At 73.5% G+C, this 113,578-nt stretch carries 101 protein-coding genes and 2 pseudogenes (1 of these 103 cut by a window edge); 65 read left to right on the forward strand and 38 right to left on the reverse strand.

Going from position 1 to position 113,578, the window contains the following annotated elements:
• The 4 genes from ACIGHB_RS04080 to ACIGHB_RS04095 form a co-directional block, all read left to right on the forward strand.
• Positions 1-368 (forward strand): DUF4162 domain-containing protein (locus tag ACIGHB_RS04080; RefSeq protein ID WP_399909382.1); only part of this gene is annotated, 368 nt, incomplete at its 5' end.
• Positions 365-1,150 carry an ABC transporter permease gene (locus ACIGHB_RS04085; RefSeq protein ID WP_399909383.1) on the forward strand — a complete coding sequence of 262 codons (786 nt, stop codon included), beginning with the start codon at positions 365-367 and terminating at the stop codon, positions 1,148-1,150. The genes ACIGHB_RS04080 and ACIGHB_RS04085, both read left to right, overlap by 4 nt.
• Positions 1,151-1,328: 178 nt before the next feature.
• On the forward strand, positions 1,329-1,508 hold the full coding sequence (locus ACIGHB_RS04090; protein WP_399909385.1) for a DUF1272 domain-containing protein: 180 nt from the start codon (positions 1,329-1,331) through the stop codon (positions 1,506-1,508).
• A gap of 50 nt (positions 1,509-1,558) precedes the next feature.
• Complete coding sequence (locus ACIGHB_RS04095; protein WP_399909386.1) at positions 1,559-1,999, forward strand: hypothetical protein; 441 nt, start codon at positions 1,559-1,561, stop codon at positions 1,997-1,999.
• Positions 2,000-2,047: 48 nt separating this feature from the next.
• Here the strand turns inward: ACIGHB_RS04095 and ACIGHB_RS04100 are convergent, their stop codons facing one another.
• Together ACIGHB_RS04100 and ACIGHB_RS04105 are read right to left on the reverse strand one after the other, a co-directional pair.
• On the reverse strand, positions 2,048-2,620 hold the full coding sequence (locus tag ACIGHB_RS04100) for a dihydrofolate reductase family protein (protein ID WP_399909388.1): 573 nt from the start codon (positions 2,618-2,620) through the stop codon (positions 2,048-2,050).
• Positions 2,621-2,695: 75 nt separating this feature from the next.
• Entirely contained in the window at positions 2,696-4,129 is a 1,434-nt protein-coding gene (locus ACIGHB_RS04105; protein ID WP_399909390.1) for a VanZ family protein, read from the reverse strand.
• 226 nt (positions 4,130-4,355) lie between these two features.
• Between ACIGHB_RS04105 and ACIGHB_RS04110 the strand changes: the two genes are divergently transcribed.
• The 9 genes from ACIGHB_RS04110 (at position 4,356) to ACIGHB_RS04150 (ending at position 15,834) form a co-directional block, all read left to right on the forward strand.
• Complete coding sequence (locus tag ACIGHB_RS04110; protein ID WP_399909392.1) at positions 4,356-5,159, forward strand: TIGR03084 family metal-binding protein; 804 nt, start codon at positions 4,356-4,358, stop codon at positions 5,157-5,159.
• A complete protein-coding gene (locus ACIGHB_RS04115; RefSeq protein ID WP_399909394.1) occupies positions 5,156-6,841 on the forward strand; it encodes an acyclic terpene utilization AtuA family protein in 1,686 nt (561 codons plus the stop codon). Before ACIGHB_RS04110 ends, ACIGHB_RS04115 begins: the two co-directional genes overlap by 4 nt.
• Before the next feature lie 139 nt (positions 6,842-6,980).
• Positions 6,981-8,585, forward strand: coding sequence for an acyl-CoA carboxylase subunit beta (locus ACIGHB_RS04120; protein ID WP_399909396.1), 1,605 nt, complete (start codon positions 6,981-6,983; stop codon positions 8,583-8,585).
• An 8-nt stretch (positions 8,586-8,593) separates the two neighbouring features.
• Entirely contained in the window at positions 8,594-10,555 is a 1,962-nt protein-coding gene (locus ACIGHB_RS04125) for an acetyl/propionyl/methylcrotonyl-CoA carboxylase subunit alpha (RefSeq protein WP_399909398.1), read from the forward strand.
• Positions 10,552-11,685, forward strand: a complete 1,134-nt coding sequence (locus tag ACIGHB_RS04130) for an acyl-CoA dehydrogenase (RefSeq protein ID WP_360314945.1) — start codon at positions 10,552-10,554, stop codon at positions 11,683-11,685. Before ACIGHB_RS04125 ends, ACIGHB_RS04130 begins: the two co-directional genes overlap by 4 nt.
• 116 nt (positions 11,686-11,801) lie before the next feature.
• On the forward strand, positions 11,802-12,470 hold the full coding sequence (locus tag ACIGHB_RS04135) for an excalibur calcium-binding domain-containing protein (protein ID WP_399909400.1): 669 nt from the start codon (positions 11,802-11,804) through the stop codon (positions 12,468-12,470).
• 193 nt (positions 12,471-12,663) lie between these two features.
• A complete protein-coding gene (locus ACIGHB_RS04140; RefSeq protein WP_399909402.1) occupies positions 12,664-14,238 on the forward strand; it encodes a 4-coumarate--CoA ligase family protein in 1,575 nt (524 codons plus the stop codon).
• A 10-nt stretch (positions 14,239-14,248) separates the two neighbouring features.
• Entirely contained in the window at positions 14,249-14,977 is a 729-nt protein-coding gene (locus tag ACIGHB_RS04145) for an enoyl-CoA hydratase family protein (protein WP_399909403.1), read from the forward strand.
• A gap of 317 nt (positions 14,978-15,294) precedes the next feature.
• A complete protein-coding gene (locus tag ACIGHB_RS04150; RefSeq protein ID WP_360314979.1) occupies positions 15,295-15,834 on the forward strand; it encodes a TetR/AcrR family transcriptional regulator in 540 nt (179 codons plus the stop codon).
• A gap of 40 nt (positions 15,835-15,874) precedes the next feature.
• Here ACIGHB_RS04150 and ACIGHB_RS04155 read toward each other — a convergent pair whose 3' ends face one another.
• Positions 15,875-16,837 (reverse strand): pyridoxal-phosphate dependent enzyme, encoded by a 963-nt coding sequence (locus tag ACIGHB_RS04155; RefSeq protein ID WP_360314981.1) that lies wholly within the window; start codon positions 16,835-16,837, stop codon positions 15,875-15,877.
• Between the two features lie 359 nt (positions 16,838-17,196).
• On the opposite strand from ACIGHB_RS04155, the gene ACIGHB_RS04160 reads away from it, so the two are divergent.
• The gene (locus ACIGHB_RS04160; RefSeq protein WP_360314953.1) at positions 17,197-18,273 is read left to right on the forward strand and encodes a 2-oxoglutarate and iron-dependent oxygenase domain-containing protein; all 1,077 of its coding nucleotides are present in this window, start codon (positions 17,197-17,199) and stop codon (positions 18,271-18,273) included.
• A 23-nt stretch (positions 18,274-18,296) separates the two neighbouring features.
• Here ACIGHB_RS04160 and ACIGHB_RS04165 read toward each other — a convergent pair whose 3' ends face one another.
• The gene (locus ACIGHB_RS04165) at positions 18,297-19,397 is read right to left on the reverse strand and encodes a citrate synthase 2 (protein ID WP_360314955.1); all 1,101 of its coding nucleotides are present in this window, start codon (positions 19,395-19,397) and stop codon (positions 18,297-18,299) included.
• 224 nt (positions 19,398-19,621) lie between these two features.
• On the opposite strand from ACIGHB_RS04165, the gene pdxH reads away from it, so the two are divergent.
• Positions 19,622-20,248 (forward strand): pyridoxamine 5'-phosphate oxidase, encoded by a 627-nt coding sequence (gene pdxH / locus ACIGHB_RS04170; RefSeq protein ID WP_399910426.1) that lies wholly within the window; start codon positions 19,622-19,624, stop codon positions 20,246-20,248.
• Between the two features lie 336 nt (positions 20,249-20,584).
• On the opposite strand, the gene ACIGHB_RS04175 is transcribed toward pdxH, so the two are convergent.
• Together ACIGHB_RS04175 and ACIGHB_RS04180 are read right to left on the reverse strand one after the other, a co-directional pair.
• Positions 20,585-21,319, reverse strand: coding sequence for an ABC transporter permease (locus tag ACIGHB_RS04175; RefSeq protein WP_399910429.1), 735 nt, complete (start codon positions 21,317-21,319; stop codon positions 20,585-20,587).
• Between the two features lie 38 nt (positions 21,320-21,357).
• Positions 21,358-22,296, reverse strand: a complete 939-nt coding sequence (locus tag ACIGHB_RS04180; RefSeq protein ID WP_360314959.1) for an ATP-binding cassette domain-containing protein — start codon at positions 22,294-22,296, stop codon at positions 21,358-21,360.
• A gap of 106 nt (positions 22,297-22,402) precedes the next feature.
• Between ACIGHB_RS04180 and ACIGHB_RS04185 the strand changes: the two genes are divergently transcribed.
• The 3 genes from ACIGHB_RS04185 to ACIGHB_RS04195 all read left to right on the forward strand — a co-directional run bounded on the left by ACIGHB_RS04185 (position 22,403) and on the right by ACIGHB_RS04195 (position 26,338).
• Positions 22,403-23,704, forward strand: coding sequence for a sensor histidine kinase (locus ACIGHB_RS04185; protein ID WP_399909406.1), 1,302 nt, complete (start codon positions 22,403-22,405; stop codon positions 23,702-23,704).
• 477 nt (positions 23,705-24,181) lie between these two features.
• On the forward strand, positions 24,182-24,850 hold the full coding sequence (locus tag ACIGHB_RS04190; protein ID WP_360314963.1) for a response regulator transcription factor: 669 nt from the start codon (positions 24,182-24,184) through the stop codon (positions 24,848-24,850).
• 120 nt (positions 24,851-24,970) lie between these two features.
• On the forward strand, positions 24,971-26,338 hold the full coding sequence (locus ACIGHB_RS04195; protein WP_399909408.1) for a PAS domain-containing protein: 1,368 nt from the start codon (positions 24,971-24,973) through the stop codon (positions 26,336-26,338).
• A gap of 88 nt (positions 26,339-26,426) precedes the next feature.
• Here ACIGHB_RS04195 and ACIGHB_RS04200 read toward each other — a convergent pair whose 3' ends face one another.
• Entirely contained in the window at positions 26,427-27,182 is a 756-nt protein-coding gene (locus tag ACIGHB_RS04200) for an SIS domain-containing protein (RefSeq protein WP_360314967.1), read from the reverse strand.
• 184 nt (positions 27,183-27,366) lie between these two features.
• On the opposite strand from ACIGHB_RS04200, the gene ACIGHB_RS04205 reads away from it, so the two are divergent.
• The 9 genes and pseudogenes from ACIGHB_RS04205 to ACIGHB_RS04245 all read left to right on the forward strand — a co-directional run bounded on the left by ACIGHB_RS04205 (position 27,367) and on the right by ACIGHB_RS04245 (position 36,974).
• Entirely contained in the window at positions 27,367-28,056 is a 690-nt protein-coding gene (locus ACIGHB_RS04205; protein ID WP_360314969.1) for a metal-dependent transcriptional regulator, read from the forward strand.
• A gap of 711 nt (positions 28,057-28,767) precedes the next feature.
• The gene (locus ACIGHB_RS04210) at positions 28,768-29,805 is read left to right on the forward strand and encodes an alpha/beta fold hydrolase (protein WP_399909410.1); all 1,038 of its coding nucleotides are present in this window, start codon (positions 28,768-28,770) and stop codon (positions 29,803-29,805) included.
• Positions 29,806-30,577: 772 nt separating this feature from the next.
• Positions 30,578-30,931, forward strand: a pseudogene (locus ACIGHB_RS04215) (VOC family protein); the annotation flags it as partial.
• A gap of 199 nt (positions 30,932-31,130) precedes the next feature.
• Positions 31,131-31,460: a hypothetical protein gene (locus ACIGHB_RS04220; RefSeq protein WP_399910484.1), complete on the forward strand. Its 330-nt coding sequence runs from the start codon at positions 31,131-31,133 to the stop codon at positions 31,458-31,460.
• A 591-nt stretch (positions 31,461-32,051) separates the two neighbouring features.
• Positions 32,052-33,362, forward strand: coding sequence for an FG-GAP-like repeat-containing protein (locus ACIGHB_RS04225; protein WP_399909412.1), 1,311 nt, complete (start codon positions 32,052-32,054; stop codon positions 33,360-33,362).
• Between the two features lie 119 nt (positions 33,363-33,481).
• Entirely contained in the window at positions 33,482-34,687 is a 1,206-nt protein-coding gene (locus ACIGHB_RS04230) for an FG-GAP-like repeat-containing protein (protein WP_399909413.1), read from the forward strand.
• A gap of 121 nt (positions 34,688-34,808) precedes the next feature.
• Positions 34,809-35,465, forward strand: coding sequence for a DUF6058 family natural product biosynthesis protein (locus ACIGHB_RS04235; protein WP_399909415.1), 657 nt, complete (start codon positions 34,809-34,811; stop codon positions 35,463-35,465).
• On the forward strand, positions 35,462-35,920 hold the full coding sequence (locus ACIGHB_RS04240) for a glutaredoxin domain-containing protein (protein WP_360310293.1): 459 nt from the start codon (positions 35,462-35,464) through the stop codon (positions 35,918-35,920). The genes ACIGHB_RS04235 and ACIGHB_RS04240 overlap by 4 nt, the downstream gene beginning before the upstream one ends.
• 157 nt (positions 35,921-36,077) lie before the next feature.
• A complete protein-coding gene (locus tag ACIGHB_RS04245) occupies positions 36,078-36,974 on the forward strand; it encodes a BTAD domain-containing putative transcriptional regulator (protein WP_399909417.1) in 897 nt (298 codons plus the stop codon).
• On the opposite strand, the gene ACIGHB_RS04250 is transcribed toward ACIGHB_RS04245, so the two are convergent.
• The 3 genes from ACIGHB_RS04250 to ACIGHB_RS04260 all read right to left on the reverse strand — a co-directional run bounded on the left by ACIGHB_RS04250 (position 36,866) and on the right by ACIGHB_RS04260 (position 39,644).
• Complete coding sequence (locus ACIGHB_RS04250; RefSeq protein WP_399909419.1) at positions 36,866-37,585, reverse strand: ScbR family autoregulator-binding transcription factor; 720 nt, start codon at positions 37,583-37,585, stop codon at positions 36,866-36,868. The genes ACIGHB_RS04245 and ACIGHB_RS04250 overlap by 109 nt on opposite strands.
• A 30-nt stretch (positions 37,586-37,615) precedes the next feature.
• The gene (locus ACIGHB_RS04255; protein ID WP_399909421.1) at positions 37,616-38,116 is read right to left on the reverse strand and encodes a pyridoxamine 5'-phosphate oxidase family protein; all 501 of its coding nucleotides are present in this window, start codon (positions 38,114-38,116) and stop codon (positions 37,616-37,618) included.
• 103 nt (positions 38,117-38,219) lie between these two features.
• A complete protein-coding gene (locus ACIGHB_RS04260; RefSeq protein ID WP_399909423.1) occupies positions 38,220-39,644 on the reverse strand; it encodes an MFS transporter in 1,425 nt (474 codons plus the stop codon).
• 216 nt (positions 39,645-39,860) lie between these two features.
• Here ACIGHB_RS04260 and ACIGHB_RS04265 point away from each other — a divergent pair, with 216 nt between their 5' ends.
• Positions 39,861-40,301, forward strand: coding sequence for a helix-turn-helix domain-containing protein (locus ACIGHB_RS04265; protein WP_360310303.1), 441 nt, complete (start codon positions 39,861-39,863; stop codon positions 40,299-40,301).
• A gap of 92 nt (positions 40,302-40,393) precedes the next feature.
• Here ACIGHB_RS04265 and ACIGHB_RS04270 read toward each other — a convergent pair whose 3' ends face one another.
• Positions 40,394-41,701: a hypothetical protein gene (locus ACIGHB_RS04270; RefSeq protein WP_399909426.1), complete on the reverse strand. Its 1,308-nt coding sequence runs from the start codon at positions 41,699-41,701 to the stop codon at positions 40,394-40,396.
• Positions 41,702-41,929: 228 nt separating this feature from the next.
• Here ACIGHB_RS04270 and ACIGHB_RS04275 point away from each other — a divergent pair, with 228 nt between their 5' ends.
• Positions 41,930-42,304 carry an ADP-ribosylation/crystallin J1 gene (locus ACIGHB_RS04275; protein WP_399909428.1) on the forward strand — a complete coding sequence of 125 codons (375 nt, stop codon included), beginning with the start codon at positions 41,930-41,932 and terminating at the stop codon, positions 42,302-42,304.
• A gap of 79 nt (positions 42,305-42,383) precedes the next feature.
• Here the strand turns inward: ACIGHB_RS04275 and ACIGHB_RS04280 are convergent, their stop codons facing one another.
• From ACIGHB_RS04280 to ACIGHB_RS04290, 3 genes are all read right to left on the reverse strand, one after another.
• The gene (locus tag ACIGHB_RS04280; RefSeq protein WP_360310309.1) at positions 42,384-44,024 is read right to left on the reverse strand and encodes a transporter; all 1,641 of its coding nucleotides are present in this window, start codon (positions 44,022-44,024) and stop codon (positions 42,384-42,386) included.
• Positions 44,021-44,872 carry an ABC transporter ATP-binding protein gene (locus tag ACIGHB_RS04285; protein ID WP_399909430.1) on the reverse strand — a complete coding sequence of 284 codons (852 nt, stop codon included), beginning with the start codon at positions 44,870-44,872 and terminating at the stop codon, positions 44,021-44,023. Before ACIGHB_RS04285 ends, ACIGHB_RS04280 begins: the two co-directional genes overlap by 4 nt.
• Positions 44,873-44,958: 86 nt before the next feature.
• Entirely contained in the window at positions 44,959-45,639 is a 681-nt protein-coding gene (locus tag ACIGHB_RS04290; RefSeq protein ID WP_360310313.1) for a bifunctional DNA primase/polymerase, read from the reverse strand.
• 293 nt (positions 45,640-45,932) lie between these two features.
• On the opposite strand from ACIGHB_RS04290, the gene ACIGHB_RS04295 reads away from it, so the two are divergent.
• Positions 45,933-47,315 (forward strand): transcriptional regulator, encoded by a 1,383-nt coding sequence (locus ACIGHB_RS04295; RefSeq protein ID WP_360310315.1) that lies wholly within the window; start codon positions 45,933-45,935, stop codon positions 47,313-47,315.
• A 131-nt stretch (positions 47,316-47,446) separates the two neighbouring features.
• Positions 47,447-48,919, forward strand: a complete 1,473-nt coding sequence (locus ACIGHB_RS04300; protein ID WP_399909433.1) for a hypothetical protein — start codon at positions 47,447-47,449, stop codon at positions 48,917-48,919.
• Positions 48,920-48,943: 24 nt separating this feature from the next.
• On the opposite strand, the gene ACIGHB_RS04305 is transcribed toward ACIGHB_RS04300, so the two are convergent.
• Positions 48,944-50,278 carry an ABC transporter substrate-binding protein gene (locus tag ACIGHB_RS04305; RefSeq protein ID WP_399909435.1) on the reverse strand — a complete coding sequence of 445 codons (1,335 nt, stop codon included), beginning with the start codon at positions 50,276-50,278 and terminating at the stop codon, positions 48,944-48,946.
• Between the two features lie 143 nt (positions 50,279-50,421).
• On the opposite strand from ACIGHB_RS04305, the gene ACIGHB_RS04310 reads away from it, so the two are divergent.
• Both ACIGHB_RS04310 and purU read left to right on the forward strand, forming a co-directional pair.
• The gene (locus ACIGHB_RS04310) at positions 50,422-50,925 is read left to right on the forward strand and encodes a hypothetical protein (protein WP_399909437.1); all 504 of its coding nucleotides are present in this window, start codon (positions 50,422-50,424) and stop codon (positions 50,923-50,925) included.
• An 83-nt stretch (positions 50,926-51,008) separates the two neighbouring features.
• Positions 51,009-51,860: a formyltetrahydrofolate deformylase gene (purU, locus tag ACIGHB_RS04315; RefSeq protein ID WP_399909439.1), complete on the forward strand. Its 852-nt coding sequence runs from the start codon at positions 51,009-51,011 to the stop codon at positions 51,858-51,860.
• Between the two features lie 479 nt (positions 51,861-52,339).
• Here purU and ACIGHB_RS04320 read toward each other — a convergent pair whose 3' ends face one another.
• Both ACIGHB_RS04320 and ACIGHB_RS04325 read right to left on the reverse strand, forming a co-directional pair.
• Positions 52,340-53,548 (reverse strand): maleylpyruvate isomerase N-terminal domain-containing protein, encoded by a 1,209-nt coding sequence (locus ACIGHB_RS04320; RefSeq protein WP_399909441.1) that lies wholly within the window; start codon positions 53,546-53,548, stop codon positions 52,340-52,342.
• On the reverse strand, positions 53,545-54,123 hold the full coding sequence (locus tag ACIGHB_RS04325) for a sigma-70 family RNA polymerase sigma factor (protein ID WP_360310327.1): 579 nt from the start codon (positions 54,121-54,123) through the stop codon (positions 53,545-53,547). Before ACIGHB_RS04325 ends, ACIGHB_RS04320 begins: the two co-directional genes overlap by 4 nt.
• 201 nt (positions 54,124-54,324) lie before the next feature.
• On the opposite strand from ACIGHB_RS04325, the gene ACIGHB_RS04330 reads away from it, so the two are divergent.
• On the forward strand, positions 54,325-54,792 hold the full coding sequence (locus tag ACIGHB_RS04330) for an STAS domain-containing protein (protein WP_360310329.1): 468 nt from the start codon (positions 54,325-54,327) through the stop codon (positions 54,790-54,792).
• On the opposite strand, the gene ACIGHB_RS04335 is transcribed toward ACIGHB_RS04330, so the two are convergent.
• On the reverse strand, positions 54,713-56,290 hold the full coding sequence (locus ACIGHB_RS04335) for a class I adenylate-forming enzyme family protein (RefSeq protein ID WP_399909443.1): 1,578 nt from the start codon (positions 56,288-56,290) through the stop codon (positions 54,713-54,715). The genes ACIGHB_RS04330 and ACIGHB_RS04335 overlap by 80 nt on opposite strands.
• Positions 56,291-56,447: 157 nt before the next feature.
• On the opposite strand from ACIGHB_RS04335, the gene ACIGHB_RS04340 reads away from it, so the two are divergent.
• The 4 genes from ACIGHB_RS04340 (at position 56,448) to ACIGHB_RS04355 (ending at position 60,416) form a co-directional block, all read left to right on the forward strand.
• Positions 56,448-57,638: an amidohydrolase family protein gene (locus ACIGHB_RS04340; protein ID WP_399909445.1), complete on the forward strand. Its 1,191-nt coding sequence runs from the start codon at positions 56,448-56,450 to the stop codon at positions 57,636-57,638.
• A complete protein-coding gene (locus tag ACIGHB_RS04345) occupies positions 57,638-58,771 on the forward strand; it encodes an acyl-CoA dehydrogenase family protein (protein ID WP_360310335.1) in 1,134 nt (377 codons plus the stop codon). Before ACIGHB_RS04340 ends, ACIGHB_RS04345 begins: the two co-directional genes overlap by 1 nt.
• Before the next feature lie 8 nt (positions 58,772-58,779).
• Entirely contained in the window at positions 58,780-59,646 is an 867-nt protein-coding gene (locus tag ACIGHB_RS04350; protein WP_399909448.1) for an acyl-CoA dehydrogenase family protein, read from the forward strand.
• Between the two features lie 326 nt (positions 59,647-59,972).
• On the forward strand, positions 59,973-60,416 hold the full coding sequence (locus ACIGHB_RS04355) for an ATP-binding protein (protein WP_360310339.1): 444 nt from the start codon (positions 59,973-59,975) through the stop codon (positions 60,414-60,416).
• A gap of 212 nt (positions 60,417-60,628) precedes the next feature.
• Here the strand turns inward: ACIGHB_RS04355 and ACIGHB_RS04360 are convergent, their stop codons facing one another.
• Entirely contained in the window at positions 60,629-61,555 is a 927-nt protein-coding gene (locus ACIGHB_RS04360) for a cyclase family protein (protein WP_399909450.1), read from the reverse strand.
• 84 nt (positions 61,556-61,639) lie between these two features.
• On the opposite strand from ACIGHB_RS04360, the gene ACIGHB_RS04365 reads away from it, so the two are divergent.
• Entirely contained in the window at positions 61,640-62,554 is a 915-nt protein-coding gene (locus ACIGHB_RS04365; protein WP_360310343.1) for an SDR family oxidoreductase, read from the forward strand.
• Positions 62,555-62,579: 25 nt separating this feature from the next.
• Entirely contained in the window at positions 62,580-63,629 is a 1,050-nt protein-coding gene (locus ACIGHB_RS04370) for a Zn-dependent alcohol dehydrogenase (protein ID WP_360310345.1), read from the forward strand.
• 97 nt (positions 63,630-63,726) lie between these two features.
• Here the strand turns inward: ACIGHB_RS04370 and ACIGHB_RS04375 are convergent, their stop codons facing one another.
• On the reverse strand, positions 63,727-64,701 hold the full coding sequence (locus tag ACIGHB_RS04375) for a GlxA family transcriptional regulator (protein WP_399909453.1): 975 nt from the start codon (positions 64,699-64,701) through the stop codon (positions 63,727-63,729).
• Positions 64,702-64,755: 54 nt separating this feature from the next.
• Between ACIGHB_RS04375 and ACIGHB_RS04380 the strand changes: the two are divergent.
• The 3 genes and pseudogenes from ACIGHB_RS04380 (at position 64,756) to ACIGHB_RS04390 (ending at position 67,956) form a co-directional block, all read left to right on the forward strand.
• Positions 64,756-66,034, forward strand: a pseudogene (locus tag ACIGHB_RS04380) (MFS transporter).
• Positions 66,035-66,191: 157 nt separating this feature from the next.
• Positions 66,192-67,502 (forward strand): MFS transporter, encoded by a 1,311-nt coding sequence (locus ACIGHB_RS04385; RefSeq protein ID WP_399909455.1) that lies wholly within the window; start codon positions 66,192-66,194, stop codon positions 67,500-67,502.
• Positions 67,495-67,956 carry a hypothetical protein gene (locus tag ACIGHB_RS04390; protein WP_399909457.1) on the forward strand — a complete coding sequence of 154 codons (462 nt, stop codon included), beginning with the start codon at positions 67,495-67,497 and terminating at the stop codon, positions 67,954-67,956. Before ACIGHB_RS04385 ends, ACIGHB_RS04390 begins: the two co-directional genes overlap by 8 nt.
• Here ACIGHB_RS04390 and ACIGHB_RS04395 read toward each other — a convergent pair.
• The 5 genes from ACIGHB_RS04395 to ACIGHB_RS04415 all read right to left on the reverse strand — a co-directional run bounded on the left by ACIGHB_RS04395 (position 67,943) and on the right by ACIGHB_RS04415 (position 76,933).
• Complete coding sequence (locus tag ACIGHB_RS04395; RefSeq protein ID WP_360310353.1) at positions 67,943-68,548, reverse strand: flavin reductase family protein; 606 nt, start codon at positions 68,546-68,548, stop codon at positions 67,943-67,945. The genes ACIGHB_RS04390 and ACIGHB_RS04395 overlap by 14 nt on opposite strands.
• A gap of 69 nt (positions 68,549-68,617) precedes the next feature.
• Positions 68,618-72,328, reverse strand: coding sequence for a hypothetical protein (locus ACIGHB_RS04400; protein WP_399909459.1), 3,711 nt, complete (start codon positions 72,326-72,328; stop codon positions 68,618-68,620).
• 94 nt (positions 72,329-72,422) lie between these two features.
• Complete coding sequence (locus tag ACIGHB_RS04405) at positions 72,423-73,211, reverse strand: enoyl-CoA hydratase/isomerase family protein (RefSeq protein ID WP_399909461.1); 789 nt, start codon at positions 73,209-73,211, stop codon at positions 72,423-72,425.
• 66 nt (positions 73,212-73,277) lie between these two features.
• On the reverse strand, positions 73,278-75,500 hold the full coding sequence (locus ACIGHB_RS04410) for an acetate--CoA ligase family protein (RefSeq protein ID WP_399909463.1): 2,223 nt from the start codon (positions 75,498-75,500) through the stop codon (positions 73,278-73,280).
• 221 nt (positions 75,501-75,721) lie between these two features.
• Complete coding sequence (locus ACIGHB_RS04415; RefSeq protein WP_399909465.1) at positions 75,722-76,933, reverse strand: flavin-containing monooxygenase; 1,212 nt, start codon at positions 76,931-76,933, stop codon at positions 75,722-75,724.
• Between the two features lie 155 nt (positions 76,934-77,088).
• Here ACIGHB_RS04415 and ACIGHB_RS04420 point away from each other — a divergent pair, with 155 nt between their 5' ends.
• The 5 genes from ACIGHB_RS04420 to ACIGHB_RS04440 all read left to right on the forward strand — a co-directional run bounded on the left by ACIGHB_RS04420 (position 77,089) and on the right by ACIGHB_RS04440 (position 80,909).
• Positions 77,089-77,541, forward strand: coding sequence for a DoxX family protein (locus tag ACIGHB_RS04420; protein ID WP_399909467.1), 453 nt, complete (start codon positions 77,089-77,091; stop codon positions 77,539-77,541).
• A complete protein-coding gene (locus ACIGHB_RS04425) occupies positions 77,538-77,939 on the forward strand; it encodes a Zn-ribbon domain-containing OB-fold protein (RefSeq protein ID WP_399909469.1) in 402 nt (133 codons plus the stop codon). Before ACIGHB_RS04420 ends, ACIGHB_RS04425 begins: the two co-directional genes overlap by 4 nt.
• A 138-nt stretch (positions 77,940-78,077) precedes the next feature.
• Positions 78,078-78,527 (forward strand): hypothetical protein, encoded by a 450-nt coding sequence (locus ACIGHB_RS04430; RefSeq protein ID WP_360310367.1) that lies wholly within the window; start codon positions 78,078-78,080, stop codon positions 78,525-78,527.
• A gap of 5 nt (positions 78,528-78,532) precedes the next feature.
• On the forward strand, positions 78,533-80,341 hold the full coding sequence (locus ACIGHB_RS04435) for an alpha/beta hydrolase (RefSeq protein WP_360310369.1): 1,809 nt from the start codon (positions 78,533-78,535) through the stop codon (positions 80,339-80,341).
• Positions 80,334-80,909, forward strand: coding sequence for a hypothetical protein (locus tag ACIGHB_RS04440; RefSeq protein ID WP_360310371.1), 576 nt, complete (start codon positions 80,334-80,336; stop codon positions 80,907-80,909). The genes ACIGHB_RS04435 and ACIGHB_RS04440 overlap by 8 nt, the downstream gene beginning before the upstream one ends.
• Before the next feature lie 18 nt (positions 80,910-80,927).
• On the opposite strand, the gene ACIGHB_RS04445 is transcribed toward ACIGHB_RS04440, so the two are convergent.
• A complete protein-coding gene (locus ACIGHB_RS04445; protein ID WP_399909472.1) occupies positions 80,928-82,952 on the reverse strand; it encodes a protein kinase in 2,025 nt (674 codons plus the stop codon).
• Positions 82,953-83,143: 191 nt separating this feature from the next.
• On the opposite strand from ACIGHB_RS04445, the gene ACIGHB_RS04450 reads away from it, so the two are divergent.
• A complete protein-coding gene (locus tag ACIGHB_RS04450) occupies positions 83,144-83,509 on the forward strand; it encodes a hypothetical protein (protein ID WP_399909474.1) in 366 nt (121 codons plus the stop codon).
• Here ACIGHB_RS04450 and ACIGHB_RS04455 read toward each other — a convergent pair.
• Positions 83,493-83,738 carry a DUF397 domain-containing protein gene (locus ACIGHB_RS04455; protein ID WP_399909476.1) on the reverse strand — a complete coding sequence of 82 codons (246 nt, stop codon included), beginning with the start codon at positions 83,736-83,738 and terminating at the stop codon, positions 83,493-83,495. The genes ACIGHB_RS04450 and ACIGHB_RS04455 overlap by 17 nt on opposite strands.
• Positions 83,735-84,598 carry a Scr1 family TA system antitoxin-like transcriptional regulator gene (locus tag ACIGHB_RS04460; protein ID WP_399909478.1) on the reverse strand — a complete coding sequence of 288 codons (864 nt, stop codon included), beginning with the start codon at positions 84,596-84,598 and terminating at the stop codon, positions 83,735-83,737. The genes ACIGHB_RS04455 and ACIGHB_RS04460 overlap by 4 nt, the downstream gene beginning before the upstream one ends.
• A gap of 91 nt (positions 84,599-84,689) precedes the next feature.
• On the opposite strand from ACIGHB_RS04460, the gene ACIGHB_RS04465 reads away from it, so the two are divergent.
• Entirely contained in the window at positions 84,690-85,124 is a 435-nt protein-coding gene (locus ACIGHB_RS04465) for an ATP-binding protein (protein WP_360310381.1), read from the forward strand.
• On the opposite strand, the gene ACIGHB_RS04470 is transcribed toward ACIGHB_RS04465, so the two are convergent.
• The 6 genes from ACIGHB_RS04470 to ACIGHB_RS04495 form a co-directional block, all read right to left on the reverse strand.
• Positions 85,118-87,343: an FG-GAP repeat domain-containing protein gene (locus ACIGHB_RS04470; protein WP_399909481.1), complete on the reverse strand. Its 2,226-nt coding sequence runs from the start codon at positions 87,341-87,343 to the stop codon at positions 85,118-85,120. The genes ACIGHB_RS04465 and ACIGHB_RS04470 overlap by 7 nt on opposite strands.
• 37 nt (positions 87,344-87,380) lie before the next feature.
• Positions 87,381-89,630 carry an FG-GAP repeat domain-containing protein gene (locus ACIGHB_RS04475; protein ID WP_399909483.1) on the reverse strand — a complete coding sequence of 750 codons (2,250 nt, stop codon included), beginning with the start codon at positions 89,628-89,630 and terminating at the stop codon, positions 87,381-87,383.
• 166 nt (positions 89,631-89,796) lie between these two features.
• Complete coding sequence (locus ACIGHB_RS04480) at positions 89,797-91,041, reverse strand: hypothetical protein (RefSeq protein WP_399909485.1); 1,245 nt, start codon at positions 91,039-91,041, stop codon at positions 89,797-89,799.
• Positions 91,042-91,194: 153 nt separating this feature from the next.
• A complete protein-coding gene (locus ACIGHB_RS04485) occupies positions 91,195-93,435 on the reverse strand; it encodes an FG-GAP repeat domain-containing protein (protein ID WP_399909487.1) in 2,241 nt (746 codons plus the stop codon).
• Positions 93,436-93,689: 254 nt separating this feature from the next.
• Positions 93,690-94,205 carry a DUF664 domain-containing protein gene (locus tag ACIGHB_RS04490; protein WP_399909489.1) on the reverse strand — a complete coding sequence of 172 codons (516 nt, stop codon included), beginning with the start codon at positions 94,203-94,205 and terminating at the stop codon, positions 93,690-93,692.
• On the reverse strand, positions 94,205-94,615 hold the full coding sequence (locus ACIGHB_RS04495; protein ID WP_360310393.1) for a DUF1992 domain-containing protein: 411 nt from the start codon (positions 94,613-94,615) through the stop codon (positions 94,205-94,207). Before ACIGHB_RS04495 ends, ACIGHB_RS04490 begins: the two co-directional genes overlap by 1 nt.
• A gap of 139 nt (positions 94,616-94,754) precedes the next feature.
• On the opposite strand from ACIGHB_RS04495, the gene ACIGHB_RS04500 reads away from it, so the two are divergent.
• Positions 94,755-95,612 (forward strand): M23 family metallopeptidase, encoded by an 858-nt coding sequence (locus tag ACIGHB_RS04500; RefSeq protein ID WP_399909491.1) that lies wholly within the window; start codon positions 94,755-94,757, stop codon positions 95,610-95,612.
• 110 nt (positions 95,613-95,722) lie between these two features.
• Here the strand turns inward: ACIGHB_RS04500 and ACIGHB_RS04505 are convergent, their stop codons facing one another.
• Positions 95,723-95,926 carry a cold-shock protein gene (locus tag ACIGHB_RS04505; RefSeq protein ID WP_030235313.1) on the reverse strand — a complete coding sequence of 68 codons (204 nt, stop codon included), beginning with the start codon at positions 95,924-95,926 and terminating at the stop codon, positions 95,723-95,725.
• A gap of 285 nt (positions 95,927-96,211) precedes the next feature.
• On the opposite strand from ACIGHB_RS04505, the gene ACIGHB_RS04510 reads away from it, so the two are divergent.
• From ACIGHB_RS04510 to ACIGHB_RS04520, 3 genes are all read left to right on the forward strand, one after another.
• On the forward strand, positions 96,212-97,075 hold the full coding sequence (locus ACIGHB_RS04510) for a menaquinone biosynthesis protein (protein WP_360310397.1): 864 nt from the start codon (positions 96,212-96,214) through the stop codon (positions 97,073-97,075).
• Positions 97,076-97,317: 242 nt separating this feature from the next.
• Positions 97,318-98,532 (forward strand): cyclic dehypoxanthinyl futalosine synthase, encoded by a 1,215-nt coding sequence (mqnC, locus tag ACIGHB_RS04515; RefSeq protein ID WP_360310399.1) that lies wholly within the window; start codon positions 97,318-97,320, stop codon positions 98,530-98,532.
• 7 nt (positions 98,533-98,539) lie between these two features.
• A complete protein-coding gene (locus ACIGHB_RS04520; protein WP_399909495.1) occupies positions 98,540-99,139 on the forward strand; it encodes an imidazolonepropionase-like domain-containing protein in 600 nt (199 codons plus the stop codon).
• Here the strand turns inward: ACIGHB_RS04520 and ACIGHB_RS04525 are convergent.
• Positions 99,124-99,906, reverse strand: coding sequence for a hypothetical protein (locus ACIGHB_RS04525; protein WP_399909496.1), 783 nt, complete (start codon positions 99,904-99,906; stop codon positions 99,124-99,126). The genes ACIGHB_RS04520 and ACIGHB_RS04525 overlap by 16 nt on opposite strands.
• 8 nt (positions 99,907-99,914) lie before the next feature.
• Positions 99,915-100,418 carry a SigE family RNA polymerase sigma factor gene (locus ACIGHB_RS04530; RefSeq protein WP_360310405.1) on the reverse strand — a complete coding sequence of 168 codons (504 nt, stop codon included), beginning with the start codon at positions 100,416-100,418 and terminating at the stop codon, positions 99,915-99,917.
• Positions 100,419-100,692: 274 nt separating this feature from the next.
• Here ACIGHB_RS04530 and ACIGHB_RS04535 point away from each other — a divergent pair, with 274 nt between their 5' ends.
• From ACIGHB_RS04535 to ACIGHB_RS04545, 3 genes are all read left to right on the forward strand, one after another.
• On the forward strand, positions 100,693-101,388 hold the full coding sequence (locus tag ACIGHB_RS04535; protein ID WP_399909499.1) for a demethylmenaquinone methyltransferase: 696 nt from the start codon (positions 100,693-100,695) through the stop codon (positions 101,386-101,388).
• Between the two features lie 68 nt (positions 101,389-101,456).
• Positions 101,457-102,029 (forward strand): hypothetical protein, encoded by a 573-nt coding sequence (locus tag ACIGHB_RS04540; protein ID WP_399909500.1) that lies wholly within the window; start codon positions 101,457-101,459, stop codon positions 102,027-102,029.
• Between the two features lie 80 nt (positions 102,030-102,109).
• The gene (locus tag ACIGHB_RS04545) at positions 102,110-103,396 is read left to right on the forward strand and encodes a geranylgeranyl reductase family protein (RefSeq protein WP_360310411.1); all 1,287 of its coding nucleotides are present in this window, start codon (positions 102,110-102,112) and stop codon (positions 103,394-103,396) included.
• Between the two features lie 79 nt (positions 103,397-103,475).
• Here ACIGHB_RS04545 and ACIGHB_RS04550 read toward each other — a convergent pair whose 3' ends face one another.
• The gene (locus ACIGHB_RS04550; protein WP_360310413.1) at positions 103,476-104,444 is read right to left on the reverse strand and encodes a C40 family peptidase; all 969 of its coding nucleotides are present in this window, start codon (positions 104,442-104,444) and stop codon (positions 103,476-103,478) included.
• A 693-nt stretch (positions 104,445-105,137) separates the two neighbouring features.
• Between ACIGHB_RS04550 and ACIGHB_RS04555 the strand changes: the two genes are divergently transcribed.
• The 8 genes in view from ACIGHB_RS04555 to nuoH are tightly spaced (at most 29 nt apart) and all read left to right on the forward strand, a layout consistent with a single transcriptional unit that may run on beyond the window.
• Positions 105,138-105,497 (forward strand): NADH-quinone oxidoreductase subunit A, encoded by a 360-nt coding sequence (locus ACIGHB_RS04555; protein WP_007490928.1) that lies wholly within the window; start codon positions 105,138-105,140, stop codon positions 105,495-105,497.
• Positions 105,498-105,514: 17 nt separating this feature from the next.
• Positions 105,515-106,069, forward strand: coding sequence for an NADH-quinone oxidoreductase subunit B family protein (locus ACIGHB_RS04560; RefSeq protein WP_007383964.1), 555 nt, complete (start codon positions 105,515-105,517; stop codon positions 106,067-106,069).
• Positions 106,066-106,797 (forward strand): NADH-quinone oxidoreductase subunit C, encoded by a 732-nt coding sequence (locus tag ACIGHB_RS04565; RefSeq protein WP_399909503.1) that lies wholly within the window; start codon positions 106,066-106,068, stop codon positions 106,795-106,797. The genes ACIGHB_RS04560 and ACIGHB_RS04565 overlap by 4 nt, the downstream gene beginning before the upstream one ends.
• Positions 106,794-108,116 carry an NADH-quinone oxidoreductase subunit D gene (locus ACIGHB_RS04570; protein ID WP_388866781.1) on the forward strand — a complete coding sequence of 441 codons (1,323 nt, stop codon included), beginning with the start codon at positions 106,794-106,796 and terminating at the stop codon, positions 108,114-108,116. The genes ACIGHB_RS04565 and ACIGHB_RS04570 overlap by 4 nt, the downstream gene beginning before the upstream one ends.
• Positions 108,113-108,868, forward strand: a complete 756-nt coding sequence (nuoE, locus tag ACIGHB_RS04575) for an NADH-quinone oxidoreductase subunit NuoE (protein WP_399909505.1) — start codon at positions 108,113-108,115, stop codon at positions 108,866-108,868. Before ACIGHB_RS04570 ends, nuoE begins: the two co-directional genes overlap by 4 nt.
• Complete coding sequence (nuoF, locus tag ACIGHB_RS04580; RefSeq protein ID WP_360310421.1) at positions 108,868-110,217, forward strand: NADH-quinone oxidoreductase subunit NuoF; 1,350 nt, start codon at positions 108,868-108,870, stop codon at positions 110,215-110,217. The genes nuoE and nuoF overlap by 1 nt, the downstream gene beginning before the upstream one ends.
• Positions 110,214-112,703: an NADH-quinone oxidoreductase subunit G gene (locus tag ACIGHB_RS04585; protein WP_399909507.1), complete on the forward strand. Its 2,490-nt coding sequence runs from the start codon at positions 110,214-110,216 to the stop codon at positions 112,701-112,703. Before nuoF ends, ACIGHB_RS04585 begins: the two co-directional genes overlap by 4 nt.
• Before the next feature lie 29 nt (positions 112,704-112,732).
• A protein-coding gene (nuoH, locus tag ACIGHB_RS04590) for an NADH-quinone oxidoreductase subunit NuoH (protein ID WP_360310510.1) crosses the window boundary here: on the forward strand, positions 112,733-113,578 show its 5' portion. Its footprint extends 492 nt past the window's final position; the window shows 846 of its 1,338 coding nt (coding positions 1-846); its start codon is at positions 112,733-112,735; its stop codon lies off the right edge, out of view.

Below are 113,578 nucleotides of genomic sequence, written 5' to 3' on the forward strand. Positions count from 1 at the left end.
TCAACGGCGGCCGCATCGTCGCCGAAGGCACCGCCGACCAGCTCAAGCGCCAGATCCCCGGCGGCCACGTCCGCCTCCGCTTCACCGACCCCGACGCCTACCGCACCGCCGCCGGCACCCTCGCCGAGTCGGTCCGCGACGACGAGGCGCTGACGCTCCAGATCGCGAACGACGGCACCCAGCGCGCCCTCCGCCGGCTCCTCGACCACCTCGACACCGCCGGCATCGAGGCCGACGAACTCACCGTCCACACCCCCGACCTCGACGACGTCTTCTTCGCCCTCACCGCCACCGCCACCGAAGCCGCGACCACCGAAGCCGCAACCGCCGCCACCGTCCCCGCCCAGCCGAAGGAGGCTGTCCGATGAGCACCCTGACCCTCGCCGTCCGTGACTCGACCACGATGCTCCGCCGCAACCTCCTGCACGCCCGCCGCTACCCCTCGCTGACGCTGAACCTGCTGCTCACCCCGGTGATGCTGCTCCTGCTCTTCGTCTACATCTTCGGCGACACGATGAGCGCCGGCATGGGCGGCGCGGACCGCGACGCGTACGTCGCCTACCTCGTCCCCGGTCTGCTCCTGATGACCATCGGCTCCACCGTCATCGGCACCGCGGTCTCCGTCTCCAACGACATGAGCGAAGGCATCATCGCCCGCTTCCGGACGATGGCCATCCACCGCCCCTCCGTCCTCGTCGGACACGTCGTCGGCAGCGTCCTCCAGTCGGTCGCCAGCGTCGTCCTCGTCGGCGCGGTCGGCGTCGCGATCGGCTTCCGCTCCCACGGCGCCACCGCCGTCGAGTGGCTGGCCGCCTTCGGCCTCCTCGTCCTCTTCGCCACCGCGATGACCTGGATCGCCGTCGGCATGGGCCTGGTCTCGCCCAACGCCGAGGCCGCCTCCAACAACGCCCTCCCCCTGATCTTCCTCCCGCTCATCTCCAGCGCCTTCGTCCCCGTCCACCAGATGCCCGGCTGGTTCCAGCCCATCGCCGAGTACCAGCCCTTCACCCCCGCCATCGAGACCCTCCGCGGCCTCCTCCTCGGGACCGAGATCGGTCACAACGGCTGGCTCGCGGTGGCCTGGTGCGTCGGCCTCGCCGCCCTCGGCTACGTCTGGTCGACGAAGACCTTCAACAAGGACCCCCGGTAGTGACCGAGTTCCCGGAACGCCCCCGCCCCGCCGGTACCCTCCGGCGGGGCTGTTGGCGTGTCGGCCCGATCCCGGCGGCCCGATCCTGTCGAACTCTGGCCGACGCCCTGTTTCGGCCCGCCCCGACCCCCGCCGATCATGAAAGTGACCGACCCGAACGGAACGAGGGGAGCCCGCGATGGCCCTGGAGATGCGCGACCGCTGCGAACGCTGCGAGACGACGGCCCTGCCGCCCGGCGGACCCGCCCGGATCTGCTCGTACGAATGCACCTTCTGCGTGCCCTGTACGGAGGCGATGGCCGGGGTCTGCCCCAACTGCGGCGGCGAGCTCGTCCCGCGCCCCCGTCGCGCCTCCTGACGTCAATGCCCTGGTCAGGGCATGGACTTGAGGTCGGTACGGTAAGCGCCATGAACATATGGACACGAGGAGTGGCGGGGGCCGCCGTGTGCGCGACGCTTCTCCTGACGGGCTGTGAGACCTCGGACGTCTCGGCGGGCCCGAACGGTACGACACCGCTGGACGCCGCACCCGCCGTGACGGATCTGGCCCTGGTCGCCGGGGAGTGGAAGGAGGTCACCGAAGGCGGTGACACTCCCTGGACGATCCGGATCTCCGCGGACGGGACCTTCTGGACCAGCGACGGGAGCGACACCTGCGAGGGCACGGTCAAGGCCGTATCCTCCGAGGCGGACAAGACCTGGCGCCACTTCCTGGCGGACGCGGACTGCGGCTGGGCCGGCCGGCAGCTGGCGCCGCTGAAGCTCGGCGAGGACGACGGCGAGGAGAAGCTGATCCTCACCAACGACTCGGGCGAGGGCGCGAAGGAGACCTACCGGCGCGCCGGCTGACCTCCCCGGGGCCTCCCCGGGCCTCCCCGGCCTCCCCGGCCGCTCACCTCACCGTACGACGTCGAAGACCTGCTTCTGGATGCCGTTGGCGTAGGTCTCGTGCTCGACCAGCCTCAGCTTCTGGGCGTCCTTGTCCGTGGTGCTGAAGAGCCGCTTGCCGGCGCCGAGGAGGACCGGGAAGACCAGCAGGTGGAAGCGGTCGACCAGGCCGGCGTCGGCGAGCGCGCGGTTCAGGGTCGCGCTGCCGTGGACGATGATCGGGCCGCCCTCGGTCTCCTTGAGGGCGGCGACCTCGTCGAGGGTGCGGAGGATCGTCGTCGGACCCCAGTCGGACACCAGGTCGCCCTCGGTGAGCGTGGTGGAGACGACGTACTTCGGCATCTCCTTGTACTCGGCGAAGTCCGCCATCCCCGGCCACACGGGGCTGAACGCCTCGTAGCTGACCCGGCCGAGCAGCATCGCCGTCGCCTCCCCCTGCTCGCGCCCCTTGATCTCGTACGCCTCCGGCAGGAAGTCGATGTCCTTGAAGGTCCAGCCGGAGTTCCGGTAGCCCTCCTCGCCGCCGGGGGCCTCGACGACACCGTCGAGGGAGACGAAGGCGGAGGTGATCAGAGTGCGCATGGCGTGTTCCTCGTCTGCTGGAGCTGTCGGACTGCGTTCCTTCTCATGCTGTAGGACCGGCCGCCCCGGCGAAACTCATCGGTCCCCGCCGTACTCCTGCGCGACGGGCGTCGTACCGAAGCCGTCGTGGTGGATCCGGCCGGTCACCGCGTCCACCCACCAGCGGTCCGCCTCCTCCGACACGTGCGGGTCGAGCTCCGGCGGGGTCTCGTCGTAGCGCGCGGTGACGAGCCACTCCGCCCGCCAGACGCCACCCCGCTCGACCGCCTGGAGGGTGTACGCCTCGGCGCGGAACTCCGGCGGCAGCTCCCGGTCCCCGGCGGACGCCTCCAGATGCCGGCGGACGGCTCCGGCCGCCTCGTCCGCGCTCCGTTCCGGATCCGGGAGGTCCAGGCGCGTGGGGCCGAGGGCCACGACGACGCGGGCGACCCGGCCGGTCCGGTCGACGTGGACGTTCAGCGTGCGGGGCATGACGATGCCGCCGTCCACCCAGCGCCAGGCGGTCACCCAGCCCCGGGCCGCCCCGGGCCCGTACGGGTACGTCGTCGTGTCGGCGGCGCTCCGCGCCCACGGGTAGTGGGCCCGCATGTAGCGGCGGGCGGTCTCCTCCGCCTCCGCCTCCGTCTTCGGTGCCGCGCCGGCACCCGGCACCCGGAAGCCCGGCACCGAGCCCGGGCCGGTGAAGCCGGCGGTCCCCGGCTCGACGGTCAGGCGCCTGCCGTCCGGCCACGACAGCGAGCCCATGCCGCCCGGTCCGTCGGGGCCCAAGTCGCGAGAGACCACGGCGAAGACGACGTGGGCGCAGGGCAGGTCCACGCACGGCTGGTGGTAGACGTTCCGGACGCCGTACGCGTCGCCGAACGCCTCCCGCACCGCCGCCTCCGCCGCCCTGCGCTGAGCCGGGTCGGCGGGGGAGAGGCCCGTGCCGTCCAGGTGGGTGAAGGCGATCGCGGTCTTCCCGAGCACCATGCCGGCCACCAGGAGGACGGCGGCGGCGACGCCCGCGCCGCGCGCCCCGCCCCGTGCGGCGAAGTCCGGGGCCCGGACCAGGAACAGGGCCGCGAGCGCGACGCCCGCGAGCCCGCCGAGGACGTTCATCAGGGCGTCCGAGCTGTCGCAGATCCGGCCGAGACCGTCCACGGAGCCCTGGACGAACTCGATCGCCGGCGGCAGCGCGACGACCCCGACGAGGACCGGCAGCGGGCGGCGGACCGCGCCGAGGGCGAAGAAGCCGAGCGGCACGGTCATCACCAGGTTCCACACCCCCTGGGTCGTGCCGAAGGGTTCGAGGACGTCGTGGTTGACCACGCAGCTCCCCATGGCGGGGCCGCTCCCCATGAACGTGAGGCCCAGGACGCCGGTGACGGTGGCGGTGAGCCCCGCCCACCACGGGCCGCGCGGGTTCCCCAGGCGGCGCGCCGCCCACCAGGCCGCGCCCCCGAGGGCGAGGGCGGCGAGCACGCAGCCGGCGAGATAGCCGAGTCGGTCCTGGAATATCGCGGTCAGCACGGAGGTGTTCCTCGGGGGTCGGGCGGTCCGGGTGTCGCTGTCTTCCACGCCGAAGATCCGCCTCCGGTGGCCGGAGCGGGCCGGAGTGTCCGGATCCGGGCCGCCTTCAGGCCGGATCGGGCTGTCCTCACCCGCGCCGGTCCTTTCAAGCAAGCATGCTTGATTGTTTCTCGGATCGCTGCCATGCTCCCACTCCTCAGGCCCGTCCTCCCGAGGGGAGCGCACCGTGTCCGACCCCGGCGCCGTTCGTACGGTTCTCGCCGACCTGCGTGCCGAAGGCGAGGAACTCGACCTGCTCGTCGGGGGGTTGAGTGACGCGCGGTGGGCGCTCGCGACGCCCGCCGCCGGCTGGACCGTCGCCCATCAGATCGCGCATCTCGCCTGGACCGACCGGGCCGCGCTGCTCGCCGTCACCGACCCCGAGGCGTTCGCCGTGGAGGCGGAGAAGGCGGCGGCCGCGCCCGAGCGGTTCGTCGACGACGGCGCCGAGGAGGGGGCCGCGCTCCCGCCCGCCGAGCTGCTCGCGCGCTGGCGGGAGGGGCGGGAGCGGCTGGGGGAGGCGCTGCTCGCGGTGCCGCCCGGCGGCCGGTTCCCCTGGTACGGGCCGCCGATGAGCGCCCCGGCGATGGCGACCGCGCGGCTGATGGAGACCTGGGCGCACGGGCAGGACGTGGCCGACGCGCTCGGGGCCGTACGACAGCCCACCGCGCGGCTGCGGCACGTCGCCTGGATCGGGCACCGGGCCCGCGCCTACGCCTACCTCGTGCGGGGCGAGCAGCCGCCCGCCGAGCCGGTGCGGGTCGAACTCGTCGCGCCGGACGGCGAGTTGTGGACGTTCGGGCCCGAGGACGCCGCGCTGCGGGTGAGCGGGACCGCGCTCGACTTCTGTCTGCTCGTCACCCAGCGCGTGCACCGCGACGACACCGCCCTCCGCGCCGAGGGCGACGGCGCCGAGCACTGGCTCCGGATCGCGCAGGCGTTCGCCGGGCCGGCCGGTGCCGGGCGCGCGCCGAAGGGGGAGGCGCGGTGAATCCGCTGCGGATCGGGAACGCCTCGGGCTTCTACGGCGACCGCTTCACCGCCGTCCGCGAGATGCTGACGGGCGGCCGGCTGGACGTGCTGACCGGGGATTACCTCGCCGAGCTGACCATGCTGATCCTCGGCCGCGACCTGCTGAAGGATCCGTCCGGCGGGTACGCGAAGACCTTCCTGCGGCAGATGGAGGAAGGGCTCGGGCTCGCCCACGAGCGCGGCACGCGGATCGTCGCGAACGCGGGCGGCCTCAACCCGGCGGGCCTCGCCGACGCCCTGCGGGAACTGGCCGCGAAGCTCGGCCTGCCGACCCGGGTGGCGCACGTCGAGGGCGACCTCCTGCCCGCCGAGCCGGGCGTGCTGACCGCCAACGCCTATCTGGGCGGGGCGGGGATCGCCGCCTGTCTCGCGGCCGGCGCCGACGTCGTCGTCACCGGCCGGGTGACCGACGCGGCGCTCGTCACCGGGCCCGCGCAGTGGCACTTCGGCTGGGGCCCGGAGGAGTACGACCGGCTCGCCGGGGCCGTCGTCGCCGGGCACGTCCTGGAGTGCGGCACCCAGGCCACCGGCGGCAACTACGCCTTCTTCCGCGAACTGGACCCGACCCTGCTGCTGCGGCCCGGTTTCCCGCTCGCCGAGCTGTACGAGGACGGGTCGGCGGTCGTCACCAAGCATCCTGGCACCGGGGGTGTCGTCGACGTCGGCACCGTCACCGCCCAGCTGCTGTACGAGACGGGCGGCGCCCGGTACGCCGGGCCCGACGTGACCGCCCGGCTCGACACGGTGCGGCTCACCCAGGAGGGCCCGGACCGGGTGCGGATCGACGGGGTCCGGGGCGAGGCGCCGCCGCCCACGCTCAAGGCGGGCCGCTGCCGGCTCGGCGGCCACCGCAACGAGGTCGTCCTCGTCCTCACCGGCCTCGACGTCGAGGCCAAGGCGGCGCTCGTCCGGGAGCAGATCGGCGCGGCCCTGGCGGAGAACCCGCCGGCCGAGGTCCGGTGGGAGCTGGCCCGCACCGACCGGGAGGACGCGGACACCGAGGAGACGGCGAGCGCCCTGCTGCGGCTCGTCGTCCGCGACCAGGACCCGGAGAAGGTGGGCCGGGCCCTGACGGGGGCGGCGATCGAGCTGGCCCTCGCGAGCTACCCCGGCTTCCACGTCACCGCGCCGCCCGGCAGGGGCGCCCCCTACGGGGTCTTCGAGACCGCGTACGTGCCCGCCGCCGGCGTCCCGCACACGGCCGTGCTGCCCGACGGGACCCGCGCCGCGATCCCCGTACCGCCGGCGGCCCTCGCCCTGGAGCCCGTACCCGAGCCCGCCCTGCCCGCCCCCCTGCCGCCGGGTCCGGCCGTGCGGGCGCCGCTCGGGCGGATCGCGGGCGCCCGCAGCGGCGACAAGGGCGGGGACGCCAACGTCGGGGTGTGGGTGCGGACGGAGGCGGAGTGGCGGTGGCTCGTCCACACGCTGACCGTGGACCTGTTCCGCGCGCTCCTGCCGGAGACGGCGGATCTGGACGTCACCCGGCACGTGCTGCCGAACCTGCGGGCGGTCAACTTCACCGTCGCCGGGATCCTCGGCGAGGGCGTCGCCTCGCAGGCCCGCTTCGACCCCCAGGCCAAGGCCCTCGGCGAATGGCTCCGCTCCCGGCACGTCGACGTACCGGAAGAACTGCTGCAGTGACCGCCCGCCCGAAGCCCCCCGCCACGCGTGCCGCGCCGGCCCGTCGCCTGCCCGCCGCCACGTGCGCAGTGACCGCCCGCCCGACGCCAGCCGCCACGCGTGCCGTGACCGCCCGCCCCGTCCCCCCGGAGGAACTCCCGTGACCGTCCTCGCCTCCGCCCTCGACACCGGCGGACCCGACCACGCGGCCCACCGGGCCGCCATGCTCGACAAGCTCGCCGCCCTCGACGCCGAGCACGCCAAGGCGCTCGCGGGCGGCGGCGAGAAGTACACCGCCCGGCACCGGGCGCGCGGCAAGCTGCTGGCGCGCGAGCGGATCGAGCTGCTCGTCGACCCGGACTCGCCGTTCCTGGAGCTGTCCCCGCTGGCCGCCTGGGGCAGCGCGTACCCCGTAGGGGCGTCCCTGGTGACCGGCATCGGGGTCGTCGAGGGCGTCGAGTGCCTGATCACCGCCAACGACCCGACCGTGCGCGGCGGCGCCTCCAACCCGTGGACCCTGAAGAAGGCGCTGCGGGCCAACGAGATCGCGTTCGCCAACCGGCTCCCGGTGATCTCCCTCGTGGAGTCCGGCGGCGCCGACCTGCCCTCCCAGAAGGAGATCTTCATTCCGGGCGGGGCGCTCTTCCGCGACCTGACGCGGCTCTCCGCCGCCGGCATCCCGACGGTCGCGGTCGTCTTCGGCAACTCGACGGCCGGCGGGGCGTACGTGCCCGGCATGTCCGACCACACGGTGATGATCGAGGAGCGGTCGAAGGTCTTCCTCGGCGGGCCGCCGCTCGTGAAGATGGCGACCGGGGAGGAGAGCGACGACGAGTCCCTGGGCGGCGCGGCGATGCACGCGCGCGTCTCCGGGCTCGCCGACCACTACGCCGTCGACGAGCCGGACGCGATCCGGCAGGCCCGCAGGATCGTCGCCCGCCTCAACCACCGCAAGGCGCACCCGGATCCGGACCCGGTGGCCGTCGAGCCGCCGAAGTACGACGCCGAGGAGCTGCTGGGGATCGTGCCCGGCGACCTCAAGACGCCGTTCGACCCGCGCGAGGTGATCGCCCGGATCGTCGACGGCTCCGACTTCGACGAGTTCAAGCCGCTCTACGGCCCTTCGCTCGCCACGGGCTGGGCGCGGCTGCACGGCTACCCGGTCGGCGTCCTCGCCAACGCGCAGGGCGTGCTGTTCTCGGCCGAGTCGCAGAAGGCCGCGCAGTTCATCCAGCTGGCGAACCAGCGGGACATCCCGCTGCTCTTCCTCCACAACACCACCGGCTACATGGTCGGCAAGGAGTACGAGCAGGGCGGCATCATCAAGCACGGCGCCATGATGATCAACGCCGTGTCGAACTCGAGGGTCCCCCATCTGTCGGTCCTCATGGGGGCGAGTTACGGCGCCGGGCACTACGGCATGTGCGGCCGGGCGTACGACCCCCGGTTCCTCTTCGCCTGGCCCAGCGCCAAGTCCGCCGTCATGGGCCCGCAGCAGCTCGCGGGCGTGCTGTCGATCGTGGCGCGGGCGTCGGCGGCGGCGAAGGGGCAGCCGTACGACGAGGAGGCGGACGCCGGTCTGCGGGCCCTGGTCGAGGCGCAGATCGAGTCGGAGTCGCTGCCGGCGTTCCTGTCCGGGCTGCTCTACGACGACGGCGTCATCGACCCCCGCGACACCCGCACGGTCCTCGGGCTGTGCCTGTCCGCGATCCACACGGCACCGGTCGAGGGCGCGCGCGGCGGCTTCGGCGTCTTCCGAATGTGAGGCACCCGTTGATTTCCACGCTGCTCGTCGCCAACCGCGGTGAGATCGCCTGCCGCGTCTTCCGCACCTGCCGTGAGCTGGGCATCAGGACCGTCGCCGTGTTCTCCGACGCCGACGCGGACGCGCTGCACGTCCGGGAGGCGGACGCGGCGGTACGGCTGCCGGGGGCCGCGTCCTCGGAGACGTACCTGCGGGGGGACCTCGTCGTGGCGGCGGCGCTCGCCTCGGGCGCGGACGCCGTCCACCCCGGGTACGGCTTCCTCTCCGAGAACGCGGACTTCGCGCGGGCCGTGACCGCCGCCGGGCTGACCTGGGTCGGGCCGCCGCCGGAGGCCATCGAGGCGATGGCGTCGAAGACCCGCGCCAAGGAACTCCTCGGCATCGCCCCGCTCACCGACGTCACCGCCGGAGACCTGCCGGTCCTGGTGAAGGCGGCGGCGGGCGGCGGCGGACGCGGGATGCGGATCGTCCGCGAACTCGCGGAACTGGACGGCGCGTTGGCCGCCGCGTCCGCCGAGGCGGCGAGCGCCTTCGGGGACGGCGAGGTGTTCGTCGAGCCGTACGTGGAGAACGGCCGGCACGTCGAGGTGCAGGTGCTCGCCGACGCGCACGGCACGGTCTGGACGCTCGGCACCCGCGACTGCTCCCTCCAGCGCCGGCACCAGAAGGTCATCGAGGAGGCCCCGGCGCCGGGCCTGCCGCCCGCGCTCACCGAGGAGCTGTACGAGCGGTCGGCGGCGGCAGCGAAGGCCGTCGGCTACGTCGGGGCGGGCACGGTGGAGTTCCTGGTCGCGGACGTCCCCCCGGCCCTCGGCCCCGCCGGGGCGGACGTCTCCCCGGCTCCCGGCTCCGCCGGCGCGGGCGGGACCCCCAGGGCGCACTTCCTGGAGATGAACACCCGCCTCCAGGTCGAGCACCCGGTGACCGAGGAGGTGTACGGCGTCGACCTCGTCGCCCTCCAGCTGGCCGTCGCCGAGGGCACCCCGCTCCCGCCGGAGCCGCCCGCCGCCCGGGGGCACGCGGTCGAGGCGCGGCTCTACGCGGAGGACCCGGCGGCCGGGTGGGCCCCGCAGACGGGCCGCCTGCACGCCTTCGGCGTGCCCGGCGTCCGCGTCGACACCGGCTACGCCTCCGGGGACACCGTGCCGGTGCACTACGACGCCATGCTCGCCAAGGTCGTCGCGCACGCGCCGACCCGCGCCGAGGCCGTCCGCAAGCTGGCCCACGCCCTGGAACGGGCCGTGATCCACGGCCCCGCCACCAACCGGGACCTCCTCGTCGCCTCGCTGCGGCACTCCGAATTCCGGGACCAGGGGCGCCTCGACACCGGCTTCTACGACCGGCACCTCGACGCGCTCGCCGGGCCTCCGGACGGCGCCGGGCACGCGGCCGTCGCCGCCGCGCTCGCGGAGGCGGCGCGGAACGCCGGCCGCTTCGGCGGCGGGTGGCGGAACGTGCGCTCGCAGGATGAGACCAGGACGTACGGGGAGCACGAGGTCCGCTACCGGCCCGCCCGGGACGGCGGCTTCGAGGTCCTCGCCCCGGAGGGGGTGCGGGCGGTGGCCGCCGCGCCCGGTCGCGTACGGCTCGAAGCCGGCGGTGTCGTCCGGGACTTCGAGGTCGCCGCGTACGGCGACGGCACCGTCCACGTCGGCCCCCACCGGCTCGCCGCCCGCCCCCGCTTCACCGACCCGCGCGAGCGGACGCTCCCCGGCTCCCTGCTCGCGCCGATGCCCGGCACCGTCGTCCGGCTCGCGGACGGCCTCGCCGTCGGCGACCGGGTGGAGGCCGGGCAGCCCCTGCTCTGGCTGGAGGCCATGAAGATGGAGCACCGCGTCACCGCTCCCGCCTCCGGCACGCTCACCGCGCTCCACGCCGCCCCCGGCCGCCAGGTCGAGGTCGGCGCCCTGCTCGCCGTCGTACAGACCGAAGACGTACCGACCGAAGCACAGGAGGACCCGACAGCATGAGCACCGACATCGAACCGGCCGAGCACACCGAGCTCCGCGCCGCCGTCTCCGCGCTCGGCCGCCGCCACGGCCCCGGCTTCGACCGGGCGGCCCTGTGGGCGGAGGCCGGCAAGCTCGGCTACCTGGGGGTGAACCTGCCGGAGGAGTACGGCGGCGGGGGCGGCGGCATGGCCGAGCTGTCCATCGTCCTGGAGGAGGCCGGCGCCGCCGGCGCGCCGCTCCTCATGATGGTGGTGTCGCCGGCGATCTGCGGCACGGTCATCTCCCGCTTCGGCACCGACGGGCAGAAGGCGGCCTGGCTCCCCGGCCTCGCGGACGGGTCGAGGACGATGGCCTTCGGCATCACCGAGCCGGACGCGGGCTCCAACTCGCACCGGATCACCACCACCGCCACCCGCACCGAGGACGGCTGGGTCCTCAACGGGCGGAAGGTGTTCGTCTCGGGCGTCGACATCGCCGACGCGACGCTCATCGTCGGCCGCACCTCCGACGCCCGCACCGGCAACCTCAAGGCGTGCCTCTTCATCGTCCCGCGCGACACGCCGGGCTTCGGCCGCCGCCACATCGAGATGGAACTCGACGCGGACGAGAAGCAGTTCGAGCTGACCCTCGACGACGTGCACCTGCCGGCCGACGCCCTGGTGGGCGACGAGGACGCGGGGCTGCTCCAGCTCTTCGCGGGGCTCAACCCGGAGCGGATCATGACGGCCGCGTTCGCGATCGGCATGGGCCGGTACGCCCTCGGCCGCGCGGTCGCCTACGCCAAGGAGCGGCAGGTCTGGAAGGCCCCCATCGGCGCCCACCAGGCCGTCGCGCACCCCCTCGCCCAGGCGCACATCGAGCTCGAACTCGCCCGCCTGATGATGCAGAAGGCGGCGAAGCTGTACGACGCGGGCGACGACCTCGGCGCGGGCGAGGCCGCCAACATGGCGAAGTACGCGGCGGCGGAGGCGTGCGTGAAGGCCGTCGACACGGCCGTCCACACCCTCGGCGGCAACGGCCTCACGAAGGAGTTCGGCCTCGCCCGCCTGGTCACGGCCTCCCGCGTGGCCAGAATCGCCCCGGTCAGCCGGGAGATGATCCTCAACTTCGTGTCGACCCACACCCTGGGGCTGCCCAAGTCGTACTGAGCCCGGCGTTCCGATCTCCGGATACGGCCCCCCGGTTGTGAAGGTCCTGTGTACGATCCACGGCCACGGCACTCCGCTCGGTGCCCGTCGTTCCCTTCACGCCTCTGGAGCCGCGCGTGTACCCGCAGACGAACCCGTACCAGCCCGCACCGGCGTGGCAGCCGCCGCGCCGGTGGTGGCAGCACCCCGCCCTGATCATCACGCTGCTCGTCCTCCTCCCGCCGGCGGGCATAGCCCTGGCGTGGCTCGGACGCTGGACGAACCGCACGAAGATCGTGGCGACGGTGCTGTCCGCGCTCTGGTTCGTCCTGATCCTGACCAGCGAGCCGGAGAAGAAGGGCTCGGGTGACGACCCGAAGCCGGCGGTGACGGCGACGGCCACCCCGACGCCGACGCCGACCACGGAGTCCCCGTCGCCCGAGCCGACGACGGAGGCCCCGACCACCGAGGCCCCCACCCCGACCCCGACCCCGACGCCCGAGCCGACGACCGAGGCCCCGACCGAGGCCCCGACCACCGAGGCCCCGGAGCCGACCACCCAGGCCCCCACCACCCAGGCCCCGAAGCCGGCGCCCACCACCCCGAAGCCGAAGCCGACGCAGGCGACCCGGCCGCCGGAGACCGCCGAGCCGGAGCCCGAGCCGACCACCGAGGCCCCCGCGCAGGACGTCTACTACGCCAACTGCGCCGCCGTCCGCGCGGCCGGCGCCGCCCCCATCCACGCCGGCGACCCCGGCTACAGCCGCAAGCTGGACCGCGACGGCGACGGCGTCGCCTGCGAGTAGGGCGGCGCCGGCCCGGGGGGCAGGGGTGCCACCTGCCCCTGCCCCCGGCCGGGGCGCTCCCTGCCCTGCCTCCGGCCGCCACGAACCATGCAGGCACGCTTGATTGTTTTACGGGGGGCTGACAGGGTCTCCCCAAGCGGTACCCGCAGCAGCGATCCTGGCGGCCACCTTCCACCTCACCAGGGGGCAACGCATGGTGTTCCACAGCGAGTACGAGCCGGTCTCCACCCTGTCCCTCCCCATCCACGACGCCGTCCTCGGCGGGGCCGCCGCCTTCGGGGACGCGCCCGCGCTGGTCGACGGGGCCGGGGAGCTGTCCCTCTCGTACGCGCAGGTGGACGCCTTCCACCGGCGGGTCGCCGCCGGGCTCGCGGAGGCCGGGGTCCGCAAGGGCGACGTCCTCGCGCTGCACAGCCCCAACACGGTGCTCTTCCCGGTCGCGTTCTACGCCGCGACCCGCGCAGGCGCCTCCGTCACCACCGTTCACCCGCTGGCCACGCCCGAGGAGTTCGCCAAGCAGCTGCGGGACTCGGCCGCGCGCTGGATCGTCACCGTGTCGCCGCTGCTTCCGGCCGCCCGGGCCGCCGCCGAACTCGCGGGCGGCGTCGAGGAGATCTTCGTCTGCGACACGGCGCCGGAGGGCGAGGGCGTCCGCTCGCTCCAGGCGTTCCTCGCCTCCACGGCGCCCGAGCCGGAGATCGCCGTCGACCCGGCCGAGGACGTCGCCGCCCTCCCGTACTCCTCCGGCACCACCGGCGTCCCCAAGGGCGTGATGCTCACCCACGCCTCCATCGCGACCAACCTGGCGCAGCTGGAGCCGTTCATCCCGATGGGACCGGGCGACCGCATCCTGGCCGTCCTTCCGTTCTTCCACATCTACGGGCTCACGGCCCTCATGAACGCGCCGCTCCGCAAGGGCGCCACCGTCGTCGTCCTCCCGCGCTTCGACCTCGACACCTTCCTCGGCGCCATCCAGAAGCACCGCATCAACGGCCTGTACGTGGCCCCGCCGATCGTCCTCGCGCTCGCCAAGCACCCGGCCGTCGCCGACTACGACCTGTCCTCGCTGGAGTACATCGTCTCCGCCGCCGCCCCGCTCGACGCGGCGCTCGCCGAGGCGTGTTCGGCCCGGCTCGGGCTGCCGCCGGTGCGGCAGGCGTACGGCATGACCGAGCTGTCCCCGGGCACCCACGTCACCCCGCTGTCCGCCGAGAACCCGCCGCCCGGCACCGTCGGCAGACTCCTGCCCTCCACCGAGCTGCGCATCCTCTCCCTCGACGACCCGTCCAAGGACGCGGCCCCGGGCGAGGAGGGCGAGATCGCCATCCGGGGCCCGCAGGTGATGAAGGGGTACCTGGGGCGGCCGGACGCCACCGCCGAGATGATCGACGCCGACGGCTGGGTGCACACCGGCGACATCGGACGCGTCGACGCCGACGGCTGGCTGTACGTCGTGGACCGGGTGAAGGAACTCATCAAGTACAAGGGCTTCCAGGTCGCCCCGGCCGAGCTGGAGGCCCTGCTCCTCACCCACGAGGGCGTCGCCGACGCCGCCGTCGTCGGGGTGACGGACGCCGAAGGCACGGAGATACCCAAGGCGTTCGTGGTGCGCCAGCCGGCCGCGGCCGGGCTGACCGCCGAGGAGGTCATGGCCCACGTGGCCGCCCGCGTCTCCCCGTACAAGAAGGTCCGCGCCGTCGAGTTCATCGACGCGGTGCCCCGGGCCGCCTCCGGAAAGATCCTCCGTCGAGAGCTGCGAGAAAGCTGAGGAACCGCCCATGACCCTGGTCGCCGTCACCGAGGAACGGGGGATCGCCACCCTCGCCCTCGACTCGCCGGACACCCGCAACGCCCTCTCGGCCGCGCTCGTCACCGAACTCGGCGAGGCACTGGCGGCGGCCGGGAAGGACCCGGCCGTCCGGGCGGTCGTCCTCACGCACACCGGAACCACGTTCAGCGCGGGCGCCGACCTGAAGGCGCCGCCGAGCCCGTACGCCTTCGTCGACCTGCTCCGGCAGGTCGTCGAGCTGCCGAAGCCGGTCGTCGGACACGTCGCCGCCGGCGGCCGGGCCCGCGCGGGCGGCCTCGGCCTGCTGGGCGCCTGCGACGTCGTGGTGGCGGGGGAGGGGGCGGACTTCGCCCTGACGGAGGTACGGATCGGGGTGGCGCCCGCGGTGATCTCGCTGACCCTGCTGCCGAGGCTGGAGCCGCGCGCCGCCGCCCGCCACTACCTGACCGGCGAGCGCTTCGGCGTCCCCGAGGCGCGGGCGATGGGCCTCGTCACGGCCGGCGCGGACGAGCTCGACGCGATCCTCGACGGCCTGCGGGCGGGCTCGCCGCAGGGCCTGCGCGAGTCGAAGCGGCTGCTCACCGCTAGAGTCCTGGAGACCTTCGAGCGCGACGCGGAGGAGCTCGTGCAGAGATCGGCCACGCTCTTCGCCTCCGCCGAGGCGCGCGAGGGCATGACGGCCTTCCTCGAACGACGGGACCCCGAATGGCGGCTGTGACCGCACACCGGCACCAGGACGGACAGCCGGCCTCCGATGGGAGCCCGGCTCCCGACCGCGGCCCGGCTTCCGACCGGAGTCCGGCTTCCGACCGCGGCCCGGTTTCCGACCGTGGCCCGGCTTCCGGCCGGAGTCCGGCTTCCGACCGGAGTTCGGCTTCCGACCGTGGCCCGGCTTCCGACCGGAGTCCGGCTTCCGACCGCGGCCCGGCCTCCGACCGCAGCCCCGCTTCCGACCGGAGCCCGGCCTCCGACCGCGGTCCCGCTTCCGACCGCAGTCCCAAGCAGGACCGCAGCCGGGCCACCCGGCAGCGGCTCCTGGAGGCCGCCGTGGCCTGCCTGGCCGAGCACGGCTGGGCCGGGTCCACGGTCGCCGTCGTCGCCGAGCGGGCCGGGGTTTCGCGGGGCGCCGCCCAGCACCACTTCCCGACCCGCGAGGACCTCTTCACGGCGGCGGTCGAGTACGTCGCGGAGCAGCGCTCGCAGGCGCTGCGGGAGCTGCCCACCGACGACCGGGCGCAGACCGTCGCCGCCCTCGTCGGCCTCTTCACCGGCCCGCTCTTCCGGGCCGCCCTCCAGCTGTGGGTGGCGGCCGCGAACGAGGAGCAGCTCCGCGCCCGGGTGACCGAGCTGGAGGCCCGGGTGGGCCGCGAGTCGCACCGGATCGCCGTCGAGCTGCTGGGCGCCGACGAGTCGCGCCCCGGCGTGCGGGAGACCGTCCAGGGCCTCCTGGACATGGCGCGCGGCCTGGGCCTGGCCACCCTCCTCACCGACGACACCGGCCGCCGCGACCGCGTGGTCGCCCAGTGGGCCCGCCTGATCGACGAGGCGCTGACCCTCCCCGCCGACCCTCGCTGACGCCACTGACCCGCCGACCCTCGCTGACCCCGCCGACCTGCTAGGACGGCACTCCGAGGCGTTCCGCCCAGGCGGTGACGTCGGCCGTGGTGGCGTTGCCGCCGCAGACGACCAGGCCGAGGCGGGCCTCGGGGCCGACGCGGTCGAGGACCCTCCGGGCGGCCGGGAGGAGGCAGCCGGCGGCGGGCTCGGCCCAGACCTTGGCGTGTTCGGCGAGGTCGAGCGTGCCCCGGACGGCCTCCGCGTCGGTGACCGTCAGGACGTCCTCGGCGAGCGCGGCGGCGTGCGCGTAGGTGAGGGAGGAGACGGCGGGCGCGCTCAGCGTGCTCACCACCGAGGAGAGCTCCACCTGCACCGGACCGCCCGCGGCCAGCGCGGCCGACATGGCGTCCGCGCCGACGGTCTCCACGCCCCAGATCCGTACGCCGGGCCGGCGGGCGCGCAGGGCGGTGGCGACGCCGGAGAGCAGACCGCCGCCGCCGATGCTGACCAGGACGTCGGTGAGCTCCCCGGCGTCCTCGGCGAGCTCCAGGCCGACGGTGCCCTGCGCGGCGACGACGAGCGGGTCGTCGAAGGGGTGGACGAGGGTGAGGCCCCCGTCGCACAGCTCCTCCATGAGCGCGAAGGCGCCCTTCATGGTGTCGGCGAGCAGCACCTCGGCACCGGCCGCCTCGGCGCGGGCGACGGCCGGGGCGGGGGCGGAGCGGGGCATGACGACGGTGGCGCGGACCCCGAGCGCGCCCGCCATGACGGCGAGCCCGATGCCGTGGTTGCCGCCGCTGACGGCGACGACCCCGGCCGCCCGCTCGGCGGGCCCGAGCGACAGCAGCTTCGCGGCGGCCCCGCGCGCCTTGAACGAGCCGGTGCGCTGGAGTAGTTCCAGCTTGACGGTGACGTCTGCGCCGAGCAGTTCGCTCAGCCCGGGACTGGCCAGCGTCGGCGTGCGCAGTACGTGCCCGGCGATACGTTCGGCTGCGGCCTCGACATCCGCGACGGTGATCAGCACACCCCCACTCTGCCGCACCCGACCCCGCCCCGGACACCCCCCGCCCGCGCGTCCCCGGTACGGGGCGGCCGTCGCCGACCCCGGCCACTCTCGCCCCCCCCCGCATGCCCTGTGACGCAGACCACAGGAGATCCGTGCCGCCCGCAGTACGCTGGTCGCATGCCTCCGCTCGTTCGCCGCCGTCACGTGGACTTCGTCCGCGTCACGAGCATGAGCTGTCGCCGCGCCGTCTGACCCCAGGGGCGCCCACCTCTCCGCCCCGCGGGGTCCCTCATCCGACCCCTGTCGACCGGCACCCGCGGCCCCCGCCCCACCCAGGCGGCCGCCCCGGGACCCGTACACCCGCGGACGCACCCATGAGCCTCAGCGCACCCACCCGCTCCACCGCCCCCACCGTCGCCACGCCCTCCCTCTCGTACGCCTCGCAGCTCCCGATCGTCGACCTCTCCGCGGCCGACCGGGGGCCGGGCGCCCGCCGGCTGCTCCACGCCCAGCTGCACTCCGCCGCGCACGACGTCGGCTTCTTCCAGCTCGTCGGGCACGGCGTGACCGAGGCGGAGACCCGGGCCCTCACCGACGCGACGCGCGCCTTCTTCGCCCTGCCGGAGGCGGACCGGCGCGCGGTCGACAACCTCAACTCGCCGCACTTCCGCGGCTACACCCGCGTCGGCGACGAGCGGACCGGCGGCTCCCGGGACTGGCGTGACCAGCTCGACATCGGCGCCGAGCGGCCCGCCCGCGTCCCCGCGCCCTGGGAGCCCCCGTACTGGTGGCTGGAGGGCCCCAACCAGTGGCCCGAGGCGCTGCCCGAGCTGCGGACGGCGGCCCTGCACTGGATCGACCGGCTCAGCGGCGTCGCCGAGAGGCTGCTGCGCGAACTGCTCGCCTCGATCGGCGCCCGCGAGGACTTCTACGCGGACATCTTCGGGCCGCGCGCCCATCCGCACCTCAAGCTGGTGCGCTACCCGGGCAGCAGCGGCGACGGCGACGACCAGGGCGTCGGCGCCCACAAGGACTACGGCTTCCTGACCCTGCTGCTCCAGGACCAGGTGGGCGGGCTCCAGGTGCAGCGGGAGGACGGGAGGTTCCACGACGTGCCGCCGCTGCCCGGCGCCTTCGTCGTCAACCTCGGCGAACTCCTCGAAGTCGCGACGAACGGCTATCTCGTCGCCACCAACCACCGGGTGGTTTCCCCGCCCGGGGCGACGGAGCGCTACTCCGTCCCGTTCTTCTACAACCCGCGGCTCGACGCCCGGATCGCCCCGCTCGACTTCCCGTACGCGGACCGGGCGCCGGGCGTGACGGCCGACCCGGCGAACCCGCTCTTCGCCGAGTACGGCCGCAACGAACTGAAGGGGAAGGTCCGCGCGCATCCGCTGGTCGCGGCGCGCCACCACGCGGACCTCCTCCTCCGGCAGGACCCGCCGGTGTAGCGGGCGGGGCCGGCCGGGCGGCCTCAGCCGACGATGTCGGCGTAGCCCTCGATCGCGCGCGGGTCCCGCTGGCCGGGGCCCGTGTAGCGGGCCGACGGGCGCACGAGGCGGCCGGTGCGCTTCTGCTCCAGGATGTGCGCCGACCATCCGGCCGTACGGGCACAGGTGAACATCGACGTGAACATGTGCGCCGGGACCTCGGCGAAGTCCAGCACGATCGCCGCCCAGAACTCGACGTTCGTCGCGAGGACGCGGTCGGGGCGGCGGCTGTGCAGCTCCTCCAGGGCGGCCTTCTCCAGCGCGGCGGCCACCTCGTAGCGGGGGGCGTCCAGCTCCTTGGCCGTCCGGCGCAGCACGCGGGCGCGGGGGTCCTCGGCGCGGTAGACGCGGTGGCCGAAGCCCATCAGGCGCTCGCCCTTGTCGAGGGCCTGCTTCACATAGGCGACGGCGTCGCCGGTCCGCTCGATCTCCTCGATCATGCCGAGGACGCGGGACGGCGCGCCGCCGTGCAGCGGTCCCGACATGGCGCCGACGGCGCCGGAGAGGGAGGCGGCCACGTCGGCGCCGGTGGAGGCGATGACGCGGGCGGTGAAGGTGGAGGCGTTCATGCCGTGCTCGGCGGCCGAGGTCCAGTACGCGTCGACGGCCTTGACGTGCTTCGGGTCGGGCTCGCCGCGCCAGCGGATCATGAACCGCTCGACGACCGACTCGGCCTTGTCGATCTCGCTCTGCGGGACCATCGGCAGGCCCTGGCCGCGCGCCGACTGGGCGACGTAGGAGAGGGCCATGACGGCGGCGCGGGCGAGGTCCTCGCGGGCCTGCTCGGCGGAGATGTCGAGGAGCGGTTTGAGGCCCCACACGGGCGCGAGCATGGCGAGCGCGGACTGCACGTCGACCCGGATGTCGCCGGAGTGGACGGGGATCGGGAAGGGCTCGGCGGCGGGCAGACCGGGGTTGAAGGCGCCGTCGACGAGCAGACCCCACACGTTGCCGAAGGAGACGTGTCCGACGAGGTCCTCGATGTCGACCCCGCGGTAGCGCAGGGCGCCGCCTTCCTTGTCGGGTTCGGCGATCTCGGTCTCGAACGCGACGACTCCTTCGAGGCCCGGTACGAAGTCGGACATCAGGCGGCTCCCTCTATCGATGATCGATCAACCTAACGGCGGTCGCTGGTGGGACTGAACAGTCATCCAGCCGTCGAGTCTGTACGGTTCCGATGATGCGGGGAAGCGTGACATCCGGCACACTGCGCCGAACCGGCGACGAAGGGTTGGAGCCCCGCCGTGCTGGGCACACTGGGGAGCTGCGGCAGGATGGCCCCGTGACCGACGCCCTGGACCCCGCCGACATGCGCGAGCAGTACCGCACCAAGGAACTGGCCGCGGCCGACCTCGCCCCCGATCCGATCCAGCAGTTCGGGGCCTGGTTCAAGGAGACCGCCGCGAGCCCGGCGATCCACGAGCCGAACGCGATGATCGTCTCGACCGCGAGCCCCGACGGACGGCCCTCGTCCCGCACGGTGCTGCTCAAGCACTACGACGACGCCGGCTTCGTCTTCTTCACCAACTACGGCTCCCGCAAGGGCACCGAGCTGGCGGCCAACCCGTACGTGTCGCTGCTCTTCCCCTGGCACCCGCTGGCCCGCCAGGTCATCGTCACCGGCCGTGCCGTCCGCACCGGCCGCGACGAGACCGCGGCCTACTTCCGTACCCGCCCCCACGGCTCCCAGCTGGGCGCCTGGGCGAGCGCGCAGTCCTCGGTGATCGCCTCCCGCCAGGAACTCCTCGACCGATACGAGGAGTTGGCCGCCCGCCATCCGGCCGGCGAGCAGGTCCCGGTCCCCCCGGAGTGGGGCGGCTTCCGGGTCGTACCGGACACGGTCGAGTTCTGGCAGGGCCACGAGAACCGCCTCCACGACCGGCTCCGCTACGTCCGCGAGGACGAGGGCTGGCACGTGGAACGCCTGGCGCCGTAGGGGAAACGCAGACGACCCGTGGGCCTTTGGTCCCGTCCGCCTAGGTTCGGACGGGAGCCGGCCGGACTTACCGGCGGCCCACGGGTCGGGTGACTGCTTGGGTTTCGGCAGCTGGCCTGCCGAGGTGCACATCGTGCGACGGCAGGCGCTAGCCCGCAGTCACCTCACGAGTCCGAAAAGAAACCATTTTTTCGGATCACCTCCTTTCGCGTGTGACCACACCCTACGAACCTCCCGGGAGGGCCACAAGCGAATTATTCGCGCTCTTTCCGCCGGCCCCGGCCCTCCTCGGCACCCGGCCTCGCGCCCGGTCCCGCACCCGGCCTCCCGCCCGGCTCAGGCGTCCCGCCGGCGCACCGCCCACCAGCCCGCGAGCAGCGCCGCCGCGGCCCACAGGGCGGCCACGCCGAGGCCCGTCCAGGGGCCCAGGCCGCCCGGCGGCGTCTGGTACAGGACCGCGCCGCCGGCCCGGTCCGGGAGGTAGTCGGCGAGGCCCGCCGACACGTCGCCGATGACGAACGGCAGCATCAGCAGGGCCGGTACGAGGATGCTCAGCGCACCGACCGCGCTGCGCAGCAGGAAGGTGAGGCCGAAGGCGAGCAGGGCCATCAGCGCCAGGAGGATCCCGGCGCCGAAGCAGCCGCGCAGGGCGCCCGGCTCGCCGATGCCGATCGCGTACTCGCCCGCGAACGCCTGGCCCGCGAAGAAGGCCGCGAAGGACGCCACCGTGCCCACGGCGAGCGCGGCGCCGGCCACGACCGCCGCCTTCGCCGTGTAGAACAGGCCCCGGCGCGGCACGGCGGCGAGCGAGTTCCGCAGGGCGCCGTTCAGGTACTCGGAGGAGACGGCGGTCGCGCCGAAGGCGATGGCCGCGATCTGGGCGAAGTTCGTGTGGAACAGGGCCCGGAAGACCGGGTCGCCCTTGCCGTCCGGCTCGGGCCCTCCCACGCTCACGTACAGCAGCAGGTTCATGCCGAGGGCGACGACGAGGACGGCGAGCAGCGAGCCGAAGCTCGACCGGACCGACCGGACCTTGATCCACTCGGAGCGGAGCACGGCGGCGGGGGACAGGGCGGTGGACGCGGTACGGGAGACGGTGCGGGACACGGTCAGACCTCCAGGGGGGTGCGGGCGGTGAACTCGGCGGCGTCCGAGGTGAGGGCCAGATACGCCTGCTCCAGCGAGGCGCGCTCGTCGGCGAGTTCGAAGACCGGGATGCCCTCGCGGGCGGTGACCGCCCCGATCTCCTCGGCGGAGGCGCCCTCCACCACCCACCGGCCGTCCCCGTCCGCCGCCTCGCCGACCGTCCACCCCTTCGCGCGGAGCGTGGCCCGCAGCCGCACCGGATCCCCGGTCCGCACCCGCACGCGCGCGTGGCTGTGGGAATCGATGAACTCCCGCATCGGCACGTCCGCGAGGAGCCGGCCCCGGCCCAGGACCACCAGGTGGTCGGCGAAGGTCGCGGTCTCGTTCATCAGGTGGCTGGAGACCAGGACCGCACGGCCCTCGGCGGCGAGCCGGCGGAGGAGCTCGCGGATCCAGACGATGCCCTCCGGGTCCAGGCCGTTGGCCGGCTCGTCCAGCATCAGCACCTCCGGGTCGCCCAGGAGCGCGGCGGCGATGCCGAGCCGCTGCCGCATCCCCAGCGAGTACCCCTTGACCCTGCGGCCCGCGGCGGACTCCAGACCCGTCTCCGCCAGCACCTCCTCGACCCGGCGGGCCGGCAGGCCGTTGCTCGCGGCGAGGAAGCGGAGGTGGTCGCGGCCGGTCCGCGACGGGTGCGCGGCCTGCGCGTCGAGGAGGGCGCCGACCGTCCGCAGCGGCTCGTCCAGGGTCGCGTACGGGCGTCCGCCGACGGTGGCGGAGCCGGAGGTCGGCCGGTCGAGGCCGAGGACGAGCCGCATGGTCGTGGACTTCCCCGCCCCGTTCGGGCCCAGGAACCCGGTGACGCGCCCCGGCTCGACACGGAACGTCAGCCCGTCCACGGCCCGCGCCACGCGCCTGCCGCCGTACTCCTTGGTGAGGTTCTTGATGTCGATGCTGGTCATGGCTCAAGCCTCGCGATCCGGCGCCCCCCGGCCATCCCCTGCCGGAGGGGACCGCCTCCCCCGCGCGGGGGAGCCGCCGTCACCGCTCCCCTGAGAAGATCACCGAATGCCCGCACCCCTGTCGCACCTCAGGACACTCGTCCGGCCGCTGGTCCGGGCGGTCACGTACACCCGCTGGCTGCACCTGCTGATCGGCGCGATCGTGCCGCTCGCGGGCGGGCTCATCTACCCGGGCCTGTCCGACCCCGGCGTCGTGGACTGGCTGATCGCCGGGGCGCTGCCCGTCCCGCTGGTCGCGGCGGCCGCCCTGCTCCCCTCGGCCCGCCGCGCCGAGGGCCTCCAGGCGCGCCTGATGCTCTTTCCCGGGAAGCACGCGCGCGTACGGGGCGGGGGCGGGGGCGGCACGGGCGCTTCGGCGACCACGGGCGACCCGGCGAGCACGGGCGACCCGGCGAGCTCCGGCGCTTCGGCGAGCACCGGCGTCTCGGCGGCCCCGTCCGCGTCCTGGACGGACCGGGGCAGGACGGCGCTGTGGCTGGTGTTCCGGATGGAGGCGGGGCTCGCGGCCTGGCTGCTGTCGATCTGGCTGCTCCAGGTCACCCTGGTCCTGTCGGGCGTGTCGGTGGAGGAGCCGGTGGTGGCCTCCCTGACGCCGCCGGCGGGGCCCACGGCCCTGGCCCCGTTCCCCCTCCTGGTCCTGCTCGCGCTGGTCGTCGCCGGCGGGCGCCTCGACACGCGGGTGGCCCGCCGGCTCCTCGGCCCGTCGGTGCGGGAGCGGATGGCGGCCCTGGAGGACCGGACGGAACGCCTCCTCGAACGCAACCGGATCGCCCGCGAACTCCACGACTCCCTCGGCCACGCCCTCACCCTCGCCGTGGTGCAGGCGGGAGCCGCGCGGGCGGCCGGCGACCCCGAGTTCACCGACCGGGCGCTCGCCACCATCGAGGAGACCGGCCGGGCGGCCCTGGAGGACCTGGAACGCGTCCTGCTGCTCCTCCGCGAGTCCGGCCGCCGCCCGGCCGGCGCGGGCCCCGGTCTCGACGAGGCCGCCCGCCTCCTGGACTCCGCCCGGTCCTCGGGCGCGGTGGTGGAGGCCGAGATCAGCGGGCCCGTGGAGGAGTTGCCGGGCCCCGTCTCCCGGGAGGCGTACCGCATGCTCCAGGAGGCCCTGACGAACGCCCTGCGGCACGCGGGCCCCGTCCCGGTCGCGGTCCGGGTGGCGGCGGACGACTCCCGGCTGAGCCTCCTGGTCACCAACCCCCTCCCCGACGGCCGCCCACCCGCCGTCGCCGGCTCCGGCAGCGGCCTGCGCGGCATCCGCGAGCGCGCCGCGCTCCTGGGCGGCGAGGCGAAGGCGGGCGCGGCGGACGGCGAGTGGCGCGTGACGGTGGCACTTCCGCTGCGGTGAGGCCGGCGCTGCCGTCGCGGTGGGGCCGGCGGTTCGGCTGAGGTGGGGCCGGTGCTTCCGTCGCGGTGGGGCGGGCGCTTCGGCTGAGGTGAGGCCGGCGGTTCGGCTGAAGTGGGGCCGGCGTTTCTGCCGCGGTGAGGCCGGCGCTTCGGCTGCGGTGAGGCCGGCGTTTCTGCCGCGGTGGGGCCGGTGCTTCGGCTGAGGTGAGGCCGGCGCTTCCGCTGCGGTGGGGCCGGCGTTTCTGCCGCGGTGGGGCCGGCGCTTCGGCTGCGGTGGGGCCTGCGCTGCCGTTGCGGTGACCTCGGCCGGTCGGTCTCGCTCGCCGCGCAGACCGGCGGCCCCGCCCCGTCCCGCTCGCCGTCCCGCCCCGTCCCCCACTGTCCGGCCCCGTCCCGCTCTCCCGCGCCGACTCCGTCCCGCCCGGTCCCGCTCTCCCGCGCCGACCCCGTCCCGCCCGGCGGGTCCTAGGCTGGCCCGATGGTGATCAAGGTGCTCCTCGTGGACGACGAACCCCTCGTACGGGCGGGCCTGCGCGCCGTCCTGGCGGCGCAGCCCGACATCGAGGTGGTGGGCGAGGCGGCGGACGGCGCCGCCGTCATCCCGCTGGTCCGGAGCCTGCGCCCCGACGTCGTGGCCATGGACGTCCGCATGCCCCTGATGGACGGCATCGAGGCCACCCGGGCCGTCCTCCGCTCGGTCGACAGCCCGCCCAAGATCCTCGTGGTCACCACCTTCGAGAACGACGAGTACGTCTACGGCGCCCTCCGCGCCGGCGCCGACGGCTTCCTCCTCAAGCGCGCCCGCCCCGCCGAGATCGTCCACGCGGTGCGCCTCGTCGCCGAGGGCGACTCGCTCCTCTTCCCCGCCGCCGTACGGGACCTGGCCGCCTCCTACGCCCAGGACCGCCCCGCCAACGAGGCCCACGAGACCCTGCTCCGCGCCCGTCTGACCGACCGGGAGGAGGACGTCCTCCGCCTGATGGCCCGCGGCCTGTCCAACGCCGAGATAGCCGCCCGTCTCGTCGTCGGCACCGAGACGGTCAAGTCCCACGTCAGCGCCGTCCTCGCCAAACTCGGCGCCCGCGACCGCACCCAGGCCGTCATCGTCGCCTACGAATCCGGCTTCGTCTCCCCGACCGGACCCTGACGGACCCTGATCCCCGCCCGGCCCGCCTCTCGGCGAATCCGTTTCGCCGAACCCGGTGTGTTCTGGGTCACGTTCCAGTTGAATGGCCTGCATCAGGGGGGTTACCGGGGGGAGTGCCGGGTGAGTGCATTCACGGGGTCCGCGCGGGACACCGCTTCCGTGCCGGGGGCGGGGGGCGACCTGCTGGCCGCGCTGCTCGACGGGATGGACGCGGCGCTCTGCGCGCTGGACGCGGGCGGGACGGTGACGCACTGGAACCGTGAAGCCGAGCGGATCCTCGGCTGGCCGGCGGCGGAGGCCGTCGGGCGGCGCGGGTTCGACGGCTGGGCGGCGCGCAGTGCCGACGCGGAGGAGACGCTGGCCCGGCTGATGGGCGCGATGCGGACGCCCGGCCGCCAGGTGCACGAGCTGGTGCTGCTCCGCAAAGACGGCGGCCGGGTCCTGGTGCGCAGCCAGTCGGCGGGGGTGCGGGGCGCCGACGGGCGGCCCGCCGGGGTGTACTGCGCCTTCAGCGAGGTGCACGCGCAGATCGACCTGGAGCGGTCGATCGCGCTGAGCGAGGCGCTCTTCGACGACGCTCCCTGGGGCGTCGTCCTGATCGACGCCGACCTGCGCCCGGCGGTCGTCAACGGGCACGCCGCGCGGGCGATCGGCACGGGCCGTACGACGCTCCTCGGCCGCCCGCTGGGCGATGTGGTGGCCCAGGGGGTGGAGGAGCTGGAGGGCGCGCTCCAGCACGTCCTTGCGGAGGGCGGCCCGCCGGCTCCGGCGGACCTGTGGGTGACGCTGGCGGCGTCCCCGGGGGCCGGGGAGCGGCGCCGGTGCTGGCGCAGCGGGTTCGTGCGGCTGGCCTCGCCGCTGACGGAGGAGCCGGTGCCGCTGGGGGTGGCGTGGCTGTTCCAGGACGTCACGGAGGAGCGGCTGGCGGCGCGGGAGGCGGACCGCACGCGGTTCCGCTGGAACCAGCTGCACCGGGCGGGCGTGGCGGCGGCCGAGTACGCGGATCCGGCGGAGGCGGTGGCGGTGCTGCTGGACTTCGCGCTGGCCGGGTTCGCCGACCACGGCCTGGTGGACCGGGTGGCGGGCGCCCGCCGGCTGACCCGCGCGGTCGCGTCCCCGGCGGGCGCCCCGGACGCGGACGGCCTCGGCGGCGGATTCCCGCAGCGGTACGGCCCGGAGCATCCGGCGCTCCAGGCGTGGGACCGGGCGGGTTCGGTGCGGGTGGACGCGTGTCGGCGCGCGGGCGGGGGCGGGGACGGGGGCGGGCACGTGGGCGGGGACGCGGCGGTGTGGGCGGCGGAGCGGCACTGGCCGGCGGACACCGCGCACGCGCTGTGCACGGCGCTGCGGTCCCGGGGCCGTACCGTCGGCGTCCTCACCTTCCTGCGGACGGCGGCCCGGGGCGGCTTCGACCGCCAGGACGCGCTGTACGCGGAGACGGTCGCGGCCCGCGTGGCGGCGGCCCTGGACGCACCGCCCCCACACTGATGGCCCGCCGGCCGACCCTTGAGCCGGGTCGGTGGCGCAGGCCGACGCCCGGGCAGGGTCAGTGGCGCAGACCGGCGCCCGGGCAGGGTCAGTGGCGGTAGAAGATCCGGTCCGCGTACTCGGTCATCACGCGGCCGTTCCACTCGTGCCCGCCGTCCACGTTCCCGGAGCGCAGCAGCGGCGGCTCGATGCCGCGCCGGACCAGCTCCTCGGCGGCGGCGGCCATGGTGGCCTGCATCAGGGCGCTGGTGACGACCGTGGAGGCGGGGGCGAACGGCGCCTCGATGCCCTCGTGGGTCAGCTCCGCGTCGCCGACGGCGATCCGCGAGTCGAGGACGATGTCGCAGTGGTCCTTGAGGTACGTCCCCGAGACGTGCCGGGACTTGGTCTCCGTCGCGTACGCCACCGAGGTGACGCCGACGACGGTGAGGCCGAGCGCGCGGGCGTTCATGGCCATCTCGACGGGCAGGGCGTTGCGGCCGGAGAGCGAGATGATGAAGAGCACGTCGCCGGCGCCGGCGGGGGAGGAGTCGAGGACGGCACCGGCCAGCCCGTCGACCCGCTCCAGGGCGGAGCCGAGCGTCGCCGGCATCACGTCGACGCCGACCACGCCGGGGACGGCGAGCAGGTTCATCAGGGCGAAGCCGCCCGCGCGGTAGACGACGTCCTGGGCGGGCAGCGAGGAGTGCCCGGCGCCGAAGGTGAAGAGCCGGTTGCCGTTCGCGACGGCCTCGGCGACGGCGGCGCCCGCGGCGGCGATCTCGGCGGAGTCCCCGTCACGCACCTCCTGAAGCAGACCGATCGCGGCGTCGAAGAACTGTCCGGCCAGCTTGCTCTCGCCCATGTGAGGAGGCTCCTTCTCGTCGAGGTCGCCGATCACGGTGCGGTCTGGACCATTGCTCTGTCAATACTGCCTCTACCGCCCCGGTGTCCCCAGTTCTCCCGCTCGGGGGCGGGGGCCGCCCGCTTCCGGGCCGGATGCGCAAGAATTGGTGCAGGGCCAGCGCACGACTCATCGAGGGGCACGAATGTCCGGACTGATCGACACCACGGAGATGTATCTCCGCACCATCCTGGAGCTGGAAGAGGAAGGTGTGGTCCCGATGCGTGCCCGGATCGCCGAGCGGCTCGACCAGAGCGGACCGACGGTGAGCCAGACGGTCGCCCGCATGGAGCGGGACGGCCTGGTCGCCGTGGCGAGCGACCGCCACCTGGAGCTGACCGAGGAGGGCCGCCGACTCGCGACCCGCGTGATGCGCAAGCACCGGCTCGCCGAGTGCCTGCTCGTCGACGTGATCGGCCTGGAGTGGGAGCAGGTCCACGCGGAGGCGTGCCGCTGGGAGCACGTGATGAGCGAGGCCGTGGAGCGCCGCGTCCTGGAGCTTCTGCGCCACCCGACGGAGTCGCCGTACGGCAACCCGATCCCGGGCCTTGAGGAGCTGGGCGAGAAGGCCGAGGCCGAGGCGTTCCTCGACGACTCGATGGTGTCGCTCGCGGACCTGGACGCGAGCGAGGGCAAGACGGTCGTCGTCCGCCGCATCGGCGAGCCGATCCAGACGGACGCCCAGCTCATGTACACGCTGCGGCGCGCGGGCGTGCAGCCCGGCTCGGTCGTGTCGGTGTCGGAGTCGGCGGGCGGCGTGCTCGTCGGTTCCAGCGGCGAGGCGGCGGAGCTGGACGCGGAGGTCGCGGCACACGTCTTCGTCGCGAAGCGCTGAGACGGCGGGCGCCGGGACGGCGGAGCGGTACGGAGGCGAAGCGCCGGGACGGCGGAACGCCGGGACGGCGGAGCGGTACGTCGGCGGGGCCGGACACGCGGGAGTGCGGCGGCCCCGCCGACACGCGCGTGCCGACGACGGTGACGCCCCGGCGGGCCGCCGGCACCCCCGTCCCGCACGGCCGCTCTCTGCCTGCTCCTTGACTGCCGCGACCGGCGGGACACCGCGCCGGTTACGGGGCCGGCGGTCACGAAGGGGCCACGGCGAGGCGACGGATCGGGCGTGCGCCCCGTTTTACGCCGGAATGGCCCCGCGCGTGCCCTCGGCGTGCCAGGCTGGAGCGAAGTGCGTGCGCTGTGTGATGTGCGGAGGGGTGGGGCCATGGGAGCGACAGGGGCCGTACGCCGACTGCCGCGCGTCCCGGGAGCCGCGCCCGACGGGGCGTCAGGGACGGCAGAGGGCCCCGGCGCCTCGCGGCGCCGGGGCCTGCCCTCCCCTGTCCCGACCTGGAGCCCCGAGCTCTCAAGGTCGGTCCCCTCGGACCGTTTTCCCCGAGCGGTCCGCCTCCCGTTGAAGATCTCCCCTCGGCCGCGCGCGCCAATCCTTGAGCCCTGTCACTCGAACGAGGGGTGTTGCGCGGCAGAGGCGCATTTTCGAATGTGGGTTCGATAGTCTGGCGGGGTTCGACGGGAAGAGAGGGGGTGCCAGATCATGGCGCGACGACTCGACGTCACCGGGGCCGACGGCGTCCGGCTGGCGGCCTGGGAATTCACGGCCGAGGGCGGTACGGCCTCCGGCCCCGAGGACCGCACCACCACGCGCCCGGCCCCGCGGCACGCCACGGCGGCGAGCGCGGGGCAGCGAAGCGCCCCCGCCGCGACGGCCCCGCCCCTGGGCACGGTCCCCGCCACCGTGAGCATCGCTCGTCAGCCTTCCGCCGGTCCGGAGGACCGCGCCGCCCCGCCCCGCCCCTCCGGCGCCCCCGTCTTACTGCTCCACGGCCTGATGGGCCACGCGGCCCACTGGGCCCCGGCGGCCGGGCTCCTCGCCGGCGGGCACCGGACGATCGCGCTCGACCAGCGCGGCCACGGGGCGAGCGAGAAGCCGCCCGGCGGCCCGTTCACGCGCGAGGCGTACGTGGCGGACGCGGCGGCCGTCATCGAGCGGCTCGAACTCGCCCCCGTCACCCTCGTCGGCCACTCCATGGGCGCGCTGACGGCCTGGCAGCTCGCCGCCGAGCGCCCCGACCTGGTGCGGGCCCTGGTCATCTGCGACATGCGGGCCTCCGCGCTCGGCGCGGCCTCGCAGCGGGCCTGGCAGGACTGGTTCCGAGGCTGGCCGGCGCCCTTCCCGACGCTGGACGCCGTGCACCGCTGGTTCGGCGCGGACGACCCGTGGGTGGAGGCGCCGAACCCGGCGCGGGGCGCGTTCTTCGCCGAGGTGATGGCCGAGCGGGCGGACGGCTGGCACCCCGTCTTCGACCCGGACCAGATGCTCACCTCCCGCGAGACCTGGGTCCACGACGCCCACTGGGACTCCCTGGCCCAGGTCCGCTGCCCGACCCTCGTCGTCCGCGGCCTCGACGGTGAACTGGGCCGCGCCGAAGCGCAGGAGATGGTCCGCGTCCTCCCGCACGGCGCGTACGCCGAGATCCCCGACGCCGGCCACCTCCTCCACTACACCCACCCCCAAGCCTGGGCAGCAGCGGTAACCCCCTTCCTCACCGCCACCTTGACCCCGGGCCCCTGACTCCGCGCTCTGCCCCCTGACCCCGGGCCGCGGGCCTCTGATCCCGGGCCTCTGACCCGGGTCCCGGGCCTCTGACCTCGGGCCTCTGCCCCCGGCCCCTGACCCCGGGCCCTGACCCCGGGCCCCTGACCCCTGACCGTGCCCCTGGCCTCGGCCCTGGCCTCGGGCCTCGGCCCTGGCCTCGGGCCCCGGCCCTGGCCTCGGGCCCCGGTCTCGGGCCCCGGCCCCGGTCTCGGGCCCTGGCCCCGGCCCCGGCCTCGGGCCCCGGCCTCGGGCCCCGGCCTCGGGCCCCGGCCTCGGGCCCCGGCCTCGGGCCCCGGCCCCGGCCTCGGGCCCCGGCCCCGGCCTCGGGCCCCGGCCCCGGCCTCGGGCCCCGGCCCCGGCCTCGGGCCCCGGCCCCGGCCTCGGCCCGGCCCTGGCCCCGGCCCGGCCCTGGCCCTGGCTCCCTGGCCCTGGCCCCTGACCCTGCCTCCGGCCCCTGACCCCGGCCCCCGGCCCCTGACCCTGCCTCCGGCCCCCGGCCCCCGGCCCCCGGCCTTGGGCTTCGGGCCCGGCCCTGGCCCCGGCCCCCGGCCTCGGGCTTCGGCCCTGGCCCCCGGCCCCGGCCCAGCCCTGGCCCTGGCCCCTGCCCCGGCCCGGCTCTGGCCCTGGCCCCTGCCCCTGGCCCGTCTCCGGCCCCGGGCCCCTGCCCCCGGCCTACCGTGGCCTCATGTCTCACGACCTCACACGCTTACATCACGTCGGCCACGTCGTCAGCGACATGGCGCGGGCGATGGCGCTCTACCGGCGGCTCGGTTTCCACGTCGGGCCGCCCGCCGTGCCCGCCCTGGCGCCCCGGGAGGGCGTCGCCCCGGAGCCGTTCGGGGCGGCGAACACCCACGCCGATCTCGCGCGCGGCTTCGTCGAGCTGGTGACCCCGCTGAAGCCCGGGGCGACGGAGGGGCTGCCGCCCGACGCGCGGATCGTCCCCCTCCAGGCACCCCCGGAGACGCTGCCCCTGGTCATGTCCCGGATCGAGGAGACCAGCGCCCGGCTCGCCGGATGGCGCGACCGCTTCGAAGGACTTCACATCCTGATGTTCTCGTCGCCGGACGTCGACGCCGCCGCGGACCGGCTCACCGCCGCCGGCGTCGGACACGGCGGCGTGAACACCGTCGGCCGACCGGTCGAGACCCCCGACGGCGTGCGCACGGAACCCGTCCGCTACCTGGAGATCGACGGCGCACCGGAAGGCCGCGTCGGCGTCGTCGCCGACCTGGACCCGGAGTTCCGGCCCGCCCGGCCGCTCGACCACCCCAAACGGCGCCCAGGACCTCGTCGAGGCGGTGCTGTGCGTACCGGACGGACAACTCCCCCTCGTACGCGAGCGGTACGAGCGCTACCTGGGCCACCCGGTCCTCCCCGAGGGGCCGGTCACCCTCCTGACCGAGGCCGGTCTCGCGGACCTGCTGCCGGGTGAGGTCCCTCCCGCGCTCCCGGCGCTCGTCGCCTCCACCGTCACCGTCCCCGACCTCGCCCGGGTGCGCGGGCTCCTGGCGGAGAACGGGCTGCCCGTGCGCGAGACGGCCAGGGGAGAGCTGTTCGTCCCGGCGGAAGCGGCCTTCGGCGCGGCTCTGATCTTCCGGCAGATCCGTCACGGCGAGGGAGAGGCGTAAATCCCGGCCCGTCGCCAAGAGGACCGGGCCCCGGCCCGTCTCACGCGGGCGGCCGGGCCCCCTCCGCCCCACGCGGGCGGCCGGGCCCCCTCCGCTCCACGCGGGCGGCCGGGCCCCCTCCGCCCCACGCGGGCGGCCCCTCCGGCCCACGCGGGCGGCGGGCTCCCTTCGCCCCGCGCGGGCGGCGGGCTCCCTTCGCCCCGCGCGGGCGGCGGGCTCCCTTCGCCCCGCACGGACGGCCGGCACCCCCTCCGCCCCGCACGGACGGCCGGCACCCCCTCCGCCCCACGCGGGCGGCCGGGCACCCCTTCCGCCCCCACGCGCGCCCGGGATCCGCTCAACCCCGCCCACCCCGGGATCCGCTCAACCCCCCAGCCCCGGACCCCCTCACCCCCCCCAGCCCGGGACCCTTCAACCCCGCCCACCCCGGGACCCGCTCAACCCACCCAGCCCGGGATCCCTTCAACCCCACCCAGCCCGGGGGCCACCTCCGCCCCACCTCGCCCCCGTTGTATCTTCCCTTCCACGGCGCGTCGAGAAGGAAGCCCCCAAGGGCTAGGCTCCGCGCCGCACTCGGAGGGGAACCGCACCATGTCACTGCAGTCCAGGCTGCGCCGCCGCGCGGCGGCGCGACCCGACGTCCAGGCCAAGAGCGACGCCGGCGCCGGCGCCAAGGCCCGTACCACCAGGTCCGCGGCGCTCGGCCTCGCCGTGCTCACCGCACTCACCGCCTTCACGGCCCTCGGCCCCGCCGCCGCCCCCGCGCAGGCCGCGCCCGAGGACTGCCCGAAGGGCTACTTCTGCGGCTGGAAGTCGCCGCACGCCACCGGCCCGATGTTCAAGACGAACAAGAGCCTGTCCTCGCTCGGCTCCTGGGACGGCCAGATCCAGTCGGTCGTCAACCGCAGCACCCAGTGGGCGTGCCTGTACGACGAGCCCGCCTATCGGACCTCGTACTGGAGCATGAGCACGCGGGCGCCCTACGAGCCGACCGGCGAATGGGGCGGCCCGGGCATCGGCTCGCTGAGCTCGATCAAGTTCGTCCCCACGGAGCGGGAGTGCTACGGGCCCGCGTACCCGACCTGGCACGCGGAGCCGGTGGGCGGCCCTCGGTCCTCCTTCGCCAATCTCGACGGCGACGACGAGGCCGACCTCCTCGCCCGCGACAAGGTCGGCCGCCTCTGGTGGCTCCCCGGTGACGGCGACGGCAAGCTGATCGGCGGCGGCTGGCACGCCATGAACGCCCTCACCCGGCACGGCGACCTCACCGGCGACGGCAAGGAGGACGTGATCGCCCGCGAGGCGTCCACCGGCAGGCTGTGGCTCTACCCGGGCACGGGTACCGGCTCCCTCGGCGCCCGCAAGCTCATCGGCACGGGCGGCTGGAACTCGCTGACCCGCATCACCGCCTTCGGCGACCTGACCGGCGACAACCGCTCCGACCTCCTCGCCGTCGAGAAGTCCACCGGCAAGCTGTGGCTCTACCCGGGCACGGGTACGTCCTCCGGCAAGCTCGGCGCCCGCAAGCTCATCGGCACCGGCGGCTGGACCTCCATGGACGCCCTCACCGCCACCGGCGACGTCACCGGCGACGGCCGCGCCGACCTCGTCGCCCGGCAGCCGTCCACCGGGCAGCTCTGGCTCTACCGGGGCAAGGCCGGCGGCCTCGGCGCCCGTACCCTCCTCGGCGGCGGCTGGAACGCGATGACGTCGCTCGTCGCGGTCGGCGACCACGGTTACGACGGCTACAACGACTTCGTGGCGATCTCCAACAGCCGCTTCAGGAGCGACGAGTGCAACGCCGCGGGCTGTGTGCTGGTGTACCAGGGCAGAGGGAACGGCAGCTTCCACTCCGGTTGGACGCTCGACCACGACTGGTCTGACATGAGCACCGTCTTCTGACGCACCGCCGCTTCGCGCAGGACCCCGGAACGTACCCCGCCACCCCGCGGGGTACATTTCCGTGCCACGGCGCGTCGAGCGGAGGACCCCGGCTCCGCGCCGCACACCGGAGGAAACGCATGCCCATATCCCCGCGCCGACGCCTGGCCGCCACGGCCACCGCCCTCGGCCTCACCGCCCTCACCACCCTCGGCGCCCTCGCGGGCGCCACGGCCCCCGCCCAGGCGGCGCCCGCCGACTGCCCGGCGGGCTACTTCTGCGCCTGGAAGACGGACAGCGCCACCGGCGAGATGTTCAGGACCAAGGTCGACGCGGCCACGCTCGGCAGCTGGGACAACGCGTTCCGCACGGTCTCCAACCGCACCACCAGGTTCGCCTGCCTCCACGACGACCCGAACCACGGGTACGACGGCGACGTCTGGCAGATCGACCCGAACCCCTCCGGCACCGAGTGGGGCGGCGCGGGCAGCACCACCATCAGCTCGCTCCGGCTCGTCGCCACCGAGCGCGAGTGCACCGGCCTCGCCGCCTACCCGGAGTGGTACGCGGAGAAGGCGACGACCGGCGCCGGCTTCGGCGACCTGAACGCCGACGACACCGCCGACGTCCTCGTCCGCGACAAGGCCGGCCGCCTGTGGTTCCTCCCCGGCGACGGCACCGGCAGGCTCGCCGGCGCCGGCGGCTGGAACGCCATGAACGCCCTCACCCGGCACGGCGACCTCACCGGCGACGGCAAGGAGGACGTGATCGCCCGCGAGGCGTCCACCGGCAAGCTGTACCTGTACCCGGGCACGGGCACCGGCTCCCTCGGCGCCCGCAAGCTGATCGGCACGGGCGGCTGGAACGCCATGACCCAGCTCACCGCCTTCGGCGACCTGACCGGCGACCACCGCTCCGACCTCCTCGCCGTCGAGAAGTCCACGGGCAAGCTGTGGCTGTACCCCGGTACGGCCTCCGGCGCGCTCGGTGCCCGCAAGGCGCTCGGCACCGGCGGCTGGAACAGCATGAACGCCCTGGTCGGCTTCGGCGACATGACCAAGGACGGCAAGGCCGACCTCCTCGCCCGCGAGGCGTCCACGGGCAAGCTGTGGCTGTACCCGGGCAAGGCGTCCGCCCTCGGCTCCCGCGTCCTCATCGGCGGCGGATGGGGCGGCATGGCCTCCTTCCTCGCGGTCGGCGACCGCAGCGCGGACGGCCACCACGACCTCGTCGCGATCACCCGCGACGGCGTGCAGACCACGTACCTGGGCAAGCCCACCCCCGGCTTCCAGCCGGGAGCGGCGGCCCCCTACGCGGACTGGAACGACCTCAACGGCGCGTTCTGACCCGGCGAGCCGCCCTGGGGTACGTCGCCGTCGACGGTTCGGCGTCGGCCGAACCGTCCGGCGCCTAGCGTGGGGAACCCCGCGCGGGAGAGGCTCGCGCGCCGGACGCCGGGAGGCCGCGATGCAGCAGAACACGAGGGAGAACGCGCCGGACACCACCCCCGAGAGCACCTTGCGGCGGCGCGTCGCCGAACGGTTTCGTGAGGTGAACGGCGACCATCCGATGTCCGCCGCCGACGACGCCTACGTCAGCGCGCAGTTCGTCCCGCTGGACGAACTGTGCGCCGCCCGGGGCCGCGAGGCCGACGAGGTCCGGCGGCTGATGCTGGCGCGGAGGCTGCCGCTCCCCGGGTACCTGCGTTCCGACGGCGCGGAGATGGTGCCGGGCGACCTGTTCGCGCTCGCCGAGCGCGCCGGCGGGACCGAGCACCTCGAAGCGTGGTTCACCGCGCACTGGGAGGACGCGCTCGCCGGCCGGCGGGAGTGGGACGCGTACCTCAGCGGGCAGTACGTCTGCCTGCGCGAGGTCACGCCCGAGACGATCCGGCGCAAGGAGCGCCTGACGGACGCGATCGGCTCGGCGGAGCACGCGGCGGACGCCGGCTCGGCGGACTGGACCGCCCGGCTCCACGCACTCGTCGACGAACTCGACGCGCTGGAACCCGACTTCACCGACTACGACCGCCTCCGCTTCGGCGGCCCGACGTCCAGGGACACCTGCATCGACGCCGTCCGCGCCCGCCACCCCCGCGCCGGGACGGCTAGCCTGGCCCGGTGACACGCGCCTGGCTGACGCCGATCCTCCTGGCCCTCGCCGGGCTGCTCGCCGCGGGAAGCCGCGCGGCGGACGGCAGCCCGGTGGCCGGGCTGGTCCTCCTGGTGGCGTTCCTGCTCCTCGCCGCCGTCGCCTCCCCGCTCGTCTTCCCGAGGTCGGTCACCTCCGCGGAGGCTTTGCGCCGCAGCGAGGCCGACGGCCGGCCGGTCGTCTACTGGCGTCCCGGCTGCGTGTTCTGCCTGCGCCTCCGCCTCCGCCTCGCCGGCCGGGCCCACCGCGCCCACTGGGTGAACATCTGGCGCGACCCCGAGGGAGCGGCCGCCGTCCGCGCGGCGAACGACGGCAACGAGACCGTCCCCACCGTCCTCCTGGCCGGCCGTCACCACACCAACCCCGACCCGGCCTGGCTCCGCGCCCGGATCGACGACCCCGCATCCGGGTCCGGCCCGGCACGCTGACGCCGGGCGGACGGAAGCCGCACGCCTCAGCCCTCCAAAACAAACCACACATGTGGTTTTATTTTCTGAGCGGTCCCGGCGGCCGTCGGAATCGTCGGAATCGTCGGAACTGGCGGAATCGTCGGAACCGTTGGAACCGTCGGAAGGAGAGTGCGTCATGAGGTTCCACCTCATCGGCCCGTTCCGGATCGTCACCGACGACGGCCGGGTCCTCCCGCCGCCGTCGCCCAAGGTCGCCCAGGTCCTCGCCGTGCTCCTCACGCCCGCCGGGGACCTCGTCACCCCCGGCACCCTCATCCGGGAGCTGTGGCACCACGACCCGCCCCGCTCCGCCCTCAACACCGTGCAGACCTATGTGCACCACGCGCGGAGGGCCCTGACGCGGGGACAGGAGGACGACGGCGGTCCCTCCGCGCTCACCACCGGATTCGGCGGCTACACCCTGCGCGCCGACGAGACGTCCGTCGACGCCGCCGTCTTCGGGCGGCTCGTCGCCCGGGGGCGGGAGGAACTCCACGCGGGGCGCGCGGAGGAGGCGGTCGCGACGCTCGACCGGGCGCTCGCCCTCTGGCGCGGGCCCGTGCTCTCCGGCGTCCCCACGGGGCCCGTCCTGGCCGGGAGGACCGTGCACCTGGAAGAGCTGCGGATCAGGGCGTTCGAACTGCGGGTCGACGCGATGCGGCGGCTCGGCCGGCTCCGCGAACTCGTCCCCGTCCTGCGGACCCTGGTCCACGACCACCCGCTCAACGAGTGGTTCCACGCCCAGCTGATCGACGCCCTGCGCCTGGCCGGTCGCCGGGCCGAGGCCCTGGAGGCGTACCGGGCGCTCCACCGCGTCCTCCGCGACGAACTGGGCCTCGCACCGTCACCCGACGTCCAGCGGCTCCACCGGCTGCTCCTGGGCCGGCCGACCCCGCCGGAGCCACCCTCACGGGCCGCGCCGCCCTACCGGGAGTCTTGGGACTCGCCGCCCTCGCGGGACTCGCCGGACTTGCCGCCCTCGCCGGACTCGCCGTCCGCACGAGGCTCGCGCCGGGCCGTCATCTCCTCGTAGAGACGCGCGGCCCGGGCCGGCGAGACCTCCAGGCCGGCCAGGACCTCGGGCCGCGCCACGGCGGGCAGCAGGTGCCGCAGCAGACAGACGATCTCCTCCGACAGGTCGCGGCGGGCGGGCAGGCCCTCCGTCACCACCTGCACGCCGGTCCAGGTGGACACGAGCATGCGGGCGGTGTCGGCCTCCACGACGTGCGGCAGGAGCTCCCCGCGGGCCCTGGCCTCCTGGAGCGTCGCCGTGAGCAGCTCGATCCAGTCCGGCCAGGCCGTACCGAACTCACGCCGGGAGGGCAGGTCGATCGCCATCCGCAGCGCGGCGCTGAGCATCGGCTCGCGGGGCAGCCGGGCCGCCATCAGCAGCAGGATGTCGACGATCTCCTGGAGCTTCACCTCCTGCGGGCGGACGCCGTCGGTGGTCACCGCGCCCTCCAGGACGCCCCGGGCGAGGTCGCCCTTCGAGGGGAAGTGGAAGTACAGCGCGCCCTTCGTCACGTCGGCCCGCTCCAGGACCTCGGCGATGGTGGTCGCCTTGTAGCCGCGTTCGTCGAAGATCGCGGCCGCCGTCTCCAGGATGATCCTCCGGGTACGGATCGCCCGTTCCTGCTGCGCCACGGTCCTGCCTCCCTCGACCTCGTCCGTACCCTATCCCGCGGTCCGGGCCGGTTCCCCGGTCCAGATGTGGCTGCGCAGGTCCGTCCCGCGCACCACCTGAACCCGCCACGGATCGATCCGCAGCACGTGGTACCCCGGATCCTCCGGGCCGCCCGGCCAGTAGCGGATCGGGTCGTATCCGACGCCCTCCGGGCTGCCCTCGCGGTACAGCTCCCACGCGTACCGCTTCACCTCGGGGTCCTCGGCCCAGGTGGTGACGCTGTCGACGAAGACGGCGTTCTGGCGGGGGCTCCAGTAGGCGTAGGTGGTGTGCGGGTTGCGGGCGAGGTGCGCGGCCTTGACCGGCGTCCGGTGGACGGCCAGCCAGCCGACGGGCCTGCCGTCGACCAGTTCCCACACGGGCAGCAGGACCCGGGCCCGGGGGCGTGACCTGCTGTCCACGGTGACCATGGTGGCGTAGACGATGGACCGGACGTAGCCGAAGAACTGCCGCTCGATCTCCGCGAAGCTCTTCACCGGGGTGGCGGCCATGCCGTCTCTCCTTCCAGTGCCTGCGGGGCTTCCGGTGTCCGCGGGCCTTCCAGTGCCCGCGGGACTTCCGGTGTCCGCGGTACTCCCCGCTCTCCGGGCGCCGTCATCGCGCCGCCGTCTCCGCCGGGACGGAGGTCTCCGGGGCGCCCGAGGCGACCGGCGTCCCGCCCCGCCGGCTCCGCAGTCCGAAGGCGCTGACGGCGGCGGCGACCAGGGCGGCGGCCAGCGGGACGACGAGGGCGGCCCGGTAGCCGTCGAGGAGCCCCGTCGGCGAGGCGGGGTCGGTGGCCGCGATGTTGACGGCGGTCACGGCGGACAGGCCGAGCGCGGCGCCGAACTGGAAGGACGTGTACAGCAGTCCGCCGGCCACGCCCTGCTCCTCCTCCGCGATGCCCTCCGTCGCGACGATCGTCAGCGGACCGTACGCGAGGGAGAAGGCCAGACCCAGGATGATCAGGCTCGGGAACATCGCCAGGTACGTCCAGTCCGCGCCCACCGGCAGGAAGAGCGCGTATGCGAGGGAGGCCAGGAGCAGTCCGCCGAAGATGACCCGGGCGTTGCCGAACCGCGCCACGAGGCGGGGGGTGAGGGTCGGCGAGAGGATCGCGTCCACGCCGATGACGATCAGGGCGAAGCTCGTCTGGAGGGTCGACCAGCCGCGCAGCTCCTGGAGGTAGAGCACCGCGATGAACTGGAAGCCGAAGAAGCCCGCGGCGAAGAGCAGCCCCGCCAGGTTGGCGCGGACCAGGCTGTCGGAGCGGAAGATGCCCAGGCGGACCAGGGGAGAGGCGGACCTGCGCTCGACGGCGGCGAAGACGAGGAAGAGGGCGAGGCTCGCGGCGATCGTGCCGACGGTCCACACGGCGGGGACGTGCGAGGCGCGCTCGACACCGAAGACGAGCAGCAGGATGGCGGCGGTGACGCTGAGCGCGCCGGCCAGGTCGACGCTCTGACCGGTCCGGTCCGGTCGCGGTGACCTCGGGATGAGCGCGACCGCGGCGATCAGGATGACCAGGGACAGGACGACGGGCGCGAAGAACACCCACCGCCAGTCGACGGCGGCCAGCAGACCGCCCACGACCAGGCCGACGGAGAAGCCGCCGGCCGCCGTGCCGGAGTAGAAGAGCAGGGCCTTGTTGCGCTGCGGGCCCTCCTCGAAGCCGGTCGTGATGATCGACAGGCCCGCCGGGGTCATGAACGCGGCGGCGACACCGGTCACGAACCGGGCGACGATCAGCATCCACCCCTCGGTGGCGAAGCCGCCGAGGCCGGAGAAGAGCAGGAAGACCACGAGCCAGAACACGAACATCCGCCGGCGCCCGAAGAGGTCGGCGGCCCGGCCGCCCAGCAGCATGAAGCCGCCGTAGCCGAGGACGTAGGCGCTCATCACCCACTGGAGCGTGCCGGTGGACAGGCCCAGGTCCTCGCGGATCGAGGGCAGCGCCACGTTCAGCATGGCGACGTCGATGCCTTCGAGGAAGATCGCGCCGCACAGCACGAGGAGCACGCCCCACGCGCGCCCGCTCATGCGGTCGGTACTTCTGCCGGGAAAGGTCGGTGATGCGGACATGGAAAAGCCCCTGTCGGCGAAGGAATGGTGGTGCGGAACGCTCCGCATTCTTGGTCCGCGCGCGTGGAGGTCCCTTGAAGTCCACGTGGGGACAGAGCGGTTGACGGAGGGTCACGGAAAGGGAGGCCGGTTCCCGCTTGTCGTCACCGAAATCATCCGGCAGCCTGGGGAGGCATGGAAGAACGCACTTTCACGTCACCTGGTTACTGCGCGGGAACCGAGCAGGACTACGGGGTTCTCCAGTGGGACACCCGCGAGGGGTGCGAGGTGCGCCACATCCTCGACCGCGTCGCGGACAAGTGGTCACTGCTGGCCATCGCCCACCTCGACCGCCAGCCGCTCCGCTTCTCCGAACTCCGCCGCCGCATCGAGGGCGTCAGCCAGCGCATGCTGACCGTGACCCTCCGCCAGCTCGAACGGGACGGCCTGGTCAGCCGCACGGTCCACCCCGTGGTCCCGCCCCGCGTCGAGTACGCCCTCACCCCGCTGGGCGCGTCCCTCCACACCACCATCCAGGCCCTCGTCGACTGGACCGAGAACCACGAGCACGAGATCGCCCGCGCCCGCGCCGACTACGACGCCCGGCAGAAGCAAGCCACCACCCTGGCCTCCTAGCCCCCCGCCCCGCCCCCCTCCGCCCCGCCGCCCCCGCCCCCCCCGACCCCCCCCTTCCCCCTCCCCCTCCCCCCCTCGTTTCCCCTGCCCCCTCAGTCCACAGCCGGGGCCTGCGCCAGCGCGGTGCGCAGGTTCGCCGCGGCGGTCGACACGTCCGCGGCGAAGGTGTCCCGGTCCGCGGTGACGGCCGCCCGGGAGGCCACCTCCAGGGCGTCGCCCCATGGCCCGGCCAGGTGCGGCAGCAGGGCCGGCGCCGCGTCGCCCGCGCGGTGGACGATCGAGTCGCATATGAGGTGGGTCTCCAGGGCGATCCGCCACGCCTCCGCGACCCGGCCCTCCCGCAGCAGCAGATCCGCCGCCCGCGCCAGGACGGCCGCCTTCGGGGCGAACGTCGAGCCCATCCGGACCCGCACCGAGGACGAGTACGACTCGTGTCCGGTCAACTCCTCTCGGAGTCGCGCCAGTTCACCGGGCGAGACCGGCGCGTCCCGGCGCTCGCGCAGCAGGTCCTCGCCCGCCAGGAGTGCCTCGGCCAGTGACGGGGGCAGCGGCAGCGCGGCGACTTCCTCCTCCCGGTCCACCGCCCCGGGTTCCAGCTCGTCGGCCCGGGCCAGCAGGGGTGCGGCCTGTCGTACCCGGCCGGCGAGCCGCAGGTGCACCCCTTCCCGGGCCAGCGCCCGCCCGAGCCCGCCGACGCCCGCCTCGGCGGCCTCCCGCACCACCAGGTCGACCCCGAGGGCCGTCTCCCAGTTGCCCCGGGCCGCCTCCAGGCGGGAGGCGGTGTCGCCGGCCGCGTCCGCCATGTACCCGGCCTCCTCACGGCCGAGGCCGCCCCGCTGCCCCGTCAGGTCCTTGTAGCGGGCCAGCGACTGCCGGGCACAGGCCAGTGCCTGGTCCGCGTCCCCGACCTTCAGGTGCACCACGGACGCCAGCGCCAGGACCCGCGCGAAGTCCGGAAGCAGCGGATGCGGCGACTCGTACGCGCCCGCCGCCACGTAGGCGCCGATCGCCCGGTCCACGTCCGTGAGCGCCGCCAGCGGGCGCCCGGCCTCCCCGTACGCCCGCGCCCGGCGTATGAGCGCGTCCGCCGCGAGCAGCGGGGCGTTCGGCAGGCCGCTCCGCCCGTACGCGTCCACACACGCCCCGAGGTCCGCCACCGCCTCCTCGGACTGCCCCAGCGCCAGCCGTGTCGAGGCCCGCGAGTAGAGCAGCGCGCCCCGCATGTGCCACAGCTGCGGGTCGTCGGGCGCCGCCCGGACCAGCTCGTCCAGATGCCGCGCCGAGCGGTCGAACGCCTCCAGCGCCGCCTCCGCCCGGCTCGGCAGCACCTGATGCGCGACCCCCTGTTCGTACGCCTCCTGCGTGAGCCGCGTCAGCCGCTCCCGTTCCGCGTCCGTCATCCCCGGGCCCGCGCCGACGGCGTCCCCCCGAGGACCCCGTGCCGCCGGCTGCCCCTCCACGCCCTTCCGCTTCCGCCGCCCGAAGAACCCCACGCGAACCACCCCCATCGCCGCCCGAACCCTCCCCCGCATCATGACTCCCACCCCGCGCCCCCCGACACCCCTGTGGACAACCCCCTGTGGAAAACCCATGGCCGCCGCGTTCCCGCCCCCGATACGTTCGCGGCCATGACCACCCCCCAGCCTCAGCGCGAGCCGCAGCGACCGACGACGACCCTCTGGCGCCCCACCGGCCCGGAGGAGCTCGCCCTGGTCCGCGCGCTGGACTGGCGCGCCTGGCCGCCCCGCCTGCCCGAGCAGCCGATCTTCTATCCGGTGCTGAACGAGGACTACGCGATCCGCATCGCCCGCGACTGGAACGTGAAGCACAGCGGCGTCGGCCACGTCACCCGCTTCGAGGTCGACACCGCCTTCCTCGCCCGCTACCCCGTCCGGCAGGCCGGCGGCCGCACCATCCTGGAGCTGTGGGTCCCCGCCGAGGAGCTGGACGACTTCAACGCCCACATCGTCGGCCCGATCACCGTCACCCACACCTTCCGCTGACCCCGGGCGGAGAGCGCCGACACGAAAGGGCCGTCCGGCGCGTAACCGCGCCGGACGGCCCCTTTCCGTCACCGTCCCGTCAGCCCTTGCTGACCGCCGTCAGGATCTCCGGCAGGCGCCGGTACATGCGGCCCGACATGAGCCTCAGGGCCCCCCAGAGCAGCAGCGCGCCGTACGTCACGCCCAGCGGCAGCAGCAGCCACAGCAGGGCGTGCTGGTCGCTGACCCGCAGCCAGATCAGCAGGGCGATCAGCGGGGCGCAGAGGACCGGGCCCGCGAACATGCCGCCGAAGATCGCGGCGACCGCCATCCCGCCCTGGCCCGGGGCCACGTTGCGGTGCGAGTCCTGCGGGATGCCGTACGGGTACCGGACCGAGGCGACCACGCCGAGCGCCAGCATCGCGCCCAGCAGCGCGAACGCCAGGCCGAAGACCTCCGGGAGCTGCGACCAGCCTCCGGCGATCAGGCCCGTCACCACGGCGACGACAGCCGTGTACGGCACGGTGACGGCGAGGATCACGTACGCCCGGTCCCGCAGCTCCGCGAACGCGTCCGCCGGTGACGCGATCGTCTGCGACACCATCCAGAACGCCGACGAGTCCTGCCCGAACTGGTTGAACATCTGCATGCCGAGCATGCCGGAGGCGAAGCAGGCCCAGTAGACGGAACCGGCCTCCTGGAAGGCGTTGAAGACCGGCACCAGCGCGCCGATCGCCAGCGCCGTCACCCACGACGCCTTCGTCTTCGGGTCGCGCCAGACGTAGCGGAAGCACCGTTCCATCACCGCGCCGGTACGGCCGCCGGGGAGCAGCCGGGCCAGCAGCCCGCGCCCCGCCGCCGGGTCCTTGACGGTGTCGGGTGCCGCGCCGATGGTCGAGCCGTCCGGCTCGACCATGAGCCGTACGAGGCTCCGGCGCCACCACCACAGCAGGGCCACGACCGCCGCCGCCGAGACCGCGAGCCGCGCCGCGGCGAGCACGAGGTCCCCGTCGGACGCCGACTTCACCGCCGCCGCGGCGGAGGCCGCGGGCAGCCAGCCCACGACCGACGCGACCGTGTCGAGCGCCGACAGGTCCTTCGCGCGGCCCAGCGCCTGGGCGCCGAAGTTGACGGCCTGGATGCCCAGGGCGATCACCAGACCGCTCAGCAGTGCCATGTCACGGCCCTTGCGGGAGGTCAGCAGCCGTACGTTCGCCGTCGCGATCGCCCGCGACAGCGCCACGCACACCAGCAGGATCAGCGGCACCGCGAGGACCGCGGTCACCGTCGCCGCGGCGCCGTGGGTCACGGCGACGGCCGCCCCGAAGGCCAGACAGAGCGTGAAGAGCGGCCCGGTGCCGACCAGGGAGGACACGAGCAGGGCCCGTACCAGCGGCTCCGGCCGCAGCGGCAGCATCACCAGGCGCGAGGGGTCCAGCGTCTCGTCGCCGCTGGGCAGGAACAGCGGCATCACCGCCCAGCCCAGCGCGAAGACCGCGACCGCGAGCACCGAGATCGCCCCGGCCGCCGCGTGCCCCCGCAGCAGCAGGAATCCGAGCACCATGAAGGCGGCGATCAGCAGCACCACCACCAGGGAGGCCACGAATGCGGCCGTGCGCCCGCTGGACTGCCGCAGCCCGTTCCGCATCAGCGACAGCTTGAGGCGTACGAAGACCGGGGTGAGTGAGACCTGGGCGGGGGCCGCCGGGGCCGCGGCGGCACCCGTCACCGGCGCCGTCATCGCGTCTCGCCCTTGCCGCCCAGCCAGTCGAGCGAATCTCCGGCGGCGGCCCGCCCGTTCGCGCCGACCAGCTCCAGGAACGCCTCCTGGAGGGTGGCCGCGTCCCCCTTCACCTCCGTCAGCGGACCCTGCGCCCGGATCCGGCCGCCGGCCATCACCGCGACCCAGTCGCACAGCGACTCCACCAGCTCCATCACATGGCTGGAGAAGACGACGGTCGCCCCGGAGGCCGTGTACCGCTCCAGGACGCCCCGGATGGTCTGCGCGGACACCGGGTCCACGCCTTCGAAGGGCTCGTCGAGGAAGAGCACGTCGGGGTTGTGGAGCAGCGCCGCCGCGAGCCCGATCTTCTTCCGCATGCCGGTCGAGTAGTCGACGACGAGCTTGTGCTGCGATCCGGCCAGGTCCAGTACGTCGAGCAGCTGGGTGGCCCGCTTGTCGACCTCGTCGCCGGGCAGCCCCCGCAGCCGTCCGCTGAACGCCAGGAGTTCACGGCCCGAGAGCCGTTCGAAGAGGCGCAGCCCTTCCGGCAGGATCCCGATCCGGGCCTTCACCGCCGCCACCGACTCGGGGTCGTCCCACACGTCGTGGCCGGCCACCCGGATCCGGCCGGAGTCGGGCCGCAGCAGGCCCGTGATCATGGAGAGGGTGGTGGTCTTGCCGGCGCCGTTCGGTCCGACGAGCCCGATGAACTTCCCCGCCGGCAGCACCAGATCGATGCCGTGCACCGCGACCTGCTGGCCGAACCGCTTCCACACCCCCTCCACGTGCACCGCGGGCGCCGCCCCGGATGATTCCGGTGCGGCGCCCGTCGGTTCGAACGTTCCGTCTGATGCCTGGTCAGGCATGGTCCGTCAACCCTTCGGTGGTCCCCGTGCGGCGCTGTTGGCGCCATTTCGGCCACCCTAAGGGGCGGGACGGGGAAAACCCCAGGTCACTGACGGCGGGCCCGCGATTCGGCCGCCTCGCGCCCGCACGCGTACGCGAGCGCGCTGATGAGCTCCTCCGCGTCCGGCAGCCAGCGGTTGGCCGGGGTGGGCCGCCGGGCCCACTGCACCGCGCCCCGGCCGCCGATCCGGGTGGGCGGCGCCGCCACGTAGTGGCCCTCCCCGCGCGTGGCGAGGTCGAGCGAGGCCGGCGCCCAGCCGAGCTTGCGGATCAGATCGGGCACCTTGGCGGAGGCGCCGGGCAGCACGAAGAAGAACATCCGCCGGTCCGGGGTGCAGGTCACGGGGCCCAGCGTGAGCTCCATGCGCTCCATCCGGGCGAGCGCCAGGAATCCGGCCGCCTCGGGGACCTCGATCGCGTCGAAGGTGCGGCCGGTGGGGAGGAGGATCGACGACTTCGGCTGCTTCGACCACATGCGGCGGGCGCCGACCGCGCTCCCGGTCGCGAGGGTCGCCCAGTCGGGCTTCACGGCGTGGGCGCCGGGCAGGGGGCAGTCGGCGGTGCCGCAGGAGCAGTGCTCCCGGCCGTCGACGGCTTCCAGCCAAGTCCCCGGGAACACGTCCCAGTGCCTCTCTTCCGCGTACCGCACGGCGCTGTCGAGCAGCTGCTCGCCTCGCTGCTGGGGGATCTGCGCGGCTTCCGTCGTGACTCCGATGGTCTCATCCACGGTGAAGACAACTGCGCCCGTCACCTGGGGTTACGGGCGCGGCGGCGCCGGGAGTGAGGCATCGATCCTGCATGCGGGGCGCATGGGTGCACGCGCGGGGGCGCGCGGGGGACCGGGGAGCGGGAGACGGGTACGGAAGAGGGCGGGGGCGGACACGGGACGGGGGCGGGACGGGGTTCCGCGGGCCGTCGACCGACGTGTCCGGTTTCGCGTGTTCACATCGGCATTGACCGGATATCCGCAGGGCAGTGATCACTCCGTGTCCGTACCTGTCCCGTCTGGGGGTTCCATCCATGGCAGCCAGGCCACTCGTGCCGCGACAGCCCAACGAACGGCTCCAGGCGCTCATCCAGGAGGCGTCGTGTTCCAACGCCGGCCTCGCCCGCAGGGTCAACATGGTCGGCGCGGAGCGCGGCCTCGACCTGCGGTACGACAAGACCTCGGTGGCGCGCTGGCTGCGCGGGCAGCAGCCGCGCGGCCGGGCGCCCGGCGTGATCGCCGAGGCCATCGGCCGCAAGCTGGGGCGCACGGTGACGATCGACGAGGTGGGGATGGCCAACGGCCGGAACCTCGCGGCGGGCGTCGGCCTCCAGTTCGCGCCGACGGTGCTCGGCGCGATCGAGCAGGTCTGCGAGTTGTACCGGAGCGACGTGGGCCGCCGGGACTTCCTGACCGGGTCCGCGGTGGCCGCCTCGGCGCTCGTGGAGCCCAGCAGGGACTGGCTGATCACCGGGGCGGACGCGCAGGTGGCGCGCGCGGCCGGGGCGCGGGTCGGCCGCTCGGACGTGGCGGCGGTACGGGAGATGACGGCGGCGCTCGTCGATCTGGACCGGCGCTTCGGCAGCGGGCACGTCCGTCCGGTGGTGGTCCACTACCTCGACAGCGTGGTCTCGGGGATGCTGGCCGGCTCGTACCGGGAGGCGGTCGGCCGTGAGCTGTTCGGCGCGGTGGCCCGACTGACCGAGCTGGCCGGGTACATGGCCGTCGACACGGGCGAACCGGGGCTCGCCCAGCGGTACTACATCCAGGCGCTGCGGCTCGCGCAGGCGGCCGGGGACCGGGGCTACGGCGGCTATGTGCTCGCCGCGTCGATGAGCCACCTGGCGGCGGAGCTGGGGAACCCCCGGGAGATCGCCCAGTTGGCGCGCGCCGCGCAGGAGGGCACCCGGGGCCGGGTGCCGCCGCGCGCGGAGGCGATGTTCCTGGCGGCGGAGGCGCGCGGGCACGCGCTGATGGGCGACGCGCGGGCCTTTGAATCGACGGCGGGCCGGGCGGTACGCGCGCTGGAGGCGGCCGATCCGGAGTCGGGCGACGACCCGGTGTGGATCGCCCACTTCGACCAGGCGTACCTCGCGGACGAACTGGCGCACTGCTACCGGGACCTGGGGCGCGCGGAGGCGGCGGTCCGCGCGGCGGAGGAGTCGCTGGCGGGGCATCCGGAGGGGCGGGCCCGGCGGCGGGCGATCGGGCTCGCGCTGCTGGCGTCGGCGCGGGTGCAGCAGCGGGAGATCGAGGAGGCGTGCCGCGCGGGCACGCGGGCGCTCGAACTCCTCGGCACCCTGCGGTCGTCGCGCGGGGCGGAGTACGTGGAGGACCTGAGGGACCGCCTGGAACCCTTCGCGGCCGAGCCGGTGGTCCGCGAGTTCGAGGCCCGTCTGGAGGTCCACGCGGCCTAGGGGGCGGACGGTCCGCGGGCCGGAGGCGTTCCGTACGAAGGGTGTTACCGGGCTCACACGTGTGTGCGGAGCGACGGGCGCACCCGGTAGCGTGACCCGACGATTCCGTAGGTCCATCAGTAGGAGTCCCGGTGACGCAGAACGGACAGGGTCCGGAGCAGGGGGGCGCGCAGGCGTGGGGCGGTGCCTGGCCTCCCCAGCCGGGCGGGCAGCCGCTGCCTCCCGCGCAGCCGCTGCCGCCCGAGGCGCCGGCCGCCGGTGATCTCCAGGCCACGCAGTACATAGCCCCGGTGCCGCCGCAGCCGCAGGGCGCCCCGGGGGCGATGCCTCCGGCCGGTCCGCCGGCCGGGTACGGCTATCCGCCGCCGGTGGCCGCCCACGGCGGGGACATGCAGGCGACCCAGCACATCCCGCCCGTGCCGGGCGGTGTGCCGCCGGTGGGCCCGCCGGCCGGGTACGGGTATCCGCCGCCGGTCGCGGCCCATGGCGGGGACATGCAGGCGACGCAGCACATCGCGCCCGTGCCGCCGCAGGCCGGCCCCGACGGCGGGGGGCACACCCAGTTCCTCGGGACGGGGCGGCTGCCGCAGCAGCCCGCCGGGGCGGGGGCCTCGGACGCCACCCAGTACCTCGCGCCGGTGCCCGGGGGACCCGCGCCCGGTGGGCCCGTGCAGGGCGGTCCGGTGCCGGGCGGTCCGGTGCCCGGTGGGCCGGGGCCGTCGCAGCCGCCCGCGGAGTTCGACAGCCTCTTCCGGGACTCGGCGCCGGCGCAGCCCGCGCCGCCCGCGTACCAGCAGCCCGCTCCGGCCCCGGCGCCGTACCAGCAGCACCCGCAGCAGCAGCCCCAGCAGCACCAGGCGCCGCCGCAGCAGCAGTACGGCTTCCAGGGCGGGGGCGGCTACCAGGCGCCCGGGGCGCAGCAGGACGCGTACTACTACGACGACGAGCCGGAGCCGCCGCGGCGGAAGTCGCCGGTCGCGCTGATCGCTGCCGTGGTGGTGGGCTGCGCGGTCGTCGGTCTGGGTGTGGGCGCGCTGCTCAGCGGCGGTGACGAGAAGGAGCCCACGACCGGGCAGAGCGTCGCCCCGAGCTCGCAGGCGCCCGCGCCGAGCGGCGACGCCTCCGAGGCGCCGGAGAAGACGGCGGACCCGGCGGAGCCGCAGGCGAAGGAGCTGGACAAGCTCCTCGCGACGAGCAACGACAGCCGGGACGCGGTGATCAGCTCGGTCGAGGCGATCAAGCAGTGCAAGAACCTCGACAAGGCCGCCGCCGACCTGCGCGGCGCGGCCGAGCAGCGCCGGAGCCTGGTGACCAAGCTCCAGACGATCGGCATGGACAAGCTGCCCGACCACCAGAGGCTGGCTTCGGCGCTCACGCGCGCGTGGCAGGCGTCCGCCGCGGCCGACGACCACTACGCGGGCTGGGCCGACCAGATGAAGGCCAAGGACGCCTGCAAGGGCGGCAAGGCCAAGAGCACCAACCGGCTCAAGTCGGCCAACGACAAGAGCGGCGAGGCGACCAAGGCCAAGAAGGAGGCGGCCGGGTTGTGGAACCCGACCGCCGAGAAGTACGGACTGTCGAAGCGGACCGCCACCCAGCTGTAGGCGCGGGCGGCGGGCCGGGGCGGCTCAGCCGCGGTTGGTGACGGTGGGGCCGACGTCGACGAAGCCGGGCTTCTGCGCGACGAGCCGGCCCTGCCGCACCACCTGGAACGTCACCTCGTGGTTGACGATCCGGGGGAAGTCCGGGGCGCCGAGCAGGTCCTCGTACATCCAGCGAAGTTTCGGGGTGAGGCCGCCGGTGTCCACCTGGGTGCCCCGGTCGAGGGCCTCGGCGACGCGGGAGGCGGTGATGGTGTTCCTGTCGAGGGACTCGATGACCTCCTTGAGGACGATGTAGGCGATCCAGGTGGTCTGCACGCCGGTGTCGGCCGGGTCGACCCGGTTGTCGGCGAAGGCGTGCTCCTGGATGACCTTCCGCATCGGCGCCCAGCTCTTGTCGTCCGCCTCCGGGTACCAGCCGGTGACGTAGGCGCCCTCGAAGGGGCTGCGGGAGCCGCCGGTGCGGTCGATGACGGGCTGGCCGACGCTGCCGAGGACGGAGGAGATCCGCACGGGGCTCCCGCCCCCGTCGCCGCCCTTGCCGTCGCCGCCCTTGCCGTCTCCGTCGCCGTCTCCGGCGCCGGTGGTCTCCCCGGTGTCGTCGTCGGGCTGCGGCAGGCGGCGGAAGGAGTCGAAGAAGGTCTGGGTCCGCTCGCCGAGCACGGCGGCGACGCAGCCGTCCTCCGTACCGGCCTTCTCCCGCGCGGTGGTGGCCTGGGCGGTGTACTCGGTGGCGTCCTCGACGGCCGGGATGTCGACGGCGCCGCGCTTGCTCGCCTTCTTCAGCCCGGCGTCGAGCAGCTTGGGCAGCCGGTCGCCGGCGAGGGTGTCGGGGCGGACCAGGGAGACCCGGCGGCAGTCCTCGGCGAGCTGCATGCCGTGCCCGGCGATGAGCGAGGCGAGGCCGCCGTTGACCGGATACGAGAGGTGGCTGGTGAACTCGTCCTCGGTGAGGCCGTAGCCGCCGATGTACGGGATGCCGGCCGCTTCGAGGGGGGCCATGAAGGCGCGGCCGTTCTGGCTGTACGAGCCCACGACCGCGACCACGTCCTCGTGGACCGCGCGGCGGGCGCACGCGGCGGCGCCGGCCGGGGTGTTGTGTTCGTTGCAGGTGAGGACGCGCAGTTCGTGGCCGTCGATGCCGCCCTGGGAGTTGACCCAGCGCGCGTACGCCTGGGCCATGGCGGGCATGCCGGGCATGTTGGTCGCGCGGGTCTGGTCGGGGGCCCAGGTCATCACCGTGACGGGCTCCCTGGAGCCCCCCGTGGCACCAGGGAGCACGCCACACCCGGTGAGGAGCGACGCGCCGGCCGCCACGGCGGTGACGGACGCGAGGAGTGGGGACAGTCGCCTACCGGTCATGGGCATGCACCATTCCGCCTCACGGGTAACGCGGGAGTGTGCACCGTTCAACGGTGGGTGACATGGAGGTGAATTACGGGGGTCGGGACCCATAAGGGGAGGGGCGGAATCCGGTTGTCGGTGGGGAACCGTACGATCGAGCGATGTCCAGTTCCGTCCCCGGTCCGGTGAACTCTTCCCGTCGCGGCCGTCGCTCCTCCACCATGGGCGGCATGCCGCTCAACGACATGCCGTGGTGGCGCTGGCGCGCCAATGTGCGCTCGGCGCTGCACATGCTCTCCGACCCAGGGTTCCACCGGTCCGTCTGGCTCGCCGGCCAGGAGGGGTACGGGGACGTCACCGACGCCGTCTACCGGCTCGTCGAGGACACCTGGCTCGACAACTGGTCCGCCGAGCGCTACGTCGGCGCGATCTTCCGGGACTCCGGGGAGGCGCAGCTCGTCGACCTGGCCGTCCTGCGGGTCCTGCGGATCCTCCACCAGGTCGGGCCCGACGCGCCCTTCTCCGCGTACCAGGAGCACCCGGGCTGGCCCGAGGCGGTCCACGCGGCGCGGGAGGCGCACGTACGGCTCGCGACGGCCGACGGGGACGACCCGGACGTGCCGCCGCGCTCGCTCGACGTGCTGAGGATCCTCACGCGCGCGTGACGCGTCCGCGTGAGGTTCGGCGGGGCGTTCCGGTGGACGGACCGCGGTACGGACCGGGCGGCGGGTTGTGGCACGCTGTCCGGATGACCGACCAGTACGTCCTCACCATCTCGTGCCCGGACAAGCAGGGCATCGTGCACGCCGTGTCGAGCTACCTCTTCATCACCGGATGCAACATCGAGGACAGTCAGCAGTTCGGAGACCGGGACACGGGTCTCTTCTTCATGCGGGTCCACTTCTCGGCCGAGGCGCCGGTGACCGTGGAGAAGCTGCGGGCGAGCTTCGCGGCGGTCGGGGACTCCTTCCAGATGGACTGGCAGATCCACCGCGCCGAGGAGCGCATGCGGGTCGTGCTCATGGTCTCGAAGTTCGGCCACTGCCTGAACGACCTGCTCTTCCGGTCCTCCATCGGGGCGCTGCCGGTCGAGATCGTCGCCGTCGTCTCCAACCACACCGACTTCGCCGAGCTCGTCGCCTCGTACGACCTGCCCTTCCGGCACATCCCGGTGACGAAGGAGACCAAGCCGCAGGCGGAGGCGGAGCTGCTCGCGCTCGTCGAGGAGGAGAACGTCGAGCTGGTCGTCCTCGCCCGCTACATGCAGGTCCTCTCCGACGACCTCTGCAAGCGGCTCTCCGGGCGGATCATCAACATCCACCACTCCTTCCTGCCGAGCTTCAAGGGCGCCAAGCCGTACCACCAGGCGCACGCGCGCGGCGTGAAGCTCATCGGGGCGACGGCGCACTACGTCACGGCGGACCTCGACGAGGGCCCGATCATCGAGCAGGAGGTCGAGCGGGTGGGCCACGAGGTGACGCCGGACCAGCTGGTCGCGGTGGGGCGTGACGTGGAGTGCCAGGCGCTGGCGCGGGCGGTGAAGTGGCATGCGGAGCGGCGCATCCTCCTGAACGGCCGCCGCACGGTCGTCTTCACGTAGCCCCCCACGCGCCGCGCCCTCGCGGGCCGCGCCCGCACCGCCGCTCCGTTGTGGGCTGCGCCCGCGCCGCCGTTCCGTTGTGGGCTGCGCCCGCGCCGCCGTTCCGTTGTGGGCTGGGCCCGCCGCGCCCGCCGTTTCGTTGTGGGCAATCGTTCCGCTGGGGCGGAACGGGTGGGCACAACGGAACGGCACCTTCTGCGGGTGCTTCCGCTTCCGTGCCTGGGCCCGCACCCGTACGGCGTCGTGCATCCGGTGCGGGTTCAGGCGCGGAAAGCCTGGGCGCGGCCGAGCGCGCCGTCCCGTGTGCCCACCCGTCCCGCCCCTAGCGGGACGCCTGCCCACACGGGGGTGCAGCGAGGGGCGCCGTCCCGCGGGTCGTGCTCCGGCGCGTTGGCCGGGCCTGGGGGTGGGCTCCGCCCCAGCGGGGCGGAGGTCCACACCGCGGTACAGCTAGGCGCGTCGTCCCGCAGGACCTCGTTCTACAGGCGGCTCAAGGACGCTGCCGCGGAGAGGACGTCCTGGATGGCTTCGCGGTCGCCGTCCTGGCCGGCCGCCGCCTCCTGGGGCGAGATGTGGCCCGCCACCAGCTGGCAGAACTCGACGCCGTCCATCGCGACCTGCGCGACCGTGTGGTCGGGGGAGCCGAGCGCCGCGGGGGAGTCCAGCGGGATGTACCAGTGGCCGCCGCCCGCGCCCTCGATCTCCAGGTGGAGCGAGCGGCCCGGCGCGCCCGCCGTGACGAGCCGGCGGGGCGGCGCCGCGCGGCCGGCGCGGCGGCGCTGGGCCACCGCGGCGGGGAGGAGCCGGGCGGCCAGGTCGATCATGCCGTGGAGGTGCGGGCCGCTCGGCGGGTCGTAGGGGTAGGCGACGGCGTTCGCGATGTCGTCCGCGTGGACCCAGCACTCGAAGGCCCGCTCCAGGAGCGCGTCCTTCAGGGGGAGGGCGAAGTCGCCGTAGGTGACGGTGAGGTCCGAGACCCCGCGCCCGGCGAAGGACACCGTGCGGACGAGCGCGTGGCTCTGCTCCCGCCACGGCGCCCGCAGTGCCCGGTTCGGCGGCCGGTCCAGCGCCTCCCAGAACGCCTCCGTCCGCTCCGTCGGCGACAGCTCCGGCACGTCGGGGCCGAGCGGGTCGGCGAGGCCGAGCGCGCCCGACACCAGGCCGTCGACCGTCAGGAGGTGGCCGATCACCCCCGCGACGGTCGACTTCCGCCGCACCGGCCGGTCGTCCTCGTACCACTTGAGCCGGACCGGCGTGTGCCACTCCGACTCGCCGATGTCCCGCAGCAGCGCGTCGAGCCGGGCGGTCTCCGCGTCGTACGGCGTCGCCCAGGCGGGGACCGGGATGCGGGCCGGGCGGCGGCCCAGGCAGTTCTCCAGGACCCGCGACCGCAGCAGCGGGTCGAGGTCCAGGTCCCGGTCCTCGTGCAGCAGCGCCACCGCGTCCCTCAGCCGCAGCGCCTCGTCCGCGCAGGGCGCGCACGCGGTCAGGTGGTCCTCGACGGCCCTGCTCTCCGCGGCCGAACACGCCGACAGTGCCCACGCCCCGAGGAGGGACTTGAGCACCGTGTGGGAGAGGTCCAGGGGCGCCGCGTCCGTGAGGTCCGCGTGGTCGTCGGCGGCCTCCCGCGGGCCCGGTATCCAGGGGGCGCGCGCGAGGGCGTCGTCCTCGCCGTCCGCCCCGGTCACCGCGCCCGTCCGTAGCCGCCCGGCGGTCCGTCGAGCGGGCGGGTGTTCGCGGTGGAGAGGAGCTGGAGGCCGAGCCGGAGCCGGCGGCGGGCCTCCTCGTGGCTGATGGACAGGTCGGCGGCGGTCTGGCGGTAGTCCCGCCGCTGGAAGTACGCCAGTTCGAGCGCCTTGCGGAGCGGGGCCGGCATGGAGGTGACGATGTAGTCGGCGCGGGCCGCGGCCGAGGCCCGGCGGACCTTGGCCTCCAGCTCCTCCGCCGAGCCGACGCCGGTCTCCGCGTACGCCGTCGCCTCGGTCTCCCGCAGCCGGTGCACGGCCTGGCGCTGGGTGAGCCGGGCCACCCAGGAGCGCAGGTTGCCCTGGCGGGGGTCGTACGCGTCGGGGTTCTCCCAGATGTAGCCGAAGACCTCACGGGTGATCTGGTCGGCCGCCTGGTCGTCGTCGAGGACGCGGTGGGCGAGGCTGTGGACGAGGGAGGCGAAGCGGTCGTACAGCTCGCCGAGGGCGGCGGCCTCGCCGCGGGCGAGCCGCTGCTGCATCCTGCGGTCCCAGCGCGGTGGTGTGTCGTTCGCCATCCGAGCCTCCACCCTTCCGCTTCCGCGTCCGCCGCTGCCGGCGCCGCCTTGTCCCACCCCTCACCCCAAACTAGTGCGACCGGCCGACAACGCACGCCTGTTTGCCGCAAGTGCGGCCTTCACGCAGGAGCGGATGGTAAGGAAAGCGTCATACCCGGCTCAAGGGGTTTCGGCCAGTTCCCCCGGGGCAGGCGCCCGTCCGTGACGACGATCGAGGCCGACGAGGACGACCGCGCTGGATGGACGGTGCTGCGCCTGCGCGGCGAGCTGGACCTGGTGACCTCGCCGCTGATACGGCGGCGGGTGCACGACGCCGTCGCCGCGGGCCGGCACGACCTCGTCGTCGACCTGTCCGGGGTGCTGTTCTGCGACTCCAGCGGCGTCGGCGTGCTGGTCGGCGCCCGCCGGCTGCTGCGCTCCTGCGGCGGGCGGCTGCGGCTGGTCCTTCCCGAGGCGGCGGAGGGCCAGGGCCATGTCACCCGGGTCTTCCACGCGCTCGGCGTGACCCGCCTCTTCGAGGTGTACGGGGACCTGCCTGCGGCCCTGGCGGGCGAGGCTTCCGCCGCCGTGGAGATCCCGGAGCCCCGGCTCAGGCACGTCCCCCCGCCGCCGGCGGACCCGCTGCCTCCCCAGGCCACTCCCGGTCTGCTGCCCCGAACCGCTCCCTGAGCTTGTACTTGAGGACCTTCCGCAGCGTCTCGTTGCGCGGCAGGGCGTCGACGACCTCCAGCTGTTCCGGCAGCTTGTGGACGGAGAGCCCGGCCGCGCGGAGGAAGGCGGTGAGTTCCGGCAGGGTCAGCGGCGGGGCGCCGGCCGGCTGTTCGACGACGGCGCAGACCCGTTCGCCGCGCACGGCGTCCGGGAGGCCGATGACGGCGGCGTCGCCGACGGCCGGGTGTTCGTGGAGGAGGTCCTCGATCTCCTTGGCCGAGATGTTCTCGCCCTTGCGGATGATGACGTCCTTGAGCCGTCCGGTGAGGACGAGGTGGCCGCTGGGCGTCAGGTGCCCGAGGTCGCCGGTGACGAGGAAGCCGTCCTCGTCGAAGGCGGCGGCGGTCTGCGCCGGGTCGAGGTAGCCGCTGCAGACGGCCTCGCCGCGGAGCCGTATCTCGCCGGACGGGGTGATCCGGACCTCCATGGCGGCGGGCGGGCGCCCCTCGGTGGTGGCGAGGTTCTCGGGGGTGTCCTCGGGGTCGCCCATGGTGATCATGGGGACCTCGGTCATGCCGTAGCCGTGCGTGAGCTGGCAGCCCAGCTCCTTGCGCACCGCGTGGTAGACCTCGGGCGGCTTGGGCGCTCCGCCGCCGGCGAGGAGCCGCAGGGTGGGGATGACGGGTTCGCCGGGGTTCTTGCGCTGTTCGGCGAGGAACATCGAGTAGAAGGCGGTGGAGCCGCCGGCGACGGTGACGCCGTGGCGGCGGTATTCGGCCAGCGACTCGGGCAGCGCGAACTGTTCGAGCATCACGGCGGGGAAGCCGTACAGCAGCAGCATCACCGTGTAGTCGGGCCCGGCGATGTGCGCGTAGGGGAAGGCCATGGAGCCGACGTCGGCGGCGGTGAGGCGCAGCGCGTGGGCGAGGCAGGCGCCGCCGGCGAGGAGCGAGCGGTCGGTGTGCAGCACGCCCTTGGGGTCGGAGGTGGTGCCGGAGGTCCAGTAGATCCAGCGGACGTCGGTGCCGGAGGCGGGCGGCGGGGGGAGGACGGCCGGGTCGCCGTCGGGGAGGTCCTCGGGGGCGTACGCCTCGAAGATCCCGCGCGCGCCGAGCCGGCGGGCCATCGCGGTGTGGTCGTGGCCGCGCCAGACGCCGGGGACGGCGAAGTGTTCGGCCCGGGAGGCGCGGAGGGCGAAGCCGACCTCCTTGTCCCGGTAGAAGGGGATGACGGGGGTCTGGACGGCGCCGAGGCGGGCGAGCGCGAAGGAGAGCACGGCGGTCTCCAGGCGGGTGGGCAGCTGCCAGGCGACGACGGTGCCGGGCCGGACGCTCCTGTCGTACAGTCCGGCGGCGCAGCGTTCGGCGCGCTCGCGCAGGGCGCCGAAGGTGAGGACGCGGTCGCCCTGGAGGAGGACGGGCCGGTCGGGGGTGAGGTCGGCGCGGCGCTCGACGAGCTCCCAGAGCGTGCGGGACTCGCCCAGCGCGAGGGCCTGCGCGGTTTCGGTCGCGGTCACGGGAGCCTCCATTGCGTGCGTTCCCTGGATGCTTTTATCTGACAGTGCGTCAGTTCGTGCGGAGAGCGTAAGGGGACGGTCCTTGTCGGTCCAGACCCCCGGGGTTAGCCTTGCCTCATCGAGATCTGACGATCCATCAGATTACTGGAGGGCTGCCATGACCGACCTGCCCCGCATCATCAGCGTCGACGACCACGTGATCGAGCCCGCCCACCTCTTCGACACGTGGCTGCCCGCGAAGTACCGGGAGCGCGGGCCGCAGGCGGTCACCGCCGGGATCGGGGAGCTCGCGTACGTCGGCGGGAAGTACCAGATCACGATGGACCCGGACGGGCCGCCGACCGACTGGTGGATCTACGAGGACCTCAAGTTCCCGTACAAGCGGAACATCGCCGCCGTCGGCTTCGACCGGGACGACATGACCCTGGAGGGGATCACCCGCGAGGAGATGCGGCGCGGCTGCTGGGACCCGAAGGCGCGCCTCGCCGACATGGACCTCAACCACGTCGAGGCGAGCCTCTGCTTCCCCACCTTCCCGCGCTTCTGCGGGCAGACCTTCGCCGAGGCGCACGACAAGGAGGTCGCCCTCGCGTGCGTGCGCGCGTACAACGACTGGATGGTCGACGAGTGGTGCGGCGACAGCGGCGGCCGGCTCATCCCGCTCTGCATCATCCCGCTCTGGGACATCGACCTCGCCGTCGCCGAGATCCGCCGCAACGCCGCCCGGGGCGTCAAGGCCGTCACCTTCTCCGAGATCCCCACCCACCTCGGGCTGCCGTCGATCCACTCCGGCTACTGGGATCCCTTCTTCGCCGTCTGCCAGGAGACCGGCACGGTCGTCAACATGCATATTGGATCCAGTAGCCAGATGCCGGCGGCGTCCCCCGACGCCCCGCCCGCCGTCCAGGCGAGCCTGAGCTTCAACAACGCGATGGCCTCGATGATGGACTTCCTCTTCTCCGGCGTCCTCGTGAAGTTCCCCCGCCTCAAGCTCGCCTACAGCGAGGGCCAGATGGGGTGGATCCCGTACGCCCTGGAGCGCGCCGACGACGTCTGGGAGGAGCACCGCGCCTGGGGCGGGGTCCGCGACCTGATCCCCGAGCCGCCGTCCACGTACTACTACCGGCAGATCTTCTGCTGCTTCTTCCGCGACAAGCACGGCATCGCCTCGCTCGACGTCGTCGGCCGCGACAACGCCACCTTCGAGACCGACTACCCGCACGTCGACTCGACCTTCCCGCACACCAAGGAGGTCGCCCTCGACCACGTCCGGGGCCTCGACGACGAGACCGTCTACAAGCTGATGCGCGGCAACGCCATCCGCATGCTCGGCCTCGGCATCGTCTGATGGACCTCTCCTACACGGACGAGGAGGAGGAGTTCCGGGCCGGGCTGCGGGACTGGCTCGCCGCCGCGCTGCCCACCCTGCCGCCCCGCCCCGACCCGCTGGACTGGCCGGGCCGCAGGGCGTACGACTGCGGCTGGCAGCGGCGGCTCCACGACGCCGGGTACGGGCACGTGCACTGGGACGCCTCGCCCACCCAGCGGCTCATCTTCCTGGAGGAGACCGAACGGGCCGGCGCGCCCTACGTCGGCGCCAACTTCGTCGGCCTCCTCCACGCCGGGCCGACCATCGCCGCCGAGGGCACGCCCGCACAGCGCGAGCGGTGGCTGGAGCCGGTGCTGCGCGGCGACGAGGTCTGGTGCCAGGGCTTCAGCGAGCCCGACGCCGGCTCCGACCTGGCCGGGCTGCGGACCCGGGCGGTCCGGGACGGGGACGCGTACGTCGTCACCGGGCAGAAGATCTGGACCTCGCACGCCGAGGTCGCCGACTGGTGCGAACTCCTCGTGCGCACCGACCCCGACGCCCCCCGGCACCGGGGCATCAGCTGGCTCGCGCTGCCCATGGACGCGCCCGGGGTGACCGTACGGCCGCTGCGGACCCTCGCCGGATCCACCGAGTTCGCGGAGCTCTTCCTCGACGAGGTGCGGGTCCCGGCCGCGAACCGGGTCGGCGAGGAGAACGACGGCTGGCGGGTCACCATGGTCACCCTCTCCTTCGAGCGCGGCACCGCCTTCGTCGGCGAGGTCGTCGCCTGCCGCCGACTCCTCGGCGAACTCGCCCGCGCGGCCCGGGAGAACGGCCGCTGGGACGACCCGGCGCTCCGCCGCAGGATCGGCCGGCTCGCCGCCGGCTTCCAGGCCCTGTGGCGGCTCACCCAGCGCAACGTCAGCGAGGCCCAGGCCACCGGGGGCGTCCCCGGCGTCGGCGGCTCCGTCTTCAAGCTGCACTACTCGCACGCCCGCCAGGAGCTGTACGACACCGCCGCCGAGGTCCTCGGCCCCGACGCGCTCGACCTCGACCGGGAGTGGAACCTCGACCGGCTCTCCTCCCTCTCGTACACGATCGCCGCCGGCACCAGCCAGATCCAGCGCAACATCGTCGCCGAGCGGATCCTCGGCCTGCCGAAGGGGCGGTGAGCCGGACCGTGGACTTCCGACTGAGCGAGGACCAGAGGGACCTCAGGCGAGGCGTACGGGAGCTGCTCGCGGGCCGCTTCGGACGGGACGCGCTGCGGGCGGCCGTCGACGGGGGCGGGGCGCTCGACCGGGGCCTGTGGAAGGAGTTGGGCGAGGCCGGCCTCTTCGCGCTGCGGCTTCCGGAGGCGGACGGCGGGGTCGGGCTCGGCCTGCCGGAGGCGGTGCTCGTCTTCGAGGAGACCGGACGGGCGCTGGTGCCGGGGCCGCTGGTCGCCACGCACGTCGCGGCCGGGTCCGTGCCGGGCGCCGCCGAAGGGACCGTCGTCGTCACCGAGGTCTCGCCCGAGGGGCTGGTCCCCTGGCTGGAGGCCGCCGACGTGGCGCGGGGCGACGCGAGCGGAGCCGTACCCGTGCGGTCGGTCGACCCGCTGACACCGCTTCACCGGGTCCCGCAGGCGCGGGGCGCGGCCGGCGGCGAGACGGTGCTGCTCACCGCCGCCGAGCAGGTCGGCACCGCCGCCTGGTGCACGGACGCGGCCGTCGCGTACGCCGGGCAGCGGGAGCAGTTCGGTCAGGTCATCGGAGGGTTCCAGGCGGTGAAGCACCTGTGCGCCGGGATGCTGGTGCGGACCGAGCTGGCGCGGGCCGCCGTGCACGCCGCCGCCGTCACCGCCGACCCGGTCGAGATCGCCGGCGCCAAACTGCTCGCCGACGAGGCGGCCGTCGCGAACGCCCGGGACTGCCTCCAGGTGCACGGCGGGATGGGCTTCACCTGGGAGGCGGACGTCCATCTCCATCTGAAGCGGGCGTGGGTGCGGGCCGCGCTCGTGCTGCCGGCGGACCGGGCGGCGGAGGAGGTGGCCGCCGCGCTCTGAGTGACCGAACTGGTGACGGAGCGTGTTCGATTCCCGGCGGCCGTGGGCGGAATGTCGATATCGGGTTGTGTCCTTCGAGGGGTCGTCACGGGTCGGAGTCGGCCCTCCGCTCCGGTACTCTCCGTGGGATGCGAGTGCTTGTGAGCCCGGGTCGCGCCCCGCGTTCGACTCCCCGCCGCGTGCGTCGCACAGTATGGACCACGCGTACTCCTTCGCGCTGGAATATGCCCGAAGCGCTTGTTGCGGTGACTGTACGTCAACCATGCTGTCTCACAAGGGAATCACGTTCCGTAAAGGTGTGTCCGCCGGTTCGGATGGTGTGAACGGTGCAGGTGCTTCAGGTTCAGTTGGAGGTCGGGCCGGACCCGGCCGAGGTGGGGCGTGCGCGCAGGTGGGCCCGGAAACGGCTGGCCGGCTCCGGGATAGGGGACGACGAGCCGCTGGCGGAGACGCTGGTCCTGCTCATCTCCGAGCTGGTGACCAACGCGGTCGTGCACACGGGCTGCCCCGCCGTGCTGCGCATGCTCTTCGCGGCGGAGGGCGGTGTACGGGTCGAGGTCGCCGACCGCAGCGACCGGCCGCCCCGGCCCCGGCACGCCGCCGGGGAGGACACCAACGGGCGCGGTCTGGAGCTGGTCGACGGTCTCGCCGACCGGTGGGGCTGGCAGCCCGAAGGCGCCGGCAAGCGGATCTGGTGCGAGGTGGATCGTACGCCCGTGGGCACCGCGTCCGGTGAGGGCATCGGCTCACCCGGACGGGTGCGCTGTTGACGGTTCGTTCCGTTTTGCCCACTCTAGGGTGAGCGATTCGTGGCGAGGGGAGCCGAGGGCCGTGTGCCCTCGGCATGTGCGGGTCGCGGCCGGGTGGCGGCGGTCCGTGCCGTGCTCGGGGCGCGCGCGAGCGCGCCGCCACCCGTGACGCCGTCCTGGCGCGCTCCCGGAACGTTCGCCCGTCCCCGCGATTTCGCGGAACCCTCGTCCCCTCAGAAGAGCGCCACCGGCGCCACCGGGGTCCCCGTGCCGCCGACGAAAGGTTCCGGCATGGCGGAGAGCAGGAAGGCGTAGCGGCCTTCTTGTGCACAGGCTGTGGACAACTCTTCGAGGTTCCAGTTCTGGCCCTGGAGCATCCCCATCTCGACCAGGTCGAGCGCGTGCACCCCCAGCCACAGGTCCTCGATCTCCGGCGGGAAGATCTCGAAGGTGAGGGTGTCGTTGGCGACGGCCGCGACGTCCCGGGCGTGGAACCACTCGGGCGTACGGATCGAGAGCCCGGGGGAGGGGAACGCGTACCCGTGCTTGTCCCCGGCCAGGTACAGCCCGATCTGCCCGGTCCGTACGAGCACGATGTCGCCGGCCCGTACCGTCACCCGCCCGAACTCCGCCGCCTCGTCCAGGTCCTCCGGGGTCACCGCGTGGTCGCCGGGCAGCCGGTCCACGCCCTTCGCCGCCGCCACGTCGAGCAGGACGCCCCGGCCGACGACGTGCCGCGCCGTGTGGATGCCGCTGAAGGCGGCCCGGCCGTGCGGGGTGATGGTGTCGGCGGGGCGGCCGTTGTAGATCCGGCCCGAGTGCGAGGCGTGCGTGAGGGCGTCCCAGTGGGTGGCCGCCTGGAGGCCCAGGGTCACGGCGTCGTCGCTGGTCGCGACCGTACCGGGGCCGAAGAGCTCCTGGTTGACCTGGACCATGACGTGGAGCGGGTTGACCCGGCCGGGGATCATGCCGGTCTGCACGCCGTCCTGCCGCAGTTCCACGGCGAGGGGGACACGGCGACCGGAGCGGACCGTCGCGGCCGCCTCCCGCACCGCCTCGTCGGTGATCAGGTTCAGCGTCCCGATCTCGTCCTCCCGGCCCCAACGGCCCCAGTTGTTCACGCGCTTGGCGATCTCGTGGAAAGCGGCGGGGAGGGACATCGGGGCCTCCGGGGTCTTGTTTTCCGGTATCTGACGACCCATAGAATCTAACGGACCGTCAGAAACTGCGGGAAGGGGCCGGAGATGGGGAACTTCTTGGCGGGCAAGGTCGTCGCCGTGACCGGAGCGGGGCGCGGCATCGGCCGCGCGGTCGCCCTCGCGTGCGCCGCCGAGGGGGCGAAGGTCGTCGTCAACGACTACGGCGTCTCCATCGAGGGCGCCGAGCCGGCCAGCGACGTCGCCGTCGCCGTGGTCAAGGAGATCGAGGCGGCCGGGGGCACGGCCGTCGCGGTCGCCGACGACATCTCCACCATGGCGGGCGGGCAGCGGCTCGTCGACGTCGCCCTGGCCGAGTACGGGCGGATCGACGGGGTCGTGTGCGTGGCGGGCATCCTGCGCGAGCGGATGCTCTTCAACATGACCGAGGAGGAGTGGGACCCCGTCGTCGCCACCCACCTCAAGGGCACCTTCACCGTGTTCCGGGCGGCGGCGGCCGTGATGCGGAAACAGGGCTCAGGGGCGCTCATCGGCTTCACCAGCGGCAACCACCAGGGGTCCGTCGCCCAGGCCAACTACTCGGCCGCGAAGGGCGGGATCATCTCGCTCGTCCGCAGCGCGGCCCTCGGCCTGCACAAGTACGGCGTCACCGCCAACGCGGTCGCGCCGGTCGCCAGGACCCGGATGTCCGCCAACGTCCCCATGGAGCTCAAGGAGATCGGCGAGCCCGAGGACGTCGCCGCGCTCGTCGTCTACCTGCTCTCCGACCGGGCCCGCGAGGAGCGGATCACCGGGCAGGTCTACACGATCGCCGGACCCAAGATCGCGGTGTGGGCGCAGCCCAGGGAGCTGCGGGCCGGCTACGCGGAGGGCGGCGGGTGGACGCCGGAGCGCATCGCGGACTTCCTGCCGGGGACGGTGGGGACGGACCCGATGCCGATGCTGGCCCGCCTGGAGGAGATGGCGCGGGCCGCCGCGGCGGGCGACCGCCCGAACCAGTAGTCCGTCGACAGAGGGAGGGATCGTCGTGCGCGGTGTGGTGTTCGACGGGAAGAGCGTCGAGGTCGTCACGGACCTGGAGGTGCGGGACCCCGGTCCCGGTGAGGTGCTGGTGGGGATCCGGGCGGCCGGGCTCTGCCACAGCGACCTGTCCGTCATCGACGGGACCATCCCGTTCCCGCCGCCGGTCGTCCTCGGGCACGAGGGCGCCGGGGTCGTCGAGGCGGTCGGGGAGGGGGTGACGCACGTCGTCCCCGGCGACCACGTGGCGCTGTCCACGCTCGCCAACTGCGGGGCCTGCCCCGACTGCGACACCGGCCGGCCGACCATGTGCCGGAAGGCGATCGGGATGCCGGGGCGGCCGTTCTCCCGGCAGGGCGCGCCGCTGTTCCAGTTCGCCTCGAACTCCTCCTTCGCCGAACGGACGGTCGTGAAGGCCGTGCAGGCGGTGCGGATCCCCGAGGACGTGCCGTTCACGTCCGCCGCCCTGCTCGGCTGCGGCGTCCTCACCGGCGTCGGAGCCGTACTCAACCGGGCGAAGGTCGGGCGCGGCGAGACCGTCGTCGTCATCGGCGCAGGCGGGATCGGGCTCAACGTCATCCAGGGCGCGCGGATCGCGGGCGCCCTCACCGTCGTGGCCGTGGACACCAACCCGGCCAAGGAGGAGCTGGCCCGCCGCTTCGGCGCCACGCACTTCCTTGGCTCCGCCGACGGCGTCCGCGAGGTGCTGCCGACCGGCGCCGACCACGTCTTCGAGTGCGTCGGCCACACCGGTCTCGTCCGCACCGCGATCGACCTCCTCGACCGGCACGGCCAGGCGGTGCTGCTCGGCATGACCGCGCCCGGGGCGGAGGCGTCCTTCCCGCCCGCCGCGATGTTCCTCGACAAGGCGGTCCTCGGCTGCCGGTACGGCTCGTCCCGCCCGCAGAAGGACATCCCGCTCTACGCCGGGCTGTACCGCGCCGGCGCCCTCCTCCTCGACGAACTCGTCACCGCCGCCTACCCGGTGGAGGAGTTCGCGCGGGCCCGGGAGGAGGCGGAGGCGGGGAAGGTGGCGCGCGGGGTGCTGGTGTTCTGAGCGGGGGGTGCCGGCGTTCCGAGCGGGGGGTGCCGGCGTTCCGAGCGCCGGGTGCCGGCGTTCTGAGCGCGGGATCAGGAGGCGGCGGGTCGGAGGGTCAGGAGTCCGTCGAGCCCGTGCGGAAGGTGCGCCGGTAGGCGGTCGGGGTGACGCCGATGGCCGTCATCAGATGGACGCGCAGGGACTGGGCGGTGCCGAAGCCGGAGTCCTGGGCCACCCGGTCCACGGGGAGGTCGCTGCTCTCCAGGAGGTGCCGGGCGCGCTCGATCCGCTGCCGGGTGAGCCACTGGCCGGGGCTGACGCCGACCTCGTCGCGGAAGCGGCGGGTGAAGGTGCGGACGCTCATGGCCTCCCGCTCGGCCAGGTCCCGCAGCTGGATCGGCTCGTGGAGGTGGGCCAGCGCCCAGGCGCGGGCGGCGGTCGTGGTGTGGGTGCCGGGGTCCGGGACGGGGCGGGCGATGTACTGGGCCTGGCCGCCGTCCCGGTGCGGCGGGACGACCGTACGGCGGGCCACGGCGTTGGCGATCGCGGCGCCGTGGTCCCGGCGCACGATGTGCAGGCACAGGTCCAGGCCGGCGGCGACGCCCGCCGAGGTGAGCACGTCGCCGTCGTCGACGAAGAGGACGTCGGCGTCGACCCGTACCGTCGGGAAGAGCCGCTGGAAGTGGTCGGCCGACGCCCAGTGGGTGGTGGCCGGCCGCCCGTCGAGCCAGCCGGCCGCGGCCAGCACGTACCCGCCCGTGCAGATCGCGACCAGCCGCGTGCCCGGCCGGACGTGCGCGAGCGCGGCGGCCAGCTCGTCGGTGAGCCTGCCCTCCTCGTAGACCGGTCCCAGCTCGTACGAGGCGGGCACGACGACCGTGTCCGCCGTGGCCAGCGCCTCCGGGCCGTGCTCGACGTGGACGGCGAAGTCCGCGTCGGTCTGCACGGGACCCGCCGCCACCGCGCAGGTCACGATCTCGTACAGCCGCCGCCCCCCGGCGTCCCTGGCGCCGCCGAAGATCCGGTGCGGGATGCCCAGCTCGAAGGGGAGCAGCCCCGGCAGGGCGAGGACGACGACGCGGTGCGGCACGGGGGCTCCCTCGGCTAAATCAGTGGTGGTCCAGACCACCTGGTGGTAGGACGGCTGCCCGTGACGGACAACACGTACAAGTCTGCGGCCGGCGCGCGGGTACCCGCGCCGCCCGAGCCGCCCGCCCTCTGGAACCGTAACTTCCGGCTCTTCTTCACCGCCAGGTCGGCCGCCGTCCTCGGCGAGGGCATGGTCCCCGTCGCCTTCGCCGCGGGGCTCCTCGGCGCCGGCCGGCCCGGCTCCTCCGTCGGCTACGCGCTCGGCCTGTGGACCGCCGCCTTCGCCGTCTTCGTCCTCTTCGGCGGCGTCCTCGCCGACCGCTTCACCGCCCCGCCGCATGATGATCACCGCCGATCTGCTGCGGCTGCCCGGAGCCGCGCTCCTCGCCGTCGCCTTCGCGGTCGGCAGCCCGCCGCTGTGGGCCGTGTACGCGCTCTCCGTCGTCGCCGGCGTCGGCGCCGCGCTCTTCCAGCCGGGCGTCGCCTCGACCATCCCGCGCATCGCCCCCGACGTGCAGCGCGCCAACGCCGTCCTGCGGGTCGCGGAGGCGCTGATGACGATGGCGGGCCCCGCGCTCGCCGGCCTCCTCGTCGCCGCCTGGAACGCGGGCGCGGCCTTCGCCGCCAACGCCGCCACCTTCGCCGTCAGCGCCGTCTGCTTCCTGCTGATGCGGATCCCGCCGACGGCCCCGTCCGAGGAGCGCGAGCGCGGCTCCTTCGCCGCCGAACTTGCTCTGGGGTGGCGGGAGTTCCGCTCGCGGAGCTGGCTGTGGGGGGTCATCGCCATCTGGACGGTGTACGGACTGACCGTCGCCGGCCCGATGGTGCCGCTGACCGCGAGCCTGGTCACCGGGGACCACGGCTCGGCCGTGTACGGGGCGCTGATGGCGGCCAACGGCGCCGGCAGCGCCCTCGGCGGGCTCCTCGCCCTCCGCATCCGCCCCCGCCGCCCCCTCGCCTCCGGCGCCGTCGCCCTCCTCGGCCTCCCGGTGAACCTGGTGCTCCTCGGCCTCGGCGCACCCGTCCCCGTCCTCGCCGCCGGGCAGTTCGTGGCGGGCACCGCCTTCGCGTTCTGGCTCGTCATGTGGTCCACGGCGGTCCAGACCCACGTCCCGCAGGAGGCCCTGAACCGCATGCACGCCTACGACGTGGCCGGTTCCCTGCTGATGATGGGCGTCGGCCGGGCACTCTCGGGCCCGGTCGCCGGGGTGGTGGGCACGGAGGCGGTGCTGCTCACGGGGGCGGGGATCGCGGTCCTGGTGGTGGGGGCGCTCCTCGCGGTCCGGCCGATCAGGAACCTGCCACGGCTCGCGCGGACGGTGGCCGGGCCATGACCCACGTTGCTCGCTGTACCGAGGCGTGGCCCGACGTGTCGGAAACCCGAGAGTCCGTCGCCGGGCCGTGAACCGTACCGAGGCGTGGCCCGATCTGTTGGAAACCTGACAGTCGGGCCAATGGTGGGGGAGGGATCAGGCCAGCATCCTCGATGGCATGGCCCAGACAACGGAGCAGGACTCCTCCACCCCCACCCCGGCCCCGGCGCCCGCCCCGGCCACCACCCCGCGCTTCCACCGTGCCTGGTCCGTCGCCGCGGTCACCTTCGTCACGATCATCGGCGCCGCCGCCTTCGCCTCCCTCCCGGGCCTGCTCATCGAACCGCTCCACGGCGAGTTCGACTGGTCGCGCGGCACGATCGGCTTCGCCGTCTCCGTCAACCTCGCCCTCTACGGCCTCACCGCCCCCTTCGCCGCCGCCCTCATGGACCGCTTCGGCATCCGCAGGGTCGTCGCCGCCGCCCTCTCCGTCATCGCGCTCGGCTCCCTGCTCACCGTCTGGATGACGGCCGCCTGGCAGCTCGTCCTCTACTGGGGGATCCTCGTCGGCCTCGGCAGCGGCTCCATGGCGCTCGCCTTCGCCGCGACCGTCACCAACCGCTGGTTCACCGCCCGCCGCGGCCTCGTCACCGGCATCCTCACCGCGGCCGGCGCCTCCGGCCAGCTCGTCTTCCTGCCGCTCCTGTCCTGGCTGGTCGAGAACCACGGCTGGCGCCCGGCCGCCGTGACCGTCGCCCTCTCCGCGCTCGCCGTCGTCCCCTTCGTCTGGCTGCTGCTCCGCGACCACCCGGCGGACGTCGGAGTGGCCCCGTACGGCGGGGAGTACGCCGAGAAGCCCGCCCCGGTGCCGGGCGCGGCCCGCCGCGCGGTGACGGTCCTCCTCAAGGCGGCCCGCACGGGCCCCTTCTGGCTCCTGGCCGGTACCTTCGCGATCTGCGGCGCCTCCACCAACGGCCTGGTGAAGACCCACTTCGTGCCGGCCGCGCACGACCACGGCATGCCGGTCACGGCCGCCGCCGGACTCCTCGCCGTCATCGGCGTCTTCGACGTCGTCGGCACCATCGCCTCCGGCTGGTTCACCGACCGCTTCGAGGCCCGGCGCCTGCTGGCCGTCTACTACGCCCTGCGGGGCGTCTCCCTCCTCTTCCTCCCCCTGCTCCTCGCCCCCTCCGTCCACCCGCCGATGATCTTCTTCATCGTCTTCTACGGCCTCGACTGGGTCGCCACGGTCCCGCCCACCATCGCCCTCTGCCGCGCGCACTACGGCGAGGACTCCGCGATCGTCTTCGGCTGGGTCCTCGCCTCCCACCAGGTCGGCGCCGCCGTCGTCGCCTTCGCCGGCGGAGTCGCCCGCGACGTCTTCGGCTCGTACGACGTCGTCTGGTACGCCTCCGGCGCCCTGTGCGCGGCGGCGGCCCTCATGGCCCTCGTCATCCGGCGCCCCCGGCATGATGGAGCCCATGCGTAGCTGGAGGAGCAAGCCGTGGCTGCTGTGGGCCCTGCTGATGGTGCCCGCGGCGGCGACGATCGCCGGAATCGGTACGTACACGCGGGTCTTGGGCCCTGAGGACGCGCCGAGGCCGAGCCGGGCGGACCTGGTGGGGCGGTACGAGGACGGGGACGGGGGTGTGGTGACGCTGAAGGCGGACGGCAAGGTGGCCCTGTCGGGCGTCAAGTACATGTTCGAGGTCACGAAGGAGGACGGTTCCGGATACGGCTTCCCGAAGCGGTGCCATGACCAGGACGCCAGCTGGACGTTCACCGAGTCCCGCCCGCGCTGGAGCCATGTGGTGAGCGTCGGTACCGACTGCGGCGTCGGGATGAACTGGATGCAGTGGGACGTGATCGGCACCCCCTCTGAGCCGCAGATCGTCTACTGGGTGGACGCCCCTTTTGATAGCCGCGTCCTCACCCGCCGCTGAACCCCCCGAACCGCCCCCGGTGGAACAGCAGCGGCTCCCCGCCCTCCTCGACCGCCCCCAGCGCCTCCACCCGCCCGACCACGATCAGATGGTCGCCGCCGGTGTGGACGGTGGTGATCGCGCAGTCGATCCAGGCGGGTACGCCGGCGAGCCGGGGCGCGCCGGTGACGGGTGCGGGGGACCACTCGACGCCCGCGAACTTGTCGGCGCCGCTGACGGCGAACGCCCGGCAGAGCGGCCCCTGTTCGGCGCCCAGCACGTTCACGCAGAAGGTCCCGGCGGCGGCGATGCGCGGCCAGGTGGTCGAGGTGCGGGCGACCATGAAGGCCACCAGCGGGGGATCCAGCGACAGCGAGGCGAAGGACTGACAGGCGAAGCCGGTCGGACCGGCTCCGTCCGCCGTGGTCACGAGCGTGACGCCGCTGGCGAAGTGCCCGAGCACGCGCCGGAACTCCGCCGGGTCGACGGGCGCCCGTTCGTCCTCGCCCACGGCCCGCAGGGCGGGCCGGGGGAGGGGTTCGACGGCCGTGGGCGCCCCGGCCGCTCTCAGGTGTCGGACGGCGCTGGCCGCCATCCCCGCGTGTCCCATCATGTGCAGCATTGAAACTGACGCAGCGTCAGATGGGAACACCCGGGGAGGCGGCGATGGCGGCGGCGCGGTCTACCCGGCGACGGCGCCCGTCGCGCGGGTCCAGGCGTACCCGGAGGTGTGCCCGGTGCGGTGGGCGGTCACCTTGACGGTGATCTTCTGGCCGCGCTGGGCCTTGCCGATCACGAAGGTGGACTTCGTGGCGCCGCTGACGGCCCGCCCGTTCGCGTACCACTGGTAGGCGTACGAGGTCGGCGCGGGCGTCCAGGTGCCCCGGTTGAGGGTGAGGGTCCGCCCGACCCGGACGGTGCCGGTCAGGTACGGCGCCTTCGTCGCCTTCGGGGCGACCCCGTAGCCGACCGCGACGGCGGCCGTCGAGGCGGAGCCGCTGAGGTGCCCGGTGCGGTGCGCGGTGACCGTGACGGTCAGCTTCTTGCCGCGCACGGCGGCGGTCGGGGTGTACGCGGAGCCGGTCGCGCCGGAGATCGCGACGCCGTCCGCCCGCCACTGGTAGCCGTACGAGGTCGCGGCCGGCGACCAGGTCCCGACCGAGGCGGACACCTTCGACCCGACCTTCACGCTCCCGGTCATGGCCGGCGCCCGGGTGGCCTTGGGGGCGACGCCCTTCACGAGCACGGACCGGCTGCTCGCGGTCGCGTTCGGATGCCCCGTCTTCCGCGCGGTCACCGTCACCGTCAGCTGCTTCCCCTGGAGTGCCGCGGGAAGCGTGTACGCGGAGGCCGTGGCGCCGGAGATCGCGACGCCGTTCGCCTTCCACTGGTACGCGTAGCCGTCGGGCGCGGACGACCACGGTCCGGGACTCGCCGTCACCTTCCCGCCCACGGCGGCCGTGCCCGTGATGGTGACCATGCCGGTGGAGCCGAGCGGGGCCACGACGGTGATCGGGGCGGGCCGGTGCTCCACCCCCCTGCGGGAGTCCACGCGCAGGGCCAGTCGGCGTCCCTCCGGAGCGTCGGTCAGGTCCAGCGCCACGACCATGCTCCGGCGGTCGGGCGCGACGGAGACCGTGGTGGACGTGGCCCCGTAGTAGTAGGCGTGCGGCTCGTTGTACTCCTCCACGACGACCTGGGTCAGCTTGCTGAGCGAGGTGCCGGTGACCGTCATGGTGATCTTGCCGGCGCCGACCGTGCCCGGGGTCACCGACTTCACCGTCCACGGCACGAGACCGCAGACGCCCTCCTGGACGGTGCAGTCGGCCTCCGCCCGGACGGGGGTGGGGGAGCCCCAGGGCTGGTCGGGCAGTCCGATCACCAGCGTCGCCGGACGGGACTCCCTGGCATCGCCCCGCACCTGGCACCTGTACTCCGGGGTGCCGTAGTCGGCGTAGAACTCGCAGCCGTTGCCCTGGACGAGGGGGTCGTACAGCACCGCCCTGGGCCGGTTCGGGGACGAGCCGGTGGTCGGGAACCGGACCATGAACTCGTCGTTCGCGGCGGCCGGCAGCAGTACGCACAGCGCGGACTTCTGCTCGCTCAGCGTGCCGGTGAGCGGACCGAAGCCGTGGCTCACGTCGGAGAGCCGGGCGCACTCGGGCGGCGGGCCCGTGGCCGTGGCCACCCGCAGGGCGTCGACGCGGTGGGCGGGAAGGGCCGTCCCCGAACGAGGCACGGCGATCACCTGGTACCGGGTGGAACCGGTGGGGAAGCACTCCCGCGCGTCGCGTCCGCAGACCTCCACGCCGTTCGCGTCGTACACGTGGAGCTGCACGGTGTCCCCGGCGCCCCGGAGGGCGATGTGGACCCTGTCCCCGGCGGCGGCGCTCACCTGGTGGCAGTGGAAGGCGTCGACCGGGCCGGGCAGACCCGCGAGGGACGGGCCGCCGATGGAGCCCACGGGGCCGCCGGGGCAGCCCTTGGCGGTGGCGGTGACATCCCTGCGGACCACGGTGTACGTGGCGGGCGCGTCATGTCCCTGGAAGAAGGCGGTGTGCGTCACGCCGGGCGTCAGCGCGCACTCCTCGTACGCGGCACCTCCTCCGGTCTCCAGGGCGCAGATCCACTTGCCCGTCGCGTCGAACACGACCAGCCCTGCCCCGCGAGCGCCCGTGAGCCGCCCGAGCTGGAGCAGTTCCTTCGCGGAGTGGTCGGCTGCCGGGATGGTCAGGCAGTCGGCGAAGACGCCGTCCCCGGTGGTCAGCTCGGCACGCGGGCTACCGTCCGTGAAGTCTCCGGCGGGGAGAACGCGGCAGGAACCCGGCATGTCGGCGCGGTCCACCAGGATCCGGTAGGCGCCGGTCGGGTCGCTGGTCCTCGCGCTCGTGACGAGCAGCCGGTGGGGGCCGGTCCCCGCCAGGGTGCAGGCCGTCCCCGTCTGCTCCTGCTGGTGGGAGCAGACCTCCGTTCCGGTGGAGTCCAGCACGCTCAGGTACACGGCGTCGTCCGGACGAAGGACGACCCTGGAGCCTTGCGGGGCCGGCAGCGCGAGGCAGTCGGTCTCGCCCAGGCCGGCGAGGCTGCCGCGGTGCACGCTCGACAGGGCGAGGTCCCCGGTGCAGCCCTCGGTGGACGTGCGGTGGCGCAGCTCGACGAGGTCGTCGCTGAAGAACGTGTAGGTGACGCCGGCTCCGAGACCGCAGCCGTACAGGTAGGTGCAGGCGACCTCGCGGCCGTTCTGGCCGTAGACCTCGACGCCTTGGTCCCAGCCTCGGGCGTTCAGGGCGCGGACCTCGTAGCGCCCGCTCTCCTGAGGGGTGAAGGTCCTGCACCCGCTCGTCGGTGACGGCGGGACCGCGGCCGTGCCGTAGGGGGTCGGGGTGATGGGTACGCAGCCCTGCGGGTTCGACATGCGACGGACCAGCAGCCGGTAGTCGGCGGTGGGGTCGGCCGCCTGGTACAGGTCACCGAGGACGCGGTAGCCGCCGGAGCCCTGGGGCAGAACGCAGCCGGGCCCGCCGTCGCCCGGGTAGGGGCAGATGCGCCGGCCGGTGTCGTCGGTGATCCAGCGGTGCACGAAGGAAGTGCCGGACCACAGCTCTGTGATGATCCGGTCGCCGGGGGACCCGTCGAAGGACCGGCAGACGAGTCCGATCCGGCCGGGGGTGGGGCCGGTGGCGGGAGCGGCGTCGTATCCGGTGCCCGGGATCTCCGGGCAGCCGGGGCCCGGCATCAGAGGGACGATGGCGAAACGCAGCGAGCCGGCCCACGCGTGGTTGCGCGCGCGCAGGGTGTAAGTGCCCGGACCCAGCGGGCAGATCGTCTCGTCGGCTTCGTCCCGTTCGCAGGAGACCGGGGTTTCGCCCGAGAGGAAGGTGAGGCGGATGTTGGCCACGCCGTCGCGCATCACGCGGTGCAGCCCCTGCTTCTCCACCGTGACGGTGAAGCAGGTCTCCTCGTCCGGAGCGAGTGTCACCGAGCCGGCGGGATCCCCGGCCGCGCCCAGCGGGGTCAGCGGCAGGACCGTGCACGAGGTGCCGGAGGCGTCGGTGGGGGTAGGCGTCGGCGTGGGATCCGGCGTGGGCGTGGGTTCGGGTGTCGGTTCCTCCGCCGGGGCCTGCGGGGCCTGCGGGGCCTGCGGGGTCTCCGGGGTCTGCGGGGCCTGCGGGGTCTGCGGGGTCTGCGGGACCTCGGCGGCCGGGGCCTCCGTGGCCAGGGCCGGGGCGGTTGCGGGTGCCGTCGTCGGCGCGGTCGGCGGCTGGTCGGCCGCGGAGGCCGCCGGCAGGGCCGGGGCCAGGAGGGCCGTCAGCAGGGCGGGGACCAGGAAGAGGGCTCTTCGGGATCTTCCGGATCTTCCGGATCGTGCGCGGGGGCGCGCGGGGTGAGACATCGTGATTTCCCCCCCGGGAAAGGTGAACGGCATATGCACTCCATATGCGCGGACACACTGTATGGGCGACCCCCGACAGCCGCCCACCCGGCCGCTACCTCCCCTCGTACGTCGCCTCCCGCCGCTCCACGAACGCCGCCACTCCCTCCCGCGCGTCCCGTGTCGTCATGTTCAGCTCCTGGGCCGTCGCCTCCGCCGCGAAGGCGGTCGCGCGGTCCGTGTCCAGGGAGGCGTTGACGAGCTGCTTGGTGAGGGCCAGGGCGCGCGTCGGGCCCTGGGCGAGCCGTTCCGCCCAGGCGCGGGCCGTCTTCGGCAGCTCGTCCGCCGGCACGACCCGGTTCACCAGGCCCATCGCGCACGCCTCCGCCGCCGGCACCGCGTCCCCGAAGAACAGCAGCTCCTTCGCGCGCTGCGGCCCGACCAGCCGCGGCAGCAGGTACGCCCCGCCGCCGTCGGGGACCAGGCCCCGGCGGGCGAAGACCTCGACGAAGCGGGCGGACTCGGCGGCGAGGACGAGGTCGCAGGCGAGCGCGAGGTGCGCGCCGATGCCCGCCGCCGTGCCGTTCACCGCCGCGATCACCGGTTTCTCGCAGTCCAGGACGGCGGCGATGAAGCGCTGCGCGCCCTGCCGGATCATGCGGGAGACGTCCCCCGCCACCCTCTCGCCCCCGGCCGCCGGCCCGCCCCGCAGGTCCGCGCCGGCGCAGAAGCCCCGGCCGGTCGCGGTGATCACGACCGCCCGTAGGGACGGATCGGCGGAGGCGTCCGCGAGCAGCGCGATGATCCGCTCCCGCTGGTCCCAGGTGACCGCGTTCATCGCCTCGGGGCGGTTGAGCGTGATCCACGAGACGCCGTTCTCGACGGAGTGGAGTACGTCGGGCACCTCACGCACCTCCGAAGCCGCGTCCGACACTGCGTTCGACTCTGCGTCCGATGACACGTAGGGCTCCTATCGGCAGACCGCGAGCGCGTCCAGCGCCACCGCGCCCTGTCCGCGCGGCAGCACCATCAGCGGGTTGATGTCGAGTTCGGCGAGGTCGCCGTCGAGTTCGAGGGCCATCCGCTGGACCCGCAGCACGACCTCCACCAGCGCGTCGACGTCCGCCGGCGGTGCGCCGCGTACGCCGTCGAGGAGGGCCCGGCCGCGCAGCTCGTCCAGCATCGAGCGGGCCTCCCGCTCGCCGAAGGGCGGCACGCGCACGGCGGTGTCGTTCAGGACCTCCACCAGGACGCCGCCCAGACCGACCGTCACCGTCGGCCCGAACAGCTCGTCGCGGGTGACGCCGACGACCATCTCGACGCCCTTGCCGACCATCTGGCAGACGAGGACGCCGTCGAGGTCGATCCCCTCGTAGCGGGCGATGTCGGTGAGGTCGCGGTACGCGTCCCTGACCTGGCTCGCCGAGGTCAGCCCGACCTTCACGAGCCCCAGCTCCGTCTTGTGGGCGAGCTGCCCGCCGGACGCCTTCATCACCACCGGGTAGCCGACGAGCCCGGCCGCCCGGACGGCCGCCGCCGCGCTCGTCACCAGCTGCTCGCGCGGCACGCGGATCCCGTACGCGCGCAGCAGCTGCTTCGCCGCGTGCTCGCTCAGCCGCTGCCCGGGCCGCATCAGCGCCTGCGCCTTGCGGAAGGACGGGGAGGGGGTGCGGGGGGCCTCGTCGAAGGGGGAGCGGTAGCCGGTGGTGAAGCGGTGGTGGTCGAGGTACGCCTTCACGGCGCCGATGCAGTTGGCGAAGGTGCGGAAGGTGGCGACGCGGGAGGAGCCGAGGAGGGTCGTCCGGTAGGCGTCCTCGGTCCCGACGGGGGAGCCCCACACCACGCACACCAGCTTGTCGGTGGCCTCCGCCGCGTCCACCAGGTCCTGGGCGAGCTTGTCGCTCATCGGCGGGAAGGGGCCGGTGATGGGGCAGATGAGGACCCCGACCGACGGGTCGGCGAGGATCGCGTCGATGATCTTCCGGCCGCGCCAGTCGCCGACCGGGTGCCCGCCGTTGTCGACCGGGTTGGCGACGCGGAGGTACTCGGGGATCCACTGGTGCAGCTCGTCCTGCTTGGCCTGCGTCAGCGTGGGCAGGCTCAGCCCGGCGGCCGTCGCCAGGTCGGCGAAGTGGGCTCCCGTGCCACCGGAGATCGAGTAGACGACGACGCCCTCGGCCAGCGGCTTGCGGGCGCGGGCGAGGAGGGCGGCGGTGTCCTGGAGCTGGTCGAGCCCGTCGACCCGGATGACCCCGAACTGCCGCATCGCCGCGTCCACGACCCGGTCCGCGCCGGTCAGCTTCCCCGTGTGCGAGGCGGCCGTACGGGCGCCGGTCTCGGTCCTGCCGACCTTCACCGCCACCACGGGCACGCCCTCGCGGGCGGCGCGGTCGGCGGCGAGCAGGAAGGACCGCCCGTCCTTGAGCCCTTCCACGTACGCGGCGATGGCGCCGACCTCGGGGAGGGAGGCGAAGTACGAGAGGAAGTCGGCGGTCTCCAGGTCGGCCTCGTTGCCGGTCGGCGCCCAGTGGGAGAGCCGGACGCCCAGCTCCTGGAGGGTGAAGACGGGCCGGCCCTGGTGCCCGGACTGGGTGATGAGCGCGACGGCGGGCCCGTCGAGGTCGTCGCGGAAGCGCTCGAAGGCGTTGAGGTTGGTGTTGGGTCCGAGGAGCCGGACGCCGGTGCGGCGCACCGCCTCGGCCAGCCGCCGCTGCGCGGCGGCCCCGTCGGCGCCGGTCTCGGCGAAGCCGGAGGCGAAGGCGACCGCGAACCGCACCCCGGCCTCGCCCAGCTCCTCGACGACCGGCAGCGGGTCGGCGACCAGCAGGACGGCGAGGTCGACGGGCCCGGCGAGCTCCTTGACGGACGGCACGCAGGCCAGGCCGAAGACGGAGGTACGGGTCGGGTGCACCGGCACCAGCTCCGCGCCGACCCGCTCGGCCCAGGCGAGCAGCTGCCGGGTGATGCCGGTGTTGGGCCGGCCCTCGGCGTCGGAGGCGCCGACGACGGCGACGGACCGGGGCCGGAAGAACCGGTCGAGGTCGGGGACCTCGGCGTACAGCGCCCGGCCGCTGACGTCCCGGTCGCCGGGCGCGGCGGCGTGCCCGTGGACGGCGGTGCGGGGGGACTCCCCGCAGGCTTCCACGCGGGCGCGCAGACCGGTGGTGAAGGTGCCGTGAGTCGATCCAAGCATCGTTGCGCTCCGCCCTTCCGTTCAGGACGCGTCCCGGACAAGTGACCTGACGCTCAGTCAGATTACAGAACTGACGCCCAGTCAGGAATGGCGCGTACCGCACGAAGACCGAAGACCCCGCCGGGGGGCGGGGTCTTCGGCGGGGCCGGCGCCCCTGGGCGGGCTACTTCGGCGCGGACTGCTTGGGTGCGCTAGTTCGGCGCGGGCTGCTTGGGTGCGGGCTACTTCGGCGCGGGCTGCTTGGGTGCGGGCTTGGGCGCGGGCTTGGGCGCGGCCCGCTTCGGCGCCGGCCGCGTGCGGGCGATCCGCCGCGCGATCCGTTCCGCGTCCCGGGCCAGTTCCCTCAGCATCCCGCTCAGCGGGTTGGTGAACCCCGTGAAGTACAGCCCCTCCGCGTGCCGAGGGCTGCGCGCGCCCCGTACCGTCGGGCGGCCGCGCGGGTCGAGGACGTCGAGGTGGCCGACGAGGGGTTCGAGGGCGCGGCGGTAGCCGGTGGCGGCGATGACCGCGTCCGGGCTGATCCGGGTGCCGTCGGCGAGGACCACCTCGCGCCCCTCCAGGGCCTCGACGGCCGGGACCACCTCGACCTTCCCGGCGCGGATCGCCGCCACGAGGCCGACGTCCTGGACGGCGATGGCGCCCTGCCGGGCGCGGGTGGCGAGGCCGGTGTCCGGGCGCGGCAGGCCGTGGGCGGTGAGGTCGGGGGAGGCGAAGCGGGCGAGGGCCCGGCCGAGCAGGTCCACCAGGGGGACCGGCAGGCGGCGGACCAGGATGCCGCTGCGCTGCGCGGGCCAGCCGGCCGTGGTGCGGCGGAGGATGTGCGGGGCGGTCCTGACGGCGATCCGGACCCGGCCCGCGCCGCCCTCGGCGAGGTCGGCGGCGATCTCGGCGCCGGTGTTGCCGATGCCGACGACGAGCACGTCCCGGCCCGCGTACGGCTCCGGGTTCCGGTACTCGCGGGCGTGCGTGAGCTCGCCCTCGTACGTGTCGAGCCCCGGCCAGGCCGGCACGCTCGGGGTGTGGTTGAAGCCGGTGGCGACGACCACGGCCCGGCCGGTCAGCCGCCGCCCCCCGGTCGCGTGCAGCACCCAGCTCCCCGTGCCATCCTCTGCCCGCTCGATCCGGTGCACCTCGACGCCCGTGACGACGTCCAGCTCGTGCTTCTCGGCGTACGCCTCCAGGTAGCGGACCAGGTCGGCGCGGGCGACCCAGCGGCCGTACGACCGGGGGATCCGCAGGCCGGGCAGGCCGGAGAGGCGCCGGGTGGTGTGCAGCCGCAGCCGGTCGTAGTGGCCGCGCCAGGAGGTTCCGACGGCCCCGGACTTCTCCAGGACGACGGCGCGGACGCCGCGGGCGCGCAGGGTGGCGGCGACCGCGAGCCCGCCGGGGCCGGCGCCGATGACGTACACCGGCTCTTGGGGGGTGGTGACCATGAATGCTGAGCGTAATGACGTGTACACGCAGTGGGTCTCGGTCCCAGGGGGATTTCGGTTGCGAAACGGTCACGCGCGCAGCCCCCTTGCGGAGGGCGGCACCGCTGCGCTGAACTGACGTACCGTCAGATACATGGGGTCCGAGGAGGCCGCGCATGCAGACCGTCTGGCTCACCGGCGCCGAATGGCTCGCCGTCCTCCGCATCGGCCTCGGCCTGTGGTGGCTGGAGAGCTGGCGCCACAAGGACCGCAAGGGCTGGTTCGAGCGCGGCACGGGCATCGCCTGGGCGGCGGACGTGGCCTCCAAGCACCGGTGGGCCGCCGTGCGGACCGGCTTCGAAAAGGTCGTCGCCCCCCGCCCCAGGCTCATGGCGTACGTCGTCGTCTACGCCGAACTCGCCCTCGGTCTCGGCCTGGTCACCGGCTTCCTCACCCCGGTCGCCCTGATCGGCGGCCTCCTCCTCAACCTGCTCTACCTCGTCCTGATGATCCACGACTGGGCCGAGCAGGGGCAGAACGCGATGATGGCGCTGATCTCCCTGGTGGCGCTCCTCGCGATGTCCTGGCAGACCTGGTCACTCGACTCCGCGATCGGGCTCTTCCGGTGACGGCCACCCCGGAGGCCGACGCCTTCACCCGCGCCTACTGGGACGCCGCCGCCGAGGGCCGGCTCCTGATCCGCCGCTGCCGCGCCTGCGCCCGCCCCCACCACTACCCCCGCGAGTTCTGCCCCCACTGCTGGAGCGAGGACGTGGTCTGGGAGCCCGCGAGCGGCCGCGCCACCCTCTACACCTGGTCCGTCGTCCACCGCAACGACCTCCCGCCCTTCGGCGAGCGCGTCCCCTACGTGGCGGCGGTGGTCGACCTGGCGGAGGGCCCGCGCATGATGACGGAGGTCGTGGGCGTGCCGGAGGCCGCCCTCCGCGTGGACATGCCCCTGGAGGCCGCCTTCCGCACCGGCCCCGACGGGGTGGCGGTCCCGGTCTTCACGGCACCCGCGTCCTGAGTACGCAAGAGTGCGCGTACTCATGAATCCCCGGGGTCCGAACCGCTTGGATGGGCATCGGGGATCATAAAATGATGCTCCGTCAGGGCGGCTTTCTCGCAGCGCGTTGACGTCGGTGACGGAGAACGGGGGCCGCGCGTGGCGTGGGACGAGTGGGAGCAGCTCAAGGCCGGGGTCGCGGACCGGGGTGCGGACCGGATGCAGCTGAATCAGGCGACGCCGGCGGCCGACGCCGGTGGCGGCTCGGGGGACCTGCACTCGGACAAGAAGGCGTGGGTGAGGGCCGGGCAGGGCGTCCGGGGCCTGAAGGAGGGGGTCGGCAAGGCCCTGACCGCGCTCGCGGACGGCCAGGCGGGCCTGGGCGACGGCGCGGCGGTCCAGAGCGCGGCGGCCCAGAAGGAGCTGTACGAGTCCTGGAAGAAGTACGTCGGTGACGTGAACGGGCGGTGCGAGGCGCTGGGCGGGCTCCTGGAGGGAGCCGGCCACGACCTCGCGAAATCCGACGAGACGGTCCTGGCCGAGCTGAACCGGCTGAAGACGCGGTACGAGGACACCGAGGCCGTCGGCGGCCAGGCGCAGGGGCGGTGACGGCCGTGGACCTCGCGACGCTGAAGGGCTTCAAGCCGGCCGAGTACGAGCAGGCGGCGGACGGCTACCGGGCGGTCGGTGACATGGCGAGCGCCGCCAAGGACGCCGTCGACAACCAGGTCGCCGCGGGCATGCGCCGGGACCGGCTGAAGGGCGAGGCGGCGACCGCCGCCCTGGCGGAGCTCACGGAGCTGTCGAAGAACTTCCACTACGCGCAGACCGAATGCGGTCTCGTCAGCACCGCGCTGAACGGTTTCGCCTTCGACATGGCGGCGGCCAAGCGGAAGCTGGACACGGCCCTCGCGGACGCCGCCGCCAACGGCTGCACGGTGGAGGCGAACGGCTCGGTGTCGTACCCGGCGGGCCGCAAGCCCGGCGAGGAGAAGGACGCCCCCGGCGGCACGGTGAGCGGGAGCGCGGGCGGCACGGAGACCTCCGACGCGATCGAGCGCCAGGCGGTGAACATCCACCCGAACCCGCACTACGGCAAGGCCATGGGGTACGCGAACCGGATCGCCGACGCGCTGAAGGAGGCCGGCGACGCGGACGCGAAGTGGGCGCCCAAGCTGCGGGCGCTGAAGGCCGACGACGACCTGAAGGTCTCCCACCGCGACTGGACCGACGCCCAGTCGGACACCGGCGGGGTCCGCGAGGCGGGCAAGACCTATCTCGAATCCCTGCCGGACGCCCCGAAGAGCGGCGACCCGAAGGACAACGCGGCCTGGTGGAAGGGGCTGACGCCCGAGGAGCAGTCCGCCTACATGTCGCTGAACGCGGCGCAGGTCGGCGCGCTCGACGGGCTGCCGTCCGCCACCCGCGACGAGGCCAACCGCGTCGTCTTCGCGGAGAAGCGGGCGGAGCTCGAACTCCGGCTCGCCGCGATCCCCCCGGAGCCGCAGAAGGTCCTCTACGGCAGCACCTACCCGTACCGGAACCCGGAGTGGACGGTGTGGAACGAGAAGTACGGCGACGAGCTCAAGTCCGTCACCGACAACCTCAAGGGCGTCCGGGCCATCCAGGCCCGCTTCGACGCCACCGGCCAGAACGGCCTGCCGGAGGCGTACCTGCTGGGCTACGACACCAAGGGCGGCGGCCGGGCCGTCGTCGCCAACGGCAACCCCGACACCGCCGACCACACCGCCGTCTTCGTGCCCGGCACGTACACCAACATCACGGAGAGCGAGAAGTACATCCACCACATGAGCGAGATGTGGAAGGAGACCAACGCCAAGGTCCCCGGCCAGAACGTCTCGACCATCACCTGGATCGGCTACGACGCCCCGCAGAGCATCGTCCCCGAGGCGATGAAGGAGCACTACGCCCACACCGCCGCCCCCGACCTCAACCGCTTCATGTCGGGCCTGGAGCACGTCCAGGGCGGCGACGACAAGAGCCACACCACGCTCATCGGCCACAGCTACGGGTCCACGGTCGTCGGCGCGGCCTCCAACGGGGGCGACCTGCGCACCGACGACATCATCGCCGTCGGCAGCCCCGGCATGCTCGTCGAGTACGCCAAGGAGCTCGACGTCGAGGAGGGCCACGTCTGGTCCCAGGCGGGCGGCGTCACGGACGACCAGGTGCCCCTCGGCGGAAAGTTCGCCGGCCTCGGCCGGAACTCCGACTGGTGGCAGGACCTGCTGCCGTTCGGCTCGATCTGGGGGCAGAACGTGCCCTCCGACGACAGCTTCGGCGCCAATAAGATGGCCCACGACTCCGAGAGCCACACCGACTACTGGAGGGACGGCTCGCTGAGCATCCAGAACCAGGCGTCGGTGGTCGCCGGCCAGTACGACAAGGTGCAACGTGACTGACATCGTGACCGACATACGGAAAACGGTCGGCAGGCGTGCCGTCTCCGGCCCGAGGGCGCTGGCCCTCGCGGCCGCCATCGCGTCGCTCGCGGCGCTGACTGTGGGGTGCTCGGACATGAAGGAACTCGACTACACGCCGGTGCGGATGGATCCCGACCCGGCCCGCACGAAGGCGCGGGAGGTCTCCAGCCGCCTCCTGGAGCTGACCGGGATCAAGGGCAAGGTCACCGAACCGGGCCCGAGCGTCTCGCGCTGCTCCGAGTACGGCGAGGACCTGTTCTCCACCTCGCACCCCTGGTCCGTGTACGCCCTCACGGACGCCCAGGTCGACAGCGGCATGCAGAACCTGCGCACCAAGCTCGGCGAGCACGGCTGGAAGATCACCAAGGACGGCAAGGCGAACTCCCAGGCCCAGGACCCGGAGATCTACGCCGAGAACAAGACCGAGCAGTTCGCCGTGCACGTCATCGCGATGAAGGACGGAGGCAACCAGACGATGCTCAACTTCAAGGTCGTCTCCGCCTGTTACCGCGCGGCCTCGGCGGCGGATCTGGACGGCGAGTACTGACGCGGGGGGCATCGGCGCCTAGAGGGCGCCGATGTTCCGCCAGAACTGGCCGCCGCCGTACTCGGTGTCGCACGTGAAGGTGATCGCGGCGCCCGGGTTGTAGGTCAGGCAGTGCCCGCTGCCCGCGTTCTTGATCTGCCGGCCGGCGGACGAGGTGGTGCCGAACTTCCAGTTCTGGGTGCCGGCGCCGTTGCAGGCGGCGGTCTTGACGCTGAAACCGTTGTCCTGGAGGCACAGGGCGGTCTTCTTGTTGACCAGCCGGAAGGTGCCGTCGGCATTGGCCCGGTAGATCCAGGAGTAGAAGGCCGTGCTGGGACTGGAGCCGCACTCCACCGCGCGGACTCCCGAGCCGAACGCCGGGTTGTGTTCGGCCAGGCAGTTGCCGCTCGTCCCGTTCTCCAGCGCGTACGTCCCCGAGGGCCCTGACCCGCCCCCGCCGGAGGTGGGTTTCGGGGTCGGCTTGGGCGTCGGCTTCGGCGGGGCCGTGGTGGGGCGGGGCGCGGCGGTCGTGGGGCGGGTGGTGGTGCCGCCGGAGGAGCTTCCGCCCGAGGAACCGCCGGACGTGCCGCCGGACCCACCGGAGGACGTACCGCCCGAAGACGTACCGCCCGAGGAGGAGCCGCCCGAGGACGAGCCGCCCGAGGAGGACGACCCGCCGCCCCCGCCGCCGGTGACGGACGACCCGCCGCCACCGGACACCGCACCGCCACCGCCACCGCCCCCGTCCACGGGCGGCGGGGGCGCGCCGGGTGCCGGCGGCGCGCCGGGCGGTACGGAGGAGGCCGGCGCGGAGGGCTTCCCGGAGGGCTTCGCGGACGGTTTCGCGGACGACGGCGGCTTCGACCCGGGCGGGACGGCCGAGGACGGCTGCGGGACGGCCGAGGAGATCACGGTGGTCGGCGAGGAGGAGGGCCGGTCCTCCGCGCCCGCGCGCCACTGCTCGTACGGGGCGAGGGTCAGCGTCAGCGTGGTCCCCGTGGTCACGACGATGGGTACGGCCAGCATGACGAGCCGGTTGCGCCGCTTGTGCTCCCCGCCGTTCCCCGGCGGTCCGGAGATCACGTACGCGGGGCCGGTCGCCGGCGCCTGCGGGGTCAGCGGGGCCGTGGCCACGTCCTGCGAGGGGTCGGCCGCCTCCAGCTCCGCAAGCGCCTCCTCGGAGGGCGCCCCGGCCGCGAAGGCGGCGCGCTCGGCGATCCGCGCCGCCACCGGTTCCGGCCAGGCGACGCCCGCCGCCCGCGCGTCGGCGTGCCCGACGAGCTCGGTCGCCGACGGCCGGTCCTCGGGGTCCTTGGCCAGACACGTCCGTACGAGCTCCGCGAGGTCCGGGTCGGTCTCCGTGAGCCGCCCGAAGTCGGGCTCGCCGTGCACGACCCGGTAGAGCAGGTCGTGCCCGGAGCCGTCGCCGAACGGCGGCCGCCCGTTCGCCGCGTACAGCACGAGGCTGCCGAGCCCGAAGATGTCCGCCGCGCCCGTCAACTGCTTGTCCGCGACGGCCTGTTCGGGCGCCATGTAGGCCGGGGTGCCGATGATCATGCCGGTCTTCGTCAGCCGGCTCTGGTCGGCCGCGCGCGCCACCCCGAAGTCGATGAGCGAGAGACCGGCCTCGGTCAGCATCACGTTCGACGGCTTGAGGTCCCGGTGCACCATCTCGGCCGCGTGTACCGCCCGCAGGCCCGCCGCCGCCTCCCGCAGCAGCCGCCACAGGGCGTCCGCTGGCAGGGGCCCGTTGTGGAGCCGCAGCGCCTCGTTGAGCGTCACGCCCGGGATGAACTCCGTCGCGAACCACGGCGGCTTCGCGAGCCGGTCGCTCGCCAGCAGCTTCGTGCTGGCCCCGGCGGGCAGCCGCGCCAGATTGTCCAGCTCGTGCCCGAAGTGGCTGAGGAAGTCCTTGTCCTCGGCGAGCGTCGGCAGCACCCGCTTCACGGCCGCGTACGTCCCCGGGACCGCGCCCAGGTAGACGCGCCCCATACCGCCGGACCCGAGCACGCCGAGCAGGCGGAAGGCGCCGATCCGGCGCGGGTCGTCCGCGTCGAGCGGCATGGCGCCGCTCCCGGCCAAATTAGAGTCGTTTTCCAATTCCCCCTGCATGGGCCACAGGGTAGCTCAGTGCGATCGTCATCTGAATCGCCGTCAAGGCGTTGTTACGCGGCTGTGGTTGAAGTGGCCGGAAGAGGGCGGGGCGTACGGCCGGAGTTCTTCCCTCCGCCACCACCGGGCCCGACCCTGAACCCATGCGACCCGCACCCGGCGACATCGTCTACGCGTACCGCAAGCCGAAGCCGCCCTCCCGCCGCCGCTTCAGCCTCCGCCTCGGCCTCCAGCACCCCGTGCTGCGCCTCGACCCCCTGTCCGTCACCGACGAACACGGCCACGACTGGATCGAGGTCCTGCCGGTCCCGCACGGCGCCCTCGACACCCGCCTCGACCCGGACGCGGTCGTCCTGATCCCCGTCCTCGACGTGGCGAGCCACAAGGAGTCCCTCCCGCCGGAGCTCCTGGAGGTGGTCCTGGCCGTGATGGAAGACGGAGAGCCCCCCTGGCCGACGCTCAGGGAGGCTCTACGGGAGGGCGGCCAGGGCCCTACGCCTGCGCGGTGACCTCGACGAAGGTCGTCCAGGAGGCGGGGGAGAGGGCGAGCTGAGGGCCGTGGGGGACCTTGGAGTCGCGGACGTGGATGGTGGTGGGGTGAGCGGCGACCTCGACGCAGTTGCCACCTTCGGAGCTGCTGTAGCTGGACTTGCGCCAGTCGTAGGCGACTTCGATGCATTCGCCGCCCTCGGGGCCGCTGTAGCTGCTCTTGAACCAGGCAAGATCCGCGGTGCTCATCGTTCTCCCAGCAGTTTCTCGATCCAGGTCAGGGACTCCCGCTTGGTGAGTGCCTGTGAGCGCAGGATTCCATAACGCTCGGAGTGCTGGCGAACCTCTTCCGGGTCGGTGATGAGGCGGGCGTGCCCGTAGATCTCGGTGTACGCGACCTCCCGGCGCCCGGGCGGGGTCAGCAGGGTGAAGGCGCCGTCCAGATAAGGGTGTTCGTCCCTGTCCATCAGCAGAATTTGTAGCTCCACCGTGCGGAGCTGACCGACCTCCAGGATGCGCCGTAGCTGTTCCCGGTGGATCTCCGGTCCACCGAATGGCCGCAGCAGGACGGCCGCTTCCAGCAGGAAGGTGAGCGTCGGCGCGGGCCAGCGCTCGAATACCGCCTGCCGCGAGATGCGGTCGGCGATTCGTGTCTCGATCGTCGCCTCGTCCAGCATGGGACGGCGATGCTCGAACAGGGCGCGCGCGTACGCAGGCGTCTGAAGAATGCCCGGCACCGCCTGCACCTCGTAATAGTGCGCAGCCAGCGCCCGGGCCTCCTCCTTCGCGAAGCTCTGGAACCAGTCCGGGTGCCGCACCCGCGCCCGAGCCAGCGCCTTCTCCGTATCCTCCACGGCCGCCGCCAGCACACCCCCCGCGTTCAGGGCGGTCTCGGCCCGCAGCAGGAAGTCGGGCTGCGGGACCCGGACGCCCCGCTCCATCGATGAGATGAGGTCCTCCCCACAGTGCGTCTCCGCAGCGAGCTGCGCCTGGCTCAGGCCCGCGTTCGTCCGCAGCACCTTGATGATTTTCCCCAGCGCCTTGAACAAGTGCGCCGTACCGTCCACTTCGGAGGGCTTCTCCGGCCGCTCCTCGTGCTTCCCCGACATCCGTACCGCCCTCTTGGCGTACCCGTACAGTTACCCAGCGTCGTGGCGTCGCTGCTGGTCAGCGTAGGGCCGGGAGGCCAGTCTCGGTGTCATGAAGCCGGAAAACACCACCCCGACAAGTGAGTTCGCGCCGGAGTTCACGCTCCTTCTGACCCCCACGCCCCGGGGCGCGCGCCTGGCCCGTCTGCTGGCGGCGCACCAGCTGCGCGCGTGGGGGATGGCGGGGCCGGCGGCGGAGGCGGCGGAACTGGTGGTGGCCGAACTGGCGAACAACGCGGCCCGGCACGGCCGGGTGCCGGGCCGGGACTTCGAGCTCCGGATGGACCGGGAGGACGACCACGTGCGCGTCGAACTCTCGGACGCGCGTGCGGAGCGCCACCCCCACCCGGTCGGGGAACCCGACGAGGGCGGATACGGGCTGCTGCTCGTGGCCGCCCTCGCGACCGCGTGGGGCGTCAAGGACCGCTCGGTCGGCAAGACGGTCTGGGCGACCGTCCCGCTGACCGGCGGGTGTCCGCGTCAGTAGACGTCGTGCCAGTTCAGCCAGCGCTCCAACTGGTCGGCCGGCTGGAGCGGGGTCCGCCACCGGCCCGTGCCGCGGTAGACGTACAGGTACGCGCTGGCCTGGTACCTCGCGCCCTGCGCGACGAGGTCGTTCCGGCCGTCGCCGTCGAGGTCACCGACGCCGATGACCTCGTCGTACGTGTTCCAGCCGCCGCCGATCCGGGTCCGGGGCGCGAAGGTGCCGTCGCCCTTGGCGAGGTACAGCCACAGGACGCCGGCCCGGTCGCGGGCGACGAGGTCTCCGGCGGTGGCCCCGCCGAGGTCGCCGGTGGCGGAGACGAGGTTGTAGTCGCCCCAGCCGCCGCCGACGCGCTTGCGGGCGGCGAAGGGGGCCGCGGGGTCGCCGGTGCCGGGGTAGAGCCACAGGACGCCGGCCTTGTCGGCGGCGAGGAGGTCGTTCCGGCCGTCGCCGGTCACGTCCGAGCCGCCGGTGAGCTTGGTGTAGGTGTTCCAGCCGCCGCCGACCCGGGAGCGGGTGGCGAAGGTGCCGTCACCCTTGCCCGCGTACCACCAGAGCACGCCGGCGCGGTCCCGGGCGACGAGGTCCGGGGCGGCGGTGCCGCCGGTGTTCCCGGTGGTGGTGATCCGGTCGTACGTCTTCCACCCGCCGCCGATCCGCGTCTCCGTCTCGGACTCGCCGTACCTGAGCTGTCGCAGCTGCCCGAGGTCGTACGAGGAGAGGACGCCGCCGGGGGAACGGCTGAGGACGTCGGGCGAGCCGTTGCCGTCGTAGTCGTGCGGCCGGGGCGCGCGGGTGAGGCTGAAGGAGCCGGTGCGCTCGACGGCCGGACCGATGCCGTTGGCGGGTTCCGCCCGCATGGTCCACGTGTACGCGCCCGCGTGCGCCGGGTACTTGGTGGCGAGGAGGCCCTTCCAGTCGGCGCGGAGCTCGGTGTCGTCGGTGGTCGTCACCATGCCCTTGACGAGGGCGGACCTGCCGGTGGAGGTGTGGGTGAGCTTCAGGCTGACGCGCGCGTTGGACCGGCTGAGCTTCCAGACGGCGGACAGCTTCCCGGCCGCCCGGTCGAAGTCGACCGTGCCGGTCGCGGGCGGGGAATCCGCCAGGACGGTCAGGACGGTCGGCACGCCGGTGGTGGCCACCTGCGACACGGTGGGCAGGGCTCCGCCGGCGCCGTGAGTGACCCGGTACAGCCCCTCGCCCCCGTCGATCGTCCCGCCGGAGACGAGCAGCGACCCGTCGGTGGCCGGGGCGAGGAACGCGGTGTGCGCGAGGGGCAGGACCGTCGTCTCGGCGGGGTTCGAGAGCGGGACGGAGACCGGGCGGTCGAAGGTGCCCACGGTCCAGCGCGTGGCGGCACCGAGCCGGACGTACACGAGCCGGTCCCCCGTGATGCGCAGGGCTATCCGGGCCGCGTCGTCGAAGCCGGGGAGGTCGGTGCGGGTGACCCCGGACGTGCCCCGGACGGCCACGGCCAGACGGGCCCGGCGGTCGTCGCCCTGCTCCACCCAGACCACGTGGGTCCGCGACAGGGTCATGGAACGGCCGCCGGGCCGGCCCTGCGGCGCGTAGGTCTCCACCACGGACGCCGAGGCGACGTCCACGACGGCCAGCGCGTCCACCGTCACGCCGTCCTTCGTCACGGAGTACTGGACGAGGAAGTCCTCCGGACCGCTGACGCTCGCGCCGACGACCTGGGCGCCCGCGGGAATGCCGGCCACGGTGCGGTCCACCGTCCCGCCCCGGGCGTCCTTGCTCAGCACGCGTACGTCCTGGAAGCCCGTGACGACGAGCGAGGTGCCTTGGTGGTGCATCGTCCGGTACGTCCCGGTGGCCGGGAGTCCGTCGTAGGTGGCGACCTCCGCGCCCGAGGCCATGTCGATCACGGTGCGGGTGGTGTCGCCGATCCGGACGACGAGGTCCGTGCCGGCGCTCGCCGCGTAGCTGCCTCCCGGCATCGGTGTCCGGGTCCCGTCGTGCCCCACCCACGTGTAGGCGTACCCGGAGCCCTCCGGGTGACGCGTCAGGAAGCCGGTCGGGCCCCCGGGCAACGCGAGGGCTCCGGGCGGCAGGGAGAAGACCTCCCGCTGGTCGGAGGTCGCGTTCGTGCTACCCGGACCGGCCGCGAACACCGGGGTCGTCAGGCCGCCGGCCGTCACCGCGAGGCTGCCGGCGAGGGCCGCGCCGAGGAGGCGCGGGAGGGTGCGTCTGCCGTGCGTCATGGGTGGTTCGCTCCAGGGGGAAGTGTGGAGGCCGGGGTCAGAAGAGGAGGTCGAACTGGTAGAGACTCGGGTCCAGTTCGGTCGTCACGGCTCGCTCGAAGGGCGCACGCCAGTCGCCGGTGCCCTTGTAGCGGACGAGAACCGTGCGCGCGGCGCGGTCGAACGTCGTGGCGAGGAGGTCGGGGCGCCCGTCGCGGCCGAAGTCGCCGATGGGAACCAGGTCGTGCATGTCGCCCCAGCCCGCGCCCACCCTCGTGCGAGGTGCGAAGGTGCCGTCGCCCTTGCCGAGGTAGAGCCAGAGGACACCCGCCCGGTCGCGGGCCAGGAGGTCGCCGGCCTTCGCGCCGCCGAGGTTCCCGGGGGCGGTGAGGCTGTCGTACGTGTTCCAGCCGCCGCCGATCCGCTTGCGCGGCGCGAAGGGCTTGGCGCCGTCGCCGGTGGCCCTGTAGAGCCACAGCACGCCGGAGCGGTCGGTGGCGACGAGGTCGGGGCGGCCGTCACCGGTCAGGTCGGAGCCCGCCGCCAGCTTGTCGTACGTGTTCCAGCCGCCGCCGATCGCCGTGCGCTTGGCGAGCGTGGTGCCCTTGTTCGCGTAGAACCAGAGGACGCCGGTCCGGTCGCGGGCGACGAGGTCGGAGGCCGGGCCGGCGTCCAGGTTGCCGGTGGCGAGGATCCGGTCGTAGACGTGCCAGCCGCCGCCCCGGTTCGTCCCGGTCCACGGCAGCCAGGAGTGAGGCTCGAAGAGGATCTGGCGGGTGTCGTACGACACGAGCCGCCCGTCCCTGTTCCGCACCAGGAGGTCGGGGAAGGCGCTGCCCGAGTAGTCGTGCTGGACGGGCCTGTTGGTGACCTGGAAGGTGCCGGACCGCTTCAGCGCTCCGCCGACGCCGTTGTCCGGCGTGGCGGTCACCGTCCAGGTGTAGCTGCCGGTGGGGGCGGAGACCTGGTGGTCGAAGAGACCGTTCCAGTCGAAGCGGACGCGGCCGTACATGGGCGAGGCGAACCGGTCGTCGTCCAGGGGCAGGCCCTGCGTCCATGTGGCGCCCGACGCGGAGTGGGTGATCCGGAGGTCGACCCAGGCCCTGCTGCGCCCGAACCGCCAGTCGAAGGAGGCCGACGAGCCGGGTGCGCTGAAGTCGGCGGTGGTCGGGACCGACTGCGTCACCACACCGAGCGTGGTCCGCAGGCGGGTGGTCGCGACCGGGGTGGCGACGGGCCTGCCGTCGGCGCCGGGGACGATCCGGTACACGCCCTCGCCGTGGGCCGCCGTGCCGCCCTGGGCGAGGAGTTCGGCCCCGCCGCCGTAGGACATCGCCGTGCTGTCGAGCAGGGTGAAGGGCGTTCCGCCGGTCACCGGGACCGCCCGCAGCGGGTGGAGCGGGTTCGGGCTTTCGGCGGTGGAGCCGCCGTGCACGCCGTACAGGACCCAGCCGCCCACCAGGGAGACCGTGAGGCCCAGGTCCTGCGCGGCCACCGTGTGCCGGACGGTGGCGGTCGAGCCCCGGCGGGCGGTCACCACGACCGACCGCCCGTCGGCGAGCCGCTCCACCCAGGCCACGTGCGTGGCGGAGGCCGAGATCCCGGAAGTGGTGGCCGGGACGGACCGGTCGTCGACGACCTTCCCCTCCGCGACGTCCACGACGGCGAGCCGCTTCCCGCCGACGCCGTTCACCGTGCCGGTGTAGCTGACGACGAGGAGGCCGGGCACGGTGGGCCAGGTGAAGCCGATCCGCGTGTCCGCCGGGAAGCCGGTGACCGCCCGGCCCACCGCCTCGCCCCCCGGCGCCTTGGACACGACGTGCAGGGTGTGGCGCCGGAGGGAGTCCTCCGTCCGCATCACCAGCGTGCGGCCCACCACACGCGCGAACGTCGCCGAGGGCCCGAGGAACGCGGTGTCGACGGCGACGGGCTCGCCGCCCGCCGCCATGTCGTGCAGGTGGTACGTCGTGCCCTCCTGGCGCGCGACGACGTCACCGCCCACCGCGCCCACGTAGGGCGTCGCGGAGGCGGGCAGCGTGGTCGAGACGCCGTCCGCGTACCGGGTCCACCGGTAGCCGAGCCCCTCCGACGCGTATCCGACCCGGCTGAGGAACCCGGACGGCCCCCAGCCCCGCAGGGCCGACGTCGGGTCGATGACGGCGGGACGCGCATCCGTCTCCGCGGTGACGGTGGCGGCGGGCGGCGACGCCACGGCCGCCGGGCCGGCCGCCAGGCCGCCGGCCGTCACCGCGAGGGCGACGGCGACGGCGGTCGCGAGGCGGCGGCCGACCAGGCTGAGGTGGTTCAACGGGGAATCCTTCCGAACGCGCTGTGGGCGTCCCTGCGCCACGCCCACAGGACTCGCGACAACCCCACAAGGTTGTACGGAAGTTCGGGAGCGATTCTTCAGTCCGTCAAGTCGACTTCCGGTCGAATCGCCGTAAACCCGCCCGGCCGGGGCGTCGTGCCGTGTCTCAGTAGAAGATCCCGGACCCGAGGTAGTGGTCGAGCAGCTCATGGCGTGCGGCGAGGGGCTTCGTCCAGGCGCCGGTGCCGCGGTAGAGGGACGGGCCGTCCAGCTTGTGCACCGCCATGAGATCGCCCCGGCCGTCGCGGTCCTGGTCGCCGACGCCGATGATCTGGGTGAAGTCCTGCCAGCCGCCGCCGATGCGGGTGCGGGCGGCGAAGGTGCCGTCGCCCTTGCCGAGGTAGAGCCACAGGACGCCGGCGCGGTCGCGGGCGACGAGGTCGCCGGCGGGGGCCCCGGCGAGGTTCTGGACCGCCGCGATCTTGTCGTAGGTGTTCCAGCCGCCGCCGACGCGGGTGCGCGCGCCGAAGGGGGCGGTGGCCTTCCCGGTGCCCTTGTACAGCCACAGGGCGCCGGTCTTGTCGGTGGCGACCAGGTCGGTGCGGCCGTCGCCGGTGAGGTCGGCGGCGGAGGTGAGCTGGTCGTAGACCTGCCAGCCGCCGCCGATCCTGACCCGGTGGTCCAGCTTCGTGCCGTTGCCCTGGTGGAGCCAGAGCACGCCGGCGCGGTCGCGCGTGAGGATGTCGGCGTGGGCGGCCCCGCCGAGGTCTCCGGTGGGGACGATCCGGTCGTACACGTTCCAGCCGGTGCCGAGGAGCGTGTTCTGGCCGGAGAGAGCCTGCCAGTTGGTGGCGGCGTCGATGACGGTGTGCCGCGTGAACGTGCCGCTCTCGGAAAGGCCCAGGATGTCCGGGAGGCCGTTGTCGTCGAAGTCGTGCGGGACGGCGGCGCGCTGGACGCGGAAGGTGCCGGTCGCGTCGACGTCCGGGCCGATGCCGTTGTTCGGCTTGGCGGTCAGCCGCCAGGTCCAGGCCCCGTTGTGGGCGGCGACACCGTCGTCGAACTCGCCCTCCCACCACATTTCGACGAGGCCGCCGTCGTTGTAGAGCTTCTGGACGACGGTCCGCCCGGTCGCCACATGGGTGAGGGTGGCGGTCGCGGAGGCGTCGGCGGTGCTGAGGCGCCAGGAGGGGGTCGCCGGGTTCTGCTTGTCGAAGTCCATGACGGCCGGGACGTCGCTGCTCAGCAGTGTCAGGGGCGGTTCCTGCCGCGTGCCGGCGGGCGCGGCGGCCGGCGCCGAGGGCCCGGCGGCGGCGGCCGGCAGGACGGCCGGGCCGGCGGAGGCCAGCAGCAGGGCCGCGAGGGCGGCGACGCCGAGGCGGCGGCCCCGGACGGGGGCGGGGTGCTTCAAGGGGGGTTCCTCCCGAGGTCCTCTGGTCGTGGCGTCGGTGCGCCACGACCAGAGGACTCATGAGGACCCTTCAGGGTTGTACGGCTGTTCGAAAGTCAAGCGCGCGTATGTCGCCTCGAGTTCGCGCCGCGTTCGCGTCGAGTGCCGCCTCCTTTACGCCACGCTGCCGAACTTCCCGCCCTCGCCCGCGTACAGCGTCGTGTTCTGCCGGCTGAACGGGCTGGTCGTGGTGCCCGTCGAGCGGTAGACGTACGTGCCGCCGGGGCCGTACGCGATCAGGTCCGGGCGCCCGTCGGCGGTGACGTCGCCGGCGCCGACGAGCTGGCTGAAACCGCCCCAGCCGCCGCCGATCCGGACGCGCGGGAGGAAGGTGAAGCCGTTGGACTGGTACAGCCAGAGGACGCCGTCCTTGTCGCGTGCGACCAGCTCGCCGCCCACGTCGCCCACGATGTTCCCGACGGCCGTGATCTGGTTGTAGACGCCCCAGCCGCCGCCGACCCGCACCCGGGGGAAGTACGGCTTGGCCGCGTCGCCGGTGGCCCGGTAGTACCAGAGGACACCGGAGGTGTCGGCGGCGAACAGGTCGGAGGAGCGGTCCGCCGTCTGCCAGTCCGAGCCCGCCGCCAGCTGGGTGTAGACGCCCCAGCCGCCGCCGACCCGCACCCGGCCGGCGAAGGTGCCGTCGCCCTTGCCGGTGTAGGACCAGAGGACGCCCGAGCTGTCGACGGCGATCAGGTCGCCGGTGGCGCCGCCGTTGATCGTCCCGGCGGCCTCGATCTTCTTGTACGTGTTCCAGCCGCTGCCGATCCGCGTCCGCTCGGCCGGCTTCACCTGGCCGTCGACCGGCCAGTCGTACAGGTCGTCCCGCCACAGCACACCGGCGGCGTCCCGGGCGAGCACGTCGGTGGAGCCGTTGTCGTTGAAGTCGTGCAGGTTCGCCGAGCGGGTCACGGTGAAGGCGCCGGAGACGACGTCCGTGCCGGCGCCGTCGAGGGTGGTCGCGGTGGCCTGCCAGGTGTAGGCGCCGTTCGGGGCGCTGAGCCCGCCCAGGACGCCGTTCCAGGAGTACGTGAACCGGTTCCCGTCCCCCGGCCCGCCGGCCCGCGCGGTGAGCGTCTTCCCGGTGCGGGTGTGCGTGAGGACCACGGTCACGGTCGCGTCGGGGCGGTTCAGGTCGAAGGTCATCGGGGCGTTCACACCGCCCTTCTCCAGGCTGACGGTGGAGGGCACGGACGTCCGGGTCACGTCGAGCGCCACGAGCCTGCCCGTGGAGGCGACGAGCGTCGGCGTCGTCGTCCCGTCCTTGCCGAGGGCGAACAGGCCGTCGGCCTCGCTCGTCGCCCCGCGCGCCAGCAGGCTGCCGTCGGGCGCGTGCGCCACGGAGGAGAAGTTCTCCAGGACCTTGTACGGGGCTCCGCCCGTGGCCAGGTTCCGCGCGTACAGCGGTGTCACGACCTCCGGCCCGGCGTACGGGTCGCGCTGCGCCGCGTACAGGGCCGTGTGGCCGATGATCCCGGCGAGGACGGCCTTGCCGGGGATGTCGGTGAGCGGCACGTGCTTCACCGGGCCGTTGCCCATCGCCGTGAGCTGCGTGCCGCCGTCCGGGCGGTTCACGGTCCAGGCCCGGTACGTGGGGGTGAGGGCGCCGGTCGCCGACGCGTCCCAGCTCTCGCTGCCTCCGACCGACCCCGTGGGGATCTCGGTGCCCAGCGGCACGGGGATCACGGCGTGCGTACTGTACGGAACCGGACCGTCGTTGGTGGCGCGGGTGCCCTGGACGAGGACGACCGCCGTGGCCCGGCCGTCCGCGTCCCGGCCCGCGGCGACGATCTTGTAGCCGGTCTCGGTGCGCTGGTACATCTGGTTGCCGAAGCTGTCGGAGATCTTCATCTTGTTGACGACGCCGTTGTCGTTGCGCAGCTGCCACAGCTCGCGGCCCACGCCGTTCGCCGCCGGCCGGCTCTCGTACACGACGTTGAAGGCCACGCCGACGAGGTCGCCGCTGAGCACGTGGTTGGAGTACGTCTTGCTCACCGGGTGGTAGGCGGAGATGACGCCGTTGCTGTTGGTCACCAGCCAGTCGGACGACGAGTCGTAGACGGCGGAGGCGTTGGTGTACGTCGAGACGGTGCCGTCCAGCGCGTGCCGCTGGATCACCGTGGTGCCGTTCTCGTCCACGCAGGTCGTCATGTACCCGAACGCGCCCGTGGACGCGACCTCGGCGCCGACCGGCAGCAGCCCGTCCGCGGACGGGGCGCAGCGCCCCTCGGCGGTCGCGCCGGCGGGGGCGGCGACGGCGGCGGGCGCGGTGACGAGGGTGCCCGTCACGGCCGTGACCGTGGCCAGCGTGACGAGGGCGGCGGCGAGCCGGCGCCCGGTGATGCGGTGGTTCACAGAGTCCCCCAGGACTGTGGAGAGGGTGGGTGGAGGTACGTGCCGCCCACCTCGTGGGCGATCAGGTCCACCCCCACGAGAAGACCCGGCACGGGACGTGCCGTGCCGGGTCAGACTCGCCATCGGGCCGAGTGGTTGTACGGGCGATCGCCTCTTCGTTCGATCGATGGACCGTCAACCCTCGCCGGAGCCGGACGGGTTACGCCCGCGCCACCCCTCCCCACCCACCCCCCGACCCGGCGCCGGCCCGGCCATCACCCACGGCCCCGCCGCTCCACCACCCCCCGCACATACCCCGCCTGCCCCGCGTGCTGGAGGTCCTCCGCGAGCACCGAGACCAGCCGGACGCCCAGCGTCACCGGCGGGTCCCAGGCGGTGTCGACCACCCGGTCCAGGTCCGCGTTCGTCACCGGGGCCAGCAGCTCGGCGGTCCGCTCGTGCACGGCGTCGTGGTAGCCGAGCAGCAGCGCCTCCGTCGCCCGTACGTCCCCGACCTGGGCGGACGTATGGCCGTAGCCCGTCGCGGCGGGCGGGAAGGGCAGTCCGAAGCGGTCCCGCCAGCCGTCGGAGCGCCACAGCTGCTCCGTGTCGAAGGCGCCCGCAAGGTGGTCGTCCTGGATGCGGGTGAGGTGCCAGACGAGCCAGGCGATCGAGTTGGCGTCCGGGTCGATCCGGGCGGCCAGGTCCTCCTCGCCGAGGCCCGTCACGGCCTCGTGGACGGCCTCCCGGATCCGGCCGAAGGAGTCGAGCAGCAGGCCGGCACTGTTCATCACGCCCCCTTGGGGTCGCGCGCCTCCCGCCACCGGGTCAGCTCCGCCTCGACGTCGAAGGGCGTCAGGTTCAGCGGCGGGCCGGCCGGCGGGCGGCGCAGGGCTTCCGCGATCTTGGTGTTGATCTCGCCGAGGATCCGCCGGACCTGGCTCTCCGAGGCGGCCTCCAGGACCGCCGCGGCCGCGTCCTCGGCCTCCTTGCGCAGCTGGAGGGCCGGCGGCAGCGCCGACATCCCCTCCCGGTGCATCTTCTGCTTGATCCACCACAGCTCGTCGTAGGGCGCGGCGTCGTTCGGCAGCGGCTTGCCGAAGCCCGCGAGCTTCCGGAAGTCGCCGCGCTCGGACGCCTCCCGGATCTGCTTGTCGACGAAGGACTCGAAGCTGACACCCGGCGGTTTCCGTTCGGTCATGTGTCCAGCGTACGTACCGGGGCCGCCGCGCATGTGGGGGACGCGGTCTTCTGCGCCGCCCGGACTTCCGGCACGCTGTGGTCCGTCACCGCTCGGTCAACGCGCGTATACCCCTGTCGCCCCACGTCACGGAGGACTCATGCGTCACCCGCGTACGACCCGTCCCTCGGCCCGGATCCCCGCCCTCGGCGCGCTCCTCGCGCTCCTCGCGGGGCTGCTCACCGTCCTCGGCACGGCGGGCACCGCCCATGCCGCGCCGCTCTTCAAGGCGCCGTTCCCCTGCGGCCAGAAGTGGACGTACGGCCACCACTCCGCCGAGGTCCGCCAGGCCCTCGACTTCGTCCGCTCCGACGGCGGCGCCACCGCCGGCGCCCCCGTCCTGGCCTCGGCCTCCGGCACCGCCTACCGCTACTCCCAGCCGTCCGGCGCCGGGAATTACATCGTGATCGACCACGGCGGCGGCTGGAAGACGTACTACTTCCACCTGAACGCCTACTCGGTGGCCCACGGCGCCGCCGTCTCCCAGGGGCAGCAGATCGGCACCACCGGCTCCACCGGCAACAGCTCCGGGGCCCACATCCACTACGAGCAGCTGTACAACGGCGCCGGCCAGTCCATCGTGATCAACGGCGTCTCGCTCGCGCCCTACCCGGGCTCGTACGGCTCCAAGCACCTGACCAGCGACAACGGCTGCTCGGGCGGCGGCGGGAGGTACTGGGTGGACACCTTCGCCAACGCCACCGGCTACGCCGCCGCGAACACCGGCGACGCCCAGGGCGTCCTGAACGCGGGCACGAACTACGTCTACTGCAAGGTCTGGGGCCAGGAGATCCGCGACGCCTCCGGCAACTACAACCACTGGTGGCTCCGCACCGACCTCGACACCGTCCACCCCGGGAAGAACGGCCGCGGCGCGTACGTCTCCGCCTACTACCTGTCCCGCTGGGGCAACGACGAGGCCCGCGACAACAACGGCACCACCATCCCCACCTGCTGAACCGCCTGAACCGCCCGGAAACGGGCAGGAGCCCCGCTCGTGCCGGCAGGCGGCACGGAGCGGGGCTCCTTGGGTACTGCTCTAGAAGATCTCGATCGCCACTACGGCGTTCAGATCGCGGTGACGTTCTCCGCCTGCGGACCCTTCGGGCCCTGGGTGACGTCGAAGCTCACCGCCTGGTTCTCCTCGAGGGAACGGAAGCCGTTCGCGTTGATCGCGGAGTAGTGGACGAAGACATCCGGGCCGCCGCCTTCCTGGGCGATGAAGCCAAAGCCCTTTTCAGCGTTGAACCACTTGACGGTTCCGGTAGCCATGAGCCCTCCTATGGGCCAAAGGGTCGCCCTGCTCCAGAACCTGCAAACAAGTCTGAAAACTACAAAAGCCTGCGGGTCACATGCTCCGCAGGCTCTGTACTGCAAGGGAAACCAAACTGCAACTTGCGTCGAGCGTAGCACGCAGCGTGCGCGACGCGATAGAGGGAAAGATCACGTCACCCGCATGTTTGATCCGGGTCCTGAGGAGCTGACGCGCCACGCCCGTGACAGGCCCGGATCTCCCCCGGCGACGTCCACCGTACGAGACGGGTCTAACCTCGCGATGTGGACCAGAACGACGAGCACCAGCGCAGCCGGCCCCGCGTCGGGCACATCCAGTTCCTGAACTGCCTGCCCCTCTACTGGGGGCTCGCCAGGACCGGGACGCTCCTCGATCTGGAGCTGACCAAGGACACCCCGGAGAAGCTGAGCGAGCGCCTCGTGCGGGGTGATCTCGACATCGGTCCGATCACCCTCGTCGAGTACCTCCGCAACGCCGACGAGCTGGTCGCGCTCCCCGACATCGCCGTCGGCTGCGACGGCCCCGTCATGTCCTGCGTGATCGTCTCCCAGCGGCCCCTGGAGGAGCTGGACGGCGCCCGCGTCGCCCTCGGCTCCACCTCCCGCACCTCCGTCCGCCTCGCCCAGCTGCTGCTCTCCGAGCGGTACGGGGTCGAGCCCGCCTACTACACCTGCCCGCCCGACCTGGGGCTGATGATGCAGGAGGCCGAGGCGGCGGTCCTCATCGGCGACGCCGCCCTGCGCGCCTCGCTGCACGACGCGCCCCGGCTCGGGCTCCAGGTCCACGACCTCGGCCTGATGTGGAAGGAGTGGACGGGCCTGCCGTTCGTCTTCGCCGTCTGGGCGGCCCGCAAGGACTACCTGGCGCGCGAACCGGAGACCGTCCACGACGTCCACCGCGCCTTCCTCGCCTCCCGCGACCTCTCCCTCGACGAGGTCACCAAGGTGGCCGAGCAGGCCGCCCGCTGGGAGGCATTCGACGCCGAGCTCCTGGAGCGCTACTTCCGCACGCTCGACTTCCGCTTCGGTCCCGAGCAACTCGCCGGAGTGCGGGAGTTCGCCCGCCGCACCGGACCGACGACCGGATTCCCCGCGGACGTGACCGTCGACCTGCTGCCCCCGGAATAGGCCGCCGCGCCGGGACGCTCTCCGCCCCGGGGGCAATCCCCGCACCGCACTTCCGCACCCGGTCAATTCGTGCCGCAATTCCCTTCCGGGACCCGCGTCACGCCCCCGCATTCCCTCCGCGGGATTAGTGCGAGGGAAGGTTCATCGGAAATTCACTCCCACGCGGACCCCGCCCCGGTCCCGTACCCGCGCTGGCGTACGCTGGTCCGGTCTGTCAGCAACCCTCCGAAAGGGACGAAACGGTGACCGAGAAGGCCGACCTCACGTCGTTCGATGTCACAGCCGTTCTCGACCGTGCCGCCGCGGGCGGCCGGATCACCCCCGAGGAGGCGCTCGACCTGTACCGCTCGGCGCCCCTGCACGCCCTCGGCGCCGCCGCCGACGCCGTGCGCCGCCGCCGCTACGCCGGTACCGAGCACATCGCGACGTACATCATCGAGCGGAACATCAACTACACGAACGTCTGCGTGACGGCGTGCAAGTTCTGCGCCTTCTACGCCGCCCCCAAGGACACCAAGAAGGGCTGGACCCGCGACCTCGACGACATCCTGCGCCGCTGCGCGGAGACGGTCGAGCTCGGCGGCACCCAGATCATGTTCCAGGGCGGCCACCACCCGGACTACGGCGTCGAGTACTACGAGAAGCACTTCGCCGCCATCAAGAAGGACTTCCCGCAGCTCGTCATCCACAGCCTGGGGGCGAGCGAGGTCGAGCACATGGCGCGGATCTCGAAGGTGTCGGTCGAGGAGGCCATCACCCGCATCCACGCCGCCGGCCTCGACTCCTTCGCCGGAGCGGGCGCGGAGCTCCTCCCGGAGCGCCCCCGCAAGGCCATCGCCCCGCTCAAGGAGTCCGGCGAGCGCTGGCTGGAGATCATGGAGATCGCCCACGGACTGGGCGTCGAGTCCACCTCCACCATGCTCATGGGCACCGGCGAGACCAACGCCGAGCGGATCGAGCACCTGCGGATGATCCGCGACACGCAGGACCGGACGGGCGGTTTCCGGGCCTTCATCCCGTACACGTACCAGCCCGAGAACAACCACCTCAAGGGCCGCACGCAGGCCACCCTCTTCGAGTACCTGCGGATGATCGCGATCGCCCGGCTCTTCCTCGACAACGTCGCCCACATCCAGGGCTCGTGGCTGACCACCGGCAAGGAGGTCGGCCAGCTCTCCCTGCACTACGGCGCCGACGACCTCGGCTCGATCATGCTGGAGGAGAACGTCGTCTCCTCCGCCGGTGCCAAGCACCGCTCCAACCGCCTGGAGATCATCGACCTGATCCGCAAGGCCGGCCGCGTCCCCGCCCAGCGCGCCACCACCTACGAGCACCTCGTCGTCCACGACGACCCGGCGAACGACCCGGTCGACGAGCGCGTCGCCTCGCACATCTCCTCGGTGGCCATCGAGGGCGGCACGGCCCACCCCGAGCTGAAGCTCCTCGACGCGAACTGAGGCCCCTGTGCTGACCCTGCACGTCGCCGAGGCGTCGCCGGAGACGGCGGTCCTCGTCGACGGCGCCCGGATCGCCGCCGTCGGCCCCTACGAGGAGCTGGCGGACGCCTACCAGGACGCCCGCCTCCGGCGCTGGCCCGGCATCCTCACGCCCGGTCTGCTCAACCCGTACGCCCCCGAGCTCCTGGAGCGGACCTACCACCCGGACCCGCGCGAGGCCGACGCGTACGGCACCGCGCCGATCACCGGGGAGCGCGCGGCGGAGCTCTTCCGCGCAGACCCCGCCCGGCTCGGCGCCAGCGCCCGGCGCGGCGTCCAGCGCATGCTGGCCCACGGCACCGTCGCGGTCGCCGGGGAACTGCGCTCCCGGGCCGCCGCCGACGCGGTCCGCCGCGCCGGCCTCGCGACCGGCCGCCGCCCCGAGGTCCTCCCCGGCCCGCCGGCGCTCTCCCCGGCCCCGCTGATCCTGCTCCCGCGCCTGGCCCCCGGCGCCCCGGCCCGCTTCGCCGTCTTCGACGTCCCCGACACGGCGACCCTGGTCCGCCGGGGCGCCTCGACGTGCGTGGCGACGGTCATCGAGGGGCGGCTGGTCTACCGGGCGAAGTGATGGCCCACGCCTTCCGGCAGGCTGGGGAAGTCAGCGTCCACGAACATGGGGTCGAGCGCCGGGTCGTTCTCCTCCATCGGGTGCGCGTCCGCCTCCTTCACGAGCTCCACGAAGCGCGGGTCGCGGGTGAGGGGGAAGAGCTCGGACGCCGAGACCGGAACGTCCGTCGTCACGGGCTTCGGGAAGTCGGCCGGCGAGAACGGAACGTCCGAATCGTCGTCGTACACGATGAGGGCCACCTCGCTCCGGTGGTACATGTAGCGCGCGTGCACCCGGCCGTTGAGCTCGCTGACCGACTCGCGCCTCAGCTCCGGTGCCTTCTGCCAGAGGGACGAGTCCGCCGCCCGCCGCACCGACACGACCATGCGGAAGGTCTCGCCGCCCACCTGGAACCGGTACTCGCTCACCCGGTCGCCCTCGGGCCGCACCCCGGTGACCTTCGCCGGCAGCCGCTCGTCCAGCAGTGCCGCCATCTTCCGCCGGTACTCCTCCCGGAACGCCCGCTCCTCCTCGGGCAGATCCTGCCCGCCCACGGTCGACGCGGCCGGCACCGCCACCCCACCGCCGGCCCCCGGCAGCAGCGTGAGGCCCAGCGCCCCCGCCGTCACCACGGCGAAGGCGGCCGTGCCGGCCGCGAGCCGGGAGCGGGCCCGGCGCCTGCGCCCCTCGCGGACCGCGAGCGGCGCGAGATCGGGCAGCGGCGGCAGCCCGTCCGCCGACCGGTCCATGGCGTCGCGCAGCAGAACGATGTCGTCGATGTCTTCCACGGTGGACCTCAGCTTTCTGTCAGGGAGAGCCCGGCGTCGGCCAGGCGTTCACGGAGCCGGGCGAGGGAGCGCGAGCACTGGCTCTTCACGGTGGCCTCGCTGCACCGGAGCAGCTCCGCCACGGACGCCACGCTCTGGTCGTCCCAGTAGCGCAGCACGACCATCGCCCGCGCCCTCGGCGGCAGTTCGGCGAGCGCGGCGAGCAGCGTGACGCGCAGGTCGGCGTGGTCGGCGGCGGGCTGCGGCACGGTGCCGCCGGTGCGGGTCAGCGCGAGCAGGTCCCGCAGCCGGCGCCGCCGCTCCGCCAGGAACGTCCGCGTCAGGACCTTCTTGGCGTAGGCGTGCGGATGGTCGGCCGCGCCCGCCCGCCTCCACTGCTGGTACAGCTTGGCGAGCGTGGTCTGGGTGAGGTCCCGCGCGCCCTCCGCGTCCCCACAGAGCAGGTACGCCGTCCGGTACAGCCGCTGCTGCGCCGAGCGGGCGAACTCCTCGAACCCGGTGTCCGTCGCCACGTCCGGTCCGGCCCCCCGCCGCACGCCCGGCCCCACGTCCGGCCCCACGTCCGGTCCGACGCCAGGCCCCCCACCCGGCCCCACGTCCGCCTCCGCCGCCACGGGTCCCACCCTCGTCGTCGACACTGCCGTCCCCACCCCTGCTCCCTCGCTTCCGCACAGCGCTTCCGGAGAACGCTTCCGAAGAGCGCTTCCGACCGTCCTTGAGCACCCCCGGGCCCGAAAGGTTGAAGCGGTACGGGAAGAGTTTCGGGCGGCTGCTTGAATGGGTTCCGTGACCCGAGCCAACCTGGACAAACAGCCGCACGAAGTCGCCTCCATGTTCGACGACGTGGCGGCCAACTACGACCTCACCAACGACGTGCTCTCGCTCGGCCAGGACCGCAGGTGGCGCAAGGAGGTCGCCAAGGCGGTCGACGCGCGCCCCGCGCAGAAGATCCTCGACCTCGCCGCCGGCACCGCCACCTCCTCGCAGCCCTTCGCGCGGGCGGGCGCGTACGTCGTCCCGTGCGACTTCTCGCTCGGCATGCTCCGCGTCGGGAAGCAGCGCCACCCGTGGATGCCGTTCACCGCCGGCGACGGCACGAGGCTGCCGTTCAGGGACGACGTCTTCGACGCGGTCACCATCTCCTTCGGCCTGCGCAACATCCAGGACACCGAGCAGGCGCTGCGCGAGCTGTACCGGGTCACGAAGCCCGGCGGCCGGGTCGTCATCTCCGAGTTCTCGCACCCGACGTGGGCGCCGTTCCGCACGGTGTACGAGGAGTACCTGATGCGCGCGCTGCCGCCGGTGGCCCGCGCGGTCTCCTCCAACCCCGACGCGTACGTCTACCTCGCCGAGTCCATCCAGTCCTGGCCGGACCAGCCCACCCTCGCGGGCCTCCTCCAGAAGGCCGGCTGGTCCAAGGTGGCCTGGCGCAACCTGACCGGCGGCATCGTCGCCCTCCACCGGGGCTTCAAGCAGCCGTGACTCCCTGAGTACGCCGCTGAGTACCCGCGCCGATGCGGCGCGGGTCGCCGGCACCGGACGATCGGCCCATGCGCCTCCGCCGTCCGCCCCGCCCCGTCCGCCGCGCCCTCCTCGCCACCGCCGCCGGCGGCCTCGCCGTCCTGGCCGCCGCCGTGTGGTTCGGCAGGCCGTACCCCGCCGTCGACCCGGAGGCGGCCGCCGCGAGGCTGAAGACGGAGGCGGGGCGGGCGTACGACGAGGCGGGCCTGCCGCCCGGTACCGCGCCGCTCGCCGGCCGCGTGGAGACCGGCAGCTGCTACCACCGGGGTCTGCGCTCCCTCGCGCACATCGACGAGTCCCGCCGTGACGTCCACAGCTTCGTGCTGCGCTGGGAGGTGCGCGGGGTGTCCGCCGCCGCGGCCGGGGCGGGCCAGGACCGCACCAGGGCGAGGCTGGCCGCCGCCGGCTGGAGGCTCACCTCCGAGGACGTCTCCGACCGCGGCTTCCGCTTCGAGGACCCGGCCTCCGGGGACACGGTGAGCGTCGACTGGTACGAGCCGACGGGCACGTACGAGGTGCGCGCGTACGCGCCCTGCGGCCGGGTCCCGGACGGTTTCGACGCGTACGCCTGGCCGTCGGCGGAATGGCACCCGGAGCGGTAGCACCGCCCCTCCGCCCCGCTCCGCACGGCCCGCCCTAGACTTCCCTACGACCTCATCGCCGACCTTTCGGGAGATTCGCCGTGACCGAGAAGCCCCTCTCCGAGCACAGCGCTGATGTGATCGTCGTCGGGGCGGGCCCGGCCGGCTCCACCACCGCGTACTACCTGGCCAAGGCCGGTCTCGACGTGCTGCTCCTGGAGAAGACGGCGTTCCCGCGCGAGAAGGTCTGCGGCGACGGCCTCACCCCGCGCGCCACCAAGCAGCTCGTCTCCATGGGCATCGACATCTCCGAAGAGGCCGGCTGGCTGCGGAACAAGGGCCTGCGGATCATCGGCGGCGGCGTCCGGCTCCAGCTCGACTGGCCCGACCTCGCCTCGTACCCGGACTACGGCCTGGTCCGCAAGCGCGACGACTTCGACGAACTGCTGGCCCGGCAGGCGCAGAAGGCCGGTGCCCGGCTGTACGAGCGCTGCAACGTCGGCGCCCCGATCACCGACGCCCGCACCGGCCGGATCACCGGCGTCCACGCCAAGCTCGGCGAGGAGAAGGCCGAGGTCACCTTCCACGCCCCGCTGGTCGTCGCCGCCGACGGCAACTCGACCCGGCTGTCCCTCGCCATGGGCCTGCACCGGCGCGAGGACCGCCCGATGGGCGTCGCCGTCCGCACGTACTTCACGACGCCCCGGCACGACGACGACTACCTGGAGTCGTGGCTGGAGCTGTGGGACAAGCGGGGCGCGGAGGACCGGCTCCTGCCCGGCTACGGCTGGATCTTCGGCATGGGCGACGGCACCTCCAACGTCGGCCTCGGCATCCTCAACTCCTCCTCCGCCTTCCGCGAGCTGGACTGGCGCGAGGTGCTGAAGGCGTGGTGCGCCTCGATGCCGGAGGACTGGGGCTTCACCCCCGACAACATGACGACCCCGATCCGCGGCGCGGCCCTCCCGATGGCCTTCAACCGCCAGCCGCACTACACCAAGGGCCTGCTGCTCGTCGGCGACGCGGGCGGCCTGGTCAACCCCTTCAACGGCGAGGGCATCGCCTACGCCATGGAGTCCGGCCAGATCGCCGCCGACGTCATCGTCCAGGCCCACGCCCGCGCCACCCCCGCGCAGCGCGAGCTGGCCCTGCGCAACTACCCGCGGATCCTCAAGGACACCTACGGCGGCTACTACACGCTGGGCCGCGCCTTCGTGAAGCTCATCGGCAACCCGAAGGTCATGAAGATCGCCACCCAGCGCGGCCTGACCCACCCGGTCCTGATGAAGTTCACCCTCAAGATGCTGGCGAACCTGACGGACCCCACGGGCGGCGACGCGATGGACCGCATCATCAACGGCCTCTCGAAGGTCGCCCCGAAAGCCTGACGCCCCGGGAACCCCGAAGGGCCGTCGCTCCCCCGAGGAGTGACGGCCCTTCGTGTATACGGCGATGCGGTCCGCGCGGTCAGAGGACGCGGACGGCGCCCGACGGCGGGTCCCAGTCGAGCGAGCGCTCGACGACGCCGGTGGAGGAGTTCTGCGCGCCGACGTACTTGCCGCCGCCGACGTAGATGGCGACGTGGTACGAGCCGCTGCGGCTGCCCCAGTAGAGGATGTCGCCCGGCTGGAGGTTGCCCAGGGAGACGGAGCTGCCCATGCTCGACTGCTGGTACGAGATGCGCGGCAGGTCGATGCCGGCGGCGGCGTAGGCGGCCTGCACGAGACCCGAGCAGTCCCACGAGTTCGGGCCGGTGCCGCCGGTGACGTACGCGTCGCCGACCTGGGCGCGGGCGAAGGCCACGATCGAGGCGGCGGTGCCGGAGGGGGCCTGGGTCGACGACGAGTCGGAGGCGGAGGAGCCGCTGTCGTTCGAGGAGCCCGAGTCCGAGGAGGACGAGCCGGAGGACGACGAGCCGGAGGACGAGTCCGAAGCGGACGAACCGGAGGAGCCGGACGAACCCGACGCCGAGGTGGAGGTCAGCTGGGTGCGGGCGGCGTCGCGGGAGGCGCGGGCCTGCGCCTCGGCGCGGGCCTCGGCCTCGGCGCGCTCGCGCTCGGCCTTCGCCTCGGCCTCCTGGCGGGCCTTCTCGGCGCGCTCGGCCTCGGCCTTGCGGTCGGCCTCCGCCTTGGCCTTCTTGGCCTCCTTGGCGGCCTTCTGCAGGGCGGCGGCCTCCTGGGCCTCCAGGCTCTGGCCGAGGGCCTCCTGCTGGGACGCCTCGGCGGAGGCGGCCACGGCGCTGGAGAGGTCAGTGCCGAGCGATCCCAGCGTGGGCATCTCGATGGTCTCGGTCACCGGCTCGGCATTCGCCGGTCCGGCAGCACCGGCCACCGCGATGGTGCTGAGGACGCCACCGGCAACTCCGGCGCGGAGCGCGAGCTTGGAGGCGCTCCGGCGGGGCTTCCGGTGGCTGGGTATGTGAGCGGTGTGGGACATGGGTACAACCGCTATCAGGGCTTCACGGTTCCCTTCAAGAAACGTGGGTTGCGCCACAGTTACGACCGGAACTCCACAATCCGCTTCCTCGGCGCCCTTATTGACGCCGTAACGGGCAAATCGGGCGAGGCTCATTGCGCCCTTGATCATGGGTTTTCGATGAGATGCCCGAATTGCCCTTCGCTTACCACCTCTTGACGCCGATGGCCAAGCCCTGTTCTTTTCGGGCTCGGAAGGGGTGACGCAGGTCACACTTCCGTCTCGTGAACGCGTGCACACGGAGTCGGGGCGTCCACTTCCGTCCCGCCGGCCCCCCGGACGAGCGAAGCCCGTGCCTATATCACCCGGATGCGTCCACTGCCAATTTGCTTGCATGCTCCATCTCTTGATAGAGCGCCACCCGCTCCGACCAGCGATTTCCGGTCCGAATGTCACACCTGGTGATCACCTGGGCGCTTCACGCGACAAGATCACCGCTCATCCGACTTCATGATCCTTCGTCAGGTGGTGGAGATCACAAATCCGTTGGTGACTCCCGTGTCGCAGATCACAGAGGGGCGGGCTTAAGATACGCGGACGTCAGGCTTGTGAACTGCCTCACATGTGGGCGATCTTCCTGGAGGGTCGCCGCGGGGGCTCCGCGAGCCGGCAGTGCGGTCCAACGGTCAAGGACGACTGGAAGGAGCGAGGAGCGTGAATGCGTACGCGCCCATCCTCGTGCTCGGTGCCCTGGGTGCGGGGTTTGCGATCTTCTCCGTGGTCATGGCCACGCTAATCGGGCCAAAGCGGTACAACAGGGCGAAACTTGAGGCGTACGAGTGCGGTATCGAACCGACGCCCACTCCCGCCGGGGGAGGCCGCTTCCCGATCAAGTACTACCTGACGGCGATGCTCTTCATCATCTTCGATATCGAGATCGTCTTCCTCTATCCCTGGGCCGTCACCTTCGACGCCCTGGGGCTTTTCGGGCTCGTGGAGATGCTGCTCTTCGTGCTCACCGTCTTCGTCGCCTACGCGTACGTGTGGCGTCGCGGCGGCCTGGAATGGGACTGAGGGGCTGAGGAGCACCCATGGGACTCGAAGAGAAGCTGCCCAGCGGTTTCCTGCTGACCACCGTCGAGCAGGCCGCGGGCTGGGTCCGGAAGGCGTCCGTCTTCCCCGCGACCTTCGGCCTCGCCTGCTGCGCCATCGAGATGATGACGACCGGCGCCGGCCGCTACGACCTCGCCCGCTTCGGCATGGAGGTCTTCCGCGGCTCGCCGCGCCAGGCCGACCTGATGATCGTCGCCGGCCGGGTCAGCCAGAAGATGGCGCCCGTCCTGCGGCAGGTCTACGACCAGATGCCCAACCCCAAGTGGGTCATCTCCATGGGCGTCTGCGCGTCCTCGGGCGGCATGTTCAACAACTACGCCATCGTGCAGGGCGTCGACCACATCGTGCCGGTCGACATCTACCTGCCCGGCTGCCCGCCGCGCCCGGAGATGCTGATGGACGCGATCCTCAAGCTCCACCAGAAGATCCAGAGCTCCAAGCTCGGCGTGAACGCCGAGGAGGCGGCCCGCGAGGCGGAGGAGGCGGCGCTCAAGGCGCTGCCGACCATCGAGATGAAGGGTCTGCTCCGTTGAGCGACGAAACCCCGAACCCCGAGAAGGAGCTGAGCGCGCAGAACCTGCCCGGTCAGCGCGGTGACCACGGGGAGGAGGTACGGCTCCAGCGGGGCATGTTCGGCGCGAACAACGGCGGCGACACCTCCGGCTACGGCGGTCTCGTCCGCTCGATCCGCCTCCCCGGTCCCGCCTCCCGCCCCTACGGCGGCTGGTTCGACGAGGTCGCCGACGAGCTCGAAGGCGCCCTGGAGGAGCAGGGGCTCGTCCCCGGGAACGCCATCGAGAAGACGGTCGTCGACCGGGGCGAGCTCACCTTCCACATCGAGCGCGAGCACCTCGTCCGGGTCGCCCGCACCCTGCGCGACGACCCGGCGCTCCGCTTCGAGCTCTGCACCGGCGTCTCCGGCGTCCACTACCCGGGCGACAAGGGCCGCGAGCTGCACGCCGTCTACCACCTGCGCTCGCTCACCCACGGGCGGCTGATCCGGCTGGAGGTCTCGGCTCCCGACGAGGACCCGCGGATCCCGTCGCTGACGGACGTCTACCCGACGAACGACTGGCACGAGCGGGAGACGTACGACTTCTTCGGGATCGTCTTCGAAGGCCACCAGGCCCTCACCCGGATCATGATGCCGGACGACTGGCAGGGCCACCCGCAGCGCAAGGACTATCCGCTCGGCGGCATCGCCGTCGAGTACAAGGGCGCCCAGATCCCGGCTCCGGACCAGCGGAGGTCGTACTCGTGAACAGCACCGCATCCAGCCCCCGCGAAACGACCGAGGGTGCCGTCTACACGGTCACCGGCGGCGACTGGGACGAGGTCGTCCAGTCCGCGGCCAAGGCCGACGACGAGCGGATCGTCGTCAACATGGGCCCCCAGCACCCGTCCACCCACGGCGTGCTCCGGCTCATCCTGGAGATCGACGGCGAGACCGTCACCGAGGCCCGCTGCGGCATCGGCTACCTCCACACCGGCATCGAGAAGAACCTCGAATACCGGACCTGGACGCAGGGCACCACCTTCGTCACGCGCATGGACTACCTCACCTCGTTCTACAACGAGACGGCGTACTGCCTCGGCGTGGAGAAGCTGCTCGGCATCACCGACGACATCCCCGACCGGGCCAGCGTCATCCGGGTCCTGCTCATGGAGCTCAACCGGCTCTCCTCGCACCTGGTGTGCATCGCCACCGGCGGCATGGAGCTCGGCGCCACCACGATCATGATCTACGGCTTCCGGGACCGCGAGATGATCCTGGACCTGTACGAGCTGATCACCGGCCTGCGCATGAACCACGCGTACATCCGGCCCGGCGGCCTCGCCCAGGACCTCCCGCCCGGCGGCGTCGACGCCGTGCGCGAGTTCGTGAAGACCATGAAGAAGAACCTGCCGGAGTACGACAAGCTCGCCACCGGCAACCCCATCTTCAAGGCCCGCATGCAGGGCGTCGGCCACCTCGACCTCACCGGCTGCATGGCCCTCGGCGCCACCGGACCGATCCTCCGGTCGGCGGGCCTCCCGCACGACCTGCGGAAGACCGACCCGTACTGCGGCTACGAGGACTACGACTTCGAGGTCCCCACCGCCGACACCTGCGACTCCTACGGCCGCTTCCTCGTCCGCCTGGAGGAGATGCGCCAGTCGCTGCGGATCGTCGAGCAGTGCCTCGACCGCCTGGAGCCCGGCCCGGTCATGGTCGGCGACAAGAAGATCGCCTGGCCCGCCCAGCTCGCCCTCGGCCCCGACGGCCTCGGTAACTCCCTCGACCACATCAAGAAGATCATGGGCACCTCCATGGAGGCCCTGATCCACCACTTCAAGCTGGTCACCGAGGGCTTCCGGGTCCCCGCCGGCCAGGCGTACGCGGCCGTCGAGTCCCCCAAGGGCGAACTCGGCGTGCACGTGGTCTCCGACGGGGGCACCCGCCCCTTCCGGGTCCACTTCCGCGACCCGTCCTTCACCAACCTCCAGGCCATGGCCGCGATGTGCGAGGGCGGCCAGGTCGCCGACGTCATCGTCGCCGTCGCCTCCATCGACCCCGTGATGGGAGGCGTCGACCGATGACGGAGACCCCGACGACCGGGAACGTCAGCCTCGGGATGCCCCAGCTGCCCGCCCCCGCCTACCCGGACGACGTCCGGGCCCGGCTGGAGGAGGACGCGAAGGCGATCATCGACCGCTACCCCGGCTCCCGCTCCGCGCTCCTGCCGATGCTGCACCTGGTGCAGTCGGAGGAGGGCCACGTGACCCGTACCGGCATGCAGTTCTGCGCCGACCAGCTCGGCCTGACCACCGCCGAGGTCACCGCCGTCGCCACCTTCTACACGATGTACCGGCGCAGGCCGTCCGGCGACTACCAGGTCGGCGTCTGCACCAACACGCTCTGCGCGGTCATGGGCGGCGACGCCATCTTCGAGGAGCTCAAGGAGCACCTCGGCGTCGGCAACAACGAGACGACCGACGACGGCACGATCACCCTTGAGCACATCGAGTGCAACGCGGCCTGCGACTTCGCCCCCGTGGTGATGGTCAACTGGGAGTTCTTCGACAACCAGACCCCCGAGTCGGCCAAGAAGATGGTCGACGACCTCCGCGCGGGCCGCACCGTCGAACCCACCCGCGGCGCCCCGCTCTGCACCTTCAAGGAGACCGCCCGGATCCTCGCCGGCTTCCCCGACGAGCGCCCCGGCGCCGTCGAGGCCACCGGCGGCGCCGGACCCGCCTCCCTCGTCGGCCTCCGCCTGGCCAAGGGCGAGACCCCGCACACCCGAATCGTCCACCCGCGCGGCGAGGCAGCCGGTCAGGAGGGAGCGTGATGACATTGGCGGCCGAGATCAACAGCAGCAGCCCCGAGAAACTGCTCTCCCCGGTCCTCTCCGCCTTCTGGGACCAGCCCGACTCCTGGACCCTGGAGACGTACGAACGGCACGAGGGCTACCGGGGCCTGCGCAAGGCCCTCGCGATGAGCCCCGACGACCTCATCGCCTACGTGAAGGACTCCGGGCTCCGCGGACGCGGCGGCGCCGGCTTCCCCACCGGCATGAAGTGGCAGTTCATCCCGCAGGGCGACGGCAAGCCGCACTACCTCGTCGTCAACGCCGACGAGTCCGAGCCCGGCACCTGCAAGGACATCCCCCTCCTCTTCGCCAACCCGCACTCCCTCATCGAGGGCATCGTGATCGCCTGCTACGCGATCCGCTCCAGCCACGCCTTCATCTACCTGCGCGGCGAGGTCGTCCCCGTCCTGCGCCGCCTCCACGAGGCGGTCCGCGAGGCGTACCAGGCCGGCTACCTCGGCACGGACATCCTCGGCAGCGGGCTCGACGTCGAGCTCACCGTGCACGCCGGCGCCGGCGCGTACATCTGCGGCGAGGAGACCGCACTCCTCGACTCGCTCGAAGGCCGCCGCGGCCAGCCCCGGCTGCGGCCCCCCTTCCCCGCGGTCGCCGGCCTCTACGCCTGCCCCACCGTGGTGAACAACGTCGAGTCCATCGCCTCCGTTCCCGCGATCCTCGACCGCGGCAAGGAATGGTTCACCTCGATGGGCAGCGAGAAGTCCCCGGGCTTCACGCTCTACTCGCTCAGCGGGCACGTCGCCTCGCCCGGCCAGTACGAGGCCCCCCTCGGCATCACCCTGCGCCAGCTCCTCGACATGAGCGGCGGGATGCGCCCCGGGCACCGGCTCAAGTTCTGGACGCCCGGCGGCTCCTCCACCCCCATGTTCACCGACGAGCACCTCGACGTGCCGCTCGACTACGAGGGCGTCGGCGCCGCCGGCTCCATGCTCGGCACCAAGGCCCTCCAGTGCTTCGACGAGACCACCTGCGTCGTCCGGGCCGTCACCCGCTGGACCGAGTTCTACGCCCACGAGTCCTGCGGCAAGTGCACCCCCTGCCGCGAGGGCACCTACTGGCTCGTCCAGCTCCTCCGCGACATCGAGGCCGGCGAAGGGGAGATGGCCGACCTCGACAAGCTGAACGACATCGCCGACAACATCAACGGCAAGTCGTTCTGCGCCCTCGGCGACGGCGCCGCCTCGCCGATCTTCTCCTCGCTCAAGTACTTCCGCGAGGAGTACGAGCAGCACATCACGGGCAAGGGCTGCCCCTTCGACCCGGCCAAGTCGACCGCCTGGGCGGACAACCACAAGGAGGTGACGGCATGACGGTCACCACGGCCGGCCCGTCCGGCGGCGGAAGCCCGGCGGTACCGCCCGAGGACCTGGTCACGCTGACCATCGACGGCGCCGAGATCTCCGTCCCCAAGGGGACCCTGGTCATCCGCGCCGCCGAACAGCTCGGCATCGAGATCCCCCGCTTCTGCGACCACCCCCTCCTCGACCCCGCCGGCGCCTGCCGCCAGTGCATCGTCGAGGTCGAGGGCCAGCGCAAGCCGATGGCGTCCTGCACCATCACCTGCACCGACGGCATGGTCGTCAAGTCGCAGCTGACCTCGCCGGTCGCCGAGAAGGCCCAGCACGGCGTGATGGAGCTGCTGCTCATCAACCACCCGCTGGACTGCCCGGTCTGCGACAAGGGCGGCGAGTGCCCGCTGCAGAACCAGGCCATGTCCCACGGCCAGGCCGACTCCCGCTTCGAGGGCGTCAAGCGGACCTACGAGAAGCCGGTACCGATCTCCACCCAGGTGCTGCTCGACCGCGAGCGGTGCGTGCTCTGCGCCCGCTGCACCCGCTTCTCGAACCAGATCGCCGGCGACCCGATGATCGAGCTCGTCGAGCGCGGCGCCCTCCAGCAGGTCGGCACCGGCGAGGGCGACCCCTTCGAGTCGTACTTCTCCGGCAACACCATCCAGATCTGCCCGGTCGGCGCGCTGACCTCGGCGGCGTACCGCTTCCGCTCCCGGCCCTTCGACCTGGTGTCGACGCCGTCCGTCTGCGAGCACTGCGCCGGCGGCTGCGCCACCCGCACCGACCACCGGCGCGGCAAGGTCATGCGGCGCCTCGCGCAGGACGACCCCGAGGTCAACGAGGAGTGGATCTGCGACAAGGGCCGGTTCGCCTTCCGGTACGCGCAGCAGCGCGACCGGCTGACGACCCCCCTCGTCCGCAACGCGAACGGGGTCCTCGAACCGGCGTCCTGGCCCGAGGCGCTGGAGGCCGCCGCCCGCGGACTCGTCCGCGGCCGCAGCGCCGTCCTCGCCGGCGGCCGGCTCACCGTCGAGGACGCCTACGCCTACGCCAAGTTCGCCCGCGTCGCCCTCGACACCAACGACGTCGACTTCCGGGCCCGGATCCACTCCGGCGAGGAGGCCGACTTCCTCGCCTCGTACGTGGCGGGCCGGGGCCGGGACCTGGACGGGGCGGGGGTCACGTACACGACCCTCGAAGCCGCGCCGATGGTGCTGCTCGTCGGCCTGGAGGCCGAGGAGGAGGCCCCCGGCGTCTTCCTGCGGCTCCGCAAGGCGTGGCGCAAGCACGGGCAGAAGACGTACGCCGTCGCCGCCCACGCCACCCGAGGGCTTGAGAAGGCCGGCGGCACGCTGCTGCCCGCCGCCCCCGGCACCGAGACCGAGTGGCTCGACGCCCTCACCTCCCGGGTCGGCCTCGACTCCACCGGCTGGGCCGCCTCCGAGGCCCTGCGCCAGGAGGGCGCCGTCATCGCCGTCGGCGAGCGGCTCGCCGGCGTGCCCGGCGCGCTGACCGCCGCGCTCCGCGCCTCGGCCGCCACCGGGGCGGCGCTGGTGTGGATCCCGCGCCGCGCCGGCGAGCGCGGCGCCGTCGAGGCGGGGGCGCTGCCGAGCCTGCTGCCCGGCGGGCGGCCCGCGACCGACCCCCGCGCGCGTGAGGAGGTCGCCGCCGCCTGGGGCGTCCGCGAACTCCCGCACGGCTACGGCCGCGACACCGGCCAGATCGTGGAGGCGGCCGCCTCCGGCGAACTCGCCGGACTCCTCGTCGGCGGCGTCGGCGTCGACGACCTGCCCGACCCGGCACGCGCGCGTGAAGCCCTCGACGCGGCCTTCGTCGTCTCCCTCGAACTGCGCCCCGGTGCCGTCACCGAGCGCGCCGACGTCGTCCTGCCGGTCGCCGCGGTCGCCGAGAAGTCCGGCACCTTCCTCAACTGGGAAGGCCGCGTCCGGATGTTCGAGGCGGCGCTCAAGCCCGAGCAGATGACCCGCGCGCTCTCCCCGACCGACGCCCGGGTCCTGCACATGCTGGCCGACGCCATGGACGCCCACCTCGCCCTGCCCGACCTGAAGGCGGCCCGGCGCGAGCTGGACCGGCTCGGCCGGTGGACCGAGGACCGGGCCTCCGAGCCCACCGCGCACGCCGTCCCGGCCCCCCGGCCCGGCGACGACGAGGCGGTCCTCGCCGGCCACCGCCTCCTGCTCGACCTGGGCCGCCTCCAGGAGGGCGACACCGCCCTGGCCGGCACCCGCCACGCGGCGGTCGCCCGGCTCTCCGCCGCCACCGCCGCCGACACCGGCGTCAAGGACGGCGACCTCCTGGAGGTCACCGGCCCCGCCGGCGCGGTCGCCTTCCCGCTCCAGGTCACCGACATGCCCGACCGCGTCGTCTGGCTCCCCCTGAACTCGACCGGTCACGGTGTCCTCGCCGACACCGGCGCCCGCCCCGGCGACCTGGTCCGCATCGGACCGGCTGCCCCCTCGACTTCGACGGAGGTGCAGGCGTGAACACCCTCCTCGCCGCCGAGGACCTCTCCATGTTCGGGACGGACCCCTGGTGGCTCGTCGCGATCAAGGCCGTCTTCTGCTTCGCGTTCCTGATGGTCACCGTGCTCTTCTCCATCGTGTGGGAGCGCAAGGTCGTCGCCTGGATGCAGCTGCGCATCGGCCCCAACCGGCACGGCCCCTGGGGCCTCCTCCAGTCCCTCGCGGACGGCATCAAGCTGATGCTGAAGGAGGACGTGATCGTCAAGCGGGCCGACAAGGTCGTCTACGTCCTGGCCCCGATCGTCGCCGCCATCCCCGCCTTCATGGCCATCGCCGTGATCCCCTTCGGGCCGGCCGGCAACGAGGTGTCGATCTTCGGCCAGCGCACCACGATGCAGCTCACCGACCTGCCGATCGCGATGCTCTACATCCTCGCGGTCGCGTCCGTCGGCATCTACGGCATCGTGCTCGCCGGCTGGTCGTCCGGCTCCACGTACCCGCTGCTCGGCGGCCTCCGCTCCTGCGCGCAGATGATCTCGTACGAGATCGCCATGGGCGCCGCCTTCGCCTCCGTCTTCCTCTACTCCGGCTCGATGTCGACCTCGGCGATCGTCGAGGCCCAGCAGGACCGCTGGTTCGTGATCCTGCTGCCGGTGTCGTTCCTCATCTACATCGTGACGATGGTCGGTGAGACGAACCGGGCCCCCTTCGACATGCCGGAGTCCGAGGGCGACCTCGTCGGCGGCTTCAACACCGAGTACTCGTCCATCAAGTTCGCGATGTTCATGCTCGCCGAGTACGTGAACATGGTGACGGTCTCCGCCGTGTCGGTGACGCTCTTCCTGGGCGGCTGGCGGGCCCCGTACCCGGTCTCCACCTTCTGGGAGGGCGCCAAC

This window comes from Streptomyces sp. NPDC085460, from assembly GCF_044541975.1.
Classification (GTDB): domain Bacteria; phylum Actinomycetota; class Actinomycetes; order Streptomycetales; family Streptomycetaceae; genus Streptomyces.

Bases quoted from the DNA above. Each gene is read 5' to 3' on its own strand.
- ACIGHB_RS04085 (WP_399909383.1), top strand. From the start codon at position 365: ATGAGCACCCTGACCCTCGCCGTCCGTGACTCGACCACGATGCTCCGC.
- ACIGHB_RS04090 (WP_399909385.1), top strand. From the start codon at position 1,329: ATGGCCCTGGAGATGCGCGACCGCTGCGAACGCTGCGAGACGACGGCC.
- ACIGHB_RS04095 (WP_399909386.1), top strand. From the start codon at position 1,559: ATGAACATATGGACACGAGGAGTGGCGGGGGCCGCCGTGTGCGCGACG.
- ACIGHB_RS04100 (WP_399909388.1), bottom strand. From the start codon at position 2,620: ATGCGCACTCTGATCACCTCCGCCTTCGTCTCCCTCGACGGTGTCGTC.
- ACIGHB_RS04130 (WP_360314945.1), top strand. From the start codon at position 10,552: ATGAGCACCGACATCGAACCGGCCGAGCACACCGAGCTCCGCGCCGCC.
- ACIGHB_RS04140 (WP_399909402.1), top strand. From the start codon at position 12,664: ATGGTGTTCCACAGCGAGTACGAGCCGGTCTCCACCCTGTCCCTCCCC.
- ACIGHB_RS04145 (WP_399909403.1), top strand. From the start codon at position 14,249: ATGACCCTGGTCGCCGTCACCGAGGAACGGGGGATCGCCACCCTCGCC.
- ACIGHB_RS04160 (WP_360314953.1), top strand. From the start codon at position 17,197: ATGAGCCTCAGCGCACCCACCCGCTCCACCGCCCCCACCGTCGCCACG.
- ACIGHB_RS04165 (WP_360314955.1), bottom strand. From the start codon at position 19,397: ATGTCCGACTTCGTACCGGGCCTCGAAGGAGTCGTCGCGTTCGAGACC.
- pdxH (WP_399910426.1), top strand. From the start codon at position 19,622: ATGCGCGAGCAGTACCGCACCAAGGAACTGGCCGCGGCCGACCTCGCC.
- ACIGHB_RS04180 (WP_360314959.1), bottom strand. From the start codon at position 22,296: ATGACCAGCATCGACATCAAGAACCTCACCAAGGAGTACGGCGGCAGG.
- ACIGHB_RS04185 (WP_399909406.1), top strand. From the start codon at position 22,403: ATGCCCGCACCCCTGTCGCACCTCAGGACACTCGTCCGGCCGCTGGTC.
- ACIGHB_RS04190 (WP_360314963.1), top strand. From the start codon at position 24,182: ATGGTGATCAAGGTGCTCCTCGTGGACGACGAACCCCTCGTACGGGCG.
- ACIGHB_RS04200 (WP_360314967.1), bottom strand. From the start codon at position 27,182: ATGGGCGAGAGCAAGCTGGCCGGACAGTTCTTCGACGCCGCGATCGGT.
- ACIGHB_RS04205 (WP_360314969.1), top strand. From the start codon at position 27,367: ATGTCCGGACTGATCGACACCACGGAGATGTATCTCCGCACCATCCTG.
- ACIGHB_RS04210 (WP_399909410.1), top strand. From the start codon at position 28,768: ATGGCGCGACGACTCGACGTCACCGGGGCCGACGGCGTCCGGCTGGCG.
- ACIGHB_RS04225 (WP_399909412.1), top strand. From the start codon at position 32,052: ATGTCACTGCAGTCCAGGCTGCGCCGCCGCGCGGCGGCGCGACCCGAC.
- ACIGHB_RS04230 (WP_399909413.1), top strand. From the start codon at position 33,482: ATGCCCATATCCCCGCGCCGACGCCTGGCCGCCACGGCCACCGCCCTC.
- ACIGHB_RS04235 (WP_399909415.1), top strand. From the start codon at position 34,809: ATGCAGCAGAACACGAGGGAGAACGCGCCGGACACCACCCCCGAGAGC.
- ACIGHB_RS04245 (WP_399909417.1), top strand. From the start codon at position 36,078: ATGAGGTTCCACCTCATCGGCCCGTTCCGGATCGTCACCGACGACGGC.
- ACIGHB_RS04255 (WP_399909421.1), bottom strand. From the start codon at position 38,116: ATGGCCGCCACCCCGGTGAAGAGCTTCGCGGAGATCGAGCGGCAGTTC.
- ACIGHB_RS04260 (WP_399909423.1), bottom strand. From the start codon at position 39,644: ATGAGCGGGCGCGCGTGGGGCGTGCTCCTCGTGCTGTGCGGCGCGATC.
- ACIGHB_RS04265 (WP_360310303.1), top strand. From the start codon at position 39,861: ATGGAAGAACGCACTTTCACGTCACCTGGTTACTGCGCGGGAACCGAG.
- ACIGHB_RS04270 (WP_399909426.1), bottom strand. From the start codon at position 41,701: ATGACGGACGCGGAACGGGAGCGGCTGACGCGGCTCACGCAGGAGGCG.
- ACIGHB_RS04275 (WP_399909428.1), top strand. From the start codon at position 41,930: ATGACCACCCCCCAGCCTCAGCGCGAGCCGCAGCGACCGACGACGACC.
- ACIGHB_RS04280 (WP_360310309.1), bottom strand. From the start codon at position 44,024: ATGACGGCGCCGGTGACGGGTGCCGCCGCGGCCCCGGCGGCCCCCGCC.
- ACIGHB_RS04285 (WP_399909430.1), bottom strand. From the start codon at position 44,872: ATGCCTGACCAGGCATCAGACGGAACGTTCGAACCGACGGGCGCCGCA.
- ACIGHB_RS04295 (WP_360310315.1), top strand. From the start codon at position 45,933: ATGGCAGCCAGGCCACTCGTGCCGCGACAGCCCAACGAACGGCTCCAG.
- ACIGHB_RS04305 (WP_399909435.1), bottom strand. From the start codon at position 50,278: ATGACCGGTAGGCGACTGTCCCCACTCCTCGCGTCCGTCACCGCCGTG.
- ACIGHB_RS04310 (WP_399909437.1), top strand. From the start codon at position 50,422: ATGTCCAGTTCCGTCCCCGGTCCGGTGAACTCTTCCCGTCGCGGCCGT.
- purU (WP_399909439.1), top strand. From the start codon at position 51,009: ATGACCGACCAGTACGTCCTCACCATCTCGTGCCCGGACAAGCAGGGC.
- ACIGHB_RS04325 (WP_360310327.1), bottom strand. From the start codon at position 54,123: ATGGCGAACGACACACCACCGCGCTGGGACCGCAGGATGCAGCAGCGG.
- ACIGHB_RS04340 (WP_399909445.1), top strand. From the start codon at position 56,448: ATGACCGACCTGCCCCGCATCATCAGCGTCGACGACCACGTGATCGAG.
- ACIGHB_RS04345 (WP_360310335.1), top strand. From the start codon at position 57,638: ATGGACCTCTCCTACACGGACGAGGAGGAGGAGTTCCGGGCCGGGCTG.
- ACIGHB_RS04360 (WP_399909450.1), bottom strand. From the start codon at position 61,555: ATGTCCCTCCCCGCCGCTTTCCACGAGATCGCCAAGCGCGTGAACAAC.
- ACIGHB_RS04365 (WP_360310343.1), top strand. From the start codon at position 61,640: ATGGGGAACTTCTTGGCGGGCAAGGTCGTCGCCGTGACCGGAGCGGGG.
- ACIGHB_RS04385 (WP_399909455.1), top strand. From the start codon at position 66,192: ATGGCCCAGACAACGGAGCAGGACTCCTCCACCCCCACCCCGGCCCCG.
- ACIGHB_RS04390 (WP_399909457.1), top strand. From the start codon at position 67,495: ATGCGTAGCTGGAGGAGCAAGCCGTGGCTGCTGTGGGCCCTGCTGATG.
- ACIGHB_RS04395 (WP_360310353.1), bottom strand. From the start codon at position 68,548: ATGATGGGACACGCGGGGATGGCGGCCAGCGCCGTCCGACACCTGAGA.
- ACIGHB_RS04400 (WP_399909459.1), bottom strand. From the start codon at position 72,328: ATGTCTCACCCCGCGCGCCCCCGCGCACGATCCGGAAGATCCGGAAGA.
- ACIGHB_RS04410 (WP_399909463.1), bottom strand. From the start codon at position 75,500: ATGCTTGGATCGACTCACGGCACCTTCACCACCGGTCTGCGCGCCCGC.
- ACIGHB_RS04415 (WP_399909465.1), bottom strand. From the start codon at position 76,933: ATGGTCACCACCCCCCAAGAGCCGGTGTACGTCATCGGCGCCGGCCCC.
- ACIGHB_RS04420 (WP_399909467.1), top strand. From the start codon at position 77,089: ATGCAGACCGTCTGGCTCACCGGCGCCGAATGGCTCGCCGTCCTCCGC.
- ACIGHB_RS04445 (WP_399909472.1), bottom strand. From the start codon at position 82,952: ATGCCGCTCGACGCGGACGACCCGCGCCGGATCGGCGCCTTCCGCCTG.
- ACIGHB_RS04450 (WP_399909474.1), top strand. From the start codon at position 83,144: ATGCGACCCGCACCCGGCGACATCGTCTACGCGTACCGCAAGCCGAAG.
- ACIGHB_RS04455 (WP_399909476.1), bottom strand. From the start codon at position 83,738: ATGAGCACCGCGGATCTTGCCTGGTTCAAGAGCAGCTACAGCGGCCCC.
- ACIGHB_RS04460 (WP_399909478.1), bottom strand. From the start codon at position 84,598: ATGTCGGGGAAGCACGAGGAGCGGCCGGAGAAGCCCTCCGAAGTGGAC.
- ACIGHB_RS04465 (WP_360310381.1), top strand. From the start codon at position 84,690: ATGAAGCCGGAAAACACCACCCCGACAAGTGAGTTCGCGCCGGAGTTC.
- ACIGHB_RS04470 (WP_399909481.1), bottom strand. From the start codon at position 87,343: ATGACGCACGGCAGACGCACCCTCCCGCGCCTCCTCGGCGCGGCCCTC.
- ACIGHB_RS04490 (WP_399909489.1), bottom strand. From the start codon at position 94,205: ATGAACAGTGCCGGCCTGCTGCTCGACTCCTTCGGCCGGATCCGGGAG.
- ACIGHB_RS04495 (WP_360310393.1), bottom strand. From the start codon at position 94,615: ATGACCGAACGGAAACCGCCGGGTGTCAGCTTCGAGTCCTTCGTCGAC.
- ACIGHB_RS04500 (WP_399909491.1), top strand. From the start codon at position 94,755: ATGCGTCACCCGCGTACGACCCGTCCCTCGGCCCGGATCCCCGCCCTC.
- ACIGHB_RS04505 (WP_030235313.1), bottom strand. From the start codon at position 95,926: ATGGCTACCGGAACCGTCAAGTGGTTCAACGCTGAAAAGGGCTTTGGC.
- ACIGHB_RS04540 (WP_399909500.1), top strand. From the start codon at position 101,457: ATGCGCCTCCGCCGTCCGCCCCGCCCCGTCCGCCGCGCCCTCCTCGCC.
- ACIGHB_RS04550 (WP_360310413.1), bottom strand. From the start codon at position 104,444: ATGTCCCACACCGCTCACATACCCAGCCACCGGAAGCCCCGCCGGAGC.
- ACIGHB_RS04560 (WP_007383964.1), top strand. From the start codon at position 105,515: ATGGGACTCGAAGAGAAGCTGCCCAGCGGTTTCCTGCTGACCACCGTC.
- nuoE (WP_399909505.1), top strand. From the start codon at position 108,113: ATGACGGAGACCCCGACGACCGGGAACGTCAGCCTCGGGATGCCCCAG.
- nuoF (WP_360310421.1), top strand. From the start codon at position 108,868: ATGACATTGGCGGCCGAGATCAACAGCAGCAGCCCCGAGAAACTGCTC.
- ACIGHB_RS04585 (WP_399909507.1), top strand. From the start codon at position 110,214: ATGACGGTCACCACGGCCGGCCCGTCCGGCGGCGGAAGCCCGGCGGTA.